Source organism: Microbacterium sp. NPDC012755, from assembly GCF_042901325.1.
Lineage (GTDB): Bacteria > Actinomycetota > Actinomycetes > Actinomycetales > Microbacteriaceae > Microbacterium > Microbacterium natoriense.
Window position 1 is genome coordinate 3,389,983 of sequence record NZ_JBIBCT010000001.1, and the last position, 112,296, is coordinate 3,502,278.

Sequence of the window (112,296 nt, forward strand, 5' to 3'; positions counted from 1 at the left end):
GGATGACGTCGACGCGCTCGAAGGATCCGTCTGCCCAGCGAACGCCGTCCGGCTCGATGCGCTCGAACATCGGGCGTCGAGCCGCATAGGCGCCGAGCCTCTCGGCCTCGCGCTCCTGGGGTCGCAGCATGAGGCCGGTGACGCTCACGACGCTCTCGGGCGGGAGTCCGCGGGCCACACGCTGCTCCACCAGGGCGACAGCGGCGGCGCCGGCCTCCGGCGTGAAGTCGTCGGTACGCCAGACGGGCTCACGACGGGTCGCCCACAGGGTGTCGGTGAGCGGGGCGAGCGCGCCGAGGAACTGCACCGCCGACGCTCCCCCGCCGACGACCAGCACGCGCCTGCCGACAAAATGCGCGGGACCGGGGTAGTCGACGGTGTGCAGCTGCTCACCGAGGAAGGTCTCCATGCCCGGGTAGTGGGGCAGGAACGGGTGGGTCCACGTGCCGGTCGCGTTCACCAGCGTGCGGGTCCGCCACTCGCGATCACCAGCTCTGACCAGGAGGACGCCGCCCTCATCGTGCACGCGGTCCACTCGGACCGGTCGCACGACGGGCAGTGCGTGCGCCCGCTCGTACGCCGCGAAGTACGCGGGCACCGCCTGGTTTGCTCGCTGATCGTCGCGCGGCGGCGGCGTGTCTCCGGGGAGCTCGGCCACCCCGTGCACATCGCGCATCGTCAGGGCGTCCCAGCGGTGCCTCCACGCTCCGCCCGGCTCATCGTCGGCGTCGAGCACGACGTGACGGATGCCGAGGCGCGTCAGATGGTATGACGTCGACAGGCCGGCCTGGCCGGCGCCGATCACGAGACTGTCGAGGATGCTCACGCCGGGGTCAACATCCACAGCATCCGCGTTGTTCCTAGAGGTCGATCTCGTAGTGGGTGTAGCCGGTGTGCGTCGCGACGCTGTCGTAGAGGCGTCGAGCGGTGGTGTTACCCTCCTGCGTGAGCCAGTACACCTTGGACGAGCCGTGCGCCCGCGCCCAGTCCTGCACGTGCGAGATGAGAGCGCGCCCCGTTCCGCCGCCGCGGACGTCGGGAGCCACGAAGAGGTCTTCGAGGTAGCAGTAGCCCGCGGGGCTCCACGTCGCCGCGTGGGTGAGCCAGTGCACCAGGCCGATCGCGCGACCCTCGTCGTCGCGTGCGAGCGCCCCGTGCAGCTCCTGATCCGCGGTGATCCGACGGAACGTGGCGCGCGAGATATCCCCCGCCACATCGGACTCGTAGAACGTCAGGTATCCATTCCACAGCGCGAACCACTCGTCGAAGTCGGCCGGGGTGATCGCGTGGATGCTCGTCATGCGCCCAGCCTAGAACGACGCGCCCGGGATCGAGCGCCGGATTGGTGCTGATGCCGACACCTGTAGTACGCTTTTCGAGTTGCCCCGGAAGGTTCGGGGAAGCAGATGGGCCTGTGGCGCAGCTGGTAGCGCACCTGCATGGCATGCAGGGGGTCAGGGGTTCGAGTCCCCTCAGGTCCACGAAAAACCCCTGGTCGCCCAGGGGTTTTCGTGTTTCTTTGGTAGAGATTTTCGCCTCTGCTCCCCATTTACTCCCCACAATCAACATGTTCCGACCACAGCCAGTGGCAAGCAACGGGGAGTATCCGGAGAGACTCGAAGTCCGGATCTGCACACTTTTACGACGGCGCCGCGCATGTGGTGATCATGAGCGACACGCACATCGACACCGAAGAGCACCTGTCCGGCCGGAACCTGGACGGCCTCCCTGATCTGTTGACGATCAAGGAGTTGTCCGTCTGGGCGCAGATTCCGGTCAGCACGCTGTATCAGTGGAACTTCAAGGACTACGGCCCCAGGCCGAGCAAGTTCGGCAAGCACCTCAGGTACCCGCGTGAGGAGGTCCGCCGCTGGATGGACAGCCTGGACCGCCGCAACTGGCCGCCGGCCGCGTAGCAGTCAGAACACACCATGGCACGACCTCAACTGACCCCAGGTTCCTGGGGTGACATCATCATCCGACAAACCAACGACGGCACCTTCGTCGGACGCGTCTACTACCGCACGCTCGAGGGCACGCGGCGCGAAGCAACTGCCTCGGCCCGTACGAAGATCGCCGTCGACCGGAAACTCAAACAGCGGCTTCCTGAGCTGATCGCTGCGACGACTGCTTCCCCGGTGCCGCCGTCAGCCACCTTCTCCGAGGTCGTCGCAAAGTGGCTCGAGTACGAAGAGCTCAAGCTCCCCGATCACCAGAAGGCGCGGGGCACACACGCCGAGCACGTGAGGATGCTCAAGCGACATCTTCTCCCCGCGTTCGGTGATGCCCAGGTCACCGAAATTGTGCCGTCCCGAGTATTCGACTACTACACGGAGATGGCAAGGGCACACGCTCCACTCGCACGAAATGTCAAAGGCCTCCTGAACAGATCCTCGATCACGCCATCAACTTGGGCTACATGACAGGACCAAACCCTGCAACGACCGTCGCACCTCTTCGACGCGCCAAGAAGCTGATCTTCGCTCCCGAATCGGTCGATTCGGGGCCCTCAGAACGAGGTTAAGTAGTATCGTGCAGCTTTTGAGAACGGGGTCACGTGCCCCGCTTTGCCGCGAAAATACGCGGGAGTTGAATGGGGGGCAAAGATGTGTGTCCGAATGTCGTTGGGAGCTGGACCTTGCAAAAGGACTCAACTGTCCGGGGAGCTGCTTCTTGTCTTCCAAGCCGATCATGTGCTATATCTCCAGGGCTTCGGGGCTCTTACCCCACCACCCCTGCGGCACGGTTCTGTGGGCTCCGATGATTTTCGGATCAACTGATGGGCCGGCTGCGGATGTGGGTCGACCGGGTGAGCGGCCGCGAGTCACGGGCCCTTCGTCAAAGGCTGCTTGAGGCGGAGGCGGAAGCCCGCCGGTTGCGCACAGAATGCGACTCCGTGCTGGAGCGATTGGAAGCGCTGACGCCGACGCCAGAGTCGCCCGCCGTTGCTCCCCCAGCCTCTGCGATTTCCAGCACACATAGTGTGGTGCGCGATCTGTTCCGTGATCCTGGCTTTTGGGTCCGGATAGCCGTGAGCGTCACGATCGTCGTCGTGCTTGCGTTCCTCGCAGCCCCGGCATTCCCGACGCTCCCTACGAGTTCCGTGGACTTTGAACCTGCCCCGGATCCAAGCTCGTTTCGAGTGCTCGTGGAAACGCCGTCGGGTGCCCAAGTCCCGCGGCTGGTCGTGTCCAGGGAGGCGCGGTGGAGTTCCCTGAACATGTTCACGGTGCAGTTCGACGACATGGACGAGCGGGCACCGTGGCCCGACGTCGCAGTGGCTTCGCGTGTGCTTCTTGCTGCTCCGTCGTCGTTGACGGATTGGCTGTGCGCTCCGATGGAGACGTGGGACGCCGCAGACAAAACGGTGAAGACCACAATGACGAACTGGGAACTCGCGCAACTGGTCACTACCGGCAACTTGATTAGCTCGACGGATCTTTCACAACTGAACGATGTGTATCTCGAAGGCGCCCCGTCGATGCGTACGGTCGATTGGAACTCATCAGAGGTACGTCGGCCGGTAGGAAGGTCCGAGTACTTGAACAATCAGCCCGGCACGGCCTATCTCGCCGGGGTCACCTGTGTCGAGGTGAAACATCACACGACGCTAGATGTCGACGAGCTGAGCAATGACTGGCAAGGGTGGATGAAGAATCATGCGGCACGTGTTGATCCTTCCCTTGATGAGGGTTCGCTCCGGCGGGTACGCCTGGTAGGTGTGAAGGCGACAACATCCGAGAAGACTGTCTCGCGCCAGGAGCTGTCGTTCACGTTCCCCGTGAGCTGGTCGTTGTCGAACGGGAGTTTGGGATCCCTGTCCCTGGATTCCACCCGGATCAGTGGATGCGCGACCAATGAGATGTGCCCCGCTGCATTCGATGACGCGCCGCACTCTTGGGTGTTCACCGACACCGTTGCCCAAGTCAAGGCGTCCCAGAGTCAGCAGAGTGGAGCGCTGTTCCTGAGCGTGGGCCTCGGCTTCGTGCTCTCCGAGCTCATCGCGTACATCAACTTCATCCGATCGCTACGGCTCCGCCCCGGAGCAGCTGTAGCCGACCCAATGGAGAGAAGTACCGCGCATGTGTGAGCCATGTCAGACAAACACTCGGAGGGCGAGTCCACCAACGGCTGGTACTTGATCGGGTTGGCCAGCGCTGCTGCGTACGGCATCGTGCCGGTGCTGATCGGTTCCGCCTTGATGCGGGCACCGGCGGGTGCAGTGGTGGCCGGGACGGGCATCTTCGCAGGCCTGGCGATGCTTCTGCTCGTCTGGGGCATCGTCATCCTGCGCAGATCTCGCCGGCAGTGAACTGCCGCTCGCATACTGGACCGTTCGATGCCGGCCAAATCGATTGAAGAGAAATGGATCCTTGTTAGCGCTCTGCGCTCCACGCAACACTGCTGACGCTCGGGCTACCCACCGACGACCAGCTGATCACGACTGTCGAAGTGTTGGAACTGCCGATCCCTCGCTGCTGCGCCGTCATCATTCCAACGATGACCTCACCACGTTGCCACTCGCACGACGACTCCCCCATCAGTGGACTCATAACCCAACGATTCGCGGGACTAAGTCGCCCCAATCGAAGTCACCTGGAGCCCTCCCGTCCGCCTTCTTGGGTCACTTGGCAGAACACAACGGCTGACCCGCAAACCATGCGTGGCCCAGGCCCTAGCGGGGTGCTTCCATCGATGTTCACCTGAACACCTCGGCCGGCCCGCCCCTCTGTTAGTGCTGTGCCGGCGTCAGATCATAACGAGGTTGTGTGACAGTGCGGGAGCACGATACTCGTCAGCAATTCGTTCAATGGCCACGAGGACGTCCATCGATGGGGTGACGACGCCTGACAGGTACGAGTTGAGCCGGGTTCGGGATGTACCGATTCGGGATGCGAGCTCCGCCTGCGTCATCCGTGTCGCCTTGAACGCGCCGCGCAGCCGATCCAATGCGATCTCTGCTGGCGTGCGCAACACCAACCGCAATGCCTCATCTATGGCTACGACCGTCGCTCGAGACTCGGCAGCGTCACGCGCCTCATCGAAGATGGAACGCAAGCCGGGGTTCGCGGCGACAGCGTCGACAAGTTTCCGCCAGTCCTTTGCGTACCCGCGATCGATCGCAGCGAGCATGCCTTCGAATCCCCATGCCTCCACGGGATCGTCTGGGGTCGCATCGATGTTGCGGAAACGCAGTGGCATGTAGTGGCCCTTCGTCAGATCACATGCGCGGCGAGTGTGCGGCATTCGGCGACAACATCGTCCCAGTTCCGCCAACGCGGCACGAGCCCCTTGCGCCTCGCGACGTCAGCGATCAGAGAACGGTCCTTCGGCGCGGGCTGTGCCAGTTGCCTGATGAGTTGCGCTTGGACGGGGTGATCGTCGGCGTGAGAAGGGTCTGTGTAGTAGTCGTCGACCTGAGCGAGCATGTCGCCGATAACGTCGGCGCCATATGCGCCGGACAAGGCTGCGACGTCGAGATAGTCTCGCATCTGGTTCCGTTTGACGATCAGGAACGCCTTGATCCGAGCGATCTCTTCCAACGTCGGGACGGTGACTTCGGCTCCGGACCGCAGCCGCACTCGCTGCACTTCCAGGGGCCGTGTGCGGATGAGCTGACGCACGCCCGCCTCGATTCCGCCGAGCTCGCCAAGGATGATCCTGCCGGGTGTGGTGCGGTTGAGGACGAAATCACCATCATGATCCAGCGCATCGAGCACAAAGCCAAATCGGTCACGCAGGTCGGCCAGCACATAATCGTGGTCCGTCGACACCCTCTGCCGCGCGTAGTGCTCGGCTTCCGAACCTCCGACGAGCACGGCGTCGGGCACCAGGTCCTGAAGCCGTGCGGCCGATTCAACCAACTCTTCCAGGCCGCTCGGCAGATCACTTTGCACTGGTGCCAGAGAGCCGTTCGGCGGCGTGTTAGCGCGATGCGTGAACTGGCCGCCGGCGTGCCCGGCACCGTTGCGACCTCGCCCTTTCCGATCACTCACCATGACGCATCACTGTATCAGTTGTGATACTTGGCAGAGGCATCGTTGATGCATGCGAGGAGAAGACGGCCCGCTATAGAAGATTCCAGCCAGACTCAGCAAGACGACGTTCGACACGGCGCAGATCATCGTCGCTCGGGAGTTCACCGAGGAGTCTTGTCATCAGTATCTGGGCGTCGACGCGCGACACGACCCCGTCACGTTCGAGGTCTTGTGCAATGAGTTGATCAGCAACCTCACGGACCTGATCGTCGTTCAATCGCGTCCGAAGAACGGCGAGCACCGGGACGAAGTCCGTTGCAGGGATACCTTCCGGGTAGCCAGCGCGAAGCCATGCGAGGGCGCGTTGCACGGGGCCGTGTGTCGGCGCTGCGGGCTCAGCTGCGGGGTTCTCGGCCGTGTGTGCGGCAGCAAGTTTGCGGGCCCCACCGCTGAGCGGCCAACCGGCGGCGGCGAGTCTTCCGGCGACGGTACGTACGTCGTCATCGTGCGGCGGTTCTGCGGTGACGTGTTCGATAGCTGCACGAATGACACTCACTCGAACCGGGTCTGCGTCGAGGGAGTCGATACGGCGGATGACCTCGTCGAACTCCTCGCTGCTTAGCCTGTCACGTAGCAGGGCGAGTAGCGGGTAGTAGTCCTTCGGCGGGACGCCTTCGGGGTAGCCGGCGCGAAGCCAGCGGAGTACGGAAGAGACGATGCTGTCGGCCATGCTTCAGGCTCCGAAGATGGAGATGCCGAGGTAGTGGTACAGGCTGTTCCGAGTGATCCACAGCACACCCACGAGGACTGCGGCGATCACGATCGCAAACAGCAAGATGCCCGCTGCGGTCAGCCCCGGGCGTCGCGTAACCGAGCCGTCGACGTCGCCTGCTCCGGCCGCGTGCAGGCGAAGTCCCAGTGCGAACAGTGCGGGCAAGCCTGCGCCGAAGAGCGCGCCGACGAGGAGGACGCGGCCAGCTGCGAGAGCGATGTCGCCCCAGATGATGTCCATCATGATTCCGATCTGTGTGCGGTGTGGCTCAGGGTGCCGAGGTCGCGGGCTGGGCGCCGGGAACGACCTTTCCGTCCCACTCGGCGTTGACGTTGGAGGAATCAACCCGCTGGCGGCGGCTGCGGAGGTACATGTTGTATTCGCGCTTGCTCCGATCGAGCGGTGGGTCCCGCCCACCGCTCGGCACGGGTCCAGCACGACCCGCATTCGCCGCCGCCGACACGGACATGGGCCTGTTGTGGGTGATGTTCGTGTTCGCCACTGTGAGTTTGCTCGCGTGCTTTGCGCTCCACTGCCTGGGCCTGGCACGGCCCGCGCGGCAGATCGCACGATCGGGCATTCAGATCGACACGGAGGACGGTGCCGAGGATGCTGGCGTGGCGTGAGCTCCTTCGCTCCCTGGCGGTACTCCGCGACGAACTGACGGACTGGTCACCGACAGCGAACACATCTCACTCAGACCTCGTATCCGACGTCGACTCGCGTCCGACCATCAAGAGATCGAGTGCGCATCCGGCGAGGGTCACCCATCGAGGAGCGAAGGGACGATTGTGGATAGTGAGGGCCTCGTTGAAGCAGGTCTTCCGTCGAGCACATGCGGGGCCTTCCGCCGGTCGCCTAATGTGCGCAGCGAGGTCAGTGCATCTAGATGTTGCTGGCCAGGAGGTTGTTGACGTTCGTCGTCAGAATGTAGTTGCGCGGGTAGTGTGGAGCCGTGCATAGGCAGCAGCGATTTTGGGGCCCCCGGCCGGGTTATGGCCGCGGGGTCGACGACGCGCGCTCGTAGCGCATCAGGTCTCCGCAGGTACGGCCGGGGGAAGTTCTTCTCCTTCACTGACCTGCAACCCTTTCGGAGACCTCCACATGTCGCACGCCGACTATCTGACTTCTGACCAGCTCTGCCATGCGCTGACGCTGCGCGACCTCACTGACCCCGCTCAGGGCAGGCACGCCATACAGACTCTTCTCGCTTCCGTCGTGGGCGCGCTGCAACTTGAGTGGGATGCCTCCGTCCGCTACGTGCGTCAGTCTCCGGTCGTGCCCGTGCGTGAAAACTACGACCGTCTGGGTTACGACCAAGGCGATGTCACCCGAGCCCGTCGGTATACCCGGTACATCAGCCCCACCGTAATGCTCCGCAGTCACACGAGCGCCGAACTCCCGAGAGCCCTTGAAGAGTATGCGGGACGGCGCGATGTCGATGAGCTGATCGTGGCCTCGGGCCTCGTCTACCGCCGTGACGCCGTCGATCGCAGTCATGTGGGTGAACCCCACCAGGTGGACCTCTGGCGCATCCGCAGTACTCCGGACACAGGTGACGATGACATGCTCACGATGATCGGCCGATTGGTCGAGGCGGTGCTTCCGGGCGCTGAGTGGAAAACGACCGATGTCGCGCACCCCTACACGGTGGGCGGGCGACAGATCGACGTCCTCCACGAGGGCGAATGGCTCGAGCTTGCCGAGTGCGGACGCATCCACCCCGACGTGCTGCGCGGTTCAGGGCTCGACCCGCAACACTGGTCCGGCCTCGCTCTCGGCATGGGGCTGGAGCGGGCCCTGATGCTACGCAAAGGGATCCCCGATATCCGTTACCTTCGGGCGCAAGACCCACGCATCGCCGTGCAGATGCTCACGCTTGAACCGTGGCGGCACGTCTCGCTGCTGCCCGTGGCCCGACGCGACATCTCGGTGGTCGTGGCAGAGGACGAGGATGAGGAGACTCTCGGGGACCGTATCCGTATCGCCCTCGGCGACGATGCCGACGTCATCGAGTCGCTCGACGTTCTCAGCCGCACCATGCACGCGAAACTGCCCAAGGCAGCGCGCGCTCGGCTCGGCACTCAGGACGGTCAGGTCAACCTCCTGTTGCGGATCGTGCTCCGCCCCATCGACCGCACGCTGACCGCGGACCAGGCCAACACGATACGCAACGTCATATATCGGGCCGTCCATGAAGGACCGGTGCTGGAGCTGATCTGAGATCGTCATGACTACACGACTGCATGCCAATGCGCCGCTCTCACCCGAAGGTCGCCGCCGACTGATTGACCGCTGCCGAACCCGGCCCATCGCGCACGTCGCTGAGGAGATGGGCATCTCCCGCGCGACCGCCTCGAAATGGGTCAACCGGTACAAGCGGTTCGGCAACCTCGGCCTGCTGGATCGCTCATCCGCTCCGATCCGGCAGCCCACAGCGACCCCCGGCCAGCTCGTGACGCAGATCGAGGTGATGCGGCGCGAGCACGAATGGTCGGCGTCCCGCATCGCCTTCGAACTCAACCTCGTCGAGACGCCGGTCAGCAGGCGCACCGTTACCCGGCTACTCGCTCAACTGGGCCTGAACACACGAAGGTTCATCGATCCGAACGGTGAGACGAACCGGGAACCGCAACGCATCACGGCCAAACGCCCGGGCCACATGGTGCACCTCGACGTGAAGAAGGTCGGACGCATTCCGGACGGCGGCGGGTGGCGCGTACACGGCAAAGGCAGCGCGGAAGCCAAAGCCGTCGCCCGCACGAAGACTCGTGGAGCGAAGACCGGATACGTGTTCCTGCACTCGGCCATCGACGGATACTCGCGACTCGCATACACCGAGGCCCTTCCCGATGAGAAAGCCGTCACAGCCGTCGCGTTCCTCGGCCGCGCGAAAGCCTGGTTCGCATCCCACGGCATCACCCGAATCGAGCGGATCGTGACAGACAACGGCTCCTGCTACCGGGCCACCGCCTTTCGTGAAGCAGTCGACCCCAGCCGCCACCAGCGCACCGCGCCCTATACGCCACGACACAACGGCAAAGTCGAGCGATACAACCGGATTCTCGCCGAAGAGTTCCTCTACGCCCGCACCTGGAACTCAGAAGCCGAGCGCGCGTCCGCACTCAAAGTCTGGAACCAGCACTACAACTACCACCGACCCCACGGCGCGCACGACGGACAACCACCCGCATCCGCGACACCATCACCCGTCAGCAACGTCCTGGCCTCCTACAGCTAGAGGGTCACGCCCTCGGCGATTCGGCGCAGCATTGGCACATCGACCTCGCTGAGCGATGCAACATGATGGACCCCAGGTGGCAGGTTTTGTGCCCGATCACCGACAACGACGGTCACGCACCCCGCCGACACGGCCGACCACGCACCGACCAGCGAATCCTCGAGCACGACGCAGCGCGCGGCGGGAAGCCCCAATGCTGCCGCCCCGTCGAGATAGGGATCAGGGGCTGGTTTGGTGCGCACTGTGTCGTCGGCGGTCACCGTGGACTGAAACGCCGACAGATCGACGCTCTGCGCGAACCGCTCGACCCAATGCCGCGGCGAGGAGGTGACAAGGGCGAGCGGTACCGCGGCATCGACAAGGCCACGCAGTAGCTCGGGTGCGCCCGGTCGCCAGGTGACCGCACTGGCGTAGGCAGCGAGCGCGCGACGGTCGAGGTCGACCGCGATGTCAGCCAGGGTAACGGTGAGGGCGAGCCGCTCGCGCAGCAGGAATGCAGCCCTGTCGAGGTCGAGCCCCTCCGCCGCCGCGGCGAGGCCCGCCGCATCCGCCCCGTCGTGGTCGCGCGCAAACTGCTCCACCACCTGCATCCATGTGCCCTCAGTGTCGAGCAGCGTGCCATCCATGTCGCTGAGGACTCCCCAGTCAAGCGAGTGGTCGTGCGTCATACTCAGCCTCCGGTCGCGTCGATCTCGAACGGACCGCTGCACCAATAACGCGGGAACGAGAAAGACGCCGCCCAGCCCTCAGGCGAATGTCAGGTGAACACCAGGAGGCCGAAGAGCGAAACCCTGCGGACACGTGCGTGCAGGTGTACAGGTTGCCGAGGATCGGGCGAATCGCTGCCCGATGCCACGGATACGCTGACGGCGGCACGCCCGCACCTTCACGTGAGATGGTGCCACCGAGAGGAGTCATCGTCATGCATCGCTACCGAGAGATCGCGCGCGAACTCGCAACCCAGATCGCCGACGGCGCGTTCGACGCCACGGGGATGCTGCCACCGGAGGCGCAGCTCGCGATCGCCTTTGAGGTGTCGCGCGGCACCGTCCGCAATGCGCTGGTGCTCATGGCACGACAGGGGGCAGTCGCCCCTCGTCGCGGCTCCGGTTGGCTGGTGCGCACGACCGTGCAGAGCCAGCGTCTCTCGGAGATGCGCTCGTTCGCGCAGTGGGCGTGGAGCCGAGGCATGGAGCCGGGCGGGCGCGTCATCGCACAGCAGCGACGGGCAGCGACGGCGTCCGAGGCGCGATTGTTCCGGGCCGGTCACGGCATCGGAGAAGTGCTCGAAGTCGTACGCCTGCGACTGCTGAACGGGCGCGTCATGATGCTGGAGCGTACCGCCTATCCGTCTTGGATCGCTCCGCTTGTCGAAGATCTCGCGCCGGAGGAGCCGTCGGTCGTCGGTGCGTTGGAGGCCCGTGGTGTGCGTATGGTGCACGGTGAGCACTCGATCGATGCCATCGCCGCGCCCCGTGAGGATGCTCGTCTGCTCGACGTCCGGCGTTCCAGCCCGCTGCTGCGAGTGAAACGCGTCAGTTATGCCACCGACGGCCGCGCGATCGAGACGGGCGACGACCGCTACTTGGCCGATGCCATGTCGTTCCAGGTACAGGCATCGCTGCAGGGATTGTCGCTCACCCGGCAGACTGCCTGACCCCCCTGAGGCGCGACTCTGGACAGGTGTGCGTCGTGGGCCCCGGTATTCGGCCCGGTTCGACGTGTCGCCGCTCTTCGGACCGATCGCGTTCACCCCAGGGTCATCTTCTGGCTGTTCTGTCGCGTCGAGGAAGGACGTTCGAGCCTTCAGCCGGCGCCCATAAGGGTCGCCGTCCTCGTATCCGGAAGGAACACTGAAGTCATGTCTTTGTCCCCCGCATTTGGGATACGCCGACACCGGCGCATCCCGCTGCTCACGGCGCTCATCGCTACGGGAGCGCTCATCGCAGCGCCCCTGATGCTCGCCTCCCCCGCCGCCGCGGCCTCGGCATCCGAGATCGCCCTCACGAGCACCGAGATCTCCGTCGGCGGCACGATCGCTGTCGACTTCGCCACCGATCGCCCCACCAGTAAGAACTGGGTCGCGATCTACGCGGCGTCCACGCCGGAACCCTGCGACGCCTGCGGCATGGCCTGGGCCTATGCCCCCGGCGCGAGCGGATCGGTGCAGCTCCCCACGATCGACCGCGCAGGCAACCCGCTCCCCGCCGGAAGCTATAGGGTCGAGTACCTCTATAACGACGGGTACACACGTATCAGTCAGCCGAAGTCGTTCACGATCACCGGCGAGCCCGGTGGCGAGGATCCCTACGAGGGCCCGGATGTCGACCCGACGAAGCCCATCGACCTCTCGGTCGTGCAGCTCAACGTCTGGGGCAAAACGACCGACGCACAGATGCTCACAGAGATCGGCGCAGATCTAATCTTCGTCGAGGAGGCGCAGCACGCGGCTGCGGCCGTCGCCAAGGATCTCGGCTTCGACTACCACTCCACCGGCGACAGCGCTGGCGTGATCTCGCGCTACCCGATTGTCGATGCCGGCGTCGTCACGGTGCCGGGCACGCAGGGTGGCTGGATGAAGGCCATCGTGCAGGTGGGTGACACCCAGATCGCCGCGTACGGCGGGCACCTCGAGTACCGCTACTACGCCACCTACCTCCCCCGCGGATACGCAGGTGATGTGGCCGCCCCCGGCTTCCCGAGCGAGTGGAGCGGGTGGAGCAAGCTGAACGCCCCGGTCACAGATGTGCCGCAGATCCTCGCAGCCAACCAAGCCTCCAGCCGACCGGCTGCCGCAGCGGCGTTGACCGCCGACATGGCACAAGAGCGCGCAGCTGGACGACTCACGATGATGGGCGCCGACATGAACGAGCCATCGGCTCTGGACTGGACGGAAAGCACCGCGAACCTGTACGACCACAACGGCGTCGTCGCTCCCTGGCAGACGACGAGCATCCTGCGTGACGGCGGACTGGTCGACGCGTATCGTTCGATGTATCCGGACCCCGTGACCCACCCGGGCTTCACCTGGCCGGCAGACACCCCGAACGTCAGCGTCTCGGAACTCGCCTGGGCGCCAGAGGCCGACGAACGTGACCGCATCGACTACATCTTCTTCGCACCCGATGAGCGTCTGAGCCTGACCAGCACGCGGATCGTCGGCCCCATGGGCGACATCGTCCGCGGGGCTCGCGCCCTCCCGGTCTCGGATGAAGAGATCTTCACTCCCCAGACGCTGTGGACCAGCGATCACAAGGGCCTGCAGGCTGAGTTCGTGGTGTGCGGCGAGGTATGCCAGGCAACCCAGCAGCCGAACGAACTCGCAGTTGGCACGCCATCGATCACCGGCACCGCGAAGGTCGGTGCGACGGTGACCGCGGAGACTGGCGAATGGACTGCAGGGACGGCATTCACCTTCCAGTGGCTCGCCGATGGTGAGCCGATCGAGGGTGCCACCGCTGCGACCTTCACGATCCCTGTCGAGCTGGCCGGACGCGCACTGTCCGTGCGTGTCGGCGGAACACTTGACGGCTACACCCCGGCGAACGCAACCAGCGTCGCTGTGACCGTCGCCGATGACAAGCCGGTCGCGACTGACCCCGCCGTGACGATCGGCGAGAAGACGGTACCTGCGGGCGGAACCCTGCAGGTCATCGGTAGCGGATTCGCTGCCGGTGCGGAACTGCGTCTCGAGCTGCACTCCAAGCCTGTGACGCTCGGCACCGCCACGGCATCTGCGACGGGCGGGTTCTCCACCCTCGTCCGGATCCCGGCCTCAACCTCGGTCGGCGCGCACACGCTCGTTGTGGTACTCCCGGATGCAACGCAGCTGCGCGTCTCAGTCACCGTGACCGCCGCGCACGGTTCAGACGTCGATGATCTGGCACAAACGGGTGGCGAGCCCCTCGTGTCGGCTCTCTGGATTGCGCTGGCGGCGCTGGCACTCGGCGGCCTACTGCTCGTGCGTCGCCGGATGCGTCAGCACTAAGCACAGCAAAAGAGCGAAACGTGACCGTCCCGGTGAACCCCGGGACGGCCACGTTTCGTCCGCTGCGGGAGCGACTGTCCTACCGCCCCAAAGTCAGCCCCAAACCGCCAGCGCGCTGGTGCCGCCAGCTCGGACCGAAGCGGTGCTTCTTAGAGAATCAGGGCGAGAACAAGCCTCGCCAACGCGGCCTAGGCATGAGCATCGCGAACACCGGAATGAAGGCGTCGTTGTGTGCCCCGACAACGCCTCAATCCCGCAGGACTCGTGTGCGCAATTCGGCATCGGCCGCGTACTGCCCCTGAAAGCTGCCTCGCGATAAGGTGACCGGATGGTCATGACAGGCGGCGAGCGGAACACCGGGCTACTCGGGCTGGACATGAACGTGGGGTTCGCGCGAGCAGTCCTTGAGGGAGACGTCGATGGAGAGCTGTGGTCCTCGGCATCTGGTGGTGAGGCTGCGCACCATGTCGTGCATTCGTATGGGATGTCGCTGATCTGGGGTGAGCGAGTTGGCGATGCGTTCGATGAGATTGTGGAGCGGCTCTTGGACGGCTCATATCGCACCCGGGACGAGTGGCTTCAGATCGATCCCCGTTGGGCGCAACTCCCCTGGACGGAACGACTCGCCCAACCCGGCGGCATGCCTCCTTTGCGCGTTGAGTCCCGCCTCAACTTCACCTTTGACCCGGCGCTGTTCCGCGCTGCGACAAGCATCGGGGCACCAATCGGATGGTCGATCGTACCAGCGGAAGCCTCGGACTTCGATCGCCCAGGTTCGGTGGTTCCGTCGTACTTCTGGAGGGATCCTGCCCAGTTCCTCGCCCGCGGCGGAGGGTGGCGGGCCGAGAAGGACGGGTGCCGGGGCGCGTTGGTGTTCAGTTCGTTCCGCTTCGATGCCGAGCTCGAACTCGGAATCGAGACCGCACCCGAGTCGCGCGGGCAGGGTCTGGGCGCAGCCGTCGCTGCCTGGATGATCGAGGATCTCCTTACTCAAGGGATCTCACCGGTGTGGTCGTGTCGAGCCGGGAACACCGCATCCGCCCGACTGGCTGAGAAGCTCGGCTTCCGTATATCCAAACGCCTCCCCTACTACGGCCTCCCTACAGCGCAAACTGGTCAAGAGGACTCCCAATGAAGGGGATCTGGTACGAGCGGACCGGGCAGGCACGACAGGTGCTGCGACTCGGAGACCTCCCTGGTCCCGTTCCTGGCCCGGGCGAGGTGCTTGTCAAGCTCAGCGCTTCGGGTGTGAACCCGTCTGATGTGAAAGCCCGGGACGGCACTCGAGGGGGAAAGAGCGCGCTCCCCTTTCCGCTGGTCGTCCCGCACAGCGATGGTGCAGGTGTCGTTGTCGAGACGACTAGCGGAGCGGAAAGGTTCTCGCCCGGGGATCGCGTGTGGGTCGCGAATGGTCAATGGCGGCGCCCGATGGGGACCGCTGCTGAGTACATCGCGATCGACGAAAGTCTCGTCTTCCCCCTCCCTGAGACGGTGTCCTTCGAAGTCGGTGCGGCGCTCGGTATCCCCGTGCTGACCGCGTGCCATGCTGTCACGGGATTCGGTGACGTTGTCGGCCGCGTCGTCCTCGTCAGCGGCGGAGCCGGAACCGTGGGGCGGCTTGCGGTACAGTTCGCCAAGAACGCCGGAGCGTTCGTCGTCGCCTCCATACGAACGGTAGACGATGCCCAGGAGGCGCTCGATGCGGGGGCGGATCGTTGCGTGAGCTACCAGAGCCAGACCTTCGTCGATGACGTTCTGCAGGCGACGGGCGGACGTCGCATCGATCATGCGATCGAGGTGGAGTTCGGGAAGAACATCGCCTACCTCTCCAAACTACTCGCCGACCGCGCCACGATCGTCGCGTTCGGCTCCCAACGAACTCCCGAGCCGACTCTCCCCTTCTACGAACTTCTGTTCGCGGGAGTGCGCTTGGAGTTCCTTTTGGTCTACCTTCTGTCAAATCCGGAGCGCCACGCCGCCGCCGAGAAGATCAACACACTCCTCGCCTGCGGCGGACTTGACGTCAGAATCGATCGGAAGTTCCCACTCGCTGACTGCGCGTCTACCCACGAACTCGTCGAGACCGGATCCCGATCCGGAGCGGTGATCCTCCAGATCTCCTAAGGGCGTGTTGCTAGACGGGACGGACCCGCACGGCTCCCCTAAGAGTTGACTGCGCGTTGGTTCAGATCTCTGGCGCTCGGCGTTCTCTCCGTTTCGAGGCGTGACTATCAGACTGCAGACATGGTTCTCGGAGAGAACGAGATCCTCACCCCTGGACCTCAGCCCGCAGCGAGAAGAAATCTAGGGCGACTTCGCACGTACCTTGATCATCGAGGATGGAAGAGCGTTCCAAGACCCGAGCGAAACGTCCGTCGACGTCTATCGAGAGTAGGACGGGGAACGAACCCTTAGTCCATGCCATCGAGGATCAGTGCTTCGAACTCGGCCGCGATCTGCTCACATGTTTGAATCCGCACGTCGGGGCGCGATGCGAGCTCGCCTATGAATTCGTTCATGAGGATAACCCGCCCCGGTGTTCCGATCACTTCCGGGTGCCAGATAGTCGGAACTGTCAGGCCTTCCTCTGCCGCAGCATCAATCTCCTCCATCCAGCTCCGGAACACCGGCGCGTAGGGTGCGACACGATCAAGTCCTTCCGGGAAATCGGGAGCGCGGTGATAGGCGAAGGCGGCATAGTCGTCGAACATCGACTTGACGGGGATCTCCGTCAAGTCAGCACCAAGGCGTCGATAAGGACGGTCTCCGTTACGCATCGAACTCGAGTAGGTATAGCCGGCAGCGGCGACACGGGTAAGCGTTTCGGTCGTGAGGTCGCCGGACGGCGCCCGGAACCCTGATGCGGACGCCCCGACGATATCGGTGAATGTCTGCTGGCTCTTTCAAGCACCTCAGTCTGCGACTCCGGTTCGAGCGTGAAGAAGGTCTCCCGTGGCCAGCCAACTCCTGGCCCTCGGCCACGATCCTCCGGCAGAGGTTAGGCCACGTCCGGACCACCCAGGCTGGAGTGAAGAAGGTGGCTCGAACGTCATGTCCTGAGAACAGGTCGAGAACACGCGGCGCCCCACTGTATGGACCGGATGCGCCGAACATGAAGAACCCCGGCCTCATCCAGATTTCACCTGAGATAGGTGCGGTATCAGTTGGCCCGTCGAGATCGAACGCCAAGGCGACCTGCGCGGAAGGCTCCGCGCAGGTCTCCCTGCGCAGTGATCCGCTCAACCAGTGACCTCGTTGATCACCGGCTTGCGCAATCCATCCTGGATACCGAGGGCGCCGAGTCGCGTTCGATCACTAGCTTCCAACCGCTGCTGTTGCTTGGCACTCGCGCGGTCTTCATCTCACAACGGTCTCAACCCGCTCGCACCACGGGCTCTTGTGGTTGTGGCGACGCCGATGAGTCTCCGCAACGAGACCCGCTGCCTGTCGCCGCCCGGCTGCCAGGCGTGTTGATCAGGTCTCGATCAACACGCGTGCGCCGTCAGGCCAGAACGGATGTCACTGCGTCCACGGCTGATCGGCCCCGTGTACGACGACGAGGTGACCCATGTGGCGCCCCGGAGGGCGCCACATAAGTCACCTTTGGCGAGTCGGGGAGCTACTCCCGCCGCGTCATCGCGGTTCGACGACGGCGAACCAGGATGAAGACCAGCCCCGCAACGATGAGCAGCACTCCCGCGGCGATCGCCCCGTAGGCGATGTCCCCGCCGGTGATGGCGAGCGGCGGGTTGGTGGGCGGCGTCTCCGGCGGGGGCACCTCACCGCAGGCGGTGTCGACGACCGTTTCCCCGTCGACGACCAGTTCGGCCGTGTTGAGGTAGCCGGTACCGGTCTCGCCCTCCGTGAGGGTGCAGTCGCCTTGCGCCTTCGTGATAGTCGTCGCGACCGTTGCTTCGACGACGACCCGGTAGAGGTGCGTTTCGCCGCCACTGATCGGCTCGCCTGTGACCAAGGTGGTGTTGCCCACACCATCGAAGTCCTCAGCGATCGGGATGTCGCCCGGGTCCACGTTCGATGCTGTCACCGAATCGATGGTGATGCCCTTGCCGAGCTTCAGCACATCCTTCAGGTCGTAGCTGCCCACCGCCGTACCGGTGTTGGCGACGACGATCTCGTAGGTGATCCTCGCCTGGTTCTGAGCATCGGGCTCTGTCTGCTCCACGATGGTCTTGTCCATCGTGATGGCGACGTTGCGGTCGATGATCAGCCCCTGGTCCCAGTTCGGGTCTGCCGAATCGGGTGCCAGCGTGATCTCGGCGGTCTGACCCGTGACGACATCACCATCGGAATCGAGGGCGTCATCGGCGCCGGTGTCCTGCGACGTGAACGTGGTGTTCGTCGTCAGGGCGTTCGGGTCGAACGTCACCGTGTACGTGCCCGATGCGAGGTCGGTGAACGAGTACTTCCCGTCCGCGTCGGTCGTGGTGGTGAGGCTGACGGGGTTGCCGTCGAGGTCCTCTCCCACGAGGGACACGGGGAAGCCCGCGACGCCCGGCTCACCGGCTTCCTGGATGCCGTTGGCGTTGAGGTCTTCCCACACGAAGTCGCCGATCGACGACTCGATGATCCGAACCTCGCGCGATGCCGGACCGACAGGCTGCGTGACACCCTGAGCACGACCCGAGGTCGTGTTCTCGTAGATGTCGCCACCGTCGTTGTTGGCCGGCGTCATCACGATATCGATGACCATCTCGTCTGCCGGCGAGAATGCGCCTGCGCGCAAGAATCGCAGACCAGTGACATCCGCTTCGCTGGCCGGGCAATCTGCTGCCGTTCCATTGCCGGACACGACTCCGCCTCCGATGGCGTCACACCACACCGTCGCACCCGAGGCACCGTTGGACGCGTGGTCCGGGTCGGCGTTCAGGCTGGCCGGAGCACCAGCGGTGTAGAGCATCGTGATGCCCGTTCCCGCCGAGACCGTCGCCGAGGTGAAGGTGAGATCGCCCTGGAAGTCCGTCGTGCCGATGCCATTGGCCGGCAGCACGTCGATCACGTCGACATCAGAGACGTCGACCGGCGAGTCGATGTTCGCGAACTCCACGGTCCAGATCAGCGTCCGCGGCGTTGCAACGCCATCGGGGTTGATCTCGACCAGCGGACGCGTCGTCGACTTGTCGATCTTCACACCGGTCGGCAGCACCAGCTGGATCTGCGCTTCGTCATCGCGCACCGAGGCCGGCGACGGATCCTGCGGAGAGCTGATCAACGTCGTGTTGGTGTAGACGTCGTTGCGGGCGGTCTCGAGGATGTCGACCGTGTAGATGATCGGGTCGATCGCCGAGTTGACGAGCAGGTCGCCCAGATCCCACTTGATGTAGGTCTGACCGGCCGGGCAGGCGAGCTCAGAGTCGCCAGGAGCGCCGGACTGCACCAACACCGGGGTGATGGGGTCGCCGTTGGCGCGCACAGACGAGACGAACTGCTGGTACGGCGGCAGGCAATCCTCGACCACGGCCTGTGCGGTGACACCGGCCGGAACATCCGCCGACAGGGTTGGGTTCAGGCGGTAATCCACCTGCGAACCGGCCGTGTACTGGGGAACCGCCGTGTCGGTGAACTCACCGGTGGTTGGGTTCTTCACGAACTTGTTGATACGCGCGGTCACACCACCGATCGTGAGGCGGTCGCCCCAGCTCGACTCGTGTGTCTCGGGGACATACGTCGAGATGTCGTACGGCTTCGGATCGGTGATCACACCGTTCATATCGGTCAAGCCCTCAACCCACTTGCGCGAGCCCCAGTTGCCGATCGTATCGCCGAGGTCGCCGGCGTCATCGCGCACGGTCTGGCCGATCGCGAGGTTGACGGCGAAGGTATCGGCATTGCCGGTGTAGTCGGAGCTGAAGGAGACTCGCACCCGGTTGACGCCCGAGTAGAATCCCTCAGCGTCGAGCACGGCGCCGGGGACGGCGTCCGGGCTGTCGTACCAGGTGCCGGTCGTGCAGTCAGATCCTGCTCCCGGCCCGAACGGACCACTCGAGTACTCGATCTTCAGGTTGCGCAGGTCGGAAAGCGGCTGAGCGGTGCCGATGCCGTTGCGGAAGTACGAAATCCACGCTGCGTCTCCATTGGAGGGGCGAAGATTCGTCGCGTCGCTCGTGCCGGCGTAGTTGCCGGGAGTCAGGCCGAGCTGGGCGTCGTCCCAGACGTCGCAACCCACGTAGGTGCGTGAGAACTCCGTGCCCGACTGCGGCACGCCGTTCCAGGAGCCGAACTGCAGGTTGCTGAGCACGGGCTGTCCGGGCAGCACGACGGTGTTGCCGTCACGAGCCGTGCCGGATCCAGGAGGGCCCTCGTAGAGGAAGCCCTGCTGAATGCTGAACGGCCAGATAGGCGTGTTTCCGGGACGGCCGATGGGGCTAGAGAAGTACTTGTCGAAACCTTCACCTGCGCCACCCTCGGTGGCTCGCATGGAGAGCACGGCGGTGCGGTTGTTGTTCGCGATGACCTCGCCGGTGTTGGCGTTGCCCGCGATGTCCGTCATCACGACGTTCTCGTAGGTGTTCTCCGTCGGAAGGGTCTTCGTGACGCCGTCGGCCCCCACCACACCCAGGTCGCGGATCGCGTCGACCGGAATCTGTAGTTTGATCTCGTACGCGATGACGTATCCGGTGTCGGCGTCGATGGCCGCGCCTGTTCCGAAGATCGTCGTCGGAACGTGGTAGGCGGTGGTGTCTGCCCCGGTGATCGTGATGTTCACGGGCGTGCCGGTGCCGCCGGGCTGCTGGCAGTCGATAGCGCCGGAGTTGGTAACCCCGTACTGGCCACCGTTGCGGCTGTAGGGCAGACCCGCGTACATCGTCTGGACGTCACGGCACTCGCTGAGTCGGGGTGCGTATGCAGCTGTCGCCGCCGCTTCGGAGCCCGCAGTCGCGACCGCCTGAGCCCACGCAGTCGCACCGAAGAATGCTGCCGGAGTCAAGTTATCCGTCAGCGTGATCGGCGAGGCGAGTGATGTGATCCCCTTGCCGCCTGACGCGGTGTCGACCGTGAGCGGGTAGTAGATCGTGCGGCAGGATCGGCTGGTATCAAACTCGCACTCCTGCACGCCCGGGTCCTGGTTGTACGGGCCGGCATTCTCGGCGACCGCCGTCGCACGCTTCGAGACGTCGAAGTCAGCCTCGGCCGACACGGTGTGCGCGACCTCGTTCGAGACCGCGGGCGTCGTGACCTGGTCCGAGGTCGCGCTCGCGGTCACCGGGGTAAGCGCGGTGCCGTTCGGAACTTCGGGGCGCACCTTCGAGACGAACTCATAGTCGAGAGCGGTGCCCTGCGTCTGGTTGGCTACGACGCAGACCACAGTCTGGGTCGGCAGCGACTGATGCGACGTCGCGGTCACGGGGATCACCGGAGCGCCGATGCTCGCCGGTGTGACCGAAGAGCCCGTGAGGCAGAACGGCGGCAGCTGCACGAGTTCCTCACCCTGGGGCAGTGTGAAGGTGATCGCGGGGTTGGTCTGGTCTTCGCCCTCGTAACGGATGCTGGCCGTGTAGGTCACCGTGTCGTTCGTGCGCACGATGTCGTTGTCAGGACTGGAGTCGTTGCCCGGGGCGTCGTCCGCGTCGAACGCGGGCGTGCCGGTGGTCTGGGCGAGCGTAACGTTGAGCGTCCCGTCGCCGGGTGCCGCGAACGCGGGTGCTGCCCCGGCCAGTCCGACGACTGGTGCGACCAGGAGCGTCGCCACCATGGCCGGTAGCAGCGTGATGGCCCCGCGGCGCTTGGCGCGTGGTGTCGATGTCAACATGCGTCGCCTCGCACTTCAGCGACGTCGTCAAGTAGGCGTTTCATTGGAACTCCCCCGAGTTTTGGTGTCGACGCACAACATGCGCCTCTGCGCGAGCTTGGCGGAGGAACAGGTCGCACCGATATGAACTTCACCCTGGATTCACCCGCGTCCAGCGAATTTGCGGACGTCGCGTAATAAGTCGACGCGTATCGTGTCGGCATGCCATGGATCTCGGGGAATGAGCGGCCTGCACCGGGCGCGGGCATAGAACACCGCGTCACGCGGTCCACCGGCTGGCCCGGGTCTGCGCGCGAGCGGAGCGTTGATATCGGGTGGGAGTGCGGGACAGGGCGACACCGTAACCCGTGATCCACATGAGAGCGACGGTCGTCGCGGCGAACTCAAACCAGCCACCGCTGCCCCCTCCCCAGCGTGTCAGCGAGGCGTATGCCCCTGCGAGCGCGGTCAGTGCGACGACGATCATGGTGGTCGCGCTGAGAATCCGCGTAGCCCGCGATGTCGACGAGTCCCACACCTGGAGGACTGCGGTCACGGCGGCTGTGAAACCGAGCGCGGCCGCCGTGACGTGGAGCAGATCTTGGACCGTGGAGGTGGGGGTGAAGGGAACCGGACAACCTACGGTGCAGGGTACGGCGGCAGCGAAAGCGAAGAGCGTTCCTGATGCGAGCAGGGTGGCGCCGGCGGGCCAAGGTGAGAGGATCCGATGGCGCGGTTGGGCTGGTGGCAGCGCAGTCGCGACGAGGATCGCAGCGGCGGCTACCAGGATCAGGGCGAGGTTGAACCACGGCGCGGTGGCCACGCCGGCCGCGCCCATCGCGCTGACGTAGATGTTCCCGTCCAACGCGGTGCGACAGCACCAGATGATGACGAGGCCGAGTGCGCCGCTGAGTGCGCCAATGCCGGCGCGTCGGCGCCGAGGTACGTCTGCCCCGAGGGATGGTCGGGCTGGCTCTATGTCGACGACGTTCGGCATCATCGGCGGCCCCTTGTCGGCAGGTGCGGCAGTTCACACCGGGCGTGGGTGGAGGTGAGCATGGGCGTCCTTTCAGTAGCTGACACCTCAGAGAGAGTTACGTGCGCCGATGATCACGCGACTCCGGCGGACTTCACCCCCGGATCACCTGCGTGAATGCCGACGGTCGAGAACTCTCGGAGGCTGCTACGCGCGGCGCTGCGATGGTTAGCTCGAGCACGGCTATGCGTGCTTGTCCCTCCGAGGAGACTCGGCCGCTAGGGCTTCGGGGTGGCCTAGAGTGAGGGGCGAAGCTCGCGTGGGATGTGTTCCGTCCCTCTCAGTGCACCCGGGTATCACGACGTGGGCTCCAGATCTGCCTCACCCTCATCCATCGCTGGAGCGTTCATGCCCGAGCCTGTCGACAGCGCTGCTCACCGTAGCGACCGCCGTGACTCCCCGATACCAGTGTCCGACCCAGTGCGGGACAGGGAAGCTGACCTGCTGGGTGCGCTTCCACCTGTGGACTCCCGCATCTTGACGGATCTCCGTGAGGCGGTGAACGGGGCTGACATGTCCCGCACGGTCGCCCTTGTCCGTGACGGCTGGTTTGATCTGCTTCGTGAGAACAGCCCGCTGCTTCGCGAGACGATCGAGTGGGTGCCATCGGAGGGGCTCCGGGACTCACCGCTGCTGGCGATGTTCGCCGGGTTACTGTTTTATGGCACGCCCCACCGCCGCCTCAAGGGGCTCCGCTTGTTCGTGGGCGCCACTCGGGCAGCGGCCACGAATCGGCGCGTCCTCGAGCCCATCGATCGGGCGCTGATCCTCACCTCCGCCAGTGTCTCGTACCGGCTGATCGGTCGCGCAACGTTGGGTGTGAAACCTGCGCGCACGGCGATGCGCATCCTGAACGAGATGTCCGACGCCGATCGGCAGAGGGTCCACGCTCTGCCCAGGGTTTACTCGCACCTTGGAGCCACACTGTATTATGGCGGGCACGTCGACGAAGCCCTCAGCGCCTTCGAACACGGGCTCGCGGAAGTTCCTCGGCAGGGCTACCCGCACGGGTTCATGAACCTCGCGATGCTCGCCGGTATTCACGCCCTACAGGGCACGTTGCGTGAGAGCGAGACGTACCTCGTGGCGGCTCGCTCCCCTGATTGGTCGGACACGACGCGTTCCATGTATCCGGGAACGTACTATCGGATCGCGGAGGCGACTGTCGCACTCGAGGTGTTCGACACCGCCACCGCCCGCCAGCACCTGGAGGCGATGGTCCACGATCGGGCCACCATAGAGCACTGGATTCCCATCGCGCTCACAGAAGCGATGACTAACCTAGTCGACGGCCGTCCGGGCGAGGCGCTTGCGGGACTTGATGCCTTCGCTGCCTCCCGACAGAAGGAGGGGCGTTCGGCCACGGCGAAGAACCAGCTCGCTCCGATGCGCGCCTTACTGCAGCTGGCCCTGGAGAATCCTGACGCGGCGGTGGCCATCCTTGACCGAGACGCTGCACCAGGCCCAGCGCGTGATATTTCTCGTGCACGGACCGACCTGCTACTGGGGCGACATGGAGCCGCGCTGCACCGGTTACGCCGACTCGCTGGTGCCACGCTCACGTCCCGGTTGAGCGTCGAAGCGTCCGCGCTGGAGGCCGCCTGTGTGCTCCGCATCGCAGATCAGGTGCGAACCCGCCCGACTCTGGAGCGTCTCGGCGCGACATTAGCCGCATCGGGGCAGCGGCTCGCGCTCGCCCTGCTCCCAGCCGCTGACTTTGACAGGGTGCAGGCGGCCTTGCGCACCACCGGCTATCAGGCCGTGGTTGCGGCGCTTCCCGCCGTATCGCTCATCCCCGAGATCGGCGGAGAGCGGCTCCTGTCCGAGCGCGAGCACGCCGTCCTGCAGGCATTAGTGAACACGTCATCCAACGCCGCGATCGCGAATGACCTCGTCGTGTCCGTGAACACGGTCAAAACACAGTTGCGCAGCATCTACCGCAAGCTTGGCGTCTCCACCCGTGACGAGGCGATAGCCGTCGCTCTGGCTCGGCATCTTGCGAGCGTGCATCCACCGTCGCAACCCCCGAGATAGCAGACAGACGCATGCCTGATGATAAGACGATGGTGACTGGCACGCAGCAGTTCTCGACTCGGACTTTACTGTACTGCGCGGTCTTCGCCGGCCTACAAACGCTGCTCTACCTTGCGCTATCGCCAACGACGGCACTGCTCGCATCAATCTTCCCACCTGGCTATGCGGTCGCTGCAGGGGCATACAGTTGCGGGATGTTCGCCGCCCGTCTCTTCATCGGCCGGAACGGGACCGCGACGCTCACGGCCGCCATCACGGGTGTCTTGATCGCCACAGTCAGCCCCATCGGACTTGTCGCCCTCATTCCCATGGTCATCGCTGGCGCGACGTTCGACGTCGTGCTGTTGTGGGGCCGGCGGCGGCCTCCGCGTCGAGTCATGTGGACGCCGGTCCCAGCGGCACTGTGTTCCGGGATCGCCCTGTTCCTGGTATCGCTTCCTGCGTTCTCCACCGATCACCTCACACTAGGAGTCCTGACCGCCACGCTCCTGGGACGCGCGGCAGGACAGGTCGGCGCAGCCCTCCTCTCGACGGTGATCATTGCCGCCCTGTCCCGCGCGGGCGTCCGCGCCGTCCAGCCGCTGCGAGGCGCTCCTGAGGGCGGCACCCGGGCGCCTTGACCGAGTCCAAGGTCAGGACAGGTGTCCGTCGACGTGACGACGCTCAATGCCTGTTGCGCTCCGGGGAGCCACCGCGCCCAGGAACGAACGCGGGAAAGGCACATGTCTTTGAGCTGGGGTGAAACGGGCCACGCAGGGGCGGGGTGAGACCCTGGGGGGAGGCCCTGGTGGCCCGGCGGGGAGTCAAAGTCTCGCCGCAATCCCGACAGTAGAAGGAAGACATCGGGCTCGAACATGAAGTTCACCCCGACTTCATCCCGGGAATTGCGTAAGAGATCCCATCCTCGAGCTTCTCATAGGGGGAAGCTCCTCATCGGGCGTCGGGGGGGGACGCTGAACTATCGGCCGCCCAAGGGGCAACGGTCTCTCCGCTCGAGTTGCGCAGCGCGCCCACATCGTAGTACTCCAACTTATCCGGTAGCTCGTTGCTCGACTTGCTCGATGGTCCGCCAGTGCCCCACAAAACGACACACTTCAGCCCGGGAGCTGACGCCATCTCGGACACTCACTGAGCAGGAGGGCGCCCCGATGCTGGGGCACCCTCCAGATAGCCCGCTCAGCCGCAGGAGGCAACCACGGACCATCCGCCGGCCAGGGGCGACAGGTTTGACACGGTCGCGTCCCCAAGCCCCATGTATCCGAGAGATCCGACCGCGTAGTACGGGTTGTACGGGTTGGCCCCGTAACCGGTAGCACGGCCCGCGGCCTTGTGTTCAGCGTTCGTTGCCGTGGTGCAACCAGTCGGCGTTGTTGTTGGCGTCGGTGACGGGGTCGGCGTGACGGTCGGGGCCGGAGTCGGAGATGGAGTTGGTGTGATGCTCCGGTCGACCCGCCGGTTGTTGTCGAAGAAGAACTTGGTTACGTAGGCCGGATAGTCGATGCTGTTCGCCGAGATGTACGTTCCTCCGGACCCGGCACCGGCGGGCCAGTTGTGACCCAGCCCTGTGTTCTGGATCACGGAGGCTCTCGGACCTTGAGTGTCGGAGTACTGCGTTCCTGCGCCCTGGGTGTTCGTCCCGGAGAGACCGGTCAGGGAGAACTGCGTTGACGACGTCGCTCCGTACAGTCCGGCCATCACTTTGCCGTTGAGGGTGTCGTAGCCGGGTGCCACCGTTGTGTCGTTGCTGCCGTATACGACGGAGGTTACCTGCGTCTGGAACCCCTCGGCGCCGGTGTTGGCGAACTTCCTGCATGTCGATGTCGCAGTCTTTTCGTCCGTGGCGACGGTACCGATCTGCCCTGATGTCGTCCCCACAGTCGGGCCGGCGTTGATGCCTACGCCGGCGAACAGGTTCGGGAACAGGCATCCCATGACCATTGCTTCGCCGCCACCTGAGGAAAGGCCGGAGATATACACCTGGGACTCGTCGATGCCTAGGGATGCTCGGGCCGTCAACGTCTGGGCGAGGTCTCTGAGGTTGTCATCGTGACGAGCAGGCGAGCTCGAGCTGTGATTCGTGTCGTAGTAGTCCCAGCATCCAAGGACCACGCCGCCGTTCGGAGCATCCGGGATAGCCACCACCATGCCATAAGCGTCAGCCGCCGCGGCCCAGTTGCCGTTCGCCTGCAGGTCCTTGGCCTTCTGAACACACCCGTGCAGGTTGATCATCAGCGCTCTCCCGTCTCCGAGCGTTCCTGCCGAGGTCGGAGTGTAGAGCCGCACCGACATTCCCGCGATCGTTTCCGTCGACCAAGTTCCCGTCGTTGCGTGGGCGGCGGTGGAGGCGGTCACAGCTGCGAGTGCACCCGCAGTGAGGGCGGCCGCGGCGATACCGGCGAGGAACCTCGATCGCCAGCGCGTCGCTGCTTCTTGCTGTTCGAGTGGGGCCGGGCTATTCATGCAGAACCTCCTTGTTCTGACGGGGTGCCGCCATCGACATCCAGTTGTGTCGAGTATTCGGCGATCTCGGCCCGTACTCGACCCCGGAATCCGCACAGCAAACGTGCATCAACGCACATTACGAGGTCGGCGAACACGCTGGCAGACTTATCTGTGTGATCGGATTGCTCTTAGTGCCGGAGCAGGGTCCCTGGTTTGCGTCGCTCGTCGCTCTGATGTGCACGAGCGCTGTGGTGCAGTCAGTTACGGGGTTCGGTTTCGCCGTCCTGAGCGCGCCCGTGCTCGCTGCCGTGACCGATGGACCGACAGCTGTGTCCACGGTGCTGATCACGGGGACGATCGCCGACGTGCTGATCCTGTTGGCACGCCGAAAGCGTCCCATACCCGAGGTGGGGGTCGTCGGCGCAAGTTCTCTGCCCGGAATCGCGGTCGGCACGATGCTGCTTGTGGTCGCCCCCAAAGAACGTCCTGATGGTGATCATCGCGTTGTGCGTTCTCGCCGCCGTTGCGCATCGATGGTGGTTGGGCCGACGCAGGACGATGACCCAGCGAAGGATCGGACGCTCATGGGGCGTGCTCGCGGGGATGCTCTCCGGAACTTTCGGCGCCGCGACAACACTGGCCGGACCGCCCACAGTGCTGTATCTCGGCTACCGGGATCTCTCACCGGGAAGGATGCGAGACACCCTGGTCACGCTCAACCTGGTCCGTCTACCTGTCAGCCTCGCGGCGCTCCTTTGGGCAGGCACGTTTACGGTCATCCCCGGGATCTTCTGGTTGGTTGTCGGCGTGCTCGCCGGATACGCGATGAGTGGACGGTTGTTCCGCCGGATCGGACCGGGACAGTACAACGCCATCACCCGCGCTGTCCTCCTCCTCGCTGCAGTGGTCGCGCTCGTCTCCGCGATCACCGCGAACGCCCGCTGACCGCAGCTCCTCCCCCGCGTACGGGATTCGCTGCTCACTGTCCAGCGCGCGAGTCGTCGAGCTCCTGACGGAGCCACGGCCCCACCATTCGTGCACCGCGATGACTCATGACCACCGTGTAGTGGTTCAACTGCTCCAGGCGCACATGGCGGATACTCCGGTGCTTACGGAGAAGGTCTTCTAGGTATCCAGGGGCGTACAATCCCGGCGGCTCGTTCTGCAGGCCGCGGGGAACAGTGAGCAGAAGCGTCTCATGGACGAGCCCCGTAAGCGCATCGGGAAGCTCCGTGCCGAGGTTCATGTCGAGCGTATCCTCGACGGTGACACGGTAGCTGGTCGTCGGCCGCAACGCGTCCCCGTCACTCATGAGGTCGTAGGCGATGTACCGCTCGAGTTCTGGGCTCCAATCTTCCGTGAAGGCAGGGTGAGGGCGCCAGAATCCTTCGATGTAGTCCTCGACGCTGGCCCACCGATGCGACAATCGCTCAGCGGTGGGGCCGAGAATGTGGGCCACCAGCTCATCCGCATCGACACTGTCGGGGACATCAAGCGGGAGGCCACCGTCCACGAGGACGAGGCTCCTCACCCGTTCGGGGTGACGATGGGCAAAAACGAGCGCCACGAAAGCACCCATCGAATGCCCTATGACGAGCACCGACGACTCCCCCAGCGCATCCAGGACAGCGACGAGGTCAGCCGCGTGCGCTCGGAGTCCCGCCGGCCCGGACACGGCATTGCTCAGTCCACGGCCCCGGAGGTCCGGAGCGATCACCCGAACGCCGGGAAGCTCATCGACGACGAACGGCCACGCTAAGTGCGACGACGTCACCCCGTGAACGACGAGAACCGCCGGCGTGAAGTCGGTGGGCGCCTCCACCGGGTCCCAGACTCCCACATGGAGGGCGCCGCCCGCGACGGGAACGTCCATGGTGCGGAAGGAATGAGCTGTCACCGTGCCGTCCATCCGCCGTCCATCGCGTAGGACGCCCCGGTCACCATGCCAGCGACCGGCGACGCGAGCCATGTGACCAGCGCGGCAACCTCGGCCGGCTCGACGAGTCTCTTGATCGCGCTCTCAGTGAGCATCACCTTCTCGACGACCTCCTCCTCTGCGATACCGTGCAGACGCGCCTGGTCGATGATCTGCTTCTCAACCAAGGGTGTGCGCACGTAACCCGGGTTGACACAGTTGCTGGTGACACCGTGTGCCCCACCCTCCAACGCCGTGACCTTCGAAAGGCCCTCCAACCCGTGCTTTGCAGTTACATAGGCTGACTTGAACGGGCTGGCGCGGAGCCCATGAACACTGGAGATATTGATGATCCGCCCCCAACCGTTCTCGTACATTCCCGGCAGCACCGCCCGGATGAGAAGGAAGGGCGTTTCGACCATCAACCTTTGAATGAGGCGGAACGCCTCGGGGTCGAAGTCGGTGATAGGGCTGACCCGCTGCACTCCGGCGTTGTTGATCAGAATGTCCGTCGTCACGGATACCCCCTCCAGTGCTCGCGTGTCGGCGAGATCGATGGGCCAGGCCTCCCCTCCAAGTCGGGTCGCGTGGTGTTCCGCAGCCTTCGCGTCCAGATCCGCCAAGACCACGATGGCGCCCTGTGACGCCAGTGCTTCTGCGCACGCGAGGCCGATGCCGCTCGCCCCACCCGTGATCAGGGCGCGCTTCCCCTGGAGCTCCAGTTCTGTCATTCCTTCTCCTTCGACGTGCCGCTACGTGGGCCGAGGCCCCGCCCGATGAACAACATCATTCGATCGACGATCGAGGTATCTATTTGCGTCGGAGGCTGCCCCGACGGATCGCGTTCCCAGAGCAGGTAACGCATCCCGATCAGCTCTCCTGCCCCCATCAGTGCCCACGCGACGACTTCAGCGTCGAGATCCTCACCGATCTCGCCACGTCCCTGCGCCGAGGCCAGCCCCTCGCGGTATCCCTCGACAATGCGTTCGTAGTGCAGCCGTAGCATCGACGGAGAGACGAACTCCGCTTCTCTGACGACGCGATACAGGGCAGGGTGCTCTGCGGTGAACCGGAAGAACCCCTCGAACCCGCGGCGCTCCGCATCGAGGCGATCGCTCGCGCCTTTCATCGCATCGGACATGGAGTGGCGAACTCGGCGATTGAGGTCGACGACCAACGCTTCGAAGATCGTCTGCTTACTGTCGAAGTACAGGTAGAACGTACCGAGTGCGACCTCGGCGCGCTCCGTGATCTTCACAATGGAAGCGTCGTGGTACCCCAGATCCGCGAACACGCCCTCGGCCGCGACAAGGAGACGCGATCGTGTCGCTTCCCCTCGTTTCGTCAGCGGACGACCTGTGGCAGGAGAAACGAGAGACTCCTCTGTATGTGGTGACGGTTGCTCAGCCGGCAAGATCATGAGCGTTCTCCTTGTCTGCGATGAGAAGCTGAAGCGCACGGGAGCGCAGCGCCCCTCGCGCCACCTTCTCGATAGTGGAGCGTGGCAAGCGATCCACGAACTCCGTTCTGACCGGAAGCTTGAAGGTTGCGAGGCGATCGCGCGCGAAACCGAGGAGTTCGTCTTCGCCCAAAGGCCCGCTGCGCACGATGAACGCTACGCCCCGCTCGCCCCACACCGGATCCGGGACACCGACGACTGCCGCGGCTGTGACAAGCGGATGCGCTTCGAGAACTCGCTCGACCTCCGCCGGTGACACGTTCTCACCGCCGGAGACATAGATCTCCTTTATCCGGTCGACGACTCGGTAGATGCCGTCGGAGTCGCGGTGAACGAGGTCACCAGTGCGCAACCATTCATCGACGCGCACACGCGCCGTTGCCACGGGATCGTCCAGGTACTCAGAGAACACGCTGGGTCCGCGAACCCATAGCTCTCCCGTGGCGCTCCCGTTCAGCACCAGCGACGTCTCAGGATCGACGAGACACACGTCAACATATGGATACGGCCGTCCAACCGCGCCCGGGTGCACGCGGACGGCGTCAGCGGGCAGTGTCAGCACATTCGGTCCTGCTTCGGTCAGACCGTAGCCCTGAGTGAGCCCGACTCCGCGCGCAGTCCAGGCGTCGGCCAGGTCATCGGGGATCGTGGCACCGCCGACGAGGACGGTCTTCAACGATGTCAGATCCGCATCGGGCCATTCCGGGGCTTCGTGAAGCATCCGGTACTGCGTGGGGACGCCCATCATGGCGGTTACCCGTCGATCGCGGATCAATTGCAGCACCCGCGATGGGTGGAACGAACGCTCCAGGATCACCGTCGCGCCCGACCACCAGGCCAGAAGAGGCTGCACGTTCCACGCCGCCACATGATACTGAGGGAGCACCGACAGGATGACATCGTCGTTGGTGATCGGCATGACCTGAGCCAGCGCGACGTTGTTCCAGAAGCAGTTCGAATGGGTGAGCACCACACCCTTCGCGGCGGCCTCGCTACCCGAGGTGTAGATCACGAGGAGTGGGTCGTCGTCGCGTACTGGTCGTCGCACCACCGGGCTGACGCAGCGTGGCATCCTCCTTTCTACTCCGTTCGCCCCGAGCTCCGCCGTGGCGGGGCCCGATTCCATCAGAGAGAAGGCGGCCCTCGCCAGCGCCGCATGCTCGTCCTCGACGAGCACCAGAGGTGCACCGCTGCGGTGGATGAGGTCGCTGAGCTCGACGGGAGTCAGCCGCCACGACAGAGGTACGAAAGCGATGCCGAGGAGGGCACACGCGAAGAACGCGACGACATGGTCTGCTGAGTTCCCGGACACCGTCGCGATCCTGTGCCCCGGTCCGTACCCTGCGTCCGCGAGGCGCACGGCAAGAGATGAGGCGCGTTCATAGAGTGTCTTGTAGTCCAGAAGGACACCGCGGTCATCGATCGCGATGCTGGCCGGGGTGGTCGCTGCTCGGTCGCAGATCCAACGACCCAGCGTCTGCGTGCCGTCGAGTTCAGTCATAATGATGTTCCTTCGACCGCATCGATGGTTTCGAGCCTGTCGGCAGGCGTACGTGCGGCCGTGCGTCCACGCTTGCGCCGCCATTCGTCGACCGTCCCTGCGATCCCGCCTGGAAGGAACAGCACGACCAGGATGAACAGTGCCCCGAGAAGGAAGAGCGGCTCTGACAGGGGGATCCGCAACCACTCGGGTAGCGCGTCGATCGCATCAGAGCGAGCCAGGACGGTCAGACGCTGATCGAGCAAGGTGTACAGCACCCCACCTACAATGGCACCCCATCGGAAGCCGACGCCACCGAGGACGACCATCACGAGCACCGTGATCGTGAGATCAGTGCCCACGGCCGACGGTTGCGTGCCTGACTGGAGCAGGAGATAGGCGATCCCCGCAAGCCCGGCGCACAGCGCGGCGATCACGAACACGATGAGCTTCGCTCGAGCTGGGCGCAGGCCCAGCACCTGCACTCGGAGCTCGTTCTCCCTCGTTGCGGCGACGAGATGACCGAGTCGCGACCGGTCCACCCACAGAACGACCAGGTAGACGATAACGACGACGACGAGCGCGAGCCAATAGAGGTTGCGGGTGTTCATCACTCCGACGAGCCATTCCGGAACCTGTCCGGTGTTGAGGGAAAGTCCTTCTTCTCCGCCGGTGATCGCCTGGTTCCGGCGTACGAGAACGGAACCGGCCTGTGCGAAGGCGAGCGTCACCATGGCGAAAGGAATGCCGTTCACCCGCATCGCGATGGCGCCGGTGACGACCGCGACGATCATGCCGCCGACGAGGGCGACAAGAATACCTGGCCACAACGGGAGCTGTGCAGCGTCCAGAACGATGCCGAGGCCGTAGGCCCCCGCACCGAAGTACAGTGCGTGCCCGAACGACAACATGCCAGCGGTCCCGAGCAGGAGATTATAAGACAGGGCGAGGGCCGCGAACACCATGCACAGTGAGAGCAGCGCGAGCGTCCCCGGCGTGTACGTCGCCCCGGGCAGAACGCCGGGGATGGAGATGTTCAGCACCGGCAGGATCGCCATGACGAGGATGATGACCGCCCCGATGATCAGAGGAGTGGCTCGTTTGATGGTGTTCATGCTGTCCTCCCCATCAACCCGCGTGGGCGCACGAGCAATACCACCGCCAGCAGCGCGACAACGATGAAGTCCCCTGTGCCTCCGAGGTACGTGTTTGCTATCTGCTGCAACACCGCCACGAGGACGGAAGCGATGGCGGCGCCGGTGAGAGACCCGAGTCCGCCGACGACGGTGACGATGAATGCGAAGATGAGTAGCGTCGAGCCGAGGTGCGCGGACACGTAGGTCATCGCGTGCATCGCGAGCACTCCGCCGATGCCGGCGGCCGCGCCGCCGATGGCGAACACAACCGTGAATGAGCGGCGCACATCGATGCCGAGGGCCGTGACCATGGCACGGTTTTCCACGCCGGCGCGGATGATCATCCCGTAGCGGGTCTTCTTCAGGAAGAGGACGAGAGCGGTCAGTACGATTCCCGCGGCGATGATGAGCACCCAGTACTTGTTGGGGATGTTCGCGCCGAGCACTGTTGTCGTCTGACCCAACCATCCCGGCCCGGTGACGGTGATCGGGTCCGTGCCCCAGATGCCCTCGAACAAGGCGATAGCGGCGAAGGAGAGCCCGACAGTGACCAGAACCTGTTCGATGTGCCGTTGGTACAGCGGGCGGATGAGAAGAAGTTCCGTGACCGCTGCGAAGAGCGCGCCGACGAGCGCACCGGCCAGGACAGATAGCAGGAATCCGGTCCAGGTGGACGCGCCCAGCGCTTGAGCGACGGTCCACCCCACGAAGGCGCTGAGCGTGAGGAAGGCGCCATGGGCGAAGTTCAGAACATGCATGAGCCCATAGATCAGGCTGAGCCCGCTAGCGACGAGGAAGTACAGGGCGCCGAGGCCGACGCCGATGACAAGGGTGAGGATGAGGGTGCTCATGCGTGTGCCTCCGCGCTGACGCCGAGAAGTCGTCTGGTGAGCTCCTCGTCGTCGAGGATCTCTGTCGCCCTGCCGGTGTGCACGACGCGCCCACCCGCTATGACGACGGCGGGGCCGGCGAGTTGCCGGACGACGTCGAGGTTCTGTTCTACGAGCAGGATGGGCACAGTCTTGGCTGCCTCAGCGAGCGCCGCGGCCACTTCGGCGACGATCTTCGGCGCCAGCCCTTTGGTGGGTTCGTCTACGAGGAGGATCTGGTTGTCGTTGAGGAGGGCCCGGGCGACGGAGACCATCTGTTGCTGACCGCCCGACAGCGTGCCCGCCCGTTGATCACGGCGCTGGACCAGGTCGGGGAAGAGCTCAGCGACAAGATCTCTGCGGGGATGTGTCTGTCTTTCGGCGAGGGCGAGGTTCTCTGCGACCGTCAGTCCCGCGAAGACCTCGCGATCTTCAGGAACGTAGCCGACGCCGCGCTGGACGATCCGATGTGTAGGGAGGCCGTCGATGCGCTCACCGGCCAGGCGCACCTCGCCGGATCGGTCAATCAGGCCAAGGATGCCGCGCACCGTGGAGGTCTTGCCGACACCGTTGCGGCCAAGTACCGCGGTAATACCAGTGGCGGGCACCTCGAAGGAGACGTCTTCGACGACCTGCTGCCCGGAGATGGCTGCTCTCAGATTCCGTACCCGAAGGATGGGTTCGCTCATGCGGCGACGCCCTTTCCGAGGTATGCGCTCTGCACCGTCGGGTTGCCCATGATCTTCTCCGGCGTGTCCATGGCGATGATCGTTCCGAAGTACATCACGGCGACCACGTCGACCAGGTCGAGCAACACATCGATGTGATGCTCGACCATGAGCACCGTGCAACCGCTCTCGCGTTGCATGGTGCGGATCGTGTCAACGAGTCCGGCAACGTCGCCGGACGCGACACCGGCCATCGGCTCATCGAGGAGCACCAGCCGTGAGCGTGTGGCCAGGAGAACAGCGATCTCGAGCTTTCGTTTGTCTCCATGGCTGATGTCGCCAGCCAGCGCGTTTCGTCGATGTTCCAGCCCGACGTCGACGAGGAGCCGTTCCGCGTGCTCCGTCGCGGCGTCTCGGGCGGACGGGAACCGCAGCAGCGAGTAGCTGCCACCCCGCGTCGCCTGCGTTGCGATCCGCACGTTTTCCTGCACCGTGAGTCTCGGGAAGAGGCTCGACGTCTGGAATGTGCGCCCCAGTCCCGCCCGAGCCCGCCGAGGGATGGGCATGCGCGTGATGTCCTCGCCATCAAGCAGAATGCGACCAGACGTTGGGCGGGTCACACCGGAGATCGTGTTGAACAGTGTCGTCTTTCCGGCGCCGTTCGGGCCGATCACACCAACGAGGCTTCCCGCTGCGATGTTGAGGTCAACGTCCTTCAGAATGGTGGCGCCGCCGATCTGCAGGCCAAGGCCTTCGACATGTAGATCCGCTCCGCGGGACTCGGACGGGATGGGGGCTTTCATCGTATGTACGCCGTTCCTCGGGCGGTCACGGAGCCACGGTCGCGGCGTCGACCGTGTCGACGAGCTCCGGGACGAACGAACCGTCCTTCGCGATGAGCTTCACCTGGTACATGCTCTGCAGGAGAGCGTGGTCGTCGGCGCGCACAGTTGTGGTGCCCTTGGGACCTTCGAACTCGAACCCTTCGAGGGCGGCGATCATGTCATCGACGTCGCCCTTTCCTTCCTTGATAGCGTGCACGAGCATGATGGCCGCGTTGAAGCCGTCGGGGCTGAACAGATCGGGGGTGGCTCCTGCGTCCTCGATCGCCGTGACCATCGCATCGTTCACCTTGTTGTCCGGCGCGCCCGGAAAGTAGTGGTTGAGGAAGTTGATCTTCTCGGATGCTTCTCCGTAGGCGCTGAACGTGGCCGAGTCGCCGAGTCCGGTGACCACAGGGATGTCGTCCAGGACGCCCTGCTGACTCATCGCCTGCCACATCGCCCCCGAGGTGGCCCCCGCCCAGGCAACGAACACGAGGTCGGGCTTCGCGGTGAGAACCTGCTGCGCGAACGGCGTGAACTCCGTCACATCCTCGGCCACGAGGACCGGAGTCACCGTGGCTCCCTTGCCGCCGAGAATTGCCTCCACAGCGGCGACGTTGCCTTGCCCGAACGCGTTGTTCTGGGCGAAGACGGCTACCGTCTTGCCCTCGATGTCATCGAGGAAGGTTCCGGCTGTCGCGACGTCCTGTGCGGACTGACGACCAGAGCGGAATGTGTAGTCGTTGACACCGGTGATGCCATCCGCAGCCGCCGGCCCGGAAATGAACAGAACCTTGTTCTGGGCCGCCTGCTCCGCCACCGCGAGTGCAACACCGGACGAGGCACTACCGAGGAGGATGTTCGCCCCGTCCCCAATGAGTTCTTTCGCCGCAGTCACCGCAGTATCCGGGTCGCCCGCATCGTCACGGTTCTCCACGATGATCTTCGTCCTGTCGATCTCGCCGGTGCCGTCCGTTGCGTAGTCAAGACCTGCCTCGAAGCCGGCAAGGTACTGTGCCCCGTATCCGGCGAGCGGACCCGTCTCGCTCGTGATCACGCCGACCGTGATTGACTCCGGGCCTGAATCTCCATCACCCCCTCCGGTATTAGCGCCGGTCTGCGGAGCGCAGGCCGCCAAGACAAGAGCTGTCGTGACCACCAGGGAGCCCAGGAGGAACTTCTTCGTAACCCGCATGCGTGTGCCTCTCACCGTTGAAGGGACAACCTGAAAGATGATTCAGATTACGTAAACCATAGAAGGCCGTGACCGTGTCGTCAACCCGGATGCACGGTTTCGTCCACCCGGTGTTCGTCTCCACGATGCCTGACGTCGGCTCTAATGAAAGGAGGATCCACGACGATCTGACGGTGATGTGCAGATGAGTTCGAAGGGTCCGGTTGTCGCGTTGGTCGTTGCGACGGTGCTGTGGTCGACCGGTTATGTACTGAGTGCGTGGGCTCTGGCTGGCGCCTCCCCTGCGGTGCTGTCTGTGTCCCGCTTCGCGGTAGCGACCGCGGTGGTCCTCCCCCTAGCGATACGCCATGGGGGCCTGCGGGCGGCGATCCTGGCACCGCGGTACCTTCTTCTCGCTGCCACTGGGGTCACGGTGTACTACTCGTTGGCGAATTTGAGTCTGTTGTTCACTACGGCGGGGACTGCGTCTCTCGTCGCTGCATGCCTGCCGGTGCTGACTGTTGCAGGTGCGAGGCTCTTTCTCGGAGAGCGAGTGTCAGTACGTACGGCGCTTGGCCTCACGGCAGCGACAGTGGGCGTGATGGTGGCTTCGTTGACCAGTTGGAGTATGGACGGCGGCGTCATCCTGAACGTCCTTGCGATGTGCAGTTACGCCGCGTACACGCTCATTCTGCGCGGCAACACACATGCTCGCGACAGCCCGATCACGATCGCGGCAGTCACGGGACTGTGGGGGTCCGTCTTCATGCTTCCGTGGCTCATTTGGGAGGTCGCCTCAGGTTCCGCGGTTTTGACGCGCGACGCCTTCGCGCCGATTCTTGCTCTCGCTCTCGTCGTCACCGGACCGACGTTGGTTCTCTTCACCTACGCTGCCGAACGACTTCCTGCGTCGATGACAGGTGCCGCTGCCGCTGCGATCCCTCCGTTGGGATATCTGTGCGCCCTGTCGTCTGGAGAGACTCTCATGCCCCTCAAAGCCGTCGGAGGGTTGATCGCGCTGGCCGGAGTCCTCGTTGCCACTCTCCCCACACCTAGAGGGATACGACGCACATAGACGCAAAAGTGCTTTGCCTGATTGGCAAGGGGCTGCACGAAGGAACTGACCTTCCGCGCGAGGTCCTCGCACAGCCCACGCTCACAAAGGGTACGAGCGCATCCAATGGTGCATCTCCGCGGTTCCGCGCATGAAGTGGCGGGAACCAGGGTCGTTGAGAAACCCGTGCTCGGCGTCGCTCACCACGATCTCCGTTGTCGGCACTCCAGCGTGGATCAGTTGCTGGGCGAACCTCTTTCCGGAGGCACGCAAGCTGTCTCGCTGCGCGTCGAGGATAAGCGTCGCAGGAAGTCCCGCAGGGTCACCTTCGCCAGGAAAGGCGCGCGGATCGGCAAGGCCATCGACTGCCCCGACATAGTTCGTGTTCATCCGCGTCAGCCACTCATCGGCGCTCGCGTCAGTCAGCGTCCGCAATTGCTCGCCTTCGGCATCCTTGTGGAGTGGGAATCGCGCGTGGAAAAGCCCGTAGACGAGCACCAGCCCCAACGGTTGCGGGCGTTGTTCATCGCGTAGGCGGATCGCGGCACTCGCTGCGATGCACGCTCCCGCACTCGCACCTCCGAGAAAGGCAGACCCGTCAGGAACGAGGTCGAAGAATGCGCGAACCACATCATCCCGAGCGGCCGGGTATCGACTCTCCGACTCGTCGGGAGCGAGAGGTCCGGCATCCGGGATCGGAGGGGCGAGCCGGTACTCCACGGTTCTCACGACCTGGCCCATCCCCGCCAGCCGACGAGCGACAGCATCAGACTCGGGCATGTCGGTGCTTCCCCCGGCGAAGCCACCGCCGTGCACCCAGAGCATAGGGGGCAGCTCAGATGGTGTCCGTGGCACGTAGTCACGGACGAGAACGGGCGCCGGGTTCGCCAGCGTCAGGTTGCGGATGTCAACGGTCACGCCGGCGCTTCGTCGATGCTCGCTCGGTGTGCCTCGAGGATGGCCTGATAGGTGAGTCCCGACTGCTTGAGCGTTCGTGTTTGGGACTCGTAGTCGACGTGCACGAGCCCGAAGCGCTTCGTGTATCCCTCGGCCCACTCGAAGTTGTCGAGCAGCGACCAGGCAAAGTACCCCAGGAACGGAATGGCCCCGTGGGCGCATCTGGCCGCTTCGTTCAGGTGCCCCAGAAGATATTCGACACGTTCAGTGTCGATGATGTCACCGGCGGCGCTGACCTCGTCATCCCAGGCCGATCCGTTCTCCGTGACGTATATCGCGGGCGGCGCATACAGTTCATGAGTCCGGCTGATGATGTCCGAGAGACCCTGTGCGTGCACTTCCCATCCCATCGCGGTGTACACGCCTTCCGGTTGAAGTTCGCGCGCACCGGTGACGACGACTTCGTCGTCGGCGGAGAGCACGGCCCTCGCGTAGTAGTTGATACCCACGTGATCGATAGGAGACGCGATGATGTCGAGGTCGCCGTCTTCGATGGGGATCTCCGTACGGAAAAGACTCCGCGTGACCGGATGGTACTCACCGTGGGTAATCGGGTGGAGAAAGAGCCAGTTGCGGTAGACCTCGAAGCGTTCGGTCGCAACGCGATCCTCACGCGATGTCGTGTCCGACTCACCAGGCGTCATGCTCAAGGCGATGCCGATGTCCGCGTCGTCAGGGAGCGCAGCACGGAGAGCCTGCACCCCGAGACCGTGCGCGAGCAGAGCGTGATGCATGCCGCGTACTGCGTTCTCCTCGGACCGCTGACCGGGAGCGTGCACCCCGTGAAGATGGCCGAGGAACGTGAACACCCAGGGCTCGTTGAGGGTCGCCCATCGCTTCACACGGTCGCCGAGCCGCTCCGCGACGGCAGCGGCATACTCCTGGAATCGATACGCAGTGGATCTGTCCGCCCATCCGCCGTTGTCCTGCTGCCACTGCGGGAGGTCCCAATGGTAGAGAGTAAGGAACGGGTCGATGCCGGACGAGAGCAGTTCGTCGACGAGGTGATCGTAGAAGTCCAGGCCCTTCGCATTCACCACACCGTCAGATGCAGGCACGATGCGGGGCCAGGCCATGGAGAACCGGTACGAACCGACGCCAAGGTCGCGGAGTATCTCCAAGTCCTGTGGCCACCGATGGTAATGGTCATCCGCGTGCTCCAGGGTGTGCCCGCCGCTGATCGCACCGGGGACTCTCGCAAAGGTGTCCCAGATGCTCGGGGAGCGCCCGTCGGCGTCGATCGCTCCTTCGATCTGCGCGGCTGCTGTCGCTGCCCCCCAGAGGAAGTTCGGAGGGAAGCGCCGGCCGAGGGATGCCGCTGCAGTGGCGAGGTCGTCGGGGAGGGAATGAGTCTGGCTCATCATGTCTATTCCGTTCGTTGAAGGATGTCGGTCTGGGGTCACTGGCCCGCGTGCCCCTGCACGAAACGCGAAGCGGGAGTTCCGAGGAGCGCAGCGTCCGGAACGAGGGGCGGAATCGTTGCGTCATCCGGCAGGATGATGGTCACCGCCTGGCGAATGTCGCGCGATGAAGCGCCGACCTCGACGCGGAACTCGCCGCCTTCCCTGCGCCATACACCGCGCCGTCCGTCACTGCGTTCGGCCGCAGCGTCCCAGTACGCGAAGTCACGGTTCTCGAGCAGGAACTCCACCTGAACGGATTGTCCGGCGGCGATCTGCAGCTTGTCGAACGCGCGGAGCTCGCGGAGCGGACGATGCACTTCGGCATCCGGGTCGCCGACGTAGACCTGCACGATCTCAGAGCCGTCGACGTCACCGCTGTTGGTGATCGTGCTTCTCACGCGCACCACGCCGGCATTCTCATCGATGATGTCAACCGACAGGTCTGTGTATTCGAATGTGCTGTAGGACAGCCCGTGCCCGAACGGGTAGCTCACTGCCCTATCGAGAGCGTCGTACCAGCGGTAACCGATGAACACGCCTTCTCCGTAGAGGACAGTCCCTCGCTCCCCTCCCCAATTCGGTTGCCCCGGCGTATCGCCGAGTGCGATCGGGAAGGTCTCCGACAGCTTTCCCGACGGGTTGGCGCGCCCGAAGAGGGCATCAGCGATCGCGTGTCCCATCCCCTGGCCACCCAGCCAGGTCTGAATCACGGCATGGGCGCGATCATGCCAGCCTTCCATGATCACCGGCGACCCTGTGGAGAGCACGACCACGAGTGTCGCCCCCGAACGCGTGCTGATGTCCGCCAGACGAGAGAGGAGGACACTCTGATCCTGAGGGAGATCAAGCGAGTCTCGGTCGTTCGCTTCCTGCTCGAACGCAAGAGGAAGCCCCACGAAGACGACGATGGTATCCGCGTCTTCGGCGACGGCGGCGGCGTCCTGATGGAGACGCTCCGCAGTGTCAGACAGGGGCCCTTTGGAGAGCTGTTGTACGGCCGCGGCGTACTGAAGCTCCTTGGCGAGAGTTGCCGAACGCCGGGGTACCGACGGGCTCTCATCCACGACCGCGACCCCGTGGGCGTCGAGGATCGCGAGGTTGTCATCCTGGTAGGCGTTCTTCACCGAGTACACGTACCCGGGTGCGTACGCAACGCGGTCACCAGCAATTGCACGAATCGCCTCGAGGGGAGAGTCCACCCGCGTCGGGTCGACACCGGATGAACCCCCTCCTTGCATCCGCGCGTGCTCAGCGAAGGCGCCAATCACTGCGATCCTGTTGCCTGATTCTTCGGTGAGAGGGAGAGTCCGATCCTCGTTGCGAAGAAGCGTGAGGCATGCGGCGGCAGCTTCACGGGCGAGCTCATGATGGGCGTCGGCCTGCAAGGCCGTGAGTTGCGCGTCGGTGAGCCTGTCCCCCGCCGAGTGCCCGAGGCTCATCACCGACCCATCGACCAACCCCTCTCCCGGGTAGGTGCGGGCGACGAGTTGGAGGACACGACGCGCCGCTGTCGTGACGATCTCTTCGTCGAGGGCTCCGGAGCGGACTGCGGTAACGATCTCGCTGTCGGTACGCCCCTGCGTTCCCGGCATCTCCAGGTCCAATCCGGCTTTCAACGCGGCAACGCGATGGTGGACCGCATCCCAGTCCGAGACAACGGCGCCCTGGTACCCCCATTCCTCGCGAAGCACTTCGGTGAGCAGCCACGCGTTCTCCGAGGCATGGATGCCGAGAACTCGGTTGTACGAGCACATCACTGTCCACGGGTTCGCCTTCTTCACCACGCGCTCGAACGCCGAGAGGTACGTTTCGCGAAGAGTGCGCTCATCGGCGACCACGGAGATCCTCGTGCGTTCGATCTCTTGGTTGTTTGCAGCGAAGTGCTTCAGCGAGGTTCCCACACCGGTGGACTGCACGCCCTCGACATATGCGGCCCCCATCTCTCCCGAGTGAAGGGGATCCTCCGAGAAGTACTCGAAGTTCCGTCCGCACACCGGTGAACGCTTCATGTTCACGCCAGGTCCGAGGACAACCTGGACGCCTTCAGCGCGTGCTTCTTCCCCAATCGCAGCGCCGACACGGCGCATAAGGTCTCGATCCCAGGATGCTCCCATCGCCGATGCGGTCGGGAACCCTGTCGCCGGAACCCACACCATGTCCACGCCGGTCTCTTTCCGCAGGCCATGTGGCCCATCGCCGACCTCGATCGCGGGGACGGCATCCGGGAGGCCGGGTCGGTCGATCGTCTGCGTGAACCAGTCGTCGACACCGGAGAGCAACGAAGCCTTCTCTTCGAGGGTAAGAGCGGCGAGTACGGCGTCGACATCGAAGGGTGGGAGGGTCATTGCAATCTTCCTTGGTGTGGAGTGCTGTGCGGTTGATTCGCGCGGCGGAGGTGCGGGCGGGCACGTCGAAGGGGCCGTCGTGCCCGCCCGCGGTCTGGGCTCTACTTCAGGGGCGGCAGAGCATCTTTCTGAAGCTCGAGGAACTCGTCGACCATTGCGACAGCCCGGTTGTGGTTGTCGACGATCGGGTCGAGGAGAACGGCCTGAAGGAGCTTCTCCTTCGACTGCTCGACGTAAGCCTCGACGAGCAGCTTATGGATAGACCCCTGGAGTCGGATCATGGCGAAGATCCCTTCCGGGAGAGGTTCCATCTGAAGCGGCACCAGTCGGCCGTTCTCGGCGCGAGCAGGGACCTCGACGACCATCTCGTCAGGCAGTCCGGGGATCGCGCCGTTGTTCGGGATGTTCACGGCCGGCAGAGGACGCTCGACACCGCAGGCGACCCACTCGATGATCGGGATCGCGAGTTCCTCTGAGGACTCGAGAGGCTGGTCTTCGAGAGACACGATCGGTCGCGGTGCGTGCAGGGGCCGATCCGTGTCGACGGCGCCGATGTGGTAGTGCCATTCGGGGGTCTCTGCCCCGTCCCTCCACGGCGAACCTTCGCCGGGATCGGTGAAGTACTGCAGCTGAGCGGGCACGTAGTCGTCAGCCCAGGAGATGTACTCCCCGATGTGGTTCGCGCTCGGCGATGGCCAGAGGCCGAAGCGTCGGAAGAGGATGCGCGACAGACCGATCTCGTGCCAGTCAGAGACCCAGTTCGCATCGCGCTCACGTTCCCGCAGCCTCGGGTAGAGATCTTCACCAGTTGCGCGATCGCGGACCTCCTGGAACCACGTGAAGTGGTTGATGCCGGCCGCGGGCAGTTCGAGCTGCTCGCTCGGAATGTCCAGGAGGGAAGAGATCTGCTTCACGCCGGCGAAGTACCCATGGCACAGACCGACGACCTTCACCGACGTCAGGCGTGAGATCGCCTCGCAGACCTTGTGCTCCGGGTTGGAGAAGTTCAGGAACAGCGCATCGGGAGCGTGCGATTCAATGGCACGGGCGATCTCCAGGAGAGGACCGAACTGCCGGAGCGCATGGAACAAACCGCCGGGACCGCCGTTCTCTCCGTAGACCTGCTTGAACCCGTACTTCCGCGGGATGGTGAAGTCCTGCGACCAGTAGTGATAACGGTCGACCTCGATCGCGGTGACCACGAACGAGGCGCCCGACACTGCCGGTACGAGATCTGTGGTCGACGAGACAGTGGCCGAATGGTGAAGCTTCTCGATGAGCTGTCGCGTGTACGTTTCCATTTCGGCGAGAGGTTCAGCGGCGATGTCCATGAGGACGATCTCCAGCTCCTTCTCCGCAATAGGGCCGCTCAGCAGGAGATCCCGGACGATCTTTCCGGCGAACTCGCGGCTGCCTGCTCCAATCAGTGTGACCTTCATGCGCGTGCACTCTCCGTTCTCGATGGGTTTTGGGACGTCTTTACGGCGCTGTGCCGTGCGAGGGCGATGGCTCCGTGCACCGGCGGCTGGTCGAGGATCACGAACGGGATATCCGGATGGGTTCGAGCAAGCGCCGTGCGCAGGGCGTTCTGAAGGCGGGGCTGCTTCTCGATCACGGAACCGCCGGCGACGATCGCTCGGGCGGCGACCCCGCGTTCGAAGAGCATCCTCACCAGCTGCGCAAGTTGCGCACCTGCGCTCTCGATGACGAGGAGAGCGAGAGTGGACCCCTCGTCTGCTGCCGCGAAAACCTCGGGCGCATGCTGTCCCCAGCTCTCCGCTCCCGCATCCTGGGTGGCGGCCAGCGCGAGTTCTGCGGCGTCGCCGGCCCCGAAGGCCGCCATGAGACGTTCGATGAGCGGATCGATCGCGCCGCCGCGGTCCAGATGAGAAAGGGCCGCCGTCACCGCGTCGCGGACGAGCCCCGGCGCGCTTCCCTCATCACCGAGGAGCCACCCCCACCCCCCGGCAGTGATGAGCTGTTCAGATGCGGTTCTGGCTGTTGCGATAGAACCAGTACCGACGACGACGCCGATCGCGTTCACCTGACCCACCGCCAGCGGCATGAGCTCAGAATCATTCACAACCACCACCGGCCCGAAGAACTGGGTACGCAGCTCTCCTGCAAGTTCGTCGCATTGACTGGCGTTGTCGCACCCATGCGCGCCGACAGCGAGAGGCGCGTGCAGTGCCGCATCCCCGAGCAGGCGAACCAGGAGGTTTCGCAGCCCCATAGCGTCGGCACGAGCATCGCCCAACTGGGGTCGCCAAGCGGCTGACGCCACGATGACGTCCTCAAGCAGGGCCCCCGTCGCATCGTCGACGGGGGCGGTGGCGACTCGGGTCTTCGTGCCCCCGATATCGACACCGATTACGAATGGGCGGATCTCAGACACGAACGTCAGCCGCCATGTCGGCAAGAATGAGAGGGTTGCGGCACTCGGTGACGATCGTCGCCGGCCACGTCGCGTCGTAGGCGTCTGCCGTGGTGATCCTGGTGAACGCCGTCTGCTTGTGGTCGCCGGTGAGGATCATGATCACGGATTCCGAGAGGCGCGCAATGGTGTCGATGCCGACCGTGATGCCCTTGCGCGGCACCATGTCGAGCTCTACGAATTCAGGGAATGTGTCCATGTTGTCGCGGCGGGTCGCCTCACCGAGATCGACGAGATGGGTCCCGGCGGAGCGGTCGGTCCCGGGCTGGTTGAACGCGACATGCCCGTCACTGTCACCTGAGGCCAGGATGAACAGGTCGATCCCGCCCGCCGATTCGATACGGACGTCATAGTCGCTCGGGTTCTTTGGATCCGCTGTCCAGATCTCTGTCGGTGCGGGAACACCCGCGGCTGCGGCCGCGGCGGTCAGGGGGCTGAGGATGTCCCGGCGTGCGAACCCCAGGCATGAGTACGACGCGTCTGGATCGACGATCTGGAACGTTCCGTCTTCGTTCTCGAGAACGTAGTCATCCATCATGACGATGACGAGGGTGGACAGGTCCGCTCCTGCCGCGACACGACGGGCGAGAGCGGCGTACACGGGGACGGCGGTGCGCCCGCTCGGGCAGCCGAGCAGGAAGGGCCTACGCCCCTTGGCCTCGATCAGGGCGACGATCCTGTCGGCGACCGCTTCGCCGATGCTATCCGGGGTCGGGAGAATTTCGGGTGTGATGTTCACGGTTCTTGCTTTCGATTCGAGTGACGGGAGAGAGCCGGTCATTCCTTGATGGCGCCGGCGAGCATTCCGGATATGAACTTGCGCTGGAAGATCACATAGAGGATCAGCACGGGTGCGGCGACGATTAACCCGCCCGCTGCCATGAGGTTGATCTGCGTGACGTGTTTCCCTTGGAAGACGCCCAGGGCGACAGTGGCGGTCTGGTTGTCGCCGTGCAGGAACACCAGCGACAGGAAGTAGTCGTTCCAGGTCCACATGAAGCTCAGCAGAATGAACGTGTAGACCGCTGGCATGAGGTTCGGGACAGCGATCGACCACAACATCCGCATGGGCCCCGCGCCGTCCATCTCCGCTGACTCGAAGATCCCCCGAGGGAGAGCTCGGAATGCGGCGCGCATCCAGAAGATGCCGAATGGCACGCCCATACCGACGTGGATGAGGATGATGCCGAAGAGGTTGTTCGTGAGGCCGAACGACCGGAACTGGTAGTACAGCGGAACGATGATCGCTTCGAGGGAGATCATCATGCCCAACAGCACCAGCGGGAAGAAGACTTTGTCTCCCATGACGCCCAGGACCCCGAAGGCGTATCCGCCGAGTATCGATAGCAGAACCCCGAGGATCACCACGGCGGCGGTGATCGCGAGCGACACCACCATCGATCGGGAGAAGTCCGCGCTGTTCCACGCATCGAGGAAGTTGTCCCAACGAATCTCGCCGGTGGCCCGTCCTGCACGGTCTGGGCTGAGCGCCGCCGTCACGAATGTGGCAACCGGCCACAGCACGATGAGTGCCATCACCGTGAGGATGCCATAATTCCAGATCTTCTCTGTGCGAGAGGACATACTCACTCCTTCTCCGAGACACGCGTGATCACGACGGCGATGATCATGCACAGCACTGCCATCACGACACCGATTGCAGCCGCTTGACCTACGTTGGGGTTGACGAACGCAGCCTTATAGAGGGCCACGGACGGGGTCAGGGTTGAGGTGCCGGGTCCGCCGCGGGTTGTGATCCAGATGAGGTCGAAGGCCCGCAAAGCGCCCGTGATGGTGAGAGTGAGGGCGATCGCGAGTTGTCCTCGCAGCCCCGGAAGGGTCACGGTGAAGAACTCACGGACTGGACCCGCACCGTCCATCCGCGCGGCCTCGTACAGCTCAGGCGGGATGGATGAGGCACCGGCGATGAACAGCACCATGCAGAACCCGAAGGCCCCCCAGGTTCCGATCAGGCCGACTGCAGGCAGAGCCCAAGTGAAGTCACCTAGCCAGTTCTGAGCCAAGGCGCCGAGTCCGACCGCGCGAAGGGCTTCATTAATCGGGCCTTCCGGGGCGTACATGCGCTTGAACACCAACGCAATGACGACGCTCGTGAGCACCTGCGGGAGGAAGAAGATCCACCGGTAGACGCCCATGCCTGGACGCTTCGACGACGTGATGAGAGCGGCAGAGACAAGCCCCAACGCAATCGGTAGGAGCGCGAAGAAGACGATAAGGACGAGAACATTCCCCAACGTCGATCGAAGAACCGGGTCGGCGAAGAAGTTGATGTAGTTGTCGAGCCCCACCCAGACGGAAGCGCCCACCCCGTTCCATTTGTAGAACGAGAACTGCACGGACTGCACCATCGGCCACAGCACGACCAGCCCGTAGAGCAGCAGACCGGGAGCAGCGAACAGGAGCCCTGCCCGCCGCATGCGGCGCCGAGCCAGTGACGTGCGCTGTCGCCGACGCGGCACCAGAAGCGTCGTCGTGGTGGCGGGACCGCCGTCCGCCGTTTCCGGCGTTCCGGCGGCCCCGAGGTGAGCGACGCTCATCTCACGAACCCTGCCCTGCGAGGAACGTCTCACGGTCCGCGTCCACGGCCTTGGTGAACTCTTCGGGTGTCGTCTTCCCCGCAAGGAGCAGCTGGGTGTTCTGCGTGAGAACGTCGAGCATCGTCGGGCTCGCCCAGTCGAAGTAGGGTACGTAGCCGTCGTCAGAGTCGAGGGTCGCCGTTGCGTTCGCTTCGCCGGTCTGGCTGAGAACGTCGGGAATGTCAACCTTGTTGAGCATCGGGACCAGGCCCAGGTCAACCGCCGCCTGGCTGGCATCCTTGGACATGAGGAAGTCGAGGAAAGCGGCTGCGACGTCCGGGATCTTCGACTTCGCCGAGATCACCATCGCGCCCGCGGACGCGCCGACACCGACCGTGGTGCCCCCCTTCTCCTGCGGAAGCTGAATGTACCCGAAGTCGTTGAGGCGGTCACCGGTGATGCCGAGCGAGCCCGTGTAGTCCCAGCGGAACACGGCATCGCCGTCGAGGAAGTTGGCCAGAGAGGTCTGGTAGTCCAGGCCTTCAAAATTGGGGGTCAGCCAGCCATCCTTGTTCCACGCCGCAAGCGTTGCCGCAGCATCGGACAGTCCTGTGTCCGCCGCGTCGACATCGGTAGACCCGTAGACGAAGTCGTTGATGTCGCTCTCCGAGCCGTAGACGCTCTGCAGCCCGAGCAGCGCCGCCGTGTTGCCGTCCAGTCCGCTGTAACTGAAAGGCACCTGGCCGGCAGCCTTCACCTTCTTCGCCGCGGCTTCCAGCTCCTTGAGCGTGGTCGGCACCTCAATTCCGAGTTCATCGAGCTTCTCGGCGTTGTAGTAGATGCCGATGAGGGACGCGGATGCGATGGGGGTGGCGAACCACGAACCGTCACCGATGCTGCTGAAATCGTCTGCGAACTGGTTCTGGCGGGCAATCGTCGTCGGCGCGAGATCATCCCAGCCGTAGAGATCGACGTAGTCGTCAAGATTCAGCACCAGACCGCCCTGCCCGAGGGTGCCGAGCGACGACCACCCGTTGTTCGCGGATGCGATGTCCGGGCCGCTGTCGTCCTGCAGCTGCAGGTTGAGCGTGCTCGTCAGCTGCCCCCAGTCCTCCTGGGTGCGCTTGATCGTGACATTCGGGTACTTCTTCTCGAACTGATCGATCATCTGCTCGATCCAGTCTCCCTGGAAGAAGTCAGACAGCTTCAGGGTCACGTTGCCGGCGGCGGCAACATCTTTCGACACGGTACTGGGTCCGGATGCTTCCCCTCCCCCGCCCCCTGGCGCACAGGCAGCCAGGCCCAGCATCGCAATTGAACCGATCGCGAGAGCAGTCGCGGTGCGCGTCTTCCTTGAGAACATGCTCACTCCGTTGTGTTGTACAGCTGTAGTCGGGTACGAGGCGCGGTGCGCCGTGGCACATCACGCTAACAGTTGTGAACCAGTTGCGCCAGTTCTGATCCAGAAATACTCAATATTGATCCAGTTACGGTGCGTGGTATGCTCCGTTCGTGATCCTCGCACGAACAGCCACTCACGCATACGACCAGTTGTCGACAGACCTGGAACTCGGAATTCATGCCCCGGGAAGTCGGCTGCCCGGTGAACGAGAGCTCTCAGAGCGAATCGGGGTAAGCCGTGCGACACTTCGCGCGGCCCTCGGGGCCCTCGAGGAAGAGGGGCGGCTCGTACGCTCCGCACAGAGGGGGTGGTTCGTGCCCTCTCAGGTTGTAGGAGAGCCGCCGAGCACCCTGCAGTCTTTCACCGAGATGGCACGCGCGAGAGGACTGCGCCCCACCGCAACAGTTCTCAAGCAACAGCTTCGCCCCGCAAGCTTCGACGAGGCCGAGCGTCTGCGCATCGCGCCCACAGCCCCGGTCGTTCAGGTAGACAGACTCCGCGGCCTTGACGGAACACCCGTGTGTTTCGACGTCGTGGTCGTCCCCGAGCAACGAGCTCCCGGGTTGGACACCGCCGATCTCCGCGATGCATCTCTATATGAGACTTTGAACATTCTCGTAGGCGCTCCGATTCATCGCAGTGCGTACGCAGTCACCGCCGCGATCGCTGACCCGCCGCTTGCGAAGCTGCTCGGGACCACAGCGGGAACCCCCATCCTCATCGGCGAGGAAACCGCATACACCGCTGACAGTGTGCCCATCCTTCTCGGCACCAATAAATACCGCGGCGACGCCTACAGGTTCGAAGCCGATCTGTACCGACGTTTTCCCACCTGAGTCGAACCCGTCAGCGCCGCCCATCACAACCCGCTCTCGAAAATGAGAGCTCGAGCGGCAGGCGAAATGCACGTCCTGACGGAAGGCACTACGAACCTGCATAGCCAGCGGAATACCCGCAACCATGTACCAAGGGTGTGCACCCCCTCGGCACATGGCGGGGGTGGGCTCACATGCACCCTGCCACATGCACGCCGGTCTGGGGAATCCGTGCGTGCAGTGGCATGCTATCCGCTCCCGCCGGAAGAAGCCCCTCCTCGATTCCGGATTCGCTGTGAACAAATTCGCACACCCAGGCCTCAGTTTCAACCATTTCATGTTCGTGAACGAGTAGGCAGACTGAGTTTCTTCCGCCCGTCACTTCTCGATCGTGTGCAAAGGAGCACTCATGACGAATACCTCCGCACCCTCTGCTGAATCCCGGTCGGGCCTCAGACGCGTCGTCGCGGCGTCTATGGCCGGCACCGTCGTCGAATGGTATGAGTTCTTCCTCTACGCCTCGGCCTCGACGCTGGTGTTCGGCACCGTGTTCTTTCCCCCGTCGGATGACCCGTTCGCGGGGATCATCGCCGCGTTCGTCACGTACGCGGTCGGGTTCCTCGCACGTCCCCTCGGCGGAATCGTTTTCGGCCACCTGGGCGACAAGTACGGCCGCAAGCGGCTCCTCCAGGTCAGCATCCTGATCATCGGCGCAGCCACGTTCCTGATCGGCTGCCTGCCCAGTTTCGGCCAGGTCGGCTATCTCGCTCCGGCGTTGCTGGTCGCACTCCGATTCGCGCAAGGCTTCGCGATCGGTGGGGAATGGGGTGGCGCAGTCCTCCTCGTCGCGGAGCACAGTCCGGACCGCGAACGTGGTTTCTGGGCGAGCTGGCCACAGGCAGCGGTACCAGTGGGCAACCTGCTGGCAACACTCGTGCTGTTCGTGCTGTCCACTTCCCTGCCCTCAGAGGCATTCCTCGGATGGGGCTGGCGAGTAGCCTTCTGGCTTTCCGCCGTCATCGTCCTCATTGGGTGGTATATCCGCACCAAGGTCACCGAAGCCCCGATCTTCACGGAAATGCAGACGGCACAAGCGGAGGCCGCCTCTACAAGCTTCGGCCCCTGGGACGTCGTGCGTCGCTACCCGCGGGGGGTGTTCGTCGCCATGGGGCTCCGCGTCGCCGAGAACATTCTGTACTACGTGGTCGTGACATTCTCCATCGTCTACCTGACCCAGGTCGTCAAAGAGGGCACTTCCGCGACCCTCCTCATCCTCGTTGGCGCGCACATCGTGCATTTCATTGCCATACCGCTGTTCGGACGTCTCTCGGACCGGATCGGCCGCCGCCCCGTGTACGCAGCCGGAGCCTTCCTTGGCGCTGCGTGGGGGTTCTTCGCTTTCCCGATGATGCAGACCGCGAATCCACTCATCATCTGGCTCGCCATCGCGCTCGGTCTGGTTTTCCACGCAGCGATGTACGCCGGCCAACCCGCGATCATGGCGGAGATGTTCCCGACGCGTATGCGCTACTCCGGTGTCAGCCTCGGATACCAGGTCACCTCGATCTTCGCCGGCTCCCTGGCCCCGATCATCGCGACGAGCCTGCTCTCCCAGTACGCGTCCAGTGTCCCCGTCGCGATCTACGTCGCGATCGCGTGCGCCATCACACTGATCGCCGTTGCAGCCGCAAGAGAGACGCGCGGAGCGGACCTGCGTGCGATTGATGAGCAAGACCGCGTAAGTCGCGAGGCGCCCGCGTCCTCGGCACGCTGACGCGTCGCACGGCAGTTGTGGGGCGCAATCAACCGGATGGCGCCCCACAACCACGCACGGTTCCGTTCAAGGACGCGCCCCGAGAAGGTCAAGCTGAACAGCGGCGATCCGCTCGCGCATCGCCGCAATGAACGCGAGCACGGTCGGCTGGCGCAGCGCCTCGGGGTGGCACACCAGCCAATACGGGAGCACGACTCCGAACTCGCCGGGGAGAATCCGGACCAGATCCGGATGACGGTCGGCGAGGAACGCAGGCAACAATCCCACTCCTGCGCCGGCGCGGGTCGCGTCCAGGTGGACATACACGTTCGTACTGGTGACGGCATCCGTCATCGGCGGCAGGTGCCTGCGGGCATCGTCTAGCGCGTCTACCTGCAGCATTGATTCGATGAAGTACACGAGGGAGTGCCGTCCGAGGTCCGCGAGGGTCACCGGGACGCCGGCCGTCTTGAGATAGTCTCGGCTCGCGTACAGCGCGAGTGCGTAATCCGCGAGATGGACCCGCTCAGCTCGGTGCACGTGAGGTTTGCCCACGACGACTTCGAGATCCACGCCGCTCCGCTGCAACGCGGCCCGCCTCGTCGCTGCGACGATCTCCAGCGACACAGCAGGATGCGAACGGCGCAACGCTGCGATGGCCGGGGCGGCGATGAAACCGCTGAAGCCGTCCGTGGCTGCGAGCCTCACCACGCCCTCCAGAGCACCTGGCGGGCGCCGAAGCGCGGCGACGGCGCGCTCGACCTGCTCCGCAGACTGCGCGACTCTCTCCCCCAAGGCGGTGACCTCCCACCCACCGAGCCCGCGCGTGAGCACCCTCGCCCCCAAGGCGGATTCGAGGGTCTCCACGCGGCGGGCTACGGTCGTGTGCGCGACCCCCATTGAGGTCGCAGCGGTCGTGTATCGCCCTGTACGGACCACCGCGAGGAACGCCAATAGATCATCCGCGCTGACCGCCGCACGAGGTCCGTCGATCATCGTGATGCCCAGCCACTGCCATTGATTGGAGACATGACACGAGCATAGTGATGGCGAGATTGCCACCACGTCAAGACTCCCGAGGCTACATGATCGTCACAGGGCGCCGAAGATGACCGTTCCCTCGAAGATCACGGCATCACGCTGAATGCTCGCCACCGTATCGGGTGCTGCCTCGTGCGGGTCGGCGCTGAGGACGACCAGGTTGGCGAACTTGCCCGGTTCTATCGACCCCGTACGGTCATCGTGGCGCAGCTGGCGGGCTGCATCGATCGTGTACCCCTGGAGCAGGCGGGCTGCTCCGATCGCCGCCGACGCATCCGGTCGGACGCTGTCGGAATACGTCGCCGGGGCGAGCGGGTACTCCGGATCGATCCGTGTCATCGCGACCTGCATCCCGAATAGCGGCGCCGCGCGGTGCAGTTCATAGGCAGTGACGATGTCGCTGGAGAACGTGAGCAGCGCCCCGTGGTCGGCGATCTGATTGAACCTGTACATCCGCTCCCACCGCTCCGGCCCGAGATGCGCGCGTGAAGAATCACCGAAGTACCCGCCCGACCAGTGCGGAGTCCAGTTCACGATGATATCGAGTTCGGCAGGTCGTGGGATGTCGGCGTCATCGACGAGTTCGCAATGCGCCAGAGTGACCTGGATCACCCACCGTTCCTCCCCTGTTGCGGCCCGTGCAGCAGCCACAGCGTCACACGCGACACGGAACGCCCTGTCCCCTGTCACGTGAATGTGGACATCCACACACTCACCGTTGGCGATGCGAAGACACTGCGTGAGCTCGTCGACTTCCATGCCGATCTCACCGTGGCCGCCCCCGTGTCCGTACAGCGGGGCGAGAAGGGCGCTGTTTGCACCTTCGTTTGTGCCATCGAGGAAGAGTTTGAGCGTGCGCACGCGAACATGCGAGGTCGCGTACCGGTCGTCATAGTCGCGTGCCCGCGCGATCGCCTCCGTTATGTCGTCCTTGGTTCGGAAACGAATCGCACCCTCGTAGTTCAGGTGAAGCCGCCCCTGGCGCTCCAGTTCTGCAAGAGCCTGGAGTATCTCGTCGCTGTCGACCACGGCGTCCAAGATCGCGGTAACGCCCTGCTGAGTGAAGTAATCCAACACCTGCGCTAACCGGTCCGGGGTGATGTGTTCCGGGGGGCGCCAACCGAGCGCGTCGTACATGGTGTCGAGGAAATGTAGGTGCACCATCTCACGCAGCCGACCAGTCGGTTCGCCCCGCTCGTCGCGGAAGAACATCTCCAGACCTGGCACGGGATCCGGGGTGTCTCTTGTGATCCCCATGAGTTCGAGCATGCGGCTGTTCACCCAGTGCTCGTGTTCGCTGAAGTCCTGGCACAGCACGGGCCGATCAGAGACCACAGAGTCCAGCAGCTCCTTGGTGGGAGGCGCGTCGCTGAAGAGCTCGCTCGGGTAGTACTCAAAATAGAGGTAGGGAGCTTCTTCCGGTGGATGCGCTTCGGCGTAGCGGCGGATGAAGTCGAGGATCTCATCGAGATCCGTCGTCCATGGCAGACGAACATGCCACAGGCTCTTCGCGACAGCACCGGGGTGGGAATGTGCGTCGATGAAGCTCGGCGTTACGGTGCGCCCTCCGAGATCGTGCACATCGAAGGCTGCGTCGTCACCGGACCAGGCGGCGCGAGCGCCGACGAACACCACACGGTCCTCTTCAATCACGATGGTGTCCACGATGCTCCCCGTGGCGTCGAAAGTGTAGATCCGCGCGTTCGTCAGGATCAGTCCCATGTTCTTACCTCGATGTTCATGGTGTGAGTCGGCACCGGTGGCACGGCAGTTTGAGATGGCCACACAGGCAGTCACTCCGCAGCCAGCAGCAGCAACTGGCGTGCGGTCGCATCGGTCGCCGCTCGGCAACGCCATCCGAGGGCAGCCATGGTGGCCGCCCCGTAAGCGAACGAAACTACGGCGAAACCTGTCTCATACGCGACGTTGGGGGCAAGGTCGGGGCATTCTTGCAGCAGCGCATCGGCGACAGTCTTGGCGATGGCCTGATACATGCCGCGGATCGGGCCGTCGCTGCGGGGGTTCGCCGTCTCGTAGGCGATGAGCTGGTCGAACACCACATTGTCCCGCACCGCGCCGTCCTGCCAGGCATCTCCGAAAAGGGTGTCGTAGACGGCGAGGCGTTTGCTGCCGAGTTCTGCTTCATCGACGTGGCGTTGAAGATCCGGTGCGTAGCGATCAGTGAGCGCCTCGACGAGGGCACGTAGCTGGTCGTCCTTGTTGCCGAGGTAGTGACGGACGTGACCACGAGTCCAGCCAGACTTCTCCGCGATGCGCGCGGTGGTTGCTCCCGCGACACCGACCTCCATGATGACCGTCTCCATCGCCTCCAGGATCTCCGCGCGACGTTGCTGAGCAAGGCTCGGACGCATGTGCTTCTCACTTCCTCGTGCAATACAGCCGTCAGTCTGTCATACTCGCCTAGTTGATTGTCACAGTGACAAACTATTCACGAAGGAGTGGCATGGAACATCCGCGTTCCTACGCACTGTGCGGAGTCTCGATCGTCGACGGCCTGGGGTCTGCGGTCAGTCATGACATGGTCGTCGTTGTAGTTGACGGGCGAATCGACACCATCACAGAACGCGCAGATTACCGACCGCACCCGGATGTGAAGCCACTGGATCTGTCGGGGATGTGGTGCATGCCGGGAATGATCGACGCTCACGTGCACTTGTCCGGCGGACGCGCAGGGCTTGTGGATCAGGAGATGGGGGTGATCGCCGAGCCGATGCTGGTGCGGGCGATGCGCTCCGTCTACGAGGCGCAGGCGATACTCAAGCGAGGATTCACGGCCGTGCGGGACGTGTCATGGAACGGTCTGTACCTGAAGCGGATCTTCGCCGAGCAGACCCTGCCTGGCCCCAAGGTGATCGCTTGCGGACCGGGACTGACCCGCACCGGCGGGCACGCCGATCTGCATCAGTTCACCCCCGACTATGTGCAAGAGCACGGCGTCTTCGGGCTCCTCGCCGACGGCCCCGACGAGATCCGGAAGAGCGTACGCCGACTGCTGCGCGAAGGAGCCGACGCGATCAAGATCTTCGCCAGTGGCGGTGACAACTGGCCCCATGATCGCAACGCCGACCTGCACTATTCCCGCGAGGAGCTTCAGGCCGCCGTCGACGAAGCGCATCGCCAGTCGGGAACGATCGTGATGTGTCACGCCGAGAACCCCGCCGCTGTCCGCGCAGCGGTCGAGGCGGGGGTCGATACGATCGAGCACGGCGAATGCCTCGACGACGAACTGGTCGCGCTGATGGCCGAGCGCGGGACCATCCTCGTGCCCACCCTTCAGTTGATCGCGAACTGGCACAGAGACTTCATGCCGTCCGGCTCAGAACGAGAAGAAGTGCGCCCCAGCGCCTTCCTCTACCGCGACCACTACCGCCACGATGATGCACGACATGACGACTATGCCCGCGAGGTGGCTAAGAGCTTCCAACGCGCACTTCACGGCGGCGTCCGCATTGCGCTAGGGTCCGACACGGTCTATGAGCCGCTGACGACCTACGGCGAGTACAGCGCCCTGGAGCTCAAGGCCCTCGTAGAGCATGGTATGACGGTCAGTCAGGCCATTGTCGCAGCAACCTCCACAGCGTCCGCCGCACTGGGAATGAGCGACGTGATCGGCTCTGTCGAGGTAGGCAAACAGGCAGACCTGATCATCCTCACCGCAGACCCGACCTCATCCGTCGACGTGTTGTACGACTCCCGCAACATTCACCTGACCTTCTGCGACGGAGTATTGACCGTCGTCGACGGCTCCTTCGCCTGGTAGCACCCGATCGCCCGCATTCGAGGAGGAATGATGAGCACACCCCCCACGACCGCCCCCGCCCGGGGATTTCGTCGAATCCTGAAATTGCGGCATCTTGTCGCGTTCGGTCTCGCATATCTCGCCCCGACCGTGGTGTTCAACTATTACGGGATCGCCACGACACTCACCGGCGGCATGATGGCCCTGGCCTACATCGGCACTATGGTGGCGATGTTCTTCACCGCGTACTCGTACGCCCAGATGGTGAAGGCCTACCCTGTCTCCGGTTCGGCGTACACGTATGTGCAGCGTTCACTGAACCCCTGGCTGGGATTCGGCACAGGATGGGTGCTGCTGCTGGACTACTTGCTGCTCCCGATGATCTGTTATCTCCTGTTCGGGGTCTATATGAACGAGTACTTCCCGACGGTGCCCACGTTCATCTGGGTGATCGCCGCCGCCGCGTTCGGCGCTGCCATCAACATCATCGGAGTTCGCGTGTCAGGACGACTGAACGTCGTGGTCATCGGCGCGCAGATCCTGTTCAGCGTCGCGATCATCGTCATGATCGTGGCCTTTGTGCTGAGGGGCGGTGGAGCGGGCGGGCTCGTCGTTCCGCAGGCGCTCTTCAATCCGGAGACGTTCAACGCGGGGAACATGCTGTGGGCCGCATCTATCCTGTCGGTGTCCTTCCTCGGCTTCGACGCCGTGTCCACCCTCGCCGAAGAGGCACAAGAGCCTGGCACAACGGTACCCCGTGCAATTATGATCGTCTGCATCGGCGCCGGCATCGGGTTCGCGGTGATCTCCTACTTCCTGCAGATCGCATGGCCGAACGCGCAACACGAGATCACCGATCCGGACGTGGGTATCTTCGAGCTACTCCCCCGGATCGGCGGCGACGCCCTCAGTACCGCGTTCTTTGTCACAGATCAGACTGCGAGCATCATGGCCGCCATGGCCGCCGTCGCCGCAGTGTCGCGGGTGCTCTACAGCATGGGACGCGACCGCATGCTCCCCCCGCGAATCTTCGGCAGACTGTCGTCCCGCTTCGGCACGCCGGTGAACAACATCATCCTCACCTCCGTGCTCGCACTCACCGCCGTGTTCTACTCCGACAATCTCATCGGCGCAGCCTCATTGACCAGCTTCGGCGCGATCACCGGATTCGTCATGGTGAACGTGTCCGTCATCGTGCACTATGTGGTGCGCGAGCGACGCCGCAGCGCCACCGACCTGACGCGCTACATGGCGATTCCCGCTGTGGGAATCCTCGTCAACGGTGTGCTCTGGATCAACATCGACACGTCTGCGAAGCTACTGGGGTTCATCTGGCTCGGCATCGGAGCGGTCTATCTCGGCATCGTCACCCGAGGCTTCCGCCACCTCCCACGCGCAATACCTGATGAGGGCGACAGCGACACCACGAACGTCGCTTCTCCCTCCGACCAGATCGGTACAGACCCCGAGAGGATCGCAAGACTGTGATCGATCCACGCAACCACGACGACACAGTCTTCGACACCGTCATCGTCGGCGCCGGCGTCGCTGGGCTGTCAGCCGCGCGACTTCTCGCACAAGCCGGACGACGTATCATCGTGCTCGAGGCCCGCGACCGCATCGGTGGACGCGTGACGACCCATCGCTCGGCGAACGGCGTGACCACCGACCTCGGCGCGTCCTGGATCCACGGCATCATCGACTCCCCTGTGCACGAGGCCGCAACCGCATACGGGATGCCCATGCTCGAGTTCACCGTCGGCGGATACCAACCCGACAGCCGCCCCATCGCGCACTACGGACCCGACGGACTCCGGCTGGCTCCGGCGTCCGAACACGCTTACGTCGCCGATATCCGCACGATCGACCTCGCATTGCGACAGGTCATAGCACTCTCGTCGGCGACCGCTTCGTACCTCGACGTCACAGAACAAGCCCTGCTCGCGCAGGACTGGGGCCCCGAGCGTACGCAGCGTGTGCGCGAGTACCTCGAACACCGTGCAGAGGAGCAGTACGGAGTGAACCGCCGAGATCTCGCCGCGCATGGTCTAGACGACGACGCGATCGACGGCGACGAGGTCGTCTTTCCCCACGGTTACGACCACCTGCCCGCACACCTGGCTCAACGCCTCGACATCCGACTGGAACACCCTGTAACCAGAGTGCAGTGGTCACAGAACAGCGTGACCGTCTCGACAACGAAGGGGGACTTCGCTGCGGCAACCGCAGTCGTCACCGTCCCCGTCGGCGTGCTCCAATCCGGCGATTTCGAGATCACCCCGCCGCTCCCGGAACCCAACTCCTCAGCTCTGGCACACATGACCATGAACGCGTTCGAGAAGATCTTTCTCCGCTTCCCGAAACAGTTCTGGGACGAAGACATCTATGCGATCCGACAACAGGGCCCCGGCGGTGCGTGGTGGCACTCTTGGTACGACCTCACACCGCTGCATCAGACCCCCACCCTGCTGACCTTCGCCGCGGGTCCCGCCGCAACCGCAACGCGCGGGTGGAGTGAGCATCGCGTCATCGACTCGGTCCTCGCCCAGCTTCGACGCCTATACGGAGATAAGGTGCCCGATCCGAGCGAGGCTCATGTCACCGCTTGGCAGGACGACCCGTGGGCGCGCGGTTCTTATGCGTACATGAACATCGGTGCAATCCCCGACCATCATGACCTCATCGCCACGCCGGTCGGCGGCGCACTCCATCTCGCCGGCGAAGCGACATGGACCAACGACCCCGCAACGGTCACCGCAGCGATGCTCTCCGGCCACCGTGCAGCTACACGGATTCTCAACCGCGAGATCCCGATCGCGCGGCTCTGGAGCTGACCTGCGCGATATCATCCCGCGGATGCGTCGGTCGGGCCCGTAGCGATCCAGGGCGCTGCGGGGCCGCTGGCGACAGCTCCCTCGGCGACCGCATCGAACGCAGTCGGCTCCCCCTCATCTTCGACTATGGTGTCCAGCGACGCGCGTAGCGGCACCTCCTTGATGAAGATAACGAGGGCGAGCCCCGCGATCAGCATGGGGATCAGCATCGCGAAGACAGGGGTGAGTGCGTCATTGTAGGCGCCGACGATGATGTCTCGGTTTTGGTCGGGCAGCGCGTTGACAGCTGCGGGCGTGAAGGAGTTCGTATCTCCTCCCAAGGCTCCTGCGGGCATGCGCTCGGCGAGCAGGTCGTTGAGACGGGCGGTGAAGAGGGCGCCGACGATGGCGCCGCCGAGGGACGCACCGATCTCGCGGAAGAAGTTGTTCGATGCGGTCGCGGTGCCGACCTGGGTGTCGGGGAAGGAGTTCTGCACGATGAGGACGAGGATCTGCATGCAGAGCCCGATCCCCGCGCCGAGGACGAACAGGTAAGCCAGGATCACCCAGAGCGGCGTGTCGACGGTCATGGTGGACAGCAGCCAGAGGCCTGTGGCGACGACGATCATGCTCGCGATCGGCATCCATTTGTAGCGGCCGGTCTTGGAGGCCAGGAACCCTGTGGTGATCGCGGTGAACATCAGGCCCGCGATCATGGGGAGCATCATGAACCCGGAGATGGTTGCGTTGACCCCGGTGGCCATCTGCAGGTAGGTGGGCAGGTATGCGAGGGCGCCGAACATCGCGACGCCGATGAACAGGCCGGCCGCGGTGGCGAGGACGAAGTTTCGGGACTTGAACAGGGCCAGCGGGATGATCGGTTCGGAGGCCTTGTACTCGGCGAGGACGAACAGTGCGGCGAAGACCGTGGCGATGACAAGGAGCCAGATGATCGTCGGCGAGTTCCATTCGTATTCGGTGCCACCCCAGGAGGCAACCAGGATGATCGCAGTGACGGCGACCGCCATCGTCAGCGTTCCCAGTAAATCGAACCGCACCTTGGCGTTGTGCTTGGGGAGCTTGAGGAAGACGACGGCGAGGGCGATCGCGACGAGGCCGAGGGGGATGTTGATCCAGAACGCCCACCGCCAGCCGACCGACTCTGTGAACCAGCCGCCAAGAAGCGGACCTGCAACAGAGGATATCCCGAACACCGCGCCCATGATGCCCATGTATTTGGAGCGCTCGCGGACGGGGACGACGTCAGCGATGATCGCCTGAGAGAGGATCATCAGCCCTCCCCCGCCAATGCCCTGAACAGTGCGGCCAACGATCAGCCAGGTCATGTCCTGCGCAGCACCGCCAATGATCGAGCCGATCAGGAAGACGCTGAGGGCGCCGATAAACAGGCCCTTGCGTCCGATCAGGTCGCCAAGCTTGCCGTAGATGGGCATCATGATCGTCGCAGCGACCAGATACCCGGTCGTCACCCAAAGCATGTGGTCCACGCCGTGCAACTCACCGACGATCGTCGGCAGCGCCGTAGAGAAGATCGTCTGATCCAGCGACGACAACAGCATCGCAACCAGCAGCCCCGCGAACACAAGCAGGATGCGACGTTTGTCCGTCGGCAAGGCAGGTGCGGGAGACTCTTGGGAGGTGGCGGGCGCAGTGGTTTCAGTCACCCCTCCATGTTTCCCGCGGTGTGCTGTCTGCGCGTCCCGCAGACGTGGCATCTTCGTGTACTGCGATTGCGGTACACGAAGATCATTACCCCGGCCTGAGGAGCCCGGATTCGTACGCAAGGATCACGAGTTGGGCTCGGTCGTGTGCGTGGACTTTGGTCATGATCCGGTTCACATGTGTCTTCGCTGTGTGCGGGGAGATGACCAGGGTGTCGGCGATGTTCTGGTTGGACAGGCCTTTCGCGACCATGAGCAGGACTTGCTGCTCCCGTTCGGTCAACGACTCCAATGCGGGCGATGTTCCCGCGACCTCCGTCGAGCCGGCAGGAACGACGAAACGGTCGATGAGCGCGCGGGTAGCCGCCGGCGATAGGAGCGCATCGCCGGCGTGCACGGCCCGGACGGCGCGGACGATCTCGTCGGGTTCTGCGCCTTTGCCGACAAAGCCGCTCGCACCGGCGCGGAGCGCGGCGACAAGGTACTCGTCTTCCTCAAAGGTCGTCAGGATCAGCACCTTCGTGCCGGCGAGGTCAGGATCGGCGCAGATCTCGGCGGTGGCGGCGATACCGTCGATCTCGGACATGCGGATGTCCATCACGACGACATCAGGACGCAGTCCCCTCGCACGAGCAATGGCTTCGCGCCCGTCGGCGGCCTGGGCGACCACGGTGATGTCGGTGTGGCCGGCAAGGATGTCGGTGACGGCTTGTCGGATGAGGGGCTGGTCATCAACGATGAGCACGCGTGTCATGGTGTCGCCTCTCGGGCAAGCGGCAGCACGGCCTCGACCTTCCATCCCGCCGGCGCTGGACCTGCGGTGACGCTGCCTCGGACGGCGGCGATGCGTTCCCGGAGGCCAATGAGTCCGAGTCCCGACCCCCGCGGCTCGTCGGCGATGGCCGCGGCGGCGTCCATCGGATTGGTGACGGTCACCCCGACGGTGTCTGTGGCGACGTGGATGAGGACATGCGCACGATGCTCTGTGCTGTGTTTGTGGGCGTTGGTGAGAGCTTCCTGGACGACACGATATGCGACAAGATCTGTGGCCCCGGAAACCCGGCCCGGATCGCCCTCAATACGGGTATGGACGTCGAGTCCCGACACTGCGAAGGAGGCCACGAGCTCCTCCAACTGTCCCAAGCCCGCTTGGGGCCTCGGCGCAGTCCCGCCATGCTCGTCGGCGCGGAGCATCGCCATGAGGTCCCCGATCTCTCGCAGCACAGTCCGGGCCGCTGCCCGGATCGTGGCCAGCGACTCCTTCGCCTTCTCTGGGCGAACGTCGACAACGGAAGAAGCCACACCTGCGCTCAGACTGATCACCGAGATCTGATGGGCGACAGCGTCATGCAAATCTCGAGCGATGCGCAACCGTTCCTCACTGACCCGGCGAAGCGCTTCCGCTTCCCTCGTTTGCACGGCACGTTCGGCGCGCTCGGTGATCGCTGCGATGTAGGCACGGCGAGACCGTGCCCCGTCGCCCGCGGCCGCCGCGAAGGCCACGAGGAGCCCAAACTGCAGGACGCGCGGATCCAGTGGGCTTCCCACCGATACCAGCAGCGAGAGCAACATGAGCGTGATCGCCGCGCACGATCCGATGATGAACCCGCGCAGCCGTGTGGTGCGGGTCGCGACGTGGAACACGGCAACTGCCACGGCGATACCCGCCCCGGGAGACAACGTTCCCGCTGCCGCCGCGACGCCGAACACGATCACCAACAGCACCAGCACTGCGGCTGGCCAGCGTCGCCGCCAGGGCAGAATCACCACCGGCGTGAGCACCAGGACCATGACAGCCGGGCCTACCGGCAAGAACTCCGCGACAGGCCCAGGCAGGAAAGCAGTCGCAACGACGATCAGAGCGACGAGGACATCAGGCAACCACCGGGGAGCCGGATGCGGGTCCTTCGGCACCTCGGGCAGGTCGATCTGCTGTGTCACGACTCCATTCTGCCCTCCCCCGCGTATACCAGGTCATCCCATAGCCGTGGTATCCCCTTGTACTGCGAACGCGGTAGGTGAGGTGTCCGCGTCTGTGGGACGCGTGCCGCACCCCGAACCGCGAGGGTGGAAGTAACTCGATCACGAACGGAGCACACTGGCAATGACCACCCCGATCCTGCACGTCCAAGACGTGCGCAAGTCCTACGGACGAGGCCCGAACCGATTCGACGCGCTGAAAGGTGTGTCCTTCACAATCGACGAGGGCGAGTCCGTCGCCATCGTCGGCAAGAGTGGCTCCGGGAAGTCGACGCTCATGCACGTCCTCGCTCTCCTGGACGCGCCAGACTCCGGACGGATCCTCCTCGAAGGCACCGACACCGCCACGCTTCGGGGCTCGAGACTCAACAAGACCCGCAACAAGACCTTCGGGTTCGTGTTCCAACAGTTCTTCCTCACCGGCAACAACAGCGTCGTCGATAACGTCATCCTGCCGCTGAAGATCGCTGGCATCCGCCGCGGCGAACGCCGCCGGCGCGGCCTGGCCGCGCTCGAACAGCTCGACCTCGCCGACAAGGCAAAGAACAAGGCCCTCAACCTCTCCGGCGGTCAGAAACAGCGCGTCGTGATCGCCCGCGCCCTGGTGAACAACCCGCGGATCATCTTCGCCGACGAACCCACCGGCAACCTCGACACCGCCACCGGCGCCGCCGTCGAAGACATCCTCTTCACCCTCAATCGGGAACACGGCATCACGCTCATCGTCGTCACCCACGACGAAGAGCTCGCCGCCCGTTGCGACCGCCGCATCGTCATCCGCGACGGCCAGCTCATCCAGGACACCCACTCGGAGGTGGCCGCATGAAAACTCCAGACCTGATCCACTCCGCGATCTCCAACACATTCCGCTCGAAGACCCGCACGATCCTGACAATCCTCGCGATCTTCGTCGGCGCGTTCACCCTCACCCTCACCAGCGGCCTCGGCACCGGGATCAACCAGTACATCGACAACACTGTCTCCGGCATCGGCGCCTCCGATGCCATGACCGTCACCAAGACCAACAAGGACGCCACCGGAAACACCGGACCGAACTCCTCCAAACCGCGCAAGTACGACCCGAACGCCGTCTCCAACGGCATCCCCGGACAGACCGTCCTCGCACTCACCCCGGACGACATCAACACCCTCAAGCGCATTGACGGCATACGCAGCGTCGATGCGATCCGAACCATCACACCCGACTACATCCAGGCAGACGACGGCCCCCAGTTCGTCGCATCCGTCGGCAGCCTGATCCCCGGCCAGACCGCCGTCCTCGCAACCGGCAGCGAACCCGACCCGAAGACCACCGACCTGCAGGTTGCGCTCCCCGTCGCCTATGTCAAGCCGCTCGGCTTCGACACCAACAAGGACGCCATCGGGCAGACCATCACCATCGGCATCACCGACGCCGAACGCCACCCGCACACCATCGACGCCACAGTCGTCGGCGTGACCGAGGAAGCGCTCGCGAGCCCCACGGGATCCAGCATCCTCATCAACAACGCCCTCAGCGACGCCCTCTTCACCTCGCAGACAACCGGCCTCACCCCTGAGCAAGCCGACCGCTACGCCTCCGCGACCGTCTGGTTCAACCCGGACGCCACCGACAAACAGATCCACGCACTCAAGGACCGCCTCACCGACAAAGGGTTCACTGGGACCACGATCGCCGACCAACTCGGCATGATCACCACCGTCATCGACGGAATCGTGCTCGTCCTCAACGCCTTCGCGATCATCGCTCTCCTCGCCGCAGCCTTCGGAATCGTGAACACCCTCTACATGTCCGTCCAGGAACGCACCCGCGAGATCGGCCTCATGAAGGCGATGGGCATGGGATCCGGCCGCGTCTTCACCCTCTTCAGCCTCGAAGCCGCGTTCCTCGGCCTCCTCGGAAGCGCCATCGGCGCCGGCATCGCCATGCTCGCCGGCTCCGCGATCAGCGGGGTCCTGTCGGCGGGTCTGCTCGCAGACCTCCCCGGGCTCACCCTCATCGCGTTCCACCCCGCCTCGATCGCCACGATCATCGTCCTGGTCATGCTCATCGCGTTCCTCGCCGGTACTTTGCCCGCGGCCAGGGCCGCGCGCAAGGACCCTGTCGACGCTCTCCGCTACGAGTGAGCACACCGATGGGGCGGGCGCCGGCTGATGCCTGGGGCAGGTGCCTTCGGCATGGCGAGCCTCCTTGGCCACCTCGGGGATGGTCCGGTTGTCGATGACGACCTGCCTCGTCGTCTCGTCGCCTCCACCGACATGGTTCCTCGCCGTTCACATCGTGGACGCAAGGAGGGTTTGAGTGAGGTTTAGCTCAGTTCCTGGCTCCGGCCCAGCACTCCCCACAAACTCCCCACAAACAACGCGAATTGACCGGGAACGACCAGCATCCGAGGAAGACAAACGGGCGCAGGATGCCTAGAATCCGTAGTGAACGACCAACGACGAGAAAGGACCAGACTGCACGCACCGCATGCAGGGGGTCAGGGGTTCGAGTCCCCTCAGGTCCACCGAGAAAGCCCCTGGTTCGCCAGGGGCTTTTCCCGTTTGTAATGGGACCTTTCGCCCCCGCTTACTCCCCACAATCAACACTTTCCGACCAGATCCAGTGGCAAACAACGGGGAGTATCCGGACGCACTCGAGTCCGGATCTGCACACTTTTGCGTCCGCCCCGCGCATGTGGTGATGATGAGCGACACGCACATCGACACCGAAGAGCACCTGTCCCGCCGAATTCTGCGGTGCAGACAGCGCGAGGCGCCGGTCATTCATGGGAAGCAGTCGGCCAGTCGCCTGGCACGTCCCGACAAGCCGCTCAGCAACGATTCACAACGCCACGGACTGAAACAGCCGTGCCCACCCCAGGATGCTGTCCCCGCTCACCGCGTTCAACGAAACGGAGACACTCGCCCTCTAGATCCTCACTAGCTATCGGAATGCCGCGAAGTTGGCTTCCCATGGGTGAAAGAAACAGGCTTGTTGGCTGAGCTCGCGTAGGCAAGCTCGTTTCGCGTCGAATCGCCGATGTACCCGTCCGGATTCACAATGACAACACGATCGGCGAGGTCGATCTTTCTCAAGTGAAGGACGTCAAGAATCTTCTTCTGAGCAGGAGGAATTGGCCCATCTGCATCGGCAGGTGCGAGAACGATCACCCCCGCTAGCGTCAGCTCACGGGCAACAGTTCGAATCTCCTCCGCGAACCGCATGGAACCGCAAACGCATACAATCTCCGGAATCTCGAAAGTCATGCGCTCCTTACTTCTGCCTCGGATCAGCGCCGGCGAAGGAACGAGATGCCGAGCGCGTTGCGGAACACGTCGCCCCGCCTGGCGGCGAGAGTGCCCATAATCGTGACGACGAGGTGTAGCACGCAGAGCAGAACGAAGCCGACGATCGGCCAGCCGCCGGGAAGGAAGCCGTTCTTCGCCTCGGGAAACAACGAGAACAAGCCGACCATGTACGCCGCGGACGCCACAAAGAAGACAAGGATCGTCAAGCCCCAGTTCGCCGCGTACCGCGCGTTTTCCGTCGCCACCGCCACGCCCTTGCGGCGGGTCGAGGGGTACGCGCAGATCATCGCGATCGCCGCGATGAGCATGCTCACGATGGGAATCGGGATGTACGCAAGGAACCCCAGCCCCCAAGACGACCCGCCGGTCGATGGGACGGGAGGCGAAGGAGTGTACCCCGGCGGGACAGCACCAAGGTGACCTGGCGCGGGCGGCGCGTACGCCGGAGGCGGAGGGGAGGTCGGGATCCCTTGGGCTGGGGTGCCGCTCGATTCGTGCGAACTCGACATGGCCTGCTTTCTCAGTTTCCGGACGCCGGAGCGCCGGGGACGATCGATGCTTTCCCGAGCATCTGCGTGAAAATCGAGATCGACACGGCGAGATCCCCACGGTTCAAGTGCTCCGCCCCCGCTCGGCCGCCGAGCGGCAGGAACGGCGTGTAGAAGAACGCCTCATAGAGGTCAGGACGCCCCAACCGTGCGATACCGCCTGGATAGTCACCGCGACGCATCCAACTGTCGAGATACTGATCGTTCTCCAGGAAGGAGAACAGTGTCTCGAACTGCGGATTGATGTTCTGAATGTCGCCGACCCGGTACAAAACGTGACGGATCACACCGCCCGGCTCCGGACCCGGCTGCCACACCAGAAGATCACCCATCCCGGTCGCAAGGAACGGCACCGCACCCTGCGTGTCGGTGAACCACTCCGGCAAGAACCCGATGTAGCGGGACGGGTCGATGATCCGCACGAACCCGTCCGCCCCGATGAAACCCGTGCCCCAACGTCGCCACAGCTCGATGATCTCCCGAGGAAACACCGCCCACGCCTCAAGAGACGCGAGGGTCTGCTCCGGCACCGGAGCCACCGACTCGAACCGAACGAACTCAGCCACGGTGGCCCTCCAGATCACCGTTCACGCTGACACCCCAAGAGCGCCACTCGAAACCCAAGCGCGAAGCGAACGGATCCACGACCAGACCCACAGTCTCATCGCCGACCACAGGACGCGACGCGAAAGCGAAGACCGCAGAGTTCAACATTCCGGTGAAGCTGTTTAGCACCACACGTTCCGCAGCCGTCGTCGGCGTAGGAAACTCCTCTCGTAGAGTTCTTACAAGCGTCCGAGAAGCAGACTCGACCGCGGAGCGTCTGGCAGCAGAGAAGCGAACAGCGAACAATGCGTCCTGCGCATCGCGGACTTCTTGCGATCGAGTTTCAGCAACGATCGGCTCGACGAATTCGAACTGTAGAGAACAGGCCACATCGAGGAAGCTCTCGACTTGTTCGTGGTTGTCTCCATAGCGATCTGTCATTCCCGTCCCCTTCCGTCCGTCCTCCAGCCTATGGGCGAACACGGACAACACCACCGGCACTAGTGAACTTCTTCCCCCCGTTGACGATGTCACTGACATGGAAGTCCACGTTCATACGGATATCCCCCAGCAACCCCGGCGGCAGCTTTTGATCATTAGGGCATCACTAGATTGAACGACTCGATTTCCTGCGGCCGCAAGCCACCAAGACATACTCAAAAGCCTGATCCAAAGTTCCGCTGAACTCGACACCGTCATCTGCCAGAGCAGGGAAGAATCCTGCCCTGTCGCTCGGCTTCAGGATTCCGTAGGCCCCATCACCCTGAGAAATGATGTTGAATTCCCGGCCCGTGAGATCACCTGGCCCAGAGGCAACCCAAACCATCTCCCGTGCAGCTTCACCACTGAAACCTATCGCAATCAGCTGCTGCACGAGCTCTTCAAGCACACCACCACTCGACACTGTTAGCGCCACTCGAATGTGATCAATGCAATGATCGCCTCGATTGCATCCTGTGAAATTTCGGGGTGCGTGGAGCTCAATTTCTCTCCCACCCATGCTGCCCAGACCCAAAGATCCTGATCACCTGGCTTCTCCTCGTCCGCCTGCGAGATCACCGCAAGCACCTGATGCTTGAGGTGGGGATCTTCAATTCGCTCAGGATGGCGACCGGGGAGCGTTGCACCCGTGCCCCATCCAACAAAGGAAATGATGCCTTTGCTCAGATCTTGGTTCATACCATTCTCCATCATTGCGCGCTCCCATGCCGCCGGCGCTGGGTCAATTGCAATGGTCCGAGTAACGTTTCGAGTACGCCTAAGCGCTCCACTCGAGGATTACTGCCCTGGAACGGCCGTCGCGGCGAGCAGGTTCCATTGTCCCCACTCAGGGACCGGTGCGTACAGCAGAGCGGGATCAAACGTCCGATCCGCCGTCGTCACCCGAGTGCTGCCCTTCTCGCGAATCGTCAGGCGCCCTGTCCCGTCTTCCTTGTTTCGAGTCACGAAGTGTATCAGCGCATCGCTTTGACGCATCGCCACGGGCAAGTTGAAATCCGCCGGGTACTCCCAGAGCTCCGCACGGTGGGCGAAAAGTCGGCCGTCTCCGAGGTTCTTCCACCGGGTCTCTGCTCTAGGCACTCCGGGAGGCTGCTGGTAGGTCACGGTGAAGGAGGGATTCTCCGCGGTTGTCACCGTAATGAACCAAGGCACGAGACCTGTCGCTGCGTCCACGGGAGGGACAATTGCAAGCTCCTTAGTAGGATCATGATACCGGCTACGTGCCTCAGTCTCCTCGATCCAAGACAGCCCAGTGTCATCCGGAAGTGCGTTCTGGGTCCAGTCGTTGAATCGACCGCAATAGCGCCAGTTCGTCATTTGTCCTTACTTCCTCAAAAGGGCAGGGTGAGCAACGCTGGTGCCGTCTGCTCGGATCTCCACTACCGTAGCGCGATCCACGGACACGACCCAGCTTGTTCCTGTCGCGTCCCGGATTGCAACGCGCTTATCCTCGGCACGGAGCAGGAAGTCCAACGATGGCCACTCCTTCTGGACCGGGACCTCCAGAACCTGCTGCCCGTTGAGGGGCTCTCCGATGTAGTCATCGGGGTCGTAGCCGGCATTCTCAAGGTCTCGCCGGTTAGAAGGAGTGTCTGCGATGACGATGTCGTCACGCCTCAACCCGTACTTGTTGACGAGCTCATTGAGGTAGGAGTTCGCTGTGCTCGGCTCAATCCCTGATAGTTGAGTGTTCTTGCGAGACACGACTTCCTGGTCCGGGATGAAGGAGTCGATGCGGTTATAGTTGCCGTCTCCAGGCCTCGTGACGTGAAGTTCGTTGACGGGGTACCTGTGGTGGTTCTCGATGTTGAAGATCTCACCTTCCCACATCCGTCGAACCCAGTCATTGAACCTGGCAGTTCCGTCAGGGTTCGTGGCGTTGATGAGCTGCTCGTACCGGTCGATGCGGGCTTGGTCCTCGGGCGGGATGCCGGACGAGTCGCCGGACTCGTGGGGGCCGTTGTCAGTGTTCGACAAACCGTCACCGTTCCCGCCGCCAGAGTCACTGCGATCGTCCGTACCGCCATGCCCCTCGGTGTCAACGCTGTGGCTTGTGCCGCTTCCTTCGCCATCACCGTGGGCACCGTCGCTACCATCAGCTTTTCCGCCCAGGGATTCGTGCGGGGTGGGCGGATCCTCATGCGTGCCGGGTCCGTCATGATCGCGGACCGGTGGTGTCGTGTCGTGGGGGATGGTCGGGGTGTCTGGTTCGTCGATGTGGACGCGGGGTGCGCCGGTGCCGTCGGGAAGGTGGGTGTCGGGGAGGTGGGTGTCCAGGCGTGGGGCGTCGATGTCGACGTGCGGGGGCTTTCCGCCGGGGAAGAGGTCGTCGAGTTTGCTGACGATCTTGTCGACCTTGGTTATGGCGCCGGCGACGATCTCGAACTTGGAGAGGATCGAGAGGCCCTTGGCGACGTTCACGCCGGGGATGAAGAGGGTGCCGACGTTGAACACGACAGCGCCGGCTGCTTCGGCGGGGTTGGTGGCCCAGGTGTCCCACGCGACGAGGCCCTTGACCATTGAGGCTGTGTTGTCGGTGGCTTCCTTGTAGATGGGGACGCCGAGACTTCCGAGGAGCGGGGCGAGCGGGTTCGTGCTGACGATGAGAAGCGACCCGACGGCGGTGAGCGTCCCTCCCCATGCCTGCAGCGCGTGCTCACCATCCCAGAACTGGTTCTTGATCGGGTTGTACCCGATCAGACCGCCGAGTCCCTGGATCGCGCCGACGGCGGAGCTGACGATGCCGTTGCCGAAGCTCTCTCCGCAGTTGCGTTGCTCGTCGGTGCGGTGCCCCCAGGGGAGGTCGACGGTGTTCTCCCCGCCCTGCTTCAACTGCCACGCTTCGACGGGAGTGAGTTCGGCGACGCAGTCGTCCCGCTGCCCGTTGATCGTGTTCGCGCACTCAACTTCGAGCGCGTTCACTTTCGCGTAGGCGTCCGCGATCCGATCCATCAGGGCGTTGTTCCGGGCGACATGATCACCGGACTGAGACCAGTGCACACGGATCTGCGCGGTTCCGCCCTTCGAACGCGCTGTCTCACCTCGACCGCGAAGGTACGCGATGGGGTCCTCGCCCCCGGCGCCCATCCCCCGCGCGGTCGCCGCCGTGCCCGCACCGAGGTTCGAGTCCCATTCGTACTCCTGCGTGTCGCGGGCGTTCATCCAGACCCGATGGTTCGCGTCGAACTCAGTGAGGAACGTCTCCGCGTCCGCCTTGATCGCCTTGAGGGTCTTCTTCACCGCCGCGAGGCTGTCTGCGTAGGTGCGCAGCGCCCCAGTCACTGTCCCCACTTTCGTCGCGAACGTGCGCGCCGACTGAGTCGGCTTCGACATGCCCGCGTAGACGATCTCTGCGCCCGGCGCGACGAAGGATGCGGGGATCGCCGCCCAGGCGGTGTCGACATCGTCGGCCGTTGTGTTGTAGGACGTCGCGACGGTATCGAGTGCGTCAGCAGCAGCGCGGATGTTGTCCGGTTTCAGGTCGTCGCCTGGGATCTTGTCCGGTATGACGAGACCGTCACCGGCTTTCGTGTCGCTCGCATTCGCCATGCGAGGCCCCCCATCATGTGAGTAGTGTCGTTCAGAACGTGAACGTGGTCGTCGTGTCTGCGGCCGCGATCGTGTTCACGGCCATCTGCTCATCGCCCTGCAGGAATGCCGTCGCGGCGTCCGCGGTGCAGGTCATGGTGTTCTGGCATCCGTTGACCACTGCGGTCAGCCGGCCCGCTGACTGTTCCTCCAGGAACCCGAGCACGGCGCTGGCGACGATCCCGTCGAACCCGGATCCGGATGCAAGCGGCTCGCCCACGGTCGTCGCCAGATCCGCGACCGCGGTCGAGAACCCCTGGACCTTCTCGTCGGTCGCGAGGATCGTCGCGTTGATCCCGTCCGGTTGCAGCTGCCAGCTGGTCATAGCGTGATCCCTTTCACGATTGCTTTGCCACCCGTGGCTTCCTCGAACGCGAACATCAACGCCAGCCCGCGCCGATACTGCGCGAAAGGCAGAACGCCTTCGATGATCGTTGTGATGTCCGTCAGAGTCCCCGCGTCATCCAGCTGCCGGGTCTCCTCCGGGAACAGCCGGCGAAGGTCGGTGGGCGTCTCGACCCGCCGCGGCCGACCGAGGGTGAGCACCCGGGTGTGGTCGAACTCCGTGAACTCCACCGTGCCGCCGGCTCGGGTCTCGGCCGCGACAAACGGAGGGTCGAATGTCTCCGCGAAGTCTCGGAGTTCGTCGACGGTCAGCGCGGTCTGCGCGAGAAGGGTGACTTCGATCGGCATCAGGCTCCTCCTCCGCTGGCTTCCACTGCTCGCGCCAACGCGTCCGCCCCGAACGTGCGGGCCAGATCGTCGGCCTGACGCCACGGCGGCACATCAGGGTTGCTGAACGCCGCGATCAGCGACGGAATCCGCCGACGTCCCGCCTCGGACACGTCGAACCGCTCCGCGAGCTCGTGCAGGTTCGCGCCGAGAGCGCGGACCGCCCGAGGACCGATCAGCATCGCAAGGGGCACCGCAGGCGGCTGAGCCCCGAACGCGGGAACCGTCCCGTCACGCCACCCGGGGATCACCGTCACCGACCCGAACAACGGCATAGAGAATGCGACCGCGATCGCCGTCAACGCGCGTGTGGCGCGGTCCGCGATAGTCTCTGTCGACGCGCCCAGCGATGCGATCGGCATCACCGCGGTGAATGTCTCAAGAACACCCGCGTTCGTGCGTTCGGCACGGTGAACTCCTTGCAGAGCCCCACCCCCGCCGGTGATGAAGGCGCGCGCGTCGGGCATCTGGGACCGCGCATGTGTGGTGAATGGCACCAGATCCCACGCCAGCGTTGCCGGCTCGTGCGCGCCCCATGCTGCGGGTGCGCTGTCGCCGAGTTCCCGGCCGACGACATCAACGAGTTCGCCCAGGATCGTGTGGTCCGACGCGGAGTGGTGCACGGACACGGAGATCACGGCCTGCAGGAGTTCGGGCGCTTCCTGAGAAGGGAGCTCCGCATGGACTCGTGTCTCCAACAGTTCGGTCACGGTGTCCGCGGTCTTCACACCGACAGGGTCGACAAACAGGTCGCCGGTACGCACCAGCGACCATCCGCCGAACAGGTCGAGATAGTAGCGGGCGGTGAACGTCCATCGTGCGTCCGGGCGGCTGATCACCACGGGGGTGAGACCAGCGGTGCGGGCGGAGAGCAGGAAGTCCGCGAGAGGCTCGTTGAAGGACACCGTCAGCCCGCGTGCCTCCGTGCACGCGAACGGGCCGTCGATGAAGTCCAGCAGCGGATGATCGAAGTCGGTCATCCCGAAGTACCCTTCCGTCAGCCGATGTTCGCGACCGCGCTCTTCGCCCGGTTCAGCGCGGCCTGCGCGGTCTCGTCGTTCTGCGCCATCGACTGCCTCAGCGTGTTGATGATCGTGCGCACGCCATCCGCGGCGTTCTTCCACCGCAGCTCTTTCGCAGCGTAGTCGTCGGACACGCCGGTGGCGTCGTAGTCGCTCATCGCGGTCTTCACATCCGCGTCGCGCTGATCGATCAGCGCTTCGAGACGGGATGCGACGGCGAGGAAGTTGTCTTGTGCTGTCTGGGACGCCGCGAGGTCAAAATCGCGACGGTCGGTCTGGTTTCCAGCCATGATGTGATCTCTTTTCTCCGTGTGGGCGGGTCAGCGGGTCGAGGAGAAGCGGGCGGCGTCGAACGACACCGAGCTTTCCGTGGACCTGGTCTGCTCGAACATGTCGCTGTCGCCTTCCTTGAAGGCGATGTCCATGCCCGAGATACCACCCAGCACAGCGGCGAGTGCCGCGTTCAGCTCGACCGAGATCTGGTCGCTCTGCGCTTTGAACTGGTCGAAAGCCGCACGACCGGCGCCGTTGAACTTGCCCTCCAACGGTTCTCCTGCCTGCGCGAGCTGCTTCACCAGCGCACCCAGGTCATCGCTTGATCCCGACGTCTTCTTCGTCAACTGCGACAGAACGTCGCCCCCCATAGCAAATTTCATTCCCGCAGTATGACATCTCCGTGTGCCGAGCGAGGACTATCAGGGTGGAGAGTGTGGATATCCCTTACATCTGGGGAAGGCATGATCTTCATGTCTTCGATGGTTCGGTAGAGTGTTCCGGCGGCGGAGGTGCCGCCGTACTACAGGTGTACGAAGAGCCGGGGGGCGTTCGATGGTCTGCGCGAACTGCGGCACGCCGCGACGCAGCAGGAGCGCAATCTGTCCGCACTGCGGTCAGCCGTTCGCGGTCGCGTCGCAGGCCGCGCCCGTCGCTTTCGCCAGAGCTGTACAACGGCCGCATCCGATCCGGCTGGCGATCGCGGTGAGCGTGGACGTGGCTGTCTGGGTGCTCATCACCGTCATCTTCTCCACGATGACCAGCGGACGGCTCCCCGGATTCCCAATCGTCGTCTTCTTCCTCGCAGCTACCGTGACTGTGGGTATGATCCTGCGCGAGGGGCGCACCGTGGGTTTGCGGGCGGTCGGCGCACGCGTTGTCGGTTCGGCCACCCTGTCCGCACCCGGCTTGCGAGAGCGACGATGGCTCATCGCCGACACTCGAAATGGCGCGGACCCCGTGCTTCCGCACCGCGAAATCCCCCTCCTCATGCCGGCAACGAACCTGCCAGAGCTCTTGTCGACGATTCCCCCACTGCCGGCGTCGTTCCACCGAGATCACACCGGAAGCGAGAAGCTGATCTCCGCGGTCCCCGGGACGCGAGCAGCCAGCGGAGTGCTCGTCGTCGATGATGCGATGCGCGTAACGATGGCCGCAGACATGCTCGTTGGGCGCAGCCCGTCTCCTCGTGACGGCGTCACGACCGTCGCGGTGCCGGACCTGGACCGAGAGCTATCCAAAGGACATTTCCGGATCACGCAGAGCGCCGGTGTGTTCACGGTCACCGACCTGGCTTCCACGAACGGGACCCTGTTGAACGGCATCGACCTTACCCCGTCGCAGCCAACCACATTCCACTTCGGTGACCTGATCGAAGCGGGCGGACATCGGTTCCGTGTAGAGGCACGCTCACGACCGGAGAACGGAGACGCGCAATGAGCCGTCATGACGACCAGGCGCTCCTAGAGGCTGTTCGCATTCATCGCGGCCGTCTGCGCGGCGCGTTCCTCGGCGGTACCGACGGAGTGCGGCGAGGAGTGTCGACGCTTGTCGGACGCCTCGTCGGGAGCCTCGTGATCGCGGCAGTCGTGTGCGCGATCTGCGTCGGCGTCTCCTTCGCCATGAGTGTGATCTCGCAGGCCTCGCCTGCCCCGAGCTCCTCGACCTCTGTGGAGGATAAGACCCCATGACAGAGTTCACCCGAGTCACGATCATCGGCTCGACGCGCAGAGCGACGCTGGTACTCCCCTCCGACGAACCGCTCGCCGTTCTGCTTCCCGAAGTGACGGACCTCCTCCGCGAACCGCCGACCGCTGACGGACACGTCCTCGTGTCGCTGCTCGGCACCGAGACCCCCATCTCTGACACTCTGGCCGCGCAGGGCGTCCTCGACGGGGCGATCTTTCGGCTTCTTCCCGCATCCGATGCGCCCGCGCCGCCGGAGGTTTCAGACGTCACCGATACGGTCGCAGAACGGCAGGACGCCGCCGTGCACGGATGGAACAGCGTCCACCGCGCGGTAGCGACCGGAGTGTCGCTCTGCGTCCTGTCCCTGCTCGTGGTGCGCAGCGTCCCGGATGCGCTCTGGCTTGCCCCCGTCCTCTTCGCCGCCTTCGTCATCCTCGCTGTAGTTCTTGGCTGGGTGAAGTCGGCTCGCATAGGCCTCGTCGCGGTCGCACCGGCCCTGGGCGCCGTCCCTCAGCTGGTCGCCGTCATGCAGGAGGGCTTTCCTCTCCTGTCTCCGTGGTCGGTCGTTCCGTTGGGAATGGGGCTGACATGGATCGCTCTCGGGGCCGCAGGGTCACGGCGCGCAGCCGTCGGGGGCGCAGTGGGAACCGGTTTGTCCGTCATTGTGCTCGTCTCCTCGCTGTGCGGGGCGAGCCCGTCCGGTGCCGCGGCGATCGTGGCGGTGTGCGTCGTGCTGCTGCTTGGCTCGCTGCCGTCAGTGGCGCTGGCGATCTCTGGGGTCACGGCGCTCGATGACCTGGGGCTCGCGGGAACCCCCGTGTCACGCGCCTCCATCCTGACGCGGGTTGCTGACGCATATGGTCTTTTCTCCTGGGCGGTCTTCGCCGTCGCGGGGTTCGGGGCCTTCGCGCTCGCCGTGCTCTTCGCCAGCGGCGACGTGTTCGCCGTGCTGCTCGGAGCCGCCCTGTTGCTCATTCTCATGTTGCGAACCCGGGTGATGCCTCATGCCGTTCAAGCGTGGGCGCTGTGGATCGCGGCGCTTGTCGGCGTCATCACGGCGACCCTGCTCCCTCACCCGTGGCCTGACTCTGTGCTCGTCGGGTTCGGTCTCATCGCCGCGCTGCTGGTGCTTCTCCTCGGCACTCTTCGTCCCCGCCCCCACGGACGGGTCCGTTGGCGGCGATTCGGGGATCTCCTCGAGGCCATCGCCGCGCTGTCAATGCTGCCGATGCTCCTCGGCGTGTTCGGGGTCTACTCCCTCCTGCTGGCGGTGTTCTCATGACCATGTCTGCGACACGTCCGACGGCGGCGGCGCAGCACGTCCTGATCGACGAGCTGACCACGATCACGGCGTCTGTAGGACGGAGCGTTCGATGCTCGTTCGTCGCCACGGAACGGAGTACCGGTCTGTCCACCGTTGCGGCGCTCACCGTGCGCGAACTGAGCAGAGGACGGAGGGGGCGGGTGCTCTCGGTCGACACCCGCCCTGGGCAGTCTGGGAGCATGATCCTTCGCGAAGGGGCGCCGCTGTCCGAAGAGTCCTTCGCTCGCATTCCCGCCGACACACGTGCATGGATGCGGGAACAGAACGGGATCGTCGCCATGTCCTTCGAACGCGGCACGACCGCGGACTGGCATCGGGTCGTCGCCCCGGTCGTGCGCCACTTCGACATCGTGAGCACCGATTGGGGCGCGCTCTCCCTCCCTGACGCGACGGATGCCGCGCTCACCGGGCACGTCGTCTGCGTCGCAGGCAGCTGGGAGCGGGACTCCGCAGAGTCTGCGATCGCATTCGCGCGTGCTGCGGAGGCGCAGCTCGACGACTGCCGTGCGATCGTGGTGCTGTCCGACATCGCAGGCAGACGCTCGAGCTGGCCGCGGCAAGTCACCCCGCGACTGCCCATCCCGCTCCTCGCTTTCCGCCACGATGCCGCGATGGCCGCCGGGCGTGCCCCGGCCCGTACGACGATGACCATGGCACGGGCAATGGCGGCTGCCGTACGTCGGGCAGGCTTCAGCGCCGAGGAGCAGATGTGAACGTCCGGCATATCCACCGTCCGGCGCGTATCGAGGCGCCGCTCGCGCGACCGGAACCGAGGGTGATCGCGGCTCCCCCGCAGCAGGGCGACGCCGTCCCTGGCGGTATCCCGCTTCGGACGCTGCTTCCCGTGTTCGGATCGTTGTCGTCGATCATCATGATCGTCGTGCTGCGCGCCAATCCGATAATGGTGGTCGTCGGTGCTCTCGTGCTGACCGTGGCGCTTGTGGGCGGCATCGGAATGGCTGTGGGACAACGAGGACAGGTCGCCCGCGCACGGCTCAGAGAGCGTGAACGGTATCTCGACTATCTTGAGGACCTTCGCGGGGAACTCCGCGGCCAGCAGGATCGAGCGCGGACCCAGGCGTTGCGGATCCATCCGGCACCGGAACGGCTTGCTGAGATGCTGGGCGACCCGGAGCGGATCTGGCAGCGCCGCCGCCGTGATGCCGACTTCCTCGTGACCCGGGTCGGGATCGGTGACGTCGACTGGTTCTCGCTCTCCCTTCCCCTCGAGTCCACCCCGGTGCAACCGTTCGACTCGATCATGGTCGGGGAGGCACGGAACGTGATCGCCGGTCAGTCGCGCATCGCAGGCATGCCTGCCACAGTCCCGCTTCGTCAGGCCGGGATCGTCTCGGTGGTCGGTGATCCACAGCACACCACCGGACTGGTTCGCTCATTGATTGCGCAGCTCGCGTCGACCCACGCGCCCGAGGACCTTCAGATTGGGCTCGCCTCGCCGCCCGATCAGATAGACGCGTTCACCGGATTCGATCTGCTGCCCCACGCGCTCCTGGATGTCTGGGACGGTCCCGTTTCGGCGCGGCGCGTCGCACAGGATCCCTCTGAGCTGATGGCGCTGGTCCGGGACGATGTCACCGCACGGGCGGCGCGCGCCGCGGTCCGGCAGCGCAACGGGAACCTGCTTGGCACGGTCGAGAGACCGCTCCTGTTGATCATCGATGACACCTCCTGCGAGGCGTCATCGATACCGATGCCAGACGGGTTCTCCCCTGCCCAGCTGGGCATCACCATCATCAGCATCGTCCGAGACCGGCTCCACGAACCGAGCGACACCAGCATCCGACTGACCATCGACCATGGCCCTGAGCCAGTTCTCCGCATCGACACCACCCCCGCCGTGGCCGCACCCGCCGAGAGGGTCCGCCCGGACAGCCTCGCTCTCGACCTGTTCGCGGGATTCACGTCACGCATCGCGCCCTTCCGGCTGTCCGCGGCATCGAAGCGGGAGGAAGGCACCGAGCAGGAGCAGGACGCGCTCGACCTCCTCGGCATCACGAGCATCGACGATCTCTCTCCCGCGCGGTGGCGTCCGCAGAGCAGAACGGAGTTCCTCCGAGTGCCTGTGGCGGTCGGAGACGATGGATCCCCCGTGCACATCGACCTGAAAGAGTCCGCACACGGTGGAATGGGACCACACGGGATCTGCATCGGCGCCACAGGATCCGGCAAGAGCGAATTCCTCCGCACACTGATCCTCAGCCTTGCGCTGACGCACGGTCCCGACGACCTATCGATGATCCTGGTTGACTACAAAGGCGGCGCCGCGTTCACGCCGTTCCAGTCTCTGCCGCACATCGCCGGGCTCATCGACAACCTCGCCGACGACGCCCAGCTCATCCAGCGCGCCAAGTCCTCCCTCGAAGGAGAGATCGTCCGCCGTCAGCGACTGCTGAAAGATGCCGGCTCGTTCTCTTCGATCACCGACTACCGCGACGCCCGGGACAAGAACCCCGATATGCCCGCGCTGCCGCACCTTTTCGTCGTGATCGACGAGTTCGGCGAGCTCCTCACCGCAGAACCGGACTTCATCGACCTGCTTCTTCAGATCGGACGGATCGGCCGGGCGCTCGGCATCCATCTCCTGCTTGCCAGCCAACGGATCGAAGGTGGCCGTCTACGCGGACTCGACACATACCTCTCCTACCGCATCGGCCTGCGCACGTTCTCCGAACAGGAGTCGAGCGTCATCCTCGAAACCCCGGACGCGTTTCATCTGCCCCCGATCCCCGGGTACGGATACCTCAAGGTGGACACCACCGTCTACACACGGTTCAAAGCTGCCTACGTCTCCGGCCCGGTCCCAAGACCGGCGACGCAGCTCCAAGCCGACGACGCCAAATGGGGCCCGTTCGTCCAACCCCGGTACAACACGATCGAGCAGGGTGCAACCGGCCACGATGCCCCCGCCCTGTCCGGCGTATCGGACGGGCCCGCCCTGCTAGACGAGTGTGTGTCCCGGCTCCGAGCAGGAGTGCTCACGACGCCGCCCGTGTGGTTGCCTCCCTTGCCTGACCGGATGCCGCTCTTCCGGGTTCTCGGAGGACGAGACCCCCAGCTCCTGCACGTCCCGATCGGCGTTCTCGATGAGCCCGCCAGGCAGACGCAGGGCGTATGGGAGCTCGATCTGACCAGGTCCGGGGGACACTTCGCCGTTGTCGGCGCGCCGCAGTCTGGACGCACCACTTTCCTGCGCACGTTCGCAGCCGGAATCGCGACCACACATACACCCAAGCAGGTGACGATCTATGGTCTCGACCTGACCGGTTCTGGTCTTTCCCGTCTCGAAGACTTCCCTCACGTCGGCGGCATCGCCACCCGTGCGAATCGTGAACAGCAGCTCCGGCTTCTGGAAGAACTTCACCTGATGATCGCCGAGCGAGAGCGACTCTTCCGCAGCCACCGCATCGAGTCGCTCGCCCAGTTCCGCAACAAGCACGCGTCCGGTGAGCTGCCGTCTATCGTCTCTCCCGACGTCGTCGTCCTCATCGACGGGTACGGGCTCGTCCGTACCGAATTCGAGAACCTCGCGGACAAGCTCGCCGACCTCCTCACCCGCGGCGGAAGCTTCGGCCTCCACCTCGTCCTCGCTCTGACCCGCTGGAGCGAGGTCACAATGAGCCTTCAACCCCTCATCGGTAACCGACTCGAGCTGCGCCTCAACGACCCCACCGAGTCGGCCGTGGCCCGCAAACTCGCCGAGACGATTCGCAGCACCCAGCCGGGGCGTTCCCTCACCGACACACGCCTGTTCGGTCAGATTGCTCTTCCCACCATCAACGACGTCGACGACGACCACATCGGAGACGCTCTCACCGAGCTCGCGAAGCAGACCGCGGCCTCCTGGCAGGGGCCCGCCGCCTCCCCCATCCGCCTCCTGCCAGAGGACCTCAGCCCCGACACGATGCCCGACGAGTTCGACGAGCCAGACCGGCTACCGATCGGTCTCCGGCAAGACACCATGGAGCCAGCGCTCCTGGACCTGGAAAGCACCGACCAACACATCCTCGTTCTGGGGGACGCCGCCAGCGGCAAGACCACCTTCCTTCGCCAGGTCCTCACAACCCTCATCCACCGGCACTCACCCGAGGAACTCGTCATCGCCCTCATGGAACCGCGCAGCGGGCTCTCCACTTCGGTGCCTGACGACTATCTTGGCGGGCACGCGAACAACATCACCAAAGCACGGCAACTCGCCGCAGCTCTCGCGCACGAGCTGGACAAGCGTCAGAACGACAACGCCCCCACGACACTGCGAATCGTGCTCATCGTCGATGACTACGACATTCTCTCGTCCGGCGGAGACAGCCCCCTCGACCCGCTACTGCCGTACTTCGCGTCCTCCCGCGATCTCAAGTTCACCGTCATCCTCACCCGCCCTGTCGCCGGAGCCGCACGCGCACTGTTCGAACGGGCGATCCTCACCGTGAAAGACACCGGCGGCACCGGGATCATCCTGTCCGGCGAAAGAGCCGAAGGCCCCCTCTGGCCCGGCGTCCACGCCACCCACGCGGTCCCCGGACGCGCGACACTCGTCCGACGAGGGCAGCCACCTCGACTCATCCAGATCGCGCACAGAATCTGACGGCGAGACGCAGGGTAACTGGTCCCCTGCGCCCGCGCCCGCCCGCTCGAACAGCTCTGACGACGGCCAGTTCACTGCGGAGCAGACCACGGCCGTCCTGGAAACCTGATCACAAGTGATCTCGTCGCTGTCCATGCGCCGCTCGCGCCAATGTGAACGACGATTCAGTGGTTGCCTCGCCCTGGTCAGAGTCGTTCCCGCAGACCGTGATGCGCCTGGTCGCGGTGCTCGCTCTCGGACAGGATCAGACCTCACCTCGCTGAAGCGTCAACCACCGACGACCGCGAATCCCAAAACAACAAGCCCGCTGACCGACACGATGCATGATGCGGCGACGACCAGGATGGCGTGGACGCCTCTCCTGCGATCACTCTGCGCTACTGAGATTGTTGGCGCGCCATCGTGCCTCGGCGGGATGCTCGTCTTCAGCGACGAGAGAGTCCTCGGCTCCTGCGGGCCGGCGCGTCCACCGCGTGAGCATCACCGGCTCATCGTCCAGCATTCCCCTCTCCATCATCTGCGGTGCCCCTGACCGACTTCGTCGTGCCTTCGAGCATCGTCTCGATACACATCGTCGACGAGCGGAAGCTGGCCGTGAGTTTGTTCCTTGCAGCAGTCGCGCCGCCCGAAAGCACATCGACCACAATGCCGCTCGTAGGCCCCGCCTGGATCCGGCCCAGCGCTCCCCACAAACTCCCCACAAACAACGCGAAATGACCGGGAACGACCAGCATCCGAGGAAGACAAACGGGCGCAGGATGCCTAGAATCCGTAGGGAACGACCAACGACGAGAAAGGACCAGACTGCACGCACCGCATGCAGGGGGTCAGGGGTTCGAGTCCCCTCAGGTCCACCGAGAAAGCCCCTGGTTCGCCAGGGGCTTTTCCCGTCTCCGCGTCAGCGTGCCCGAGGCGGCGGGCGGTGCGGGATCGGCACCGGCCGCGTCGCTCTGCTCGTCCCCTGGATCCGTTCGATCTGCTCGAGGACCTCGAACGGTGTGCCGTAGGTGCTCGACAGCGGGAGCTCCCGGAGCCACACCACCTCGACCTCCGTCGGGGCGAGCTCGTACACGCAGGCGACGACATGCCGGGTGTCGTCCGCCTCGTAGCGCAGGTCGTTGATCACCCACTCTGACGGCGTGAGGCGATGCAGCACGAAGCGCGGATCAGGATCGACGGACATCTGGTGGGCCCTCCAAGACTCTCTCCCCGTGAGGGAGTCTCGCCCAGCGGATGCGGCGATGGTAGACCCTTGACATCCGGGCCGCTCCGCGACAGCGTCTCTCAGCCGTTCGGTCGGACCGTCAGTTCCGTGAGGTGGGCGTCGTCGGGGAGATCGAGCGCCAGGAGGATCGTCTCGGCGACGGACTCGGGGGCGATGAACCGCGAGGCATCGTACTCACGCCCCTCCTGCTGGTGCACGCGCTCCTGCATGGGCGTCGCTGTGCGCCCCGGGTAGATCGAGGTGACCTTGACCCCGTGCTCGGCCTCTTCGGCCCGCAGAGCGTCGGCCAGGGCCTTCAGACCGTGCTTGGAGGCGGCGTACGCCGACCATCCGGCATGGGCGTGCAGCCCAGCACCGGAGTTGACGAACACCACGCGGCTCTGCGACACCCGCAGCACCGGAAGGAGGAGCCTCGTCAGCTCGGCCGGGCCCACCAGGTTCACCGCGAGCTGCTGCTCCCACAGCGAGGGCGGAAGGTCGGCGACGGAACCGAGGTCGACGACGCCCGCGACGTGGATCAGCGAGTCGAGCCGGTCAGGAAGAGCCTGCTTCGACAGCGCCCACGACAGGCGACCCGGAACGGCGAGGTCACCGACGAGCGTGGACGCACCGGGGAACCGCTCGGCGAGCTGACGGGCGCGCCCGGCATCCCTGACCAGCAGGATCACGTCGTCGCCACGGTCGAGCAGCCGACGGGCGACCACCGCACCGATGCCGGAGCCCGCTCCGGTGATCAGGTGCGCAGCCATGTCAGGCGGGGTCGGCGGCGAGCTCGAACGGGACCACGGGGCAGTCCTTCCACAGGCGCTCGAGGCCGTAGTAGACCCGTTCCTCCTGGTGGAAGACGTGCACGATGAGGTCGCCGAAGTCGAGCAGCACCCAGCGGGCCTCCGCACGTCCCTCACGGCGGACCCGCTTGTGTCCGGACTCGATGAGCTTGTCCTCGATCTCGTCGGCGATGGCGGCGACGTTGCGCTCGCTGTTGCCGGTGACGAGCAGGAAGATGTCGACGAGCGGCAGCGGCTCCGACACGTTGAGCGCGACCAGATCCTCTCCGCCCTTGCTGACGGCGGCGTCTACTGCGAGCTGCAGCATCTCTTCGGCGGTTTCAGGTGATTGCATCAGATCAGATCAGTTTCGTGGTGAGAGCGATGACCACGACGACGCCCACCGCGAGGGCGAGACCACCCGCCACGATTATCAGGGTGAGCATGAGTTTGTTGCCCTTTTCGGGCGCCGGCGGGCGGATGACCTCGCCGGCGGGCTTGATGGTGCTGATCGCCGAGCTGGCGGCGATCGGTGTGGGAGAGGACGCAGGAGGCAGCTCTCCGTCGATGAGCACGGCGTCGACCTCCTTGCCGTCGGCGATGCCGTGTGCGTGGCCCTGCGAGCCGATGCCCTGGGGCAGCTCGTAGGAGCCGGTGACGAGGATCTCGCCCGTGGACGCGACAGGACCGTCGAGCGTGGCCTCCCCCGACGGAGGGTTGAAGATCAGGGTGTTGGAGGCGGAGTGCTGGGAGCCGCTGGAGTCGTTCGACGTGAGCAACTCGTCGAACGACGGCACGGTCAGCTTCTGCGCCTCGGCGTCATCGGCGAGCAGTCCGCTGCCGAACTCGGGGCTGACGGTCGGGCGCTCGTCTTCGGAGATGACGTCGTCATCCCCCGCCGCGGCGTCGGCGAGGACGTCATCCTCGTCGTGCTCGTCGTCCGGCTCCTCGACCTCGATGCCGAGGGCGGCGACCGCCACAACGGGATCGTCGTCGACGTGCCCCAGGTCGATCTCCACCGGCTCCGCAGCGCTCTCGGCATCGGCGTGCATCGGCACGTCGCCGGCGGTCTCGACGGCCGCCGCCGCACTCACGGGGGCGACGTCGACCTGATCGCCGAGGTCGTCGTCGAGGTCGTCGTCGGAAGAGCCCGGGACAGGCGGAGCGAAGGTGGGAACCGCTGAGACGATCTCCTCGGCCGGAGCTTCTTCGACGACCTCGGCCTCGACGGCGTCTGCCTCGACGGCGTCGTCCGCGGCATCCGCAGTGCTGTCATCGTCGACGTCTCCGCCGATCACCGGCACGGAGGCGGTCTTGATGCGCTCCTGCTCTCGGGCCTGTCGGCGCGTGAGCGGTGCGGAGCCCGGATCGACATCGGCATCCGCGACGGGAGCAGGCGCGACCTCGACAGGCTCGGCGGCACGCGGAAGCGGCGGTGCAGGGGGGATCGTCGGCGCGGCAGCAGCGGCCGCGGCCTCCTCCTCCGTGATGACCGGGGTCGAACCCGTCAACCGGATCTCCCGCAGCTGCTTTCGCGTCAGCGGACCCTGCTCCTGCTGATCCGATGTACTCATGCCTTGCTCCGATACAGATGATGCTTCGCGATGTATTGAACGACCCCGTCGGGAACGAGGTACCAGACCGGCTCTCCGTCGTGCACCCGCTCACGGCAGGCCGTCGATGAGATCGACAGCGCCGGAACCTCGAGCTGGCTGACGTCACCGGGTGGGAGGCCGTCTGTGCTCAGGACATGCCCTGGGCGAGAGACCGCGACGAAATGGGCCAGCTCCCACAACTCATCATGGTCCCTCCAACTGAGAATTTGCGCCACGGCGTCGGCTCCGGTGATGAAGAAGAGCTCCGCATCCGGCCGGTCGCGCTTGAGGTCGCGCAGGGTGTCGATCGTGTAGGTCGGGCCCTCGCGGTCGATGTCGACCCGGCTGACCGTGAACTGCGGGTTGGATGCCGTCGCGATCACGGTCATCAGATAGCGGTGCTCACTGGGCGTGACGTCGGACTTCTGCCAGGGAACTCCCGTCGGCACGAAGACGACCTCGTCGAGGCCGAAGGAGTGCGCGACCTCGCTGGCGGCAACCAGGTGCCCGTGATGGATCGGATCGAACGTCCCGCCCATCACGCCGATGCGCGCCGGGCGCGAGGTCGTGGTGCTCATGTGGGCCTAGTGGCCGTGTCCTGCCTCGTGGCCGTCTTTGCCGTGCTTCGCGGCGAACGCCTCGGCCTTCGCCGAGTGGCGGTTGGCGACGTTCTTGTAGGAGAGCGTGACCAGCGCGAGCGCGGTGAACACGATCACGGCGACGATGCCGAAGATCACGGTCTCGAGCGGGATGTTGCCCTCATGCTCGGCTTCGGCGGCGGCCATCGCGATCTGTGCGACGAGGTTCATCCTGGCTCCAATTCATGACCTTCGGGCGGTACAGCGCCCCCTAGTCTAGTCCTCAGCCGCGGGTCTGCCCTGATCCACGCGCCAACCACTTCGTGCTGGTCAGCTCGGCGAGCCCCATCGGACCTCGTGCGTGAAGCTTCTGCGTGGAGATGCCCACCTCGGCGCCGAACCCGAACTCCCCGCCGTCGGTGAAGCGCGTGGAGGCGTTCGCCATCACGACGGCGGAGTCCACCTCCGCCAGGAAGCGCTCGATGCTGCGGGAATCGGTGGAGATGATCGACTCGGTGTGCCCGGTGCTGTAGCGCCGGATGTGCTCCAGCGCGTCGTCGAGCGAGTCGACGACCTTCATCGCGATGTCGAGGCTGAGGTACTCGGTCGCCCAGTCCTCCTCGGTCGCCGGGATCACGTTCGACACGAGCCCTGCGACGATGTCGTCTCCGTGGATCGCGACGCCCTCGCTCTGCAGGGCGCTCGCAACGAGAGGGATGAGGCGCGGGGCTGCCTGACGGTGCACCAGCACCGTCTCGACCGCATTGCACACGCTGGGACGCTGCACCTTCGCGTTCACGACGATGTCGCGCGCCCAGTCGTCGGGCGCGCTCTCGTCGAGCACGATGTGCACGACGCCAGCGCCGGTCTCGATGACGGGGACGGTGGACTCGGTGACGACGGTCTCGATGAGACCAGCGCTGCCGCGGGGCACGAGCACGTCGATGAACCCGCGGCCGTGCATGAGGGCCTTGGCGCCGTCGCGACCGAAGTCGTCGACGGTCTGGATGGCCTCGGCGGTGAGGCCGGCGCTCTCGAGCGCCTCGCGCATGATCGCGACGAGGACCGTGTTCGACTCCAGGGCGGCGCTGCCGCCGCGGAGGACGACGGCGTTGCCGGAACGCAGTGCCAGAGCGGCGATGTCGACCGTGACGTTGGGGCGCGCCTCGTAGATCGCGCCGACGACCCCGAACGGGACCCTGACCTGCTCGAGCGAGACGCCGTTCGGCATCCGATGCCCGCCAACGACCCTGCCGACGGGATCGGCGAGGGCAGCGACCTCGCGGACGGCTGCGGCGAGGGCCGACACCCGCTTCTCGTCGAGACGGAGCCGGTCGATCAGCGATTCACCGATGCCGCTCTCCCGACCCCGGACGATGTCCGCGGCGTTCGCCTCGATGATGCGCGGCGCGTTCTGCTCGAGCGCCACGGCGATCGATTCGAGGACGCGGGCCTTGTCGTCGCTGGTGAGCGCGGCGGTGGCGCGGGAGGCCTCCTTGGCGCGCTCCAGGCGCACCTGCGGGGTCAGGTCGGTCATCCCGTCAGTCTAGGAGACCGCAGGCGCGAACCAGGTCCCTATTTCGGCGCCGGCGAGGGCCTGGTCGACGAGGTCGGCGCTCGTCACGAGAACGCCGATCCCCGATGCCGCCGCGAGCCGCGCGGCGGAGACCTTGGTGGCCGCTCCCCCGGTGCCGACGCTGTTGACGACCGTCGAGCCGAACTCCAGACCCGACAGGTCGGCGTCGGGAGCGACGACGTCGATGGGCTCGGCACCGGGGTCGGTCGGCGGCTTCGTGTACAGCGACTCGATGTCGCTGAGCAGCACGAGCGCGTCGGCTTCGATCAGCTGTGCGACGAGCGCTCCCAGCCGGTCGTTGTCGCCGAAGCGGATCTCCTGCGTGGCCACGGTGTCGTTCTCGTTCACGATGGGGAGGATGCGCAGTCCGAGAAGCCGCTCCATCGCCCGTCGGGCGTTGCTGCGCGACGTCGGGTTCTCCAGGTCGCCTGTGGTGAGGAGCACCTGCCCCGCGACGATGTCGAAGGGGCGCATGGCCTCCTGATACCGGTAGACGAGGATGTTCTGCCCGACGGCCGCTGCGGCCTGCTGCGTGGCGAGGTCGGTCGGCCGCGCGTCGAGGCGGAGGAACGGGATGCCGGTGGCGATGGCGCCCGAGGAGACGAGGATGACCTCACACCCCCGCGCGTGAGCGGCGGCGAGAGCCTCCACGAGAACCGGGATCCGCCACGAGGCCTCACCGCTGATCGACGAGGACCCCACCTTGACGACGATGCGGGATGCCGTCGCGATGTCCGCCCTGGTGCGGGCGGTCACTTCTCATCCTCGCGGTATGCCGCGAGACGCTGAGCCTCCACCTCCGCACGAGCCTCGGCCTTGGCATCCATGCGCTCGTAGTACTGCTCACGACGCTCGGAGGTGGTGCGGCGCGCGTTCGGCGCCAGACGCGGGTCGGTGCCACGAGGAGCCGCCATCAGCTCGGCGGCGGAGGTCATCGTCGGCTCCCAGTCGAAGACGATGCTGTCGCCCTCGCCGATCACGACGGTGGAGCCCTGCACGGCGCCCAGACGGAACAGCTCGTCCTCGACGCCCAGCTTCTCGAGTCGGTCGGCGAGGAAGCCCACGGCCTCCTCGTTCTGGAAGTCGGTCTGCTGCACCCAGCGCACCGGCTTCTCGCCGAGGATGCGGTAGATGTTGCCGTATGTGCCGCCCTCGACGCGGATCGAGAAGTCCTTCTTCGAACCCCGAGGACGGATGACGACGCGCTCCGGCGGCGTCTCGAGAGCGGCCTCGGCCCGGTGCTTGTCGACGATCTCGCCCAACGCGAAGGTGAGCGGACGGAGCCCCTCGTGGGAGACCGTGGAGATCTCGAACACGCGGAAGCCGCGGGCCTCGAGCTCGGGGCGCACGAGCTCGGCGAGATCGCGGGCCTCCGGCACGTCGACCTTGTTCAGAGCGATGAGCTGCGGGCGCTCCAGGAGCGGAGTCTGCCCCTCGGGGACCTCGTACGCGGCGAGCTCGGCGAGGATGACGTCGAGATCGGAGATCGGGTCGCGCCCCGGTTCGAGAGTGGCGCAGTCGAGGACGTGCAGCAGCGCGGAGCAGCGCTCGACATGACGGAGGAACTCGAGGCCGAGCCCGCGCCCCTCGCTCGCACCCTCGATGAGACCGGGCACATCCGCGACCGTGTACCGGAAGTCGCCCTGCTGCACGACGCCGAGGTTGGGGTGCAGCGTGGTGAACGGGTAGTCGGCGATCTTCGGGCGCGCCGCGGAGATCGCGCCGATCAGGCTCGACTTGCCGGCCGACGGGTAGCCCACGAGCGCGACGTCGGCGACGGTCTTGAGCTCGAGGACGACATCGCCCTCGTAGCCGGGAGTGCCGAGGAGCGCGAAGCCCGGAGCCTTGCGCTTCGGAGTGGCGAGGGCCGCATTGCCCAGACCGCCCTGTCCGCCCGCGGCGACCACGAAGCGCTCCCCCGGGATGATCATGTCGATCAGGACCTCGCCCGCGGGGTTCTTCACCACGGTGCCGACCGGAACCAGAAGCTCCAGCGTCTCGCCGAGGAATCCGGAGCGGTGGTCGCCCATGCCGGGGCCGCCGTTACCGGAGGAGCGGTGCGGCGAGTGGTGGTACGACAGCAGGGTGCCCGTCTGCGGATCGGCGACGAGCACGATGTCGCCGCCGTCTCCGCCGTTGCCGCCGTCGGGGCCGCCGAGCGGCTTGAACTTCTCGCGGTGCACGGAGACACAGCCGTTGCCGCCCTTGCCCGCGCGCAGATGCAGCGTCACGGTGTCGACGAAGGTGACCATGTCTCTCTCCTCATAGACGAATTCGGGGCGGGCCGAAGCCCGCCCCGAATCGGATGTAGATGTGTCGTGCTGCGATTACTCAGCAGCGGCGACGATGTTGACGACCTTGCGGCCGCCCTTCGCGCCGAACTCGACCGCACCGGCGGCGAGAGCGAACAGCGTGTCGTCGCCACCACGGCCGACGTTCACGCCGGGGTGGAAGTGCGTGCCGCGCTGGCGGACGATGATCTCGCCGGCGAGGACCTGCTGGCCGCCGAAGCGCTTGACGCCGAGTCGCTGTGCGTTGGAGTCACGACCGTTGCGGGTGGAGCTTGCGCCCTTTTTGTGTGCCATGTCCTGGGTCTCCTCGGTCTTACTTGATGCCGGTGATCTTGACGCGCGTGAGCTCCTGGCGGTGGCCCTGACGCTTCTTATAGCCGGTCTTGTTCTTGTACTTCTGGATGATGATCTTCGGGCCGCGGAGGTTGCCGAGAACCTCTGCCGTGACCTTGACCTTCGCGAGCTTGTCAGCGTCGGTGGTCACCGTGGCGCCGTCGACGAGCAGCACAGCGGGCAGCTCGATCTTCTCGCCCTGGGCAGCCTGAACACGGTCGAGCTGAACGATCGTGCCGACCTCGACCTTCTCCTGCCGCCCACCGGCGCGCACTACTGCGTAAACCACTTCATACCTGTTTCGTTGGGGAGCACGGTGCTCCGAGAATCTCACGGGAAGACTGTTGCTTGCATTCATCGCGGGGCGACGGGTGCGAACGCAAGACTCTCCGCACCGACCGTCGAGGACGGGGCGACATACGCACCAAGGGACTACTTTACCGGATGCCGGGCGGTGTCGCAAAACGTCCTGCGGGGTGTGTCCGGTCGTAGGCTGACAGCATGACCGTGCTCGTCGATGATCCGCTCTGGCCCGCGCACGGGCGCCTGTGGGCGCATCTCGTGAGCGATGAGAGCCTGGACGAGCTGCACGCCTTCGCGAGGTCTCTGAGCGTGCCGGAGCGCGCTTTCGACCTCGACCACTACGACGTGCCGGAGGACATGATCCCCCGACTCATCGCCGCCGGCGCTCAGCACGTCGGCGGCAAGGAGCTGGTGCGCAGGCTGATCGCCTCAGGACTGCGCGTCCCCGCCCGCGACCGGAGCTGACGACTCGGAGTTCACCGACACGGGCGTGCCCGTGAGAGCCGCCGTGGTCACCCGACGACGGCCACGGCCCTGACCGGGCGCCTTCGGCTCGGGAAGGGCGTCCAGCACCGAGTCGAGCAGCTGCTCGGCGGGCGACTTCGGCGCCTTCCGATCGGACCCGCGCTTCTTGCGGGCCTTCTTCGGACGCTCCTGCGCCACGGTCGGCTCGACGGCGGGCGCGGCGGCATCCGTCGCTCCCTCCGCGTTCGGGGCGAGCGTCGACGCGGCGATCTGCGCGAGGGCCGACTTCGCACCCTCGGGGATGCTGTGCGTCACGTTCGGGGCCGGCGGCGCGCTCTGGGCCGGCGCCGAGTTGCCGCGCTGGCGACGGTTCTGCTGTCCGTTCCCGTTCGACGGCGCTCGGTGCTTCACGACGGGGTCGTGGTGCACGATGACACCGCGGCCGGCGCAGACCTCGCACGCCTCGCTGAAGGTCTCCAGGAGGCCGAGTCCGAGCTTCTTGCGGGTCATCTGCACGAGGCCGAGCGAGGTGACCTCGGCGACCTGGTGCTTCGTGCGGTCCCGGCTGAGGCACTCGATGAGACGGCGCAGCACGAGGTCGCGGTTCGACTCCAGCACCATGTCGATGAAGTCGACGACGATGATGCCGCCGATGTCGCGCAGTCGCAGCTGGCGGACGATCTCCTCTGCCGCCTCCAGGTTGTTCTTGGTGACGGTCTCCTCGAGGTTTCCCCCGGAGCCGACGAACTTTCCGGTGTTGACGTCGACGACCGTCATGGCCTCGGTGCGGTCGATCACGAGGGAGCCGCCGGAGGGCAGCCAGACCTTGCGGTCGAGGGCCTTCTCGATCTGCTCCGTGATGCGGAACGCGTCGAACGGGTCGGTCTCGTCCTCGTACGACTCCACACGCTCGAGCAGGTCGGGAGCGACGCTCTCCAGGTAGGCGCGGATGGTGCGCTGCGACTCGTCGCCCTGGATCAGCATCTTCGTGAAGTCCTCGTTGAAGACGTCGCGGACGATCTTGACGAGCAGATCCGGCTCGGCGTGCAGCAGTGCGGGAGCCTGCTGGTTCTCCACCTGCTTCTGGATGTGCTCCCACTGGGTCGTGAGGCGCTGCACGTCGCGCGTCAGCTGCTCCTCCGTGGCGCCCTCGGCCGCCGTGCGCACGATCACTCCGGAGGACTCGGGGAGCACCTCCTTGAGGATGCGCTTGAGTCGCGCGCGCTCGTTGTCGGGCAGCTTGCGGCTGATGCCGTTCATCGATCCGCCGGGCACGTACACGAGGTACCGGCCGGGGAGCGAGATCTGGCTGGTGAGGCGGGCGCCCTTGTGGCCGACCGGGTCCTTCGTGACCTGGACGAGCACGCGGTCGCCGGGCTTGAGCGCGAGCTCGATGCGGCGGGGCTGGTTGCCGGTCTCGACGCCGTCCCAGTCGACCTCGCCGGAGTACAGCACGGCGTTGCGGCCGCGGCCGATGTCGACGAAGGCGGCCTCCATGCTCGGGAGCACGTTCTGCACGCGTCCGAGGTAGACGTTGCCGATCAGCGATGCGTCCTGGTTGCGGGCGACGTAGTGCTCGACGAGCACGCCGTCTTCGAGGACGCCGATCTGGGTGCGGCCGTTCTTGGAGCGGACGACCATCTTGCGGTCGACGGACTCGCGGCGAGCGAGGAACTCGGCCTCGGTCACGACGGGACGGCGGCGACCGGCATCGCGACCGTCGCGACGGCGCTGCTTCTTCGCCTCCAGGCGGGTCGACCCCTTGATCGCCTTCGGCTCGGTGATGTACTCGACGACGCGCTGGCGCGGCTGACGGGGCTCGGAGCGCTCGTCGTCGCCCTCGGAGCCACCACGGCGGCGACGGCGTCCTCGTGCGGATGCCGACTCCTCAGGCTCGCGCTGCGGGTCGCGCTCGGCGATGCGGTCGAAGACGCGACCGGGGCGTGCCGGGAGCGGGACGAACTCGGGAGCGTAGAAGTGCAGCTGCGTGGACACCTGCGAGACGAACACCTCGGGCAGCAGGCCGAGCGACACGGCGGTCACCGGCGCGGGCGCAGCGGGCTCCTCCACCGCGACAGGCTCTTCGACCTTCGGCTCCGCGGCGGGAGCAGCCGGCTCCTCGACGGGTGCGGACTCCACGGCGGCGGGCTGGGCGTCTGCCGCGTCGGCGGCAGCGGATGCCGGAGCACCGGGCTCGTCCGTCGCAGCGGGCGTCTCGTCTCGGTCGGCTCCACCGTCCTCGCTCGACGAGCGGGGGGCGTCAGCGACCGGGGCGTCAGCCTCGGAGGCGTCATCCTCGGGAGCGTCAGCCGCCTCAGGAGCGTCACCCTCTGGGGCCTCGGCAGTGTCGGGCTCCGGAGTGCCGGCGATCGGGGCATCCCCCTCGGGGGCGTCTGCCTCGGCCGCACCGGCGGGGGCGTCGACCTCGGGGGCGTCGACCGCCTCGGAGGATTGAGCGTCCTCCGCAGCGTCGACGACTACCTCTGCGGGTGCGTCAGCATCCGCAGAGAAGTCGAGGGTAGGGGCGTCGTAGTCATTGGTCTCATCGGCCATCTCTGGCGAACTCCTCGCGCGCGGCACCCGGTGCCTCGCGAAATCTCATGCGGCACCCGCAGGTGCCGCGAACTCACTCGGTGTGTGACCGGCTCACGGCTCTGATCACGTGGGGCATACGGCCCCGAAGTCTGCGTCGATGCGTGCCACGGCGTGTGCCGAGCGGTGCATCACAGGCCATTATCGCACCATGTGGGCGTGTTCGCGGCATCCGCTCCCTCGCGCGCCGCTGGCGCGTTCTCGTCGGGCGCATAGCAATCGCTGTGATAATCCACATATGAGCGAGCAGCGCACCCGCCCCATCGGCTACGGAATCTGGTTGATCGTCGCGAGCGTGGTCGGCTGGTTCGCCGCATTCCAGCTCACGATCGAGAAGTTCGTCGTGCTGCAGAACCCTGAGGCCGCGCTGAGCTGCGACATCAGCCCGCTCATCCAGTGCGGCAAGAACCTGGAGTCGTGGCAGGGATCGGTCTTCGGCTTCCCGAACCCGATCCTCGGGCTCACCGGCTGGATGGCACCCCTGGTCATCGGTGTGGCCGTCCTCGCCGGGGCGCGCTTCCCCCGGTGGTTCTGGGCGATCTTCGGTGCCGGCATCACCTTCGCCTTCGGGTTCGTCTGCTGGCTGATCTCGCAGAGCATCTACGAGCTCGTCGTCCTCTGCCCGTGGTGCATGGTGACGTGGGCCGTGACCATCCCCACCTTCTTCGCGACGATGCTGCATCTCACCCGCAACGGCACCTTCACTCGGAACGAGAAGGTCCAGGAGCGCGCGGGGAGCCTCATGGCCTGGGTCCCGCTGTCCGCGATCGTGGCCTACGCGATCATCATCGCCATGGCTCAGCTCAAGGGCATCGACTTCATCGGCGAGATGATCCGCATCATCTTCTGAGCCCCGTACGGAAACGAGGAGCCCTCCCGCATCGCGAAGATGCGGGAGGGCTTTCTCGTTGCGGAGGGCGGGCTCAGTCGAACCAGATGCCGAGCTCGCGGGCGGCGGACTCGGGGCTGTCCGAACCGTGCACGAGGTTCTGCTGCACCTTAAGACCCCAGTCGCGGCCGAAGTCGCCGCGGATCGTCCCGGGGGCCGCCGTCGTCGGGTCGGTGGTGCCCGCGAGGGAACGGAAGCCCTCGATCACGCGGTTGCCCGCGAGACGGATCGCCACCGACGGACCGGAGAGCATGAACTCGAGCAGCGGCTCGTAGAACGGCTTGCCCTCGTGCTCCGCGTAGTGCGCGGCGAGGAGGTCGCGGTCGGGGTCGACGAGACGGATGTCGACGAGGGCGTAGCCCTTCGCCTCGATGCGCGCCAGGATCGCTCCGGTGAGGCCGCGGGCGACGCCGTCCGGCTTGACGAGGACGAGGGTTTCTTCGGTGGCCATGTCATTCGCTCTCTGTGTCTGAGGTCTGCGTGGTCTGAGTCGAGTTCTGCGGGTCGGCGGGACGTCGTGCATCCACGCGCGCCCCCACGATCGTCGCATACGCCCACATGCCGCCGAAAATCACGACGACGAGCAGGATGGCGGGCACGAGGACAGCGGAGAGCGCGATGACCGCCTGGATCACCCAGCCCGCGGTGATCGCCCACGGACGGGTGATCATGCCGGCCACGGCGATGCAGGCGAGAGCGACGATGCCGCCGCCGACGATCCCCCACCACGGCTCGACGCCGTCGGGGAGCGCCTTCAACCCGAACACCGTGAGTCCGGCGAGGAAGACGACGATCGACTCGAAGCCGAGCACCACCGGCGCCAGCTTCTGCACGAGGGTGCGCGGCGGTCGAGGAGAGCGCGCGGGAGCGGATGCTGCGCTCACGCGCGCCACCCCGACTTCCAGTCCTCCTCTTCGGCGAGGGCGATCGCCTCACCCGCGAGCACCACGGAGCCCGCGATCACGACGGCGCGCCGATCCGACGAGGCCGCCCACTCGCGAGCCGCGTCGGCGGCCTCGGCGAGGGTCGGATGCACGGTGGCACGGTGCCCCGTCTGCTCGACGAGGTCCGCGATCGCGTCGGCGTCGCTGGCGCGGTCGGACTCGGGAGCGGTCGCGAACACGTGCGCGGCGACCGGGGCGAGCTTCGCCACGATCCCTGCGGCGTCCTTGTCGGCGAGGACGCCGAGCACGACACCCCACTCGTCGAAGTCGAAGCTGTCGTCCAGCGCCTGTGCGAGGGCGGCGGCGCCGTGCGGGTTGTGCGCGGCGTCGACGATCACGGTCGGAGCGATGCCGAGCAGCTGCAGGCGGCCGGGAGAGGTCGCGGACTGCAGACCGTCGGTGACCACGTCTGACGCGATCGGCTTGGAGCCGCCCCCGATGAGCGACTCCACGGCCGCGACGGCCAGGGCGGCGTTGTGGCCCTGGTGCGCCCCGTAGAGGGGCAGGTACTCCTCGGCGTACTCCCCCGCGAGCCCGCGGATCGTCAGCAGCTGCCCGCCGACGGCGAGCTTCTGCTCGGTGAGTCCGAACTCCTCGCCCTCGAACGCGATGTCCGCGTTCTTCTCGGCGGCGACCCGACGGAGGACCTCGGCCGCCTCGGCGGGCTGCTGCGCGGAGACCACCGCTGCACCCTCCTTGATGATCCCCGCTTTCACCTGGGCGATCGCGGCGATCGTGTCTCCCAGGCGGTCGGCGTGGTCGATGTCGATCGGGGCGAACACCGCGACGTCGCCGTCGGCGGTGTTCGTCGAGTCCCACTCGCCCCCCATGCCGACCTCCAGCACGAGCACGTCGACCGGAGCATCCGCCACGGCCACGAAGGCGAGCACGGTGAGCAGCTCGAAGAACGTCAGCGGCGCATCGCCCGCGGCCTCCAGCTCGGCGTCGACGATCCCGACGAAGGGCTCGATCTCGTCCCAGGCGTCGGCGACGGCCTCGTCGGAGATCGGTTCGCCGTCGATCATGATGCGTTCGGTGAAGCGCTCCAGATGCGGGCTCGTGAACAGTCCGGTGCGCAGGTCGTGCGCCCGCAGCAGGCTCTCGATCATCCGCGCGGTCGACGTCTTGCCGTTCGTGCCCGTGATGTGCACGACCCGGTACGTCTTCTGCGGGTCGTCGAGGAAGGCGAGGATGCGGGCGACGCGCTCCTTGCGCGGCTGCACCCAGCGCTCGCCCGCCCGGCTCAGCAGAGCCTCGTAGACGGCATCCGCCCGCTCGCGTGCGCTCATGCTGCGCCTCCGATCCGGCTGACGGCGACCGTGAAGTCGCCCGTGTTGGCGTAGGTGCCCGTCGAGATGACGGCCTCGAACTCCGCGGCGGGCAGTTCGGCGCCGCCGCGGTGGACGCCGTGCTGGAGAGCGAGGGTCTCCCCCGCGACATCGGCGATCTCGAACGCGCCGGCCACGGCATCCGCGTCCGCATCGCTGTCGAATCGGAGGTCGAGACGGATCCGGTCGCTGACGTCGAAGCCCGCGTTCTTGCGGGTCTCCTGCACGGCACGGATGACGTCGCGCGCCAGGCCCTCGGCTTCGAGCTCGGGAGTGGTCCGGGTGTCGAGCAGCACGAAGCCGCCGGTCGGCACGATCGCGAGCGCCTCGCCCTCGGGGCGCCCCGTCGTCTCCAGCACGAGCTCGTACTCGGCGGGCTCGAGGGCGATGCCGCCCGCGGTCACCACCCCGTCGGTCTCCGACCAGTCGCCGCTGCGGGCGGCCTGGATCGCCTTCTGCACGTCCTTGCCCAGGCGAGGGCCGGCGGCGCGCGCGTTGACGCTGAGGCGGTGGTCGATGCCGTACTCGGACGCGGTGGTCTCGGTCTGCTGCACCAGTTCGACGGACTTGACGTTCAGCTCCTCGCGGAGGATGTCCTCGAACTGGCCGAGCGTCGCGGCGAGCGGCGAGACGACCGTGAGCCGCGCGAGCGGCAGACGGACGCGCAGCTTCTCCTTCTTGCGCAGCGCGTTGCCGACGCTGGACAGCTCACGCACGGCGTCCATCGCATCACGGATCTCATCGGCCGCGGGGAACGCGGAGGCATCGGGCCAGTCCTGCAGGTGCACGCTGCGCCCGCCGGTGAGGCCCTGCCACACGCGCTCGCTCACCAGCGGCACGAGGGGCGCCGCCACGCGGCACAGCGTCTCGAGCACCGTGTAGAGGGTGTCGAACGCCTCGGTGCTCGAGCCCTCCCAGAACCGGTCGCGCGAGCGGCGGATGTACCAGTTGGTCAGCACCTCCGCGAAGTCGCGCAGGCGAGCGGACGCCGTGGTGGAGTCGAGTCCCTCGAGGTCGACGCGGACGTCGCGCACGAGGTCGCCGAGGCGCGCCAGGATGTAGCGGTCGAGCACATCGGTCGAGTCGGTGCGCCACGACGCCTCGTAGCCGCCCTCGGTCGCCGCGTTGGCGTAGGTCGCGAAGAAGTACCAGGAGTTCCACAGCGGCAGCAGGAACTCGCGCACGCCGGCGCGGATGCCCTCCTCGGTGACGGCGAGGTTGCCGCCGCGGAGCACGGAGCTCGACATGAGGAACCAGCGCATCGCGTCGGAGCCGTCGCGGTCGAGGACCTCCGACACGTCCGGGTAGTTGCGCAGCGACTTCGACATCTTGTACCCGTCGCTGCCCAGCACAATGCCGTGGCAGCTGACCCCCGTGAACGCGGGGCGGTCGAAGAGCGCGGTCGACAGCACGTGCATCACGTAGAACCAGCCGCGCGTCTGCCCGATGTACTCGACGATGAAGTCGGCGGGGGCGTGCGAATCGAACCACTCCTGGTTCTCGAACGGGTAGTGCACCTGCGCGTACGGCATCGAGCCCGAGTCGAACCACACGTCGAAGACGTCCTCGATGCGGCGCATCGTGCTCGTACCGGTGGGGTCGTCGGGGTTCGGACGCGTGAGGTCGTCGATGTACGGACGGTGCAGGTCGATCTCGCCCTCGGGGTTGCGCGGCAGCGCGCCGAAGTCGCGCTCCAACTCCTCCAGCGAACCGTAGGCGTCGACGCGGGGGTACTCCGGGTCGTCGCTCTTCCAGATCGGGATGGGCGAGCCCCAGTAGCGGTTGCGGCTGATCGACCAGTCGCGGGCACCTTCGAGCCACTTCCCGAACTGACCGTGCTTGACGTTCTCGGGCACCCAGGTGATCTGCTCGTTGTTCGCGAGCATCCGGTCCTTGAGGTCGGTGACGCGGATGAACCAGCTCGAGACGGCCTTGTAGATCAGGGGGTTCCGGCAGCGCCAGCAGTGCGGGTAGGAGTGCACGTAGCTCTGCTCGCGGACCAGGCGCTGCTCGGCGCGGAGCAGACGGATCAGCGGCGTGTTCGCGTCCATCCACAGCTCGCCGGCGACGTCGGTGACGTTCGGGAGGAAGCGCCCTCCGTCGTCGAGCGACAGGATGGTCGGGATGCCGGCGGCCTCGGCCACCCGCTGGTCGTCCTCACCGTACGCGGGCGCCTGGTGCACGACGCCCGTGCCGTCGGTGGTCGTGACGTAGTCGTCGACGAGGATCTGCCACGCGTTCTGCGTGCCGTAGGTCTCGGTGTCGGCGTAGTACGAGAACAGGGGCTCGTAGCGGAGGCCGCCGAGCAGCGCACCCGTGACGGTTCCGCTCGCGGCGTCCAGAGCGGCCGCGGCATCCTCGTAGCCGAGGTCCTTCGCGTAGCCGCCGAGCAGGTCGCGGGCGAGCAGGTAGCGCGCACCGTCGACGCCCTCGGAGGCGCCGTTCGGCCCCGCGGGCACGACGACGTACTCGATGTCGGGCCCCACGGCGAGCGCGAGGTTGGTCGGGAGCGTCCACGGGGTGGTCGTCCAGGCCAGCACCCGCACCCCGGCGAGGCCGAGCCGCTCAGCCTCCGCGCCGATCAGAGGGAACGACACGGTGACGGACGGGTCCTGACGATCCTTGTAGACGTCGTCGTCCATACGCAGCTCGTGGGCGCTGAGGGGCGTCTCGTCGCGCCAGCAGTACGGCAGCACGCGGTAGCCCTCGTAGGCGAGACCCTTGTCGTACAGGGTCTTGAACGCCCAGAGCACGCTCTCCATGTAGCCGAGGTCGAGCGTCTTGTAGCCGCGGTCGAAGTCGACCCATCGCGCCTGACGCGTGACGTAGTCCTGCCACTCGCGCGTGTACGTGAGCACCGAGTCCTTCGCCTTCGCGTTGAAGACGTCGATCCCCATGTCCTCGATCTCGCTCTTCTCGGTGATGCCGAGCTGCTTCATCGCCTCGAGCTCTGCCGGCAGACCGTGCGTGTCCCAGCCGAAGACGCGGTCGACCTTCTTGCCGAGCATCGTCTGGAAGCGCGGGAACACGTCCTTCGCGTACCCGGTGAGCAGGTGGCCGTAGTGCGGCAGGCCGTTCGCGAACGGAGGGCCGTCGTAGAAGACCCATTCGTCGGCGCCCTCGCGCTGCTCGATCGAGGCGCGGAACGTCTGGTCGGACTCCCAGAAGTCGAGCACTTCGCGCTCGATGGCGGGGAAGCGGGGGCTCGGTGCGACGGAGGCAGCCTGATCGGCGGCGGGGCCGAAGGAGGAACGCGGGTAGGTCATGTCGTCTCGCAGTGATCGTCGTGGCGGATGCTGCCGCAAGGACGATCCTCACGGACCGCGGTACCACCTCGCTTACCGCGCCTCACGGCGGGGCCACTCTCACTGCGGCTGTGACGGGCCTGCCCCGCTCGGTTCTACTAGCCCCGGCAGGCTCAGCCTGTCGATGCGTTCTTCCGAGAGCTCCCCGGTGATGGCCGGATCGATGCTCGTGCCCCCATTGTACGCGGCACAGCAGCAGACGAGGACCGTCGTGCTCCGCAGCTCACTGAGCGTCGGAGGCACCCCCTACCCTCGAACCATGGCACGTTCGTCCGATTCCCCCGCCGCTCCTCGCGTCTCTCCCCCCGACCTGCCCCGTGAGTACGTCGACGCCGCCCCCGCACGCAGCGCCGACCTCGTGGCAGCGCGGCTCGACCTCGACGGACCGGCCGATCTCGCGTACGCGTCGCTCGAGCAGTGCGTCGTCGTCGCCGACGCGGATGCCGTCGATCTCACCGGAGCCACGCTCCTCGACGTCGAGATGACCGGAGTCCGCATCGCCTCCCTCCGCATGCGGGGTGCGAGCGTCCGTCGACTGCGGATCGCCGGGGGACGAATCGGCACCCTGGATCTCAGCGACGCCAGGATCGACGAGCTCGAGCTCCGCGACCTCCGCGTGGACTACCTGAACCTCGGCGGCGCCAAGGCTGTCGACGTCGACGTCGTCGACTGCAGCATCCGCACGGTCGATCTCCCCCAGTCCGAGCTCACCAGGGTGCGCTTCCGCGGCACGTCCAGCGACGAGGTCGACCCACGGGGGATGCGGGCCGTCGACGTCGATCTCCGCGGCCTCGACGCGCTGAGCTACCTCGACGCGAACAGCCTGCGCGGCACGACGCTCTCCGGCCTCCAGGTGCAGCAGCTCGCACCCGTCCTCGCCGCGAGCATCGGCATTCAGGTCAAGGACTGACCGCTCGCCGCCAGCAGCTCCCTCGTGAACGGGTCCTGCGGGGCCGCGAAGACCTCAGGCACCCGCCCCTGCTCCACGATCCGCCCGTCCTGCATCACCAGCACCGTGTCGCAGACCGCCCCGACGACGTCGAGATCGTGCGAGACGAAGATCATGGTCAGCCCGCGCGTCCGCTGCAGCCGCACCAGCAGCTGCAGCACACGCTCCCGGACCGAGGGGTCGAGGGCGGAGACCGGCTCGTCGAGCACCAGCACGTCCGGCTCGGCGGCGAGCGCGCGGGCGATCGCCGCCCGCTGCCGCTGACCGCCGGACAGCGCCTTGGGACGCCGGTCCGCGAGCCCCGGATCGAGGTCGACCTCCGCCATCAGCGCCGCCGTCTTCGCCGCGCGCTGCGCACGGGGCACCCCGCCAGCGGCGAGCGCCTCCCGCAGCGATCGTCCGATCGTCCAGCGGGGATCGAAGGCGCCGAGCGGATTCTGATGCACGAGCTGCACCCGATGGGCCCCCTGCCAGCGCAGCTCTCCGGCATCCGGAGTCTCCACGCCGACGATCATGCGAGCGAGCGTCGTCTTGCCCGATCCCGACTCCCCCACCACGCCGAGTGTGCGCCCCTCGGGCACGGCGAAGTCCGCATCGACCACCGCCGGCACGCCGCCGAAGCTCTTCGCGACCCCGCTGCCCACGAGCACAGGGGTCGGGTCTCCCTCTTCCGTGTCTCTCGGCGTGTGACGGGTCGCGGCGATCAGCTCGCGCGTGTAGTCGTGCCGAGGGTTCTCCAGCACGTCCGCCGTGTTCCCCTCCTCGACGACGATGCCCCCGCGCATGACCAGCACCCGGTCCGCCAGTCTGCGGACCGCGGCGAAGTCGTGGCTGATGAACAGCACAGCGGTGCCGGCATCGGCGATCTCCCTCAGCAGTGCGAGGATGCGCGCCTGGACGGTGGCGTCCAGCGCCGTGGTGGGCTCGTCCGCCACGAGCACAGCCGGTCCGGCCGCGAGGGCGGAGGCGATCAGCGCCCTCTGGCGGAGCCCCCCGGAGAGCTCATGCGGGTACTGGCGCGCGCGGCGCTCCGGATCGGGCATCCACACTCGGCGCAGCTGCTCCTGCACGCGCTCGGGTGCCGCGTCGAGCCCGTGGATGCGCAACGGCTCGGCGACCTCGCTGCCGATCCTCTGCAGCGGGTCGAGCGACACCAGCGCATCCTGGGACACCAGCGCGATGCGGGCGCCCCTGAGCCGTCGCCATGCGCGCTCGCCGAGGCCCGCGGCATCCTCGCCGTCGATCAGCAGCCGATCGACGTGCACGCTCCCCGCGCTCAGCCCGAGCAGCGCCCGCGCCGTGAGGGATTTGCCCGCACCGGACTCCCCGACGATCGCGACGCACTCCCCCGGTGCCACCGAGAACGACACGCCGTCGACAACCGCCGGCCCGCCGAAGCCGATGCGCAGCCCCTGCACCTCCAGCGCGGCCGTCATGACCTCACCCCGTCGGCGCGCGCTCGGAGCATGCGACCGACGACGGTCGCAGCGACGACGGTCAGGGTGATGGCCGCCCCGGGGAACACCGAGATCCACCAGGCCTGTCCGAGCACGTTGCGTCCTCCCGAGAGCATGAGACCCCACTCCGGGGTCGGCTCGGCAGGGCCGAGCCCGAGGAAGCTGAGCCCTGCGGCGGCGAGGATGCTGGATCCGATGCCGATCGTGGCGAGGACGCTCAGCGAACCGAGCACCCCCGGCGCCACGTGCCGCAGGAACGCCGAGAAGCGAGGGACGCCGAGGATGCGCGCCGCCTCGACGTGCTCGGCGAGGCGCAGCGTACGGGTCTGCACCCGAGCCAGTCGGACGTAGACGGGAACAGCGGCGAGCGTCACCGCGATCGCGATGTTCACGGGTCCCGGCCCGAGCACGGCGATCACGACGAGGGCGACGAGGAACTCCGGGAAGGCCATCAGCACGTCGTTCACCCGCATGAGCGCGATATCGAGACCGCGGGGCGATACGCCGGCGAGAGAGCCGATCGCGAGGCCGACGACCAGGGCGATGCCGGTGGCGAGCAGTCCGATGCCCACGGACCGCCCGGCTCCGTGCACGACCCGCGAGTACACGTCCCGCCCGCTCTGGTCGGTGCCGAAGAGGTGCTCGGCGCTCGGGGGCAGCAGCGCGGAGCGCACGTCGGTCTGGAGCGGATCGTGCGTCGCGAGGACGTCGGGCAGCAGCGCCGCGAACGCGATGACGGCCAGGATGGCGACGGCCGTCCACAGCAGAACGCGCCTCATCGGACACCCGCCGATCGGGAGCGCAGACGCGGGTCGATGAGCGGATGGATCAGCTCGACCACCACGTTCACGATCACGAACACCACGGCGCTGAGCAGGATGATCCCCGTGATGACGGGGAGATCGCGATCGCTGATCGCCGCGAGGGTGACACGGCCGAGGCCCGGGCGGGCGAACACCGTCTCCACGAGCACCGCCCCGCCCAGCACGGAGCCGGTGAGGTAGGCGGCCAGGGTGATCGCACCGGCGGCGCCGTGATGCAGCCCGTGCCGTGCGGTGAACCGGAGCGGACTCGCTCCCCGCGCGCGCACCGTCTCGGCGAACGGCATCCGCTCCGCCTGCACGAGCCCGTCGCGCAGCACCTGGCTGAGCAGGGCGGCCACGGGCAGGGCGAGGGTGATGGCGGGCAGCACGATCGTGGCGGGATTGCGGGTGCCGGAGACCGGGAACCATCCCAGTCCGAACGCGAACACGCTCAGCAGCACGAGGCCGATCCAGAACACCGGCGAGGACAGCACGACGAGCTCGATTCCGGCCGCGACGGCGCGCGCGGCCCGCCCGCGTACCAGGAACGACACGGCGAGCGCGAGCACGATCGCGATCAGCAGCGCGAGTGCCGCCAACTGCACCGTCGCCCCGAGCTGTCTGCCGATGACCTCGGTCACCGGCAGACGCAGCTGATACGACTCGCCCAGATCACCGCGGGCCAGCCTCCCGATGAAGCTCGCGTACTGCTCCAGCGGCGGTCGATCCAGCCCGAGTTCTGCGCGGATCGAGTCCTTGACGGCCTCGCTCACCTGGGCCTGCGGGCCGAGCATGACCGAGACGGGATCTCCGGGGATCACCCGGAAGGCGAGGAAGGCCAGCGTGGCGGCACCCCAGAGCACGGCGGCGGCCGATGCGACGATCCCGGCGATGCGGAGCAGCACGGCCTTCACCCGTCTCGTCACCTCGACTCGCTCCGTTCGCTCGGGACGGCGCTCGTCTCGTTCCCTCGGCGGCCGAGGGGCGTCAGCCGACGCTCACATCGTAGAACAGCGGCCGCCCGTACAGGTCGTAGTCGAGGCCCTCGACCCGCTCGCCCACCGCGGTGATCGCCGAGGGGCTGTAGAGCGGGACGATGGCGACATGCTGGGCGTTCCACTGCTGCACCTGAGTGTAGAGCTCGTCGCGCTTCTTCTGGTCGCTCGTCGCGACCGCCTCTTCGAGGAGCGCGTCGAGAGCGGGGTCGGAGACCTGCGAGGCGTTCTGGAAGCCGTCCGTGTGCAGGTGGTTGCGCAGGAAGTCCGGGTCGACTCCGGAGAAGTCCCAGTCCGTGAGGTCGAAGGTCTTCGGACCGTACTGCTCGTTGTACTTGCCCGGTTCGAGCGTCTCCCGGACGACCTCGAAGCCGATCTTCTTGAGGTCGGACTGGATGGCGTTCGCGAGCGCTGTTCGGTCATCGGGGATCGGAGTCCAGGCGATCCAGCGCACGGAGAGGCGCGTGCCGTCCTTCATGCGGATGCCGTCGGCGTCGCGCTCCGTCCAGCCGGCCTCGTCGAGGAGTGCGTTCGCCGCATCCTCGTCGTAGGGCCAGGTGCCCTCGAGCGATGCGTCGTACCCGGGCGTCGTCGAGCCGAGGATGCTCCACGCCCGCGGGAACTGGCCGAAGAAGATCTCCTCGACGGCGGAGTCGATGTCGATGCCCCGCGAGAACGCCTGGCGCACCTTCTCGTCGGCGAACACGCCGTACTTCTCGTTCAGGTACAGCGAGTACGGCAGACCAGGGTACTCGACCGAGTCCACGGTGACGCCATCGCCCAGTTCCTTCACCAGGTTCGGCGGCATGTTGCTGGCGATGTCGGACTCGCCGCTCTTCACGACTCCGGCGCGGACCGACGCCTCGGGCTGGATCTCGACGCGCAGGGTCTCGACCTTCGGCGCCGTGGCGTCGTGCGGTCCCCAGGCGTAGTCGTCGTTGCGGGTGTAGACGATCTCCTGATCGGGCGTGTACTCGGTGAGCTCGAACGGCCCGGTTCCGACGGTGATCCCCGGACCGCCCGCCTTGAGCTTGTCGGCGGACTCCTTCAGCACCTTCGGCGAGTAGAACCCGAGCTGAGGAGTGCTCGCCGCCTGGAGGAAGGGGGCGTAGGGCTGGGTGAAGGACACCTTCACGGTGTGGTCGTCGACGACCTCGGTGCCCTTGTAGTAATCGGCGCCGAGCATGCTCGCGGCCTGCGCGGACTTCGTCGCCGGGTCGACGATGCGGTCGAAGTTGGCCTTGACGGCCGCGGCGTCGAACTTCTCTCCATCGGTGAAGGTGACGTCGTCTCGCAGCGTGAAGGTGTATTCCGTGCTGTCGGGCGAGACCTCCCACTTCGTCGCGAGCCACGGGGTGAAGCTGCCGTCGCCCTCCTGGAACACCAGCGAGTCGAGCACGGCGCGCTGCACCATGCCGGAGACGTCGAGCTGGCTCACCTGCGGGTCCATGTGCCCCGCCGAGAGGTTGGCTCCCTCGATGGACCAGACGATCTCGTCGGAGGCGTCGCCGCTGCCGGCGGAGGTGCAGGCGCTGAGAACCAGGGCGGAGGCAGCCGCGAGTGCCACGGCGGGCAGGAGGCGACGCAGGGAGCGTGCGGGCATGGCGATTCCTCAGGAAGAACGGATCGGGATGCTTCGATTCTACGGTGGATTCTTGGACGGGGTCGATGTACGACCCCCTTGTTATGCGGTCGGTACACTGGAGGCACAATCCACACTCAGGCACGCTCACACAGTGCCGCATACATCGCTCGAGGAGACCTCTCATGTCCGCTATTCCCGACAAGCCCGCACTCGAAGGTCTCGAAGCGAAGTGGAACGACGCATGGGCGGAGCGGGGCACCTACCTGTTCGACCGCATCCGCGCCGCGCAGACCGGCCGTGACGGCGTCTACTCGATCGACACCCCGCCGCCGACGGCATCCGGCTCCCTGCACATCGGGCACGTGTTCTCCTACACGCACACCGACATCAAGGCGCGGTTCGAGCGCATGCGCGGCAAGACCGTGTTCTACCCCATGGGCTGGGACGACAACGGCCTCCCCACCGAGCGTCGGGTGCAGAACTACTACGGGGTGCGCTGCGACCCCTCGCTCCCCTACGACCCCGACTTCACCCCGCCGTTCGAGGGCGGAGACAACAAGTCCTCGCGCGCTGCCGACCAGCTGCCGATCAGCCGCCGCAACTTCATCGAGCTGTGCGAGCGGCTGACGGTCGAGGACGAGAAGCACTTCGAGGCGCTGTTCCGCCAGCTCGGCCTCAGCGTCGACTGGACCCAGACCTACCGGACGATCTCCGACGACACGATCCGGCAGAGCCAGCTCGCCTTCCTGCGCAACATCGATCGCGGCGAGGCCTACCAGGCTCTCGCGCCGACGCTCTGGGACATCGACTTCCGCTCGGCGATCGCGCAGGCCGAGCTCGAGGACCGCGACCAGCAGGCCGCGTACCACACCATCGACTTCCCGTTCTCCGACGGCTCCGGCTCGATCACCATCGAGACCACCCGTCCCGAGCTCCTCCCCGCGTGCATCGCGATCGTGACGCACCCGGAGGGACCGCACAAGCACCTGATCGGCACGAAGGTGACCACGCCGTTCTTCGGCGCCGAGATCGAGATCCACGGCCACCACCTCGCGCTCGCCGACAAGGGCACCGGCGCGGCCATGGTCTGCACCTTCGGCGACGTGACGGACATCGTGTGGTGGCGCGAGCTGCGCACCGTGTCGGGCGATCACCTGCCCAACATGACGACCATCGGCCTCGACGGCCGGTTCCTCCCCGACGCCCCCTCCTCGGTGGCGGATGCGGCGGCGCAGCAGTGGTATGCCGAGGAGCTCGCGGGCAAGACCGTGTTCTCCGCGCGCAAGGCCATCGTGGAGAAGCTGCAGGAGACCGGCGCGATGACCGCGGTCGGCAAGCCCTTCAACCACGCGGTGAAGTTCTTCGAGAAGGGCGACCGCCCCCTCGAGATCGTGTCGACCCGGCAGTGGTACATCCGCAACGGCGCCCGCGACGCCGAGCTGCGCGATGCGCTCATCGGCCACGGCGCCGAGCTCGCCTGGCACCCGGACTTCATGCGCGTGCGCTACGAGAACTGGGTCGGCGGTCTCACCGGCGACTGGCTCGTGTCCCGCCAGCGCTTCTTCGGCGTGCCGATCCCGCTGTGGTACGCGCTCGACGAGAACGGCGACCGCGACTACGACCGCGTGCTCACGCCCGACCACTCCGCTCTTCCGATCGACCCGACCACCGACGTGCCGGCGGGGTACACCGCAGAGCAGCGCGGCGTGCCCGGTGGTTTCGACGCCGAGGCCGACATCCTCGACACCTGGGCGACGTCCTCGCTCACCCCGCAGCTCGCCGGCGGCTGGCAGCGCGATGAGGAGCTCTGGGAGCTCACCGCGCCGTTCGACCTGCGCCCGCAGGGCCAGGACATCATCCGCACCTGGCTGTTCTCGACCATGCTGCGCTCGACCCTCGAAGACGGCCGCTCGCCGTGGCGCAACGCCGCGATCAGCGGCTTCATCGTCGACCCCGACCGCAAGAAGATGTCGAAGTCCAAGGGCAACGTGGTGACGCCCGCCGACATCCTCGACACGCACGGATCGGATGCCGTGCGCTACTGGTCCGCGTCGAGCCGACTGGGCATGGATGCCGCCTTCGACCCGCAGAACCCGACGCAGGTGAAGATCGGCCGCCGCCTCGCCATCAAGGTGCTGAACGCGGCGAAGTTCGTGCTCTCCTTCCCCGTGCCGGAGGGCGCGCAGGTCACGCACGCACTGGACGCATCCATGCTGACGGCGCTCGACGGCGTCATCGCCGAGGCGACGAGGGCCTACGAGAACTACGATCAGGCCAAGGCCCTCGAAGTCACCGAGGCCTTCTTCTGGACCTTCTGCGACGACTACCTCGAGCTCGTCAAGGAGCGCGCGTACAACCAGAACGACGTGGGTCAGGCGTCCGCGGCCCTCGCGCTGCGCCTTGCTCTGTCGACGCTGCTGCGACTGCTCGCGCCGATCCTCTCCTTCGCGACCGAAGAGGTGTGGTCCTGGTTCGAGGAGGGCTCCGTGCACACGGCGTCCTGGCCCGAGCCGCTGGGCATCGAGGGAGACGCCGCGGTGCTGTCGGTGGCCAGCGAGGCCCTGATCAGCATCCGTCGTGCGAAGACCGAGGCGAAGGCGTCGCAGAAGACCCCCGTCGCGAGCGCCATGATCACCGCGCCCGCCGAGAAGTACGAGGCGCTTCAGGCCGCCGCCGCCGACCTGTCGGCCGTGGGGCGCATCGCGGAGCTCGGGCTCGCCGTCGGCGACGAGTTCGCGGTCACCGCGATCGAGCTCGCTCCCGTCGAGGCCGTGTGATGCAGCTCGGCACGCGGTGGGCCACGGGTTCGGAGCCGCCGGCGTCGGTGCCCGCCGCGCTGCGCCCCGCCATCGCCGAGGTCGAATCACGCGATGTAAGCGGCCACTGGACCCTCACGTGGCTCGAGGGCCGCGCGATCGCCGAGCTCGACGCCGGCTGGGAAGTGCTGCAGACCGCGTCCGGCGACGTCGTGGCGCGTCCTTTCGAGGACTGACACCCGCTCGCCACCGCTCGGTCGTCGAGCGAGGAGCGCAGCGACGAGACGAAACGCTTCACCTGATGTCTGACATCGGGTGAAGCGTTTCGTGTCTCTCGGCGACGCGGCTCCGTCACCTCCGAGGAAGACCGACCTGGGCGAGGAGGTGCTCGACGGCGCGGGGATCCTGTCTCCGGGCCTGCTGCTCGCGGAGCAGGTCGAGCGCGATCTCCCGACGCTCGGCCCTGGCGGCGATGCGGCGTTCGACGTAGGCCGTGAGGTGCTCCGCCAGATGCAGGAGGCGGCGCTCGGCCTGCGTCGGCGCGGTGAGGTGGAGAGCGGCGCTGGTCATGATTCCTCCGTACTGGTGGTCGTGGGCAGGTCGAAGAGCTCAGCGCGCAGGGTCACGCGCCGGACGTCGGGGCCGGACTGGCCGCGGTAGCGGTCGACGACCTGATCGACGACGGCGCTGAGCTCGGCCTTGACCTCCTCCATCTGCGCCGCCGTCAGGTCGAGGTACGTCGTCATGATGATCCCGACGTCGCGCCATTCCTCCGGGATTGCGGACTCGTTGCGGTTCAGGTACGCCATCAGCGCCTCGTGACGCAGGCGGAAGAACTCGGCCGTGACGATCTGCGCGGAGGCGCGGTTCGACGGCGTCATCGAGTCGTCGGGACCCGGCAGATCGATGCGCCCCTTGGGCCTCTCCCACCAGCGCTCACGCGCCGTGCCACGCCCCTCGACCTCTTGGATCAGGTCGTGCGCGGCCAGCGCCCGCAGGTGATAGCTCATCGAACCGGACGTCTCGCCGACGAGAGCCGCGAGGGAGCTCGCCGTCTGCGGCCCCCTCTCGCTGAGCAGGTCGAAGATCCGCACGCGCAGCGGATGAGCGAGCGCCTTCAGCGCACCGGGGTCGAGGCTGCGGGACTTCGGGGGGTTCGTCATGTATGCAAAGATACTATTGCAAAGACTTCTTTGCAAGCTTTTCTTTGCAAGTTCGTCGAGGTCAGCTCACGGCGGCCCGCGCCGCCACGAATGCGGCCACGCAGCGCTCGATCTGCTGCGGCGTGTGCGCAGCGGAGAGCTGCACGCGGATCCGCGCAAGACCCCGCGGGACGACCGGGAAGCTGAACGCCGTGACGTAGACGCCCCTGGCCTGCATCTCCTTCGCGATGCGGGCGGTCAGCGCGGCATCCCCGAACATCACCGGCACGATGGGGTGCTCCCCCGGCAGCAGCTCGAAGCCCTCCGCGCTCATCCGCTCGCGGAACAGCGCGGCGTTCTCCCGAAGCCGAGCACGGAGATCGGCCGACCCCTCGACGAGGTCGAGCGCCGTGAGGGTTCCCGCGACGATCGCCGGCGCGAGGGTGTTCGAGAAGAGGTAGGGGCGCGAGCGCTGACGCAGCAGGGCGACGATGTCGGCGTGCGAGGCGACGTAGCCCCCTGACGCGCCGCCCAGCGCCTTGCCGAACGTGCCGGTGTAGATGTCCACTCTGTCCGCGACGCCGCACAGCTCAGGGGTGCCGCGTCCGTTCTCGCCCACGAAGCCGACGGCATGGGAGTCGTCGACGAAGACGAGGGCGTCGTAGCGCTCCGCGAGGTCGCAGATCTCCGCCAGCGGAGCGATGTAGCCGTCCATCGAGAAGACGCCGTCCGTGACGACGACGCGGAAGCGCGCGTCGGCGGCCGCCTTCAGCTGCTCTTCGAGGTCGGCCATGTCGCGGTTGCGGTAGCGCAGGCGGCGGGCCTTCGAGAGACGGATGCCGTCGATGATCGATGCGTGGTTGAGCTCGTCCGAGATGATCGCATCCTCGGCGCCGAACAGCGTCTCGAACACTCCCCCGTTCGCATCGAAGCACGAGGAGTAGAGGATGGCGTCGTCGGCGCCGAGGAATCCGGCGAGACGACGTTCGAGTTCGAGGTGCTGCTCCTGCGTGCCGCAGATGAAGCGCACGCTCGCCAGTCCGTACCCCCACTCGTCCAGAGCGCCCTTGGCGGCGTCGAGGATGCGGGCGTCGTCGGCGAGGCCCAGGTAGTTGTTCGCGCAGAAGTTCAGCACCTCTGCACCGTCGGCGACGATCTCGGCGCTCTGCGGTCCGCGGATGCCGCGCTCGTGCTTGGTGAGCCCCGCCTCCTCGATCCCGCTGAGCTCTGCCGTCACATGGTTCTGGAATGTCCCGTACATCGCAAACTCCTTCGCTCTACAGCTGCGTCCAGTCGAGGATGATCTTCCCCGTTCCCGCCGACTCCGCGGCGGCGAAACCCTTCTCCCAGTCGCGCGCGGGGAGCACCTCCGCGATCACGCGGCCGATCGACTCGCGCAGGGTCGCGCTGCTCTGCAGCATCGCACCCATCGCGTTCCACGTCTCGAACATCTCGCGACCGTAGATGCCCTTGATCGTGAGCATGTGGGTGACGAGCTTGCCCCAGTCGATGTCGAAGCCGGCGCTCGGCAGACCGAGCATCGCGATGCGGCCGCCGTGGTTCATGTTGTCGATCATCGCGGGCAGCGCAGTGGCCGCGCCGCTCATCTCGAAGCCGACGTCGAACCCCTCCCGCATCGCGAGCGCCCGCTGCGCGTCGCGGATGTCGCTCCTCGACACGTCGACCACCTCGTCGGCGCCCATCTGCCGCGCCATCGCGAGGCGAGGAGCGCTGACGTCCGTGGCGACGATGAAGCGTGCGCCCGCATGGCGTGCCACGGCGATCGCCATCAGCCCGATCGGGCCGCATCCCGTGACGAGGACGTCCTCTCCGATGAGGGGGAAGGTGAGGGCGGTGTGCACCGCGTTGCCGAGCGGATCGAAGATCGCCCCGAGCTCCGGCGTCACGTCGGAGTGGTGCACCCAGACGTTCGTCGCCGGTAGGGAGAGATACTCGGCGAAGGCGCCGTCGCGCTGGAGTCCGAGGCCGATCGTCCGGATGCACATCTGCCGACGGCCGGCGCGGCAGTTGCGGCAGGTTCCGCACACGATGTGCCCCTCGCCGGAGACGCGGTCGCCGACGGCGATGTCGCGCACGAGCGGACCGACCTCCACGACCTCGCCATAGAACTCGTGGCCGGGGATCAGCGGCGCGTCGATCGCGGACGCGGCCCAGTCGTCCCAGCGGCGGATGTGCAGGTCGGTTCCGCAGATGCCGGTGCGGAGCACGCGGATGACGACCTCGTCCGCCGCGGCCACCGGATCGGGGCGCTCCACCAGTTCGAGTCCTGCTGCGCGTTCTGCCTTGAACAAAGCCTTCATGCTTCGATCACACCGCACACGACGTTGTAGAGCAATCGCCTCTTTCTGCAACATCTATGTAGCTAATACTAAACTGACGGCATGGAACTCCACCAGCTGCAGATCCTGCGCGAACTCGGAGCCCTCGGCAGCGTCACCGCCGTGGCCGAAGCCTTGAACGTCACACCGTCCGCCGTATCCCAGCACCTCTCCGCCCTGCAGCGGGGAGTCCGCACCCCGCTGACTCGCAGAGACGGCCGGCGTCTCACCCTCACTCCGGCCGGAGAGGTGCTCGCGGCGGCCGGCACGGAGGCGATCGACGCGATGGCCGCTGCACGCAGCGCCTTGGACGAGTTCGAGAGCGAACCGACAGGCGTCGTCACCATCAGCGGATTCCACAGCGCTGGTCAGGCCCTGTTCGGATCCCTCGTGCGCGAGCTGTCCGAGAGCGACGCCGCCCCGACGGTGCAGCTCACCGATGAGGATGTCGCTCAGAGCGACTTCCCCGCGCTCACGGCGCGCTACGACCTCGTGCTCGCTCACCGCATGGAGCACTCCGAGCCCTGGCCGAAAGCCGGCATCCGCAGCCTCACGCTCGTCAGCGAGCCCCTCGACGTCGCGGTCGCGGCATCCCACCCCCTCGCAGCCCGCGTCTCCCTGACCCCAGACGACGTCGTGGGGCAGCCGTGGGTGACCAGCCGCATCGGCTACTCCCCCGATGACGTGCTGCGGGCCGTCTCCGCCGTCGCGGGGCGCGCGCTCGAGATCAGGCATCGCATCAACGACTACGGCGCGGTCTCCGCGGTCGTCGCCGCCGGCGACGTGTTGGGGATGCTGCCGCGCTACACGTCGCGCAGCGTCGACGACCGGGACATCGTGCGACTCCCTCTCCTCGGAGTGAGCACGCACCGACTCATCGACGTGCTCGCACGTCCGGAGAACCTGCGCCGGCGCTCGGTGCGGATCGTCGTGGAGGCGCTCGAACGGGTCATGGCTAGGCTCAAGGAATGACCGACGCCTCCAACCCGCTGCTGCAGCCGTCTTCGCTCCCCTACGGCCTCCCCGACTACGCCCGCATCAGGCCAGAGCACTATCTGCCCGCGTTCCGGGCGGCGTTCGCCGAGCAGCTGGGCGAGGTCGCGCGGATCACGATGGTCAGATCCATGCCGACGTTCGAGAACACGATCGAGGCGCTGGAGCGCTCCGGGGAACTCCTCGACAGGGTCGCCCACGCGTTCTACACGGTGAGCTCAGCGGAT

The 112,296-nt window shown here is 65.7% G+C and carries 106 protein-coding genes and 1 tRNA gene (2 of these 107 cut by a window edge); 33 read left to right on the top strand and 74 right to left on the bottom strand.

Annotated features, from left to right (window positions below):
• Together ACFY5A_RS15870 and ACFY5A_RS15875 are read right to left on the bottom strand one after the other, a co-directional pair.
• Nucleotides 1–826 carry the 5' portion of an FAD-dependent oxidoreductase gene (locus ACFY5A_RS15870; RefSeq protein WP_387235972.1) on the bottom strand. It extends 248 nt beyond the left edge of the window, so the window shows 826 of its 1,074 coding nt (coding positions 1–826); it begins with the start codon at nt 824–826; its stop codon lies beyond the left edge, outside the window.
• Nucleotides 827–860: 34 nt separating this feature from the next.
• Complete coding sequence (locus ACFY5A_RS15875) at nt 861–1,301, bottom strand: GNAT family N-acetyltransferase (protein ID WP_387235404.1); 441 nt, start codon at nt 1,299–1,301, stop codon at nt 861–863.
• Nucleotides 1,302–1,408: 107 nt separating this feature from the next.
• Here ACFY5A_RS15875 and ACFY5A_RS15880 point away from each other — a divergent pair.
• From ACFY5A_RS15880 to ACFY5A_RS15900, 5 genes are all read left to right on the top strand, one after another.
• A tRNA-Ala gene (locus ACFY5A_RS15880) sits at nt 1,409–1,481 on the top strand.
• 186 nt (nt 1,482–1,667) lie between these two features.
• A complete protein-coding gene (locus ACFY5A_RS15885) occupies nt 1,668–1,916 on the top strand; it encodes a helix-turn-helix domain-containing protein (RefSeq protein ID WP_387235407.1) in 249 nt (82 codons plus the stop codon).
• Nucleotides 1,917–1,931: 15 nt separating this feature from the next.
• Complete coding sequence (locus ACFY5A_RS15890) at nt 1,932–2,423, top strand: hypothetical protein (RefSeq protein ID WP_387235410.1); 492 nt, start codon at nt 1,932–1,934, stop codon at nt 2,421–2,423.
• Between the two features lie 356 nt (nt 2,424–2,779).
• The gene (locus tag ACFY5A_RS15895; RefSeq protein WP_387235413.1) at nt 2,780–4,090 is read left to right on the top strand and encodes a hypothetical protein; all 1,311 of its coding nucleotides are present in this window, start codon (nt 2,780–2,782) and stop codon (nt 4,088–4,090) included.
• Between the two features lie 3 nt (nt 4,091–4,093).
• Nucleotides 4,094–4,312 carry a hypothetical protein gene (locus tag ACFY5A_RS15900; RefSeq protein WP_387235416.1) on the top strand — a complete coding sequence of 73 codons (219 nt, stop codon included), beginning with the start codon at nt 4,094–4,096 and terminating at the stop codon, nt 4,310–4,312.
• Between the two features lie 437 nt (nt 4,313–4,749).
• Here the strand turns inward: ACFY5A_RS15900 and ACFY5A_RS15905 are convergent, their stop codons facing one another.
• The 4 genes from ACFY5A_RS15905 to ACFY5A_RS15920 form a co-directional block, all read right to left on the bottom strand.
• Nucleotides 4,750–5,202, bottom strand: coding sequence for a helix-turn-helix domain-containing protein (locus tag ACFY5A_RS15905; RefSeq protein ID WP_387235419.1), 453 nt, complete (start codon nt 5,200–5,202; stop codon nt 4,750–4,752).
• 14 nt (nt 5,203–5,216) lie between these two features.
• Nucleotides 5,217–5,999 carry a hypothetical protein gene (locus tag ACFY5A_RS15910; RefSeq protein WP_387235422.1) on the bottom strand — a complete coding sequence of 261 codons (783 nt, stop codon included), beginning with the start codon at nt 5,997–5,999 and terminating at the stop codon, nt 5,217–5,219.
• A 70-nt stretch (nt 6,000–6,069) separates the two neighbouring features.
• Nucleotides 6,070–6,708, bottom strand: a complete 639-nt coding sequence (locus ACFY5A_RS15915) for a DUF3349 domain-containing protein (protein WP_387235425.1) — start codon at nt 6,706–6,708, stop codon at nt 6,070–6,072.
• 3 nt (nt 6,709–6,711) lie between these two features.
• On the bottom strand, nt 6,712–6,993 hold the full coding sequence (locus ACFY5A_RS15920; RefSeq protein WP_387235428.1) for a hypothetical protein: 282 nt from the start codon (nt 6,991–6,993) through the stop codon (nt 6,712–6,714).
• Between the two features lie 861 nt (nt 6,994–7,854).
• Here ACFY5A_RS15920 and ACFY5A_RS15925 point away from each other — a divergent pair.
• Nucleotides 7,855–8,973 carry a hypothetical protein gene (locus ACFY5A_RS15925; RefSeq protein ID WP_387235431.1) on the top strand — a complete coding sequence of 373 codons (1,119 nt, stop codon included), beginning with the start codon at nt 7,855–7,857 and terminating at the stop codon, nt 8,971–8,973.
• A gap of 7 nt (nt 8,974–8,980) precedes the next feature.
• Complete coding sequence (locus ACFY5A_RS15930) at nt 8,981–9,991, top strand: IS481 family transposase (protein WP_387235434.1); 1,011 nt, start codon at nt 8,981–8,983, stop codon at nt 9,989–9,991.
• Here the strand turns inward: ACFY5A_RS15930 and ACFY5A_RS15935 are convergent.
• Complete coding sequence (locus ACFY5A_RS15935) at nt 9,988–10,659, bottom strand: HAD family hydrolase (protein WP_387235437.1); 672 nt, start codon at nt 10,657–10,659, stop codon at nt 9,988–9,990. The two genes, ACFY5A_RS15930 and ACFY5A_RS15935, sit on opposite strands and share 4 nt — an antisense overlap.
• A gap of 254 nt (nt 10,660–10,913) precedes the next feature.
• Here ACFY5A_RS15935 and ACFY5A_RS15940 point away from each other — a divergent pair, with 254 nt between their 5' ends.
• From ACFY5A_RS15940 to ACFY5A_RS15955, 4 genes are all read left to right on the top strand, one after another.
• Nucleotides 10,914–11,648 carry a GntR family transcriptional regulator gene (locus ACFY5A_RS15940; RefSeq protein WP_387235440.1) on the top strand — a complete coding sequence of 245 codons (735 nt, stop codon included), beginning with the start codon at nt 10,914–10,916 and terminating at the stop codon, nt 11,646–11,648.
• 204 nt (nt 11,649–11,852) lie between these two features.
• Nucleotides 11,853–13,979 carry an endonuclease/exonuclease/phosphatase family protein gene (locus tag ACFY5A_RS15945; protein ID WP_387235443.1) on the top strand — a complete coding sequence of 709 codons (2,127 nt, stop codon included), beginning with the start codon at nt 11,853–11,855 and terminating at the stop codon, nt 13,977–13,979.
• Nucleotides 13,980–14,307: 328 nt separating this feature from the next.
• Nucleotides 14,308–15,114: a GNAT family N-acetyltransferase gene (locus ACFY5A_RS15950; protein ID WP_387235446.1), complete on the top strand. Its 807-nt coding sequence runs from the start codon at nt 14,308–14,310 to the stop codon at nt 15,112–15,114.
• Complete coding sequence (locus ACFY5A_RS15955) at nt 15,111–16,103, top strand: NADPH:quinone reductase (protein ID WP_387235449.1); 993 nt, start codon at nt 15,111–15,113, stop codon at nt 16,101–16,103. Before ACFY5A_RS15950 ends, ACFY5A_RS15955 begins: the two co-directional genes overlap by 4 nt.
• Before the next feature lie 287 nt (nt 16,104–16,390).
• Here the strand turns inward: ACFY5A_RS15955 and ACFY5A_RS15960 are convergent, their stop codons facing one another.
• The 4 genes from ACFY5A_RS15960 to ACFY5A_RS15975 form a co-directional block, all read right to left on the bottom strand.
• On the bottom strand, nt 16,391–16,756 hold the full coding sequence (locus ACFY5A_RS15960; RefSeq protein ID WP_387235452.1) for a hypothetical protein: 366 nt from the start codon (nt 16,754–16,756) through the stop codon (nt 16,391–16,393).
• Nucleotides 16,749–17,111 carry a polysaccharide deacetylase family protein gene (locus ACFY5A_RS15965; protein WP_387235975.1) on the bottom strand — a complete coding sequence of 121 codons (363 nt, stop codon included), beginning with the start codon at nt 17,109–17,111 and terminating at the stop codon, nt 16,749–16,751. Before ACFY5A_RS15965 ends, ACFY5A_RS15960 begins: the two co-directional genes overlap by 8 nt.
• A 487-nt stretch (nt 17,112–17,598) precedes the next feature.
• Nucleotides 17,599–21,747, bottom strand: a complete 4,149-nt coding sequence (locus ACFY5A_RS15970; protein WP_387235455.1) for an SdrD B-like domain-containing protein — start codon at nt 21,745–21,747, stop codon at nt 17,599–17,601.
• A gap of 259 nt (nt 21,748–22,006) precedes the next feature.
• A complete protein-coding gene (locus ACFY5A_RS15975; RefSeq protein WP_387235458.1) occupies nt 22,007–22,726 on the bottom strand; it encodes a DUF998 domain-containing protein in 720 nt (239 codons plus the stop codon).
• A gap of 549 nt (nt 22,727–23,275) precedes the next feature.
• On the opposite strand from ACFY5A_RS15975, the gene ACFY5A_RS15980 reads away from it, so the two are divergent.
• Both ACFY5A_RS15980 and ACFY5A_RS15985 read left to right on the top strand, forming a co-directional pair.
• Complete coding sequence (locus ACFY5A_RS15980; protein ID WP_387235461.1) at nt 23,276–24,796, top strand: response regulator transcription factor; 1,521 nt, start codon at nt 23,276–23,278, stop codon at nt 24,794–24,796.
• An 11-nt stretch (nt 24,797–24,807) separates the two neighbouring features.
• Nucleotides 24,808–25,416, top strand: a complete 609-nt coding sequence (locus tag ACFY5A_RS15985) for a hypothetical protein (protein ID WP_387235463.1) — start codon at nt 24,808–24,810, stop codon at nt 25,414–25,416.
• Between the two features lie 556 nt (nt 25,417–25,972).
• Here ACFY5A_RS15985 and ACFY5A_RS15990 read toward each other — a convergent pair.
• Complete coding sequence (locus ACFY5A_RS15990) at nt 25,973–27,256, bottom strand: PHB depolymerase family esterase (protein WP_387235466.1); 1,284 nt, start codon at nt 27,254–27,256, stop codon at nt 25,973–25,975.
• Nucleotides 27,257–27,727: 471 nt separating this feature from the next.
• Between ACFY5A_RS15990 and ACFY5A_RS15995 the strand changes: the two genes are divergently transcribed.
• A complete protein-coding gene (locus ACFY5A_RS15995) occupies nt 27,728–28,183 on the top strand; it encodes a TSUP family transporter (protein ID WP_387235469.1) in 456 nt (151 codons plus the stop codon).
• Between the two features lie 34 nt (nt 28,184–28,217).
• On the opposite strand, the gene ACFY5A_RS16000 is transcribed toward ACFY5A_RS15995, so the two are convergent.
• The 9 genes from ACFY5A_RS16000 to ACFY5A_RS16040 are packed head-to-tail and all read right to left on the bottom strand — an operon-like array spanning nt 28,218 to nt 36,784.
• A complete protein-coding gene (locus tag ACFY5A_RS16000; RefSeq protein WP_387235473.1) occupies nt 28,218–29,147 on the bottom strand; it encodes an alpha/beta hydrolase in 930 nt (309 codons plus the stop codon).
• The gene (locus ACFY5A_RS16005) at nt 29,132–29,884 is read right to left on the bottom strand and encodes a 3-hydroxybutyrate dehydrogenase (protein WP_387235476.1); all 753 of its coding nucleotides are present in this window, start codon (nt 29,882–29,884) and stop codon (nt 29,132–29,134) included. The genes ACFY5A_RS16000 and ACFY5A_RS16005 overlap by 16 nt, the downstream gene beginning before the upstream one ends.
• Complete coding sequence (locus ACFY5A_RS16010) at nt 29,881–30,573, bottom strand: TetR/AcrR family transcriptional regulator (RefSeq protein ID WP_387235479.1); 693 nt, start codon at nt 30,571–30,573, stop codon at nt 29,881–29,883. Before ACFY5A_RS16010 ends, ACFY5A_RS16005 begins: the two co-directional genes overlap by 4 nt.
• Nucleotides 30,557–32,113, bottom strand: a complete 1,557-nt coding sequence (locus ACFY5A_RS16015; protein ID WP_387235482.1) for a class I adenylate-forming enzyme family protein — start codon at nt 32,111–32,113, stop codon at nt 30,557–30,559. Before ACFY5A_RS16015 ends, ACFY5A_RS16010 begins: the two co-directional genes overlap by 17 nt.
• Nucleotides 32,110–33,150 (bottom strand): branched-chain amino acid ABC transporter permease, encoded by a 1,041-nt coding sequence (locus tag ACFY5A_RS16020; protein WP_387235485.1) that lies wholly within the window; start codon nt 33,148–33,150, stop codon nt 32,110–32,112. Before ACFY5A_RS16020 ends, ACFY5A_RS16015 begins: the two co-directional genes overlap by 4 nt.
• 53 nt (nt 33,151–33,203) lie before the next feature.
• Nucleotides 33,204–34,079, bottom strand: coding sequence for a branched-chain amino acid ABC transporter permease (locus ACFY5A_RS16025; RefSeq protein WP_387235488.1), 876 nt, complete (start codon nt 34,077–34,079; stop codon nt 33,204–33,206).
• Nucleotides 34,076–34,786: an ABC transporter ATP-binding protein gene (locus ACFY5A_RS16030; RefSeq protein ID WP_387235491.1), complete on the bottom strand. Its 711-nt coding sequence runs from the start codon at nt 34,784–34,786 to the stop codon at nt 34,076–34,078. Before ACFY5A_RS16030 ends, ACFY5A_RS16025 begins: the two co-directional genes overlap by 4 nt.
• Complete coding sequence (locus ACFY5A_RS16035; RefSeq protein ID WP_387235494.1) at nt 34,783–35,568, bottom strand: ABC transporter ATP-binding protein; 786 nt, start codon at nt 35,566–35,568, stop codon at nt 34,783–34,785. The genes ACFY5A_RS16030 and ACFY5A_RS16035 overlap by 4 nt, the downstream gene beginning before the upstream one ends.
• Before the next feature lie 25 nt (nt 35,569–35,593).
• On the bottom strand, nt 35,594–36,784 hold the full coding sequence (locus ACFY5A_RS16040) for a substrate-binding domain-containing protein (protein ID WP_387235497.1): 1,191 nt from the start codon (nt 36,782–36,784) through the stop codon (nt 35,594–35,596).
• A 184-nt stretch (nt 36,785–36,968) separates the two neighbouring features.
• Between ACFY5A_RS16040 and ACFY5A_RS16045 the strand changes: the two genes are divergently transcribed.
• Nucleotides 36,969–37,838, top strand: a complete 870-nt coding sequence (locus tag ACFY5A_RS16045) for a DMT family transporter (RefSeq protein WP_387235500.1) — start codon at nt 36,969–36,971, stop codon at nt 37,836–37,838.
• An 81-nt stretch (nt 37,839–37,919) separates the two neighbouring features.
• On the opposite strand, the gene ACFY5A_RS16050 is transcribed toward ACFY5A_RS16045, so the two are convergent.
• From ACFY5A_RS16050 to ACFY5A_RS16090, 9 genes are all read right to left on the bottom strand, one after another.
• The gene (locus ACFY5A_RS16050; protein WP_387235503.1) at nt 37,920–38,735 is read right to left on the bottom strand and encodes an alpha/beta hydrolase fold domain-containing protein; all 816 of its coding nucleotides are present in this window, start codon (nt 38,733–38,735) and stop codon (nt 37,920–37,922) included.
• On the bottom strand, nt 38,732–40,138 hold the full coding sequence (locus tag ACFY5A_RS16055) for a GH1 family beta-glucosidase (protein WP_387235506.1): 1,407 nt from the start codon (nt 40,136–40,138) through the stop codon (nt 38,732–38,734). The genes ACFY5A_RS16050 and ACFY5A_RS16055 overlap by 4 nt, the downstream gene beginning before the upstream one ends.
• Before the next feature lie 35 nt (nt 40,139–40,173).
• On the bottom strand, nt 40,174–42,522 hold the full coding sequence (locus tag ACFY5A_RS16060; protein WP_387235509.1) for a beta-glucosidase: 2,349 nt from the start codon (nt 42,520–42,522) through the stop codon (nt 40,174–40,176).
• A gap of 101 nt (nt 42,523–42,623) precedes the next feature.
• Nucleotides 42,624–43,961 carry a hypothetical protein gene (locus tag ACFY5A_RS16065; RefSeq protein WP_387235512.1) on the bottom strand — a complete coding sequence of 446 codons (1,338 nt, stop codon included), beginning with the start codon at nt 43,959–43,961 and terminating at the stop codon, nt 42,624–42,626.
• Nucleotides 43,958–44,917: an N-acetylglucosamine kinase gene (locus ACFY5A_RS16070; RefSeq protein ID WP_387235515.1), complete on the bottom strand. Its 960-nt coding sequence runs from the start codon at nt 44,915–44,917 to the stop codon at nt 43,958–43,960. Before ACFY5A_RS16070 ends, ACFY5A_RS16065 begins: the two co-directional genes overlap by 4 nt.
• Nucleotides 44,910–45,695, bottom strand: a complete 786-nt coding sequence (locus ACFY5A_RS16075) for a 6-phosphogluconolactonase (protein WP_387235518.1) — start codon at nt 45,693–45,695, stop codon at nt 44,910–44,912. The genes ACFY5A_RS16070 and ACFY5A_RS16075 overlap by 8 nt, the downstream gene beginning before the upstream one ends.
• A gap of 38 nt (nt 45,696–45,733) precedes the next feature.
• Nucleotides 45,734–46,492, bottom strand: coding sequence for a carbohydrate ABC transporter permease (locus tag ACFY5A_RS16080; RefSeq protein WP_387235521.1), 759 nt, complete (start codon nt 46,490–46,492; stop codon nt 45,734–45,736).
• A 50-nt stretch (nt 46,493–46,542) separates the two neighbouring features.
• Nucleotides 46,543–47,514: a carbohydrate ABC transporter permease gene (locus ACFY5A_RS16085; RefSeq protein WP_387235524.1), complete on the bottom strand. Its 972-nt coding sequence runs from the start codon at nt 47,512–47,514 to the stop codon at nt 46,543–46,545.
• 1 nt (nt 47,515) lies between these two features.
• Nucleotides 47,516–48,856 carry an ABC transporter substrate-binding protein gene (locus tag ACFY5A_RS16090; RefSeq protein WP_387235527.1) on the bottom strand — a complete coding sequence of 447 codons (1,341 nt, stop codon included), beginning with the start codon at nt 48,854–48,856 and terminating at the stop codon, nt 47,516–47,518.
• A gap of 149 nt (nt 48,857–49,005) precedes the next feature.
• Between ACFY5A_RS16090 and ACFY5A_RS16095 the strand changes: the two genes are divergently transcribed.
• Both ACFY5A_RS16095 and ACFY5A_RS16100 read left to right on the top strand, forming a co-directional pair.
• On the top strand, nt 49,006–49,731 hold the full coding sequence (locus ACFY5A_RS16095; protein ID WP_387235530.1) for a GntR family transcriptional regulator: 726 nt from the start codon (nt 49,006–49,008) through the stop codon (nt 49,729–49,731).
• Between the two features lie 388 nt (nt 49,732–50,119).
• The gene (locus ACFY5A_RS16100; protein ID WP_387235533.1) at nt 50,120–51,484 is read left to right on the top strand and encodes an MFS transporter; all 1,365 of its coding nucleotides are present in this window, start codon (nt 50,120–50,122) and stop codon (nt 51,482–51,484) included.
• A 66-nt stretch (nt 51,485–51,550) separates the two neighbouring features.
• Here ACFY5A_RS16100 and ACFY5A_RS16105 read toward each other — a convergent pair whose 3' ends face one another.
• The 3 genes from ACFY5A_RS16105 to ACFY5A_RS16115 form a co-directional block, all read right to left on the bottom strand.
• Complete coding sequence (locus ACFY5A_RS16105; RefSeq protein ID WP_387235535.1) at nt 51,551–52,528, bottom strand: LysR family transcriptional regulator; 978 nt, start codon at nt 52,526–52,528, stop codon at nt 51,551–51,553.
• Nucleotides 52,529–52,555: 27 nt separating this feature from the next.
• The gene (locus ACFY5A_RS16110) at nt 52,556–54,226 is read right to left on the bottom strand and encodes an amidohydrolase (protein ID WP_387235538.1); all 1,671 of its coding nucleotides are present in this window, start codon (nt 54,224–54,226) and stop codon (nt 52,556–52,558) included.
• A 71-nt stretch (nt 54,227–54,297) separates the two neighbouring features.
• Nucleotides 54,298–54,828 (bottom strand): TetR/AcrR family transcriptional regulator, encoded by a 531-nt coding sequence (locus ACFY5A_RS16115; protein ID WP_387235541.1) that lies wholly within the window; start codon nt 54,826–54,828, stop codon nt 54,298–54,300.
• A gap of 140 nt (nt 54,829–54,968) precedes the next feature.
• On the opposite strand from ACFY5A_RS16115, the gene ACFY5A_RS16120 reads away from it, so the two are divergent.
• The 3 genes from ACFY5A_RS16120 to ACFY5A_RS16130 are packed head-to-tail and all read left to right on the top strand — an operon-like array spanning nt 54,969 to nt 59,098.
• Complete coding sequence (locus ACFY5A_RS16120) at nt 54,969–56,285, top strand: amidohydrolase family protein (RefSeq protein WP_387235543.1); 1,317 nt, start codon at nt 54,969–54,971, stop codon at nt 56,283–56,285.
• Between the two features lie 30 nt (nt 56,286–56,315).
• Nucleotides 56,316–57,752 carry an APC family permease gene (locus tag ACFY5A_RS16125; protein ID WP_387235546.1) on the top strand — a complete coding sequence of 479 codons (1,437 nt, stop codon included), beginning with the start codon at nt 56,316–56,318 and terminating at the stop codon, nt 57,750–57,752.
• Entirely contained in the window at nt 57,749–59,098 is a 1,350-nt protein-coding gene (locus tag ACFY5A_RS16130) for a flavin monoamine oxidase family protein (protein WP_387235549.1), read from the top strand. The genes ACFY5A_RS16125 and ACFY5A_RS16130 overlap by 4 nt, the downstream gene beginning before the upstream one ends.
• Nucleotides 59,099–59,109: 11 nt before the next feature.
• On the opposite strand, the gene ACFY5A_RS16135 is transcribed toward ACFY5A_RS16130, so the two are convergent.
• The 3 genes from ACFY5A_RS16135 to ACFY5A_RS16145 all read right to left on the bottom strand — a co-directional run bounded on the left by ACFY5A_RS16135 (nt 59,110) and on the right by ACFY5A_RS16145 (nt 62,700).
• On the bottom strand, nt 59,110–60,762 hold the full coding sequence (locus tag ACFY5A_RS16135; RefSeq protein WP_387235552.1) for an MDR family MFS transporter: 1,653 nt from the start codon (nt 60,760–60,762) through the stop codon (nt 59,110–59,112).
• An 85-nt stretch (nt 60,763–60,847) separates the two neighbouring features.
• Nucleotides 60,848–61,513: a response regulator gene (locus ACFY5A_RS16140; RefSeq protein WP_387235555.1), complete on the bottom strand. Its 666-nt coding sequence runs from the start codon at nt 61,511–61,513 to the stop codon at nt 60,848–60,850.
• Complete coding sequence (locus ACFY5A_RS16145; protein ID WP_387235558.1) at nt 61,510–62,700, bottom strand: sensor histidine kinase; 1,191 nt, start codon at nt 62,698–62,700, stop codon at nt 61,510–61,512. The genes ACFY5A_RS16140 and ACFY5A_RS16145 overlap by 4 nt, the downstream gene beginning before the upstream one ends.
• Before the next feature lie 163 nt (nt 62,701–62,863).
• On the opposite strand from ACFY5A_RS16145, the gene ACFY5A_RS16150 reads away from it, so the two are divergent.
• Together ACFY5A_RS16150 and ACFY5A_RS16155 are read left to right on the top strand one after the other, a co-directional pair.
• Nucleotides 62,864–63,565: an ABC transporter ATP-binding protein gene (locus tag ACFY5A_RS16150; RefSeq protein ID WP_387235561.1), complete on the top strand. Its 702-nt coding sequence runs from the start codon at nt 62,864–62,866 to the stop codon at nt 63,563–63,565.
• Entirely contained in the window at nt 63,562–64,866 is a 1,305-nt protein-coding gene (locus ACFY5A_RS16155; protein WP_387235564.1) for an ABC transporter permease, read from the top strand. Before ACFY5A_RS16150 ends, ACFY5A_RS16155 begins: the two co-directional genes overlap by 4 nt.
• A gap of 798 nt (nt 64,867–65,664) precedes the next feature.
• Here the strand turns inward: ACFY5A_RS16155 and ACFY5A_RS16160 are convergent.
• The 13 genes from ACFY5A_RS16160 to ACFY5A_RS16220 all read right to left on the bottom strand — a co-directional run bounded on the left by ACFY5A_RS16160 (nt 65,665) and on the right by ACFY5A_RS16220 (nt 73,614).
• A complete protein-coding gene (locus ACFY5A_RS16160) occupies nt 65,665–65,991 on the bottom strand; it encodes a hypothetical protein (protein ID WP_341941959.1) in 327 nt (108 codons plus the stop codon).
• 23 nt (nt 65,992–66,014) lie between these two features.
• Nucleotides 66,015–66,542, bottom strand: a complete 528-nt coding sequence (locus ACFY5A_RS16165) for a DUF4870 domain-containing protein (protein WP_341941958.1) — start codon at nt 66,540–66,542, stop codon at nt 66,015–66,017.
• A gap of 11 nt (nt 66,543–66,553) precedes the next feature.
• The gene (locus ACFY5A_RS16170; protein ID WP_341941957.1) at nt 66,554–67,111 is read right to left on the bottom strand and encodes a T6SS immunity protein Tdi1 domain-containing protein; all 558 of its coding nucleotides are present in this window, start codon (nt 67,109–67,111) and stop codon (nt 66,554–66,556) included.
• A gap of 28 nt (nt 67,112–67,139) precedes the next feature.
• Nucleotides 67,140–67,568, bottom strand: a complete 429-nt coding sequence (locus ACFY5A_RS16175; RefSeq protein ID WP_387235569.1) for a hypothetical protein — start codon at nt 67,566–67,568, stop codon at nt 67,140–67,142.
• Between the two features lie 166 nt (nt 67,569–67,734).
• A complete protein-coding gene (locus tag ACFY5A_RS16180; protein ID WP_341941955.1) occupies nt 67,735–68,016 on the bottom strand; it encodes a hypothetical protein in 282 nt (93 codons plus the stop codon).
• A gap of 17 nt (nt 68,017–68,033) precedes the next feature.
• The gene (locus ACFY5A_RS16185) at nt 68,034–68,306 is read right to left on the bottom strand and encodes a hypothetical protein (RefSeq protein WP_341941954.1); all 273 of its coding nucleotides are present in this window, start codon (nt 68,304–68,306) and stop codon (nt 68,034–68,036) included.
• A 99-nt stretch (nt 68,307–68,405) separates the two neighbouring features.
• Nucleotides 68,406–68,945, bottom strand: coding sequence for a hypothetical protein (locus tag ACFY5A_RS16190; protein ID WP_341941953.1), 540 nt, complete (start codon nt 68,943–68,945; stop codon nt 68,406–68,408).
• 6 nt (nt 68,946–68,951) lie between these two features.
• Nucleotides 68,952–71,177 carry a hypothetical protein gene (locus ACFY5A_RS16195; RefSeq protein WP_341941952.1) on the bottom strand — a complete coding sequence of 742 codons (2,226 nt, stop codon included), beginning with the start codon at nt 71,175–71,177 and terminating at the stop codon, nt 68,952–68,954.
• A gap of 31 nt (nt 71,178–71,208) precedes the next feature.
• On the bottom strand, nt 71,209–71,541 hold the full coding sequence (locus ACFY5A_RS16200) for a DUF6507 family protein (RefSeq protein ID WP_341941951.1): 333 nt from the start codon (nt 71,539–71,541) through the stop codon (nt 71,209–71,211).
• Nucleotides 71,538–71,909 (bottom strand): hypothetical protein, encoded by a 372-nt coding sequence (locus ACFY5A_RS16205; RefSeq protein ID WP_387235575.1) that lies wholly within the window; start codon nt 71,907–71,909, stop codon nt 71,538–71,540. Before ACFY5A_RS16205 ends, ACFY5A_RS16200 begins: the two co-directional genes overlap by 4 nt.
• On the bottom strand, nt 71,909–72,928 hold the full coding sequence (locus tag ACFY5A_RS16210) for a DUF6177 family protein (protein WP_387235578.1): 1,020 nt from the start codon (nt 72,926–72,928) through the stop codon (nt 71,909–71,911). The genes ACFY5A_RS16205 and ACFY5A_RS16210 overlap by 1 nt, the downstream gene beginning before the upstream one ends.
• A gap of 17 nt (nt 72,929–72,945) precedes the next feature.
• Entirely contained in the window at nt 72,946–73,260 is a 315-nt protein-coding gene (locus tag ACFY5A_RS16215; RefSeq protein WP_341941949.1) for a pore-forming ESAT-6 family protein, read from the bottom strand.
• 30 nt (nt 73,261–73,290) lie between these two features.
• Entirely contained in the window at nt 73,291–73,614 is a 324-nt protein-coding gene (locus ACFY5A_RS16220) for a hypothetical protein (protein ID WP_387235581.1), read from the bottom strand.
• A gap of 358 nt (nt 73,615–73,972) precedes the next feature.
• Here ACFY5A_RS16220 and ACFY5A_RS16225 point away from each other — a divergent pair, with 358 nt between their 5' ends.
• From ACFY5A_RS16225 to eccCa, 4 genes are all read left to right on the top strand, one after another.
• A complete protein-coding gene (locus ACFY5A_RS16225) occupies nt 73,973–74,683 on the top strand; it encodes an FHA domain-containing protein (protein WP_387235583.1) in 711 nt (236 codons plus the stop codon).
• Nucleotides 74,684–74,930: 247 nt separating this feature from the next.
• Nucleotides 74,931–76,214 carry an EsaB/YukD family protein gene (locus ACFY5A_RS16230; protein WP_387235586.1) on the top strand — a complete coding sequence of 428 codons (1,284 nt, stop codon included), beginning with the start codon at nt 74,931–74,933 and terminating at the stop codon, nt 76,212–76,214.
• 221 nt (nt 76,215–76,435) lie between these two features.
• On the top strand, nt 76,436–76,969 hold the full coding sequence (locus ACFY5A_RS16235) for a hypothetical protein (RefSeq protein WP_341941945.1): 534 nt from the start codon (nt 76,436–76,438) through the stop codon (nt 76,967–76,969).
• Nucleotides 76,966–80,859 carry a type VII secretion protein EccCa gene (gene eccCa / locus ACFY5A_RS16240; protein ID WP_387235590.1) on the top strand — a complete coding sequence of 1,298 codons (3,894 nt, stop codon included), beginning with the start codon at nt 76,966–76,968 and terminating at the stop codon, nt 80,857–80,859. The genes ACFY5A_RS16235 and eccCa overlap by 4 nt, the downstream gene beginning before the upstream one ends.
• 488 nt (nt 80,860–81,347) lie before the next feature.
• Here eccCa and ACFY5A_RS16245 read toward each other — a convergent pair whose 3' ends face one another.
• The 12 genes from ACFY5A_RS16245 to rplU form a co-directional block, all read right to left on the bottom strand.
• Nucleotides 81,348–81,593, bottom strand: coding sequence for a hypothetical protein (locus ACFY5A_RS16245; protein WP_341941943.1), 246 nt, complete (start codon nt 81,591–81,593; stop codon nt 81,348–81,350).
• Between the two features lie 164 nt (nt 81,594–81,757).
• Nucleotides 81,758–82,042, bottom strand: a complete 285-nt coding sequence (locus ACFY5A_RS16250) for a hypothetical protein (RefSeq protein WP_105674499.1) — start codon at nt 82,040–82,042, stop codon at nt 81,758–81,760.
• Between the two features lie 101 nt (nt 82,043–82,143).
• Nucleotides 82,144–82,833, bottom strand: a complete 690-nt coding sequence (locus ACFY5A_RS16255) for an SDR family oxidoreductase (protein WP_341941942.1) — start codon at nt 82,831–82,833, stop codon at nt 82,144–82,146.
• Nucleotide 82,834: 1 nt separating this feature from the next.
• Entirely contained in the window at nt 82,835–83,206 is a 372-nt protein-coding gene (gene rsfS, locus ACFY5A_RS16260) for a ribosome silencing factor (RefSeq protein ID WP_105674495.1), read from the bottom strand.
• 4 nt (nt 83,207–83,210) lie between these two features.
• Nucleotides 83,211–84,425 carry a hypothetical protein gene (locus tag ACFY5A_RS16265; RefSeq protein ID WP_387235594.1) on the bottom strand — a complete coding sequence of 405 codons (1,215 nt, stop codon included), beginning with the start codon at nt 84,423–84,425 and terminating at the stop codon, nt 83,211–83,213.
• Nucleotides 84,422–85,024 (bottom strand): nicotinate-nucleotide adenylyltransferase, encoded by a 603-nt coding sequence (nadD, locus tag ACFY5A_RS16270; RefSeq protein WP_105674489.1) that lies wholly within the window; start codon nt 85,022–85,024, stop codon nt 84,422–84,424. Before nadD ends, ACFY5A_RS16265 begins: the two co-directional genes overlap by 4 nt.
• A gap of 6 nt (nt 85,025–85,030) precedes the next feature.
• Nucleotides 85,031–85,255 (bottom strand): hypothetical protein, encoded by a 225-nt coding sequence (locus tag ACFY5A_RS16275; RefSeq protein WP_105674487.1) that lies wholly within the window; start codon nt 85,253–85,255, stop codon nt 85,031–85,033.
• Between the two features lie 52 nt (nt 85,256–85,307).
• Entirely contained in the window at nt 85,308–86,561 is a 1,254-nt protein-coding gene (locus ACFY5A_RS16280) for a glutamate-5-semialdehyde dehydrogenase (RefSeq protein WP_387235597.1), read from the bottom strand.
• Nucleotides 86,562–86,570: 9 nt separating this feature from the next.
• A complete protein-coding gene (proB, locus tag ACFY5A_RS16285) occupies nt 86,571–87,356 on the bottom strand; it encodes a glutamate 5-kinase (RefSeq protein WP_105674483.1) in 786 nt (261 codons plus the stop codon).
• Nucleotides 87,353–88,852: a GTPase ObgE gene (obgE, locus tag ACFY5A_RS16290; RefSeq protein ID WP_341941939.1), complete on the bottom strand. Its 1,500-nt coding sequence runs from the start codon at nt 88,850–88,852 to the stop codon at nt 87,353–87,355. The genes proB and obgE overlap by 4 nt, the downstream gene beginning before the upstream one ends.
• A gap of 75 nt (nt 88,853–88,927) precedes the next feature.
• A complete protein-coding gene (rpmA, locus tag ACFY5A_RS16295) occupies nt 88,928–89,185 on the bottom strand; it encodes a 50S ribosomal protein L27 (RefSeq protein WP_017202370.1) in 258 nt (85 codons plus the stop codon).
• Nucleotides 89,186–89,204: 19 nt separating this feature from the next.
• Nucleotides 89,205–89,513, bottom strand: a complete 309-nt coding sequence (rplU, locus tag ACFY5A_RS16300) for a 50S ribosomal protein L21 (RefSeq protein WP_181155890.1) — start codon at nt 89,511–89,513, stop codon at nt 89,205–89,207.
• Between the two features lie 212 nt (nt 89,514–89,725).
• Here rplU and ACFY5A_RS16305 point away from each other — a divergent pair, with 212 nt between their 5' ends.
• Nucleotides 89,726–89,992 carry a DUF4031 domain-containing protein gene (locus ACFY5A_RS16305; protein WP_105674477.1) on the top strand — a complete coding sequence of 89 codons (267 nt, stop codon included), beginning with the start codon at nt 89,726–89,728 and terminating at the stop codon, nt 89,990–89,992.
• Here ACFY5A_RS16305 and ACFY5A_RS16310 read toward each other — a convergent pair.
• Nucleotides 89,957–92,545, bottom strand: coding sequence for an Rne/Rng family ribonuclease (locus tag ACFY5A_RS16310; protein WP_387235601.1), 2,589 nt, complete (start codon nt 92,543–92,545; stop codon nt 89,957–89,959). The genes ACFY5A_RS16305 and ACFY5A_RS16310 overlap by 36 nt on opposite strands.
• 277 nt (nt 92,546–92,822) lie before the next feature.
• Here ACFY5A_RS16310 and ACFY5A_RS16315 point away from each other — a divergent pair, with 277 nt between their 5' ends.
• A complete protein-coding gene (locus ACFY5A_RS16315; protein WP_387235604.1) occupies nt 92,823–93,434 on the top strand; it encodes a vitamin K epoxide reductase family protein in 612 nt (203 codons plus the stop codon).
• Between the two features lie 73 nt (nt 93,435–93,507).
• Here the strand turns inward: ACFY5A_RS16315 and ndk are convergent, their stop codons facing one another.
• Genes ndk through ileS form a run of 4 tightly spaced genes read right to left on the bottom strand, consistent with a single transcriptional unit; the run spans nt 93,508 to nt 99,011 of the window.
• Nucleotides 93,508–93,924: a nucleoside-diphosphate kinase gene (gene ndk / locus ACFY5A_RS16320; RefSeq protein WP_102192635.1), complete on the bottom strand. Its 417-nt coding sequence runs from the start codon at nt 93,922–93,924 to the stop codon at nt 93,508–93,510.
• A gap of 1 nt (nt 93,925) precedes the next feature.
• Nucleotides 93,926–94,357 (bottom strand): DUF4233 domain-containing protein, encoded by a 432-nt coding sequence (locus tag ACFY5A_RS16325; RefSeq protein WP_386951958.1) that lies wholly within the window; start codon nt 94,355–94,357, stop codon nt 93,926–93,928.
• Nucleotides 94,354–95,706 carry a folylpolyglutamate synthase/dihydrofolate synthase family protein gene (locus tag ACFY5A_RS16330; RefSeq protein WP_341941935.1) on the bottom strand — a complete coding sequence of 451 codons (1,353 nt, stop codon included), beginning with the start codon at nt 95,704–95,706 and terminating at the stop codon, nt 94,354–94,356. The genes ACFY5A_RS16325 and ACFY5A_RS16330 overlap by 4 nt, the downstream gene beginning before the upstream one ends.
• Nucleotides 95,703–99,011 carry an isoleucine--tRNA ligase gene (ileS, locus tag ACFY5A_RS16335; protein ID WP_387235608.1) on the bottom strand — a complete coding sequence of 1,103 codons (3,309 nt, stop codon included), beginning with the start codon at nt 99,009–99,011 and terminating at the stop codon, nt 95,703–95,705. The genes ACFY5A_RS16330 and ileS overlap by 4 nt, the downstream gene beginning before the upstream one ends.
• Before the next feature lie 298 nt (nt 99,012–99,309).
• Here ileS and ACFY5A_RS16340 point away from each other — a divergent pair, with 298 nt between their 5' ends.
• Nucleotides 99,310–99,960, top strand: coding sequence for a pentapeptide repeat-containing protein (locus ACFY5A_RS16340; RefSeq protein ID WP_387235611.1), 651 nt, complete (start codon nt 99,310–99,312; stop codon nt 99,958–99,960).
• On the opposite strand, the gene ACFY5A_RS16345 is transcribed toward ACFY5A_RS16340, so the two are convergent.
• The 4 genes from ACFY5A_RS16345 to ACFY5A_RS16360 form a co-directional block, all read right to left on the bottom strand.
• Nucleotides 99,945–101,435, bottom strand: a complete 1,491-nt coding sequence (locus ACFY5A_RS16345) for an ATP-binding cassette domain-containing protein (protein WP_387235614.1) — start codon at nt 101,433–101,435, stop codon at nt 99,945–99,947. The genes ACFY5A_RS16340 and ACFY5A_RS16345 overlap by 16 nt on opposite strands.
• On the bottom strand, nt 101,432–102,235 hold the full coding sequence (locus tag ACFY5A_RS16350; protein WP_341941932.1) for an ABC transporter permease: 804 nt from the start codon (nt 102,233–102,235) through the stop codon (nt 101,432–101,434). The genes ACFY5A_RS16345 and ACFY5A_RS16350 overlap by 4 nt, the downstream gene beginning before the upstream one ends.
• Entirely contained in the window at nt 102,232–103,185 is a 954-nt protein-coding gene (locus ACFY5A_RS16355; protein ID WP_387235617.1) for an ABC transporter permease, read from the bottom strand. Before ACFY5A_RS16355 ends, ACFY5A_RS16350 begins: the two co-directional genes overlap by 4 nt.
• Before the next feature lie 61 nt (nt 103,186–103,246).
• Entirely contained in the window at nt 103,247–104,857 is a 1,611-nt protein-coding gene (locus ACFY5A_RS16360) for an ABC transporter substrate-binding protein (RefSeq protein WP_387235620.1), read from the bottom strand.
• Between the two features lie 164 nt (nt 104,858–105,021).
• Here ACFY5A_RS16360 and valS point away from each other — a divergent pair, with 164 nt between their 5' ends.
• Nucleotides 105,022–107,616, top strand: coding sequence for a valine--tRNA ligase (gene valS, locus ACFY5A_RS16365; protein WP_387235623.1), 2,595 nt, complete (start codon nt 105,022–105,024; stop codon nt 107,614–107,616).
• Nucleotides 107,616–107,831 carry a hypothetical protein gene (locus ACFY5A_RS16370; protein WP_341941928.1) on the top strand — a complete coding sequence of 72 codons (216 nt, stop codon included), beginning with the start codon at nt 107,616–107,618 and terminating at the stop codon, nt 107,829–107,831. The genes valS and ACFY5A_RS16370 overlap by 1 nt, the downstream gene beginning before the upstream one ends.
• A 115-nt stretch (nt 107,832–107,946) precedes the next feature.
• Here the strand turns inward: ACFY5A_RS16370 and ACFY5A_RS16375 are convergent, their stop codons facing one another.
• The 4 genes from ACFY5A_RS16375 to tdh all read right to left on the bottom strand — a co-directional run bounded on the left by ACFY5A_RS16375 (nt 107,947) and on the right by tdh (nt 111,058).
• On the bottom strand, nt 107,947–108,165 hold the full coding sequence (locus ACFY5A_RS16375) for a hypothetical protein (RefSeq protein WP_105674455.1): 219 nt from the start codon (nt 108,163–108,165) through the stop codon (nt 107,947–107,949).
• A complete protein-coding gene (locus ACFY5A_RS16380) occupies nt 108,162–108,758 on the bottom strand; it encodes a helix-turn-helix domain-containing protein (protein WP_341941927.1) in 597 nt (198 codons plus the stop codon). The genes ACFY5A_RS16375 and ACFY5A_RS16380 overlap by 4 nt, the downstream gene beginning before the upstream one ends.
• Before the next feature lie 61 nt (nt 108,759–108,819).
• Nucleotides 108,820–109,998 (bottom strand): glycine C-acetyltransferase, encoded by a 1,179-nt coding sequence (locus ACFY5A_RS16385; protein WP_387235626.1) that lies wholly within the window; start codon nt 109,996–109,998, stop codon nt 108,820–108,822.
• 16 nt (nt 109,999–110,014) lie between these two features.
• Nucleotides 110,015–111,058: an L-threonine 3-dehydrogenase gene (gene tdh, locus ACFY5A_RS16390; protein ID WP_341941925.1), complete on the bottom strand. Its 1,044-nt coding sequence runs from the start codon at nt 111,056–111,058 to the stop codon at nt 110,015–110,017.
• Nucleotides 111,059–111,139: 81 nt separating this feature from the next.
• Here tdh and ACFY5A_RS16395 point away from each other — a divergent pair, with 81 nt between their 5' ends.
• Nucleotides 111,140–112,048 (top strand): LysR family transcriptional regulator, encoded by a 909-nt coding sequence (locus ACFY5A_RS16395; RefSeq protein ID WP_387235630.1) that lies wholly within the window; start codon nt 111,140–111,142, stop codon nt 112,046–112,048.
• Nucleotides 112,045–112,296, top strand: the 5' end (the start) of a protein-coding gene (locus ACFY5A_RS16400) for a M3 family metallopeptidase (protein ID WP_387235632.1). It continues 1,800 nt past the right edge of the window; only the first 252 of its 2,052 coding nucleotides appear in the window; its start codon is at nt 112,045–112,047; the stop codon falls past the right edge of the window. The genes ACFY5A_RS16395 and ACFY5A_RS16400 overlap by 4 nt, the downstream gene beginning before the upstream one ends.

What these genes read in the sequence shown, in the direction of transcription:
- ACFY5A_RS15875 (WP_387235404.1), bottom strand. Translation starts at nt 1,301, where the DNA reads ATGACGAGCATCCACGCGATCACCCCGGCCGACTTCGACGAGTGGTTC.
- ACFY5A_RS15885 (WP_387235407.1), top strand. Translation starts at nt 1,668, where the DNA reads ATGAGCGACACGCACATCGACACCGAAGAGCACCTGTCCGGCCGGAAC.
- ACFY5A_RS15890 (WP_387235410.1), top strand. Translation starts at nt 1,932, where the DNA reads ATGGCACGACCTCAACTGACCCCAGGTTCCTGGGGTGACATCATCATC.
- ACFY5A_RS15895 (WP_387235413.1), top strand. Translation starts at nt 2,780, where the DNA reads ATGGGCCGGCTGCGGATGTGGGTCGACCGGGTGAGCGGCCGCGAGTCA.
- ACFY5A_RS15900 (WP_387235416.1), top strand. Translation starts at nt 4,094, where the DNA reads ATGTCAGACAAACACTCGGAGGGCGAGTCCACCAACGGCTGGTACTTG.
- ACFY5A_RS15905 (WP_387235419.1), bottom strand. Translation starts at nt 5,202, where the DNA reads ATGCCACTGCGTTTCCGCAACATCGATGCGACCCCAGACGATCCCGTG.
- ACFY5A_RS15910 (WP_387235422.1), bottom strand. Translation starts at nt 5,999, where the DNA reads ATGGTGAGTGATCGGAAAGGGCGAGGTCGCAACGGTGCCGGGCACGCC.
- ACFY5A_RS15915 (WP_387235425.1), bottom strand. Translation starts at nt 6,708, where the DNA reads ATGGCCGACAGCATCGTCTCTTCCGTACTCCGCTGGCTTCGCGCCGGC.
- ACFY5A_RS15920 (WP_387235428.1), bottom strand. Translation starts at nt 6,993, where the DNA reads ATGATGGACATCATCTGGGGCGACATCGCTCTCGCAGCTGGCCGCGTC.
- ACFY5A_RS15925 (WP_387235431.1), top strand. Translation starts at nt 7,855, where the DNA reads ATGTCGCACGCCGACTATCTGACTTCTGACCAGCTCTGCCATGCGCTG.
- ACFY5A_RS15930 (WP_387235434.1), top strand. Translation starts at nt 8,981, where the DNA reads ATGACTACACGACTGCATGCCAATGCGCCGCTCTCACCCGAAGGTCGC.
- ACFY5A_RS15935 (WP_387235437.1), bottom strand. Translation starts at nt 10,659, where the DNA reads ATGACGCACGACCACTCGCTTGACTGGGGAGTCCTCAGCGACATGGAT.
- ACFY5A_RS15940 (WP_387235440.1), top strand. Translation starts at nt 10,914, where the DNA reads ATGCATCGCTACCGAGAGATCGCGCGCGAACTCGCAACCCAGATCGCC.
- ACFY5A_RS15945 (WP_387235443.1), top strand. Translation starts at nt 11,853, where the DNA reads ATGTCTTTGTCCCCCGCATTTGGGATACGCCGACACCGGCGCATCCCG.
- ACFY5A_RS15950 (WP_387235446.1), top strand. Translation starts at nt 14,308, where the DNA reads ATGGTCATGACAGGCGGCGAGCGGAACACCGGGCTACTCGGGCTGGAC.
- ACFY5A_RS15955 (WP_387235449.1), top strand. Translation starts at nt 15,111, where the DNA reads ATGAAGGGGATCTGGTACGAGCGGACCGGGCAGGCACGACAGGTGCTG.
- ACFY5A_RS15960 (WP_387235452.1), bottom strand. Translation starts at nt 16,756, where the DNA reads ATGCGTAACGGAGACCGTCCTTATCGACGCCTTGGTGCTGACTTGACG.
- ACFY5A_RS15965 (WP_387235975.1), bottom strand. Translation starts at nt 17,111, where the DNA reads ATGAGGCCGGGGTTCTTCATGTTCGGCGCATCCGGTCCATACAGTGGG.
- ACFY5A_RS15970 (WP_387235455.1), bottom strand. Translation starts at nt 21,747, where the DNA reads ATGTTGACATCGACACCACGCGCCAAGCGCCGCGGGGCCATCACGCTG.
- ACFY5A_RS15975 (WP_387235458.1), bottom strand. Translation starts at nt 22,726, where the DNA reads ATGATGCCGAACGTCGTCGACATAGAGCCAGCCCGACCATCCCTCGGG.
- ACFY5A_RS15980 (WP_387235461.1), top strand. Translation starts at nt 23,276, where the DNA reads ATGTCCCGCACGGTCGCCCTTGTCCGTGACGGCTGGTTTGATCTGCTT.
- ACFY5A_RS15985 (WP_387235463.1), top strand. Translation starts at nt 24,808, where the DNA reads ATGCCTGATGATAAGACGATGGTGACTGGCACGCAGCAGTTCTCGACT.
- ACFY5A_RS15990 (WP_387235466.1), bottom strand. Translation starts at nt 27,256, where the DNA reads ATGAATAGCCCGGCCCCACTCGAACAGCAAGAAGCAGCGACGCGCTGG.
- ACFY5A_RS15995 (WP_387235469.1), top strand. Translation starts at nt 27,728, where the DNA reads ATGGTGATCATCGCGTTGTGCGTTCTCGCCGCCGTTGCGCATCGATGG.
- ACFY5A_RS16000 (WP_387235473.1), bottom strand. Translation starts at nt 29,147, where the DNA reads ATGGACGGCACGGTGACAGCTCATTCCTTCCGCACCATGGACGTTCCC.
- ACFY5A_RS16005 (WP_387235476.1), bottom strand. Translation starts at nt 29,884, where the DNA reads ATGACAGAACTGGAGCTCCAGGGGAAGCGCGCCCTGATCACGGGTGGG.
- ACFY5A_RS16010 (WP_387235479.1), bottom strand. Translation starts at nt 30,573, where the DNA reads ATGATCTTGCCGGCTGAGCAACCGTCACCACATACAGAGGAGTCTCTC.
- ACFY5A_RS16015 (WP_387235482.1), bottom strand. Translation starts at nt 32,113, where the DNA reads ATGACTGAACTCGACGGCACGCAGACGCTGGGTCGTTGGATCTGCGAC.
- ACFY5A_RS16020 (WP_387235485.1), bottom strand. Translation starts at nt 33,150, where the DNA reads ATGGCGATCCTGCCGGTGCTGAACATCTCCATCCCCGGCGTTCTGCCC.
- ACFY5A_RS16025 (WP_387235488.1), bottom strand. Translation starts at nt 34,079, where the DNA reads ATGAGCACCCTCATCCTCACCCTTGTCATCGGCGTCGGCCTCGGCGCC.
- ACFY5A_RS16030 (WP_387235491.1), bottom strand. Translation starts at nt 34,786, where the DNA reads ATGAGCGAACCCATCCTTCGGGTACGGAATCTGAGAGCAGCCATCTCC.
- ACFY5A_RS16035 (WP_387235494.1), bottom strand. Translation starts at nt 35,568, where the DNA reads ATGAAAGCCCCCATCCCGTCCGAGTCCCGCGGAGCGGATCTACATGTC.
- ACFY5A_RS16040 (WP_387235497.1), bottom strand. Translation starts at nt 36,784, where the DNA reads ATGCGGGTTACGAAGAAGTTCCTCCTGGGCTCCCTGGTGGTCACGACA.
- ACFY5A_RS16045 (WP_387235500.1), top strand. Translation starts at nt 36,969, where the DNA reads ATGAGTTCGAAGGGTCCGGTTGTCGCGTTGGTCGTTGCGACGGTGCTG.
- ACFY5A_RS16055 (WP_387235506.1), bottom strand. Translation starts at nt 40,138, where the DNA reads ATGATGAGCCAGACTCATTCCCTCCCCGACGACCTCGCCACTGCAGCG.
- ACFY5A_RS16060 (WP_387235509.1), bottom strand. Translation starts at nt 42,522, where the DNA reads ATGACCCTCCCACCCTTCGATGTCGACGCCGTACTCGCCGCTCTTACC.
- ACFY5A_RS16065 (WP_387235512.1), bottom strand. Translation starts at nt 43,961, where the DNA reads ATGAAGGTCACACTGATTGGAGCAGGCAGCCGCGAGTTCGCCGGAAAG.
- ACFY5A_RS16080 (WP_387235521.1), bottom strand. Translation starts at nt 46,492, where the DNA reads ATGGCACTCATCGTGCTGTGGCCGGTTGCCACATTCGTGACGGCGGCG.
- ACFY5A_RS16085 (WP_387235524.1), bottom strand. Translation starts at nt 47,514, where the DNA reads ATGAGCGTCGCTCACCTCGGGGCCGCCGGAACGCCGGAAACGGCGGAC.
- ACFY5A_RS16090 (WP_387235527.1), bottom strand. Translation starts at nt 48,856, where the DNA reads ATGTTCTCAAGGAAGACGCGCACCGCGACTGCTCTCGCGATCGGTTCA.
- ACFY5A_RS16100 (WP_387235533.1), top strand. Translation starts at nt 50,120, where the DNA reads ATGACGAATACCTCCGCACCCTCTGCTGAATCCCGGTCGGGCCTCAGA.
- ACFY5A_RS16110 (WP_387235538.1), bottom strand. Translation starts at nt 54,226, where the DNA reads ATGGGACTGATCCTGACGAACGCGCGGATCTACACTTTCGACGCCACG.
- ACFY5A_RS16115 (WP_387235541.1), bottom strand. Translation starts at nt 54,828, where the DNA reads ATGGAGACGGTCATCATGGAGGTCGGTGTCGCGGGAGCAACCACCGCG.
- ACFY5A_RS16120 (WP_387235543.1), top strand. Translation starts at nt 54,969, where the DNA reads ATGGAACATCCGCGTTCCTACGCACTGTGCGGAGTCTCGATCGTCGAC.
- ACFY5A_RS16125 (WP_387235546.1), top strand. Translation starts at nt 56,316, where the DNA reads ATGAGCACACCCCCCACGACCGCCCCCGCCCGGGGATTTCGTCGAATC.
- ACFY5A_RS16140 (WP_387235555.1), bottom strand. Translation starts at nt 61,513, where the DNA reads ATGACACGCGTGCTCATCGTTGATGACCAGCCCCTCATCCGACAAGCC.
- ACFY5A_RS16150 (WP_387235561.1), top strand. Translation starts at nt 62,864, where the DNA reads ATGACCACCCCGATCCTGCACGTCCAAGACGTGCGCAAGTCCTACGGA.
- ACFY5A_RS16155 (WP_387235564.1), top strand. Translation starts at nt 63,562, where the DNA reads ATGAAAACTCCAGACCTGATCCACTCCGCGATCTCCAACACATTCCGC.
- ACFY5A_RS16160 (WP_341941959.1), bottom strand. Translation starts at nt 65,991, where the DNA reads ATGACTTTCGAGATTCCGGAGATTGTATGCGTTTGCGGTTCCATGCGG.
- ACFY5A_RS16165 (WP_341941958.1), bottom strand. Translation starts at nt 66,542, where the DNA reads ATGTCGAGTTCGCACGAATCGAGCGGCACCCCAGCCCAAGGGATCCCG.
- ACFY5A_RS16175 (WP_387235569.1), bottom strand. Translation starts at nt 67,568, where the DNA reads ATGACAGATCGCTATGGAGACAACCACGAACAAGTCGAGAGCTTCCTC.
- ACFY5A_RS16185 (WP_341941954.1), bottom strand. Translation starts at nt 68,306, where the DNA reads ATGAACCAAGATCTGAGCAAAGGCATCATTTCCTTTGTTGGATGGGGC.
- ACFY5A_RS16190 (WP_341941953.1), bottom strand. Translation starts at nt 68,945, where the DNA reads ATGACGAACTGGCGCTATTGCGGTCGATTCAACGACTGGACCCAGAAC.
- ACFY5A_RS16195 (WP_341941952.1), bottom strand. Translation starts at nt 71,177, where the DNA reads ATGGCGAATGCGAGCGACACGAAAGCCGGTGACGGTCTCGTCATACCG.
- ACFY5A_RS16200 (WP_341941951.1), bottom strand. Translation starts at nt 71,541, where the DNA reads ATGACCAGCTGGCAGCTGCAACCGGACGGGATCAACGCGACGATCCTC.
- ACFY5A_RS16205 (WP_387235575.1), bottom strand. Translation starts at nt 71,909, where the DNA reads ATGCCGATCGAAGTCACCCTTCTCGCGCAGACCGCGCTGACCGTCGAC.
- ACFY5A_RS16210 (WP_387235578.1), bottom strand. Translation starts at nt 72,928, where the DNA reads ATGACCGACTTCGATCATCCGCTGCTGGACTTCATCGACGGCCCGTTC.
- ACFY5A_RS16215 (WP_341941949.1), bottom strand. Translation starts at nt 73,260, where the DNA reads ATGGCTGGAAACCAGACCGACCGTCGCGATTTTGACCTCGCGGCGTCC.
- ACFY5A_RS16220 (WP_387235581.1), bottom strand. Translation starts at nt 73,614, where the DNA reads ATGGGGGGCGACGTTCTGTCGCAGTTGACGAAGAAGACGTCGGGATCA.
- ACFY5A_RS16230 (WP_387235586.1), top strand. Translation starts at nt 74,931, where the DNA reads ATGACAGAGTTCACCCGAGTCACGATCATCGGCTCGACGCGCAGAGCG.
- ACFY5A_RS16235 (WP_341941945.1), top strand. Translation starts at nt 76,436, where the DNA reads ATGATCCTTCGCGAAGGGGCGCCGCTGTCCGAAGAGTCCTTCGCTCGC.
- ACFY5A_RS16245 (WP_341941943.1), bottom strand. Translation starts at nt 81,593, where the DNA reads ATGCTGGTCGTTCCCGGTCATTTCGCGTTGTTTGTGGGGAGTTTGTGG.
- ACFY5A_RS16250 (WP_105674499.1), bottom strand. Translation starts at nt 82,042, where the DNA reads ATGTCCGTCGATCCTGATCCGCGCTTCGTGCTGCATCGCCTCACGCCG.
- ACFY5A_RS16255 (WP_341941942.1), bottom strand. Translation starts at nt 82,833, where the DNA reads ATGGCTGCGCACCTGATCACCGGAGCGGGCTCCGGCATCGGTGCGGTG.
- rsfS (WP_105674495.1), bottom strand. Translation starts at nt 83,206, where the DNA reads ATGCAATCACCTGAAACCGCCGAAGAGATGCTGCAGCTCGCAGTAGAC.
- ACFY5A_RS16265 (WP_387235594.1), bottom strand. Translation starts at nt 84,425, where the DNA reads ATGAGTACATCGGATCAGCAGGAGCAGGGTCCGCTGACGCGAAAGCAG.
- nadD (WP_105674489.1), bottom strand. Translation starts at nt 85,024, where the DNA reads ATGAGCACCACGACCTCGCGCCCGGCGCGCATCGGCGTGATGGGCGGG.
- ACFY5A_RS16275 (WP_105674487.1), bottom strand. Translation starts at nt 85,255, where the DNA reads ATGAACCTCGTCGCACAGATCGCGATGGCCGCCGCCGAAGCCGAGCAT.
- ACFY5A_RS16280 (WP_387235597.1), bottom strand. Translation starts at nt 86,561, where the DNA reads ATGACCGACCTGACCCCGCAGGTGCGCCTGGAGCGCGCCAAGGAGGCC.
- obgE (WP_341941939.1), bottom strand. Translation starts at nt 88,852, where the DNA reads ATGGTCACCTTCGTCGACACCGTGACGCTGCATCTGCGCGCGGGCAAG.
- rpmA (WP_017202370.1), bottom strand. Translation starts at nt 89,185, where the DNA reads ATGGCACACAAAAAGGGCGCAAGCTCCACCCGCAACGGTCGTGACTCC.
- ACFY5A_RS16305 (WP_105674477.1), top strand. Translation starts at nt 89,726, where the DNA reads ATGACCGTGCTCGTCGATGATCCGCTCTGGCCCGCGCACGGGCGCCTG.
- ACFY5A_RS16310 (WP_387235601.1), bottom strand. Translation starts at nt 92,545, where the DNA reads ATGGCCGATGAGACCAATGACTACGACGCCCCTACCCTCGACTTCTCT.
- ACFY5A_RS16315 (WP_387235604.1), top strand. Translation starts at nt 92,823, where the DNA reads ATGAGCGAGCAGCGCACCCGCCCCATCGGCTACGGAATCTGGTTGATC.
- ndk (WP_102192635.1), bottom strand. Translation starts at nt 93,924, where the DNA reads ATGGCCACCGAAGAAACCCTCGTCCTCGTCAAGCCGGACGGCGTCGCC.
- ACFY5A_RS16330 (WP_341941935.1), bottom strand. Translation starts at nt 95,706, where the DNA reads ATGAGCGCACGCGAGCGGGCGGATGCCGTCTACGAGGCTCTGCTGAGC.
- ileS (WP_387235608.1), bottom strand. Translation starts at nt 99,011, where the DNA reads ATGACCTACCCGCGTTCCTCCTTCGGCCCCGCCGCCGATCAGGCTGCC.
- ACFY5A_RS16340 (WP_387235611.1), top strand. Translation starts at nt 99,310, where the DNA reads ATGGCACGTTCGTCCGATTCCCCCGCCGCTCCTCGCGTCTCTCCCCCC.
- ACFY5A_RS16345 (WP_387235614.1), bottom strand. Translation starts at nt 101,435, where the DNA reads ATGACGGCCGCGCTGGAGGTGCAGGGGCTGCGCATCGGCTTCGGCGGG.
- ACFY5A_RS16350 (WP_341941932.1), bottom strand. Translation starts at nt 102,235, where the DNA reads ATGAGGCGCGTTCTGCTGTGGACGGCCGTCGCCATCCTGGCCGTCATC.
- ACFY5A_RS16360 (WP_387235620.1), bottom strand. Translation starts at nt 104,857, where the DNA reads ATGCCCGCACGCTCCCTGCGTCGCCTCCTGCCCGCCGTGGCACTCGCG.
- valS (WP_387235623.1), top strand. Translation starts at nt 105,022, where the DNA reads ATGTCCGCTATTCCCGACAAGCCCGCACTCGAAGGTCTCGAAGCGAAG.
- ACFY5A_RS16370 (WP_341941928.1), top strand. Translation starts at nt 107,616, where the DNA reads ATGCAGCTCGGCACGCGGTGGGCCACGGGTTCGGAGCCGCCGGCGTCG.
- ACFY5A_RS16375 (WP_105674455.1), bottom strand. Translation starts at nt 108,165, where the DNA reads ATGACCAGCGCCGCTCTCCACCTCACCGCGCCGACGCAGGCCGAGCGC.
- ACFY5A_RS16380 (WP_341941927.1), bottom strand. Translation starts at nt 108,758, where the DNA reads ATGACGAACCCCCCGAAGTCCCGCAGCCTCGACCCCGGTGCGCTGAAG.
- ACFY5A_RS16385 (WP_387235626.1), bottom strand. Translation starts at nt 109,998, where the DNA reads ATGTACGGGACATTCCAGAACCATGTGACGGCAGAGCTCAGCGGGATC.
- tdh (WP_341941925.1), bottom strand. Translation starts at nt 111,058, where the DNA reads ATGAAGGCTTTGTTCAAGGCAGAACGCGCAGCAGGACTCGAACTGGTG.
- ACFY5A_RS16395 (WP_387235630.1), top strand. Translation starts at nt 111,140, where the DNA reads ATGGAACTCCACCAGCTGCAGATCCTGCGCGAACTCGGAGCCCTCGGC.